101 protein-coding genes and 3 pseudogenes (2 of these 104 only partly in view) are annotated in these 113,633 nt (G+C 73.0%); 41 read left to right on the top strand and 63 right to left on the bottom strand.

The genetic code is table 11. From position 1 onward, the window contains the following. Positions 1-529: the final stretch of a cellulose binding domain-containing protein gene (locus ACZ56V_RS30245; RefSeq protein ID WP_468946681.1), read on the top strand. 2,120 nt of this gene lie to the left of the window's left edge; 529 of the gene's 2,649 nt are visible here — the last part of the coding sequence; its start codon lies off the left edge, out of view; its stop codon occupies positions 527-529. 85 nt (positions 530-614) lie between these two features. Here the strand turns inward: ACZ56V_RS30245 and ACZ56V_RS30250 are convergent, their stop codons facing one another. From ACZ56V_RS30250 to ACZ56V_RS30260, 3 genes are read right to left on the bottom strand one after another with little or no spacing between them, the layout of a single operon-like run. Then, positions 615-2,510, bottom strand: a complete 1,896-nt coding sequence (locus ACZ56V_RS30250) for a rhamnogalacturonan lyase (protein ID WP_468946683.1) — start codon at positions 2,508-2,510, stop codon at positions 615-617. A gap of 37 nt (positions 2,511-2,547) precedes the next feature. Continuing rightward, the gene (locus tag ACZ56V_RS30255) at positions 2,548-3,327 is read right to left on the bottom strand and encodes a class I SAM-dependent methyltransferase (protein ID WP_398915961.1); all 780 of its coding nucleotides are present in this window, start codon (positions 3,325-3,327) and stop codon (positions 2,548-2,550) included. Between the two features lie 4 nt (positions 3,328-3,331). Continuing rightward, on the bottom strand, positions 3,332-3,637 hold the full coding sequence (locus ACZ56V_RS30260) for a 4a-hydroxytetrahydrobiopterin dehydratase (RefSeq protein WP_356369776.1): 306 nt from the start codon (positions 3,635-3,637) through the stop codon (positions 3,332-3,334). A gap of 102 nt (positions 3,638-3,739) precedes the next feature. Here ACZ56V_RS30260 and ACZ56V_RS30265 point away from each other — a divergent pair, with 102 nt between their 5' ends. Further along, complete coding sequence (locus ACZ56V_RS30265; RefSeq protein WP_398915959.1) at positions 3,740-4,558, top strand: helix-turn-helix domain-containing protein; 819 nt, start codon at positions 3,740-3,742, stop codon at positions 4,556-4,558. Here ACZ56V_RS30265 and ACZ56V_RS30270 read toward each other — a convergent pair. Further along, a complete protein-coding gene (locus ACZ56V_RS30270; RefSeq protein ID WP_467382794.1) occupies positions 4,540-4,965 on the bottom strand; it encodes a hypothetical protein in 426 nt (141 codons plus the stop codon). The genes ACZ56V_RS30265 and ACZ56V_RS30270 overlap by 19 nt on opposite strands. Before the next feature lie 229 nt (positions 4,966-5,194). Between ACZ56V_RS30270 and ACZ56V_RS30275 the strand changes: the two genes are divergently transcribed. The 7 genes and pseudogenes from ACZ56V_RS30275 to narI all read left to right on the top strand — a co-directional run bounded on the left by ACZ56V_RS30275 (position 5,195) and on the right by narI (position 13,006). Then, positions 5,195-6,058 (top strand): helix-turn-helix domain-containing protein, encoded by an 864-nt coding sequence (locus ACZ56V_RS30275; RefSeq protein WP_398915956.1) that lies wholly within the window; start codon positions 5,195-5,197, stop codon positions 6,056-6,058. A gap of 62 nt (positions 6,059-6,120) precedes the next feature. Then, positions 6,121-6,213, top strand: a pseudogene (locus tag ACZ56V_RS30280) (SAM-dependent methyltransferase); the annotation flags it as partial. A gap of 12 nt (positions 6,214-6,225) precedes the next feature. Next, positions 6,226-6,384, top strand: a pseudogene (locus ACZ56V_RS30285) (SAM-dependent methyltransferase); the annotation flags it as partial. A 104-nt stretch (positions 6,385-6,488) separates the two neighbouring features. Next, a complete protein-coding gene (locus ACZ56V_RS30290; protein ID WP_398915954.1) occupies positions 6,489-10,184 on the top strand; it encodes a nitrate reductase subunit alpha in 3,696 nt (1,231 codons plus the stop codon). Then, positions 10,184-11,788 (top strand): nitrate reductase subunit beta, encoded by a 1,605-nt coding sequence (narH, locus tag ACZ56V_RS30295; protein WP_468946689.1) that lies wholly within the window; start codon positions 10,184-10,186, stop codon positions 11,786-11,788. Before ACZ56V_RS30290 ends, narH begins: the two co-directional genes overlap by 1 nt. 4 nt (positions 11,789-11,792) lie before the next feature. Next, positions 11,793-12,287, top strand: coding sequence for a nitrate reductase molybdenum cofactor assembly chaperone (gene narJ / locus ACZ56V_RS30300; protein ID WP_398915950.1), 495 nt, complete (start codon positions 11,793-11,795; stop codon positions 12,285-12,287). After that, positions 12,284-13,006 carry a respiratory nitrate reductase subunit gamma gene (gene narI, locus ACZ56V_RS30305; RefSeq protein ID WP_398915947.1) on the top strand — a complete coding sequence of 241 codons (723 nt, stop codon included), beginning with the start codon at positions 12,284-12,286 and terminating at the stop codon, positions 13,004-13,006. The genes narJ and narI overlap by 4 nt, the downstream gene beginning before the upstream one ends. A gap of 10 nt (positions 13,007-13,016) precedes the next feature. On the opposite strand, the gene ACZ56V_RS30310 is transcribed toward narI, so the two are convergent. After that, positions 13,017-13,829 carry a hypothetical protein gene (locus tag ACZ56V_RS30310; protein WP_468946693.1) on the bottom strand — a complete coding sequence of 271 codons (813 nt, stop codon included), beginning with the start codon at positions 13,827-13,829 and terminating at the stop codon, positions 13,017-13,019. Continuing rightward, the gene (locus tag ACZ56V_RS30315) at positions 13,826-14,311 is read right to left on the bottom strand and encodes a SigE family RNA polymerase sigma factor (protein WP_356369751.1); all 486 of its coding nucleotides are present in this window, start codon (positions 14,309-14,311) and stop codon (positions 13,826-13,828) included. The genes ACZ56V_RS30310 and ACZ56V_RS30315 overlap by 4 nt, the downstream gene beginning before the upstream one ends. Positions 14,312-14,508: 197 nt before the next feature. Between ACZ56V_RS30315 and ACZ56V_RS30320 the strand changes: the two genes are divergently transcribed. Further along, positions 14,509-15,687, top strand: a complete 1,179-nt coding sequence (locus ACZ56V_RS30320; protein ID WP_467382787.1) for a hypothetical protein — start codon at positions 14,509-14,511, stop codon at positions 15,685-15,687. Between the two features lie 75 nt (positions 15,688-15,762). On the opposite strand, the gene ACZ56V_RS30325 is transcribed toward ACZ56V_RS30320, so the two are convergent. The 4 genes from ACZ56V_RS30325 to ACZ56V_RS30340 all read right to left on the bottom strand — a co-directional run bounded on the left by ACZ56V_RS30325 (position 15,763) and on the right by ACZ56V_RS30340 (position 20,558). Then, on the bottom strand, positions 15,763-16,188 hold the full coding sequence (locus ACZ56V_RS30325) for an OsmC family protein (protein ID WP_468946696.1): 426 nt from the start codon (positions 16,186-16,188) through the stop codon (positions 15,763-15,765). A 199-nt stretch (positions 16,189-16,387) separates the two neighbouring features. Then, positions 16,388-17,812 (bottom strand): amino acid permease, encoded by a 1,425-nt coding sequence (locus tag ACZ56V_RS30330; RefSeq protein ID WP_398915942.1) that lies wholly within the window; start codon positions 17,810-17,812, stop codon positions 16,388-16,390. Positions 17,813-17,894: 82 nt separating this feature from the next. After that, a complete protein-coding gene (locus ACZ56V_RS30335; protein WP_468946698.1) occupies positions 17,895-20,048 on the bottom strand; it encodes a phage holin family protein in 2,154 nt (717 codons plus the stop codon). A gap of 108 nt (positions 20,049-20,156) precedes the next feature. After that, positions 20,157-20,558, bottom strand: a complete 402-nt coding sequence (locus ACZ56V_RS30340; protein WP_104634093.1) for a hypothetical protein — start codon at positions 20,556-20,558, stop codon at positions 20,157-20,159. A 93-nt stretch (positions 20,559-20,651) separates the two neighbouring features. Between ACZ56V_RS30340 and ACZ56V_RS30345 the strand changes: the two genes are divergently transcribed. Together ACZ56V_RS30345 and ACZ56V_RS30350 are read left to right on the top strand one after the other, a co-directional pair. Then, positions 20,652-21,425, top strand: a complete 774-nt coding sequence (locus ACZ56V_RS30345; RefSeq protein ID WP_398915938.1) for an MBL fold metallo-hydrolase — start codon at positions 20,652-20,654, stop codon at positions 21,423-21,425. Next, a complete protein-coding gene (locus tag ACZ56V_RS30350; protein ID WP_467382783.1) occupies positions 21,422-22,048 on the top strand; it encodes a DedA family protein in 627 nt (208 codons plus the stop codon). Before ACZ56V_RS30345 ends, ACZ56V_RS30350 begins: the two co-directional genes overlap by 4 nt. A gap of 156 nt (positions 22,049-22,204) precedes the next feature. On the opposite strand, the gene ACZ56V_RS30355 is transcribed toward ACZ56V_RS30350, so the two are convergent. From ACZ56V_RS30355 to ACZ56V_RS30385, 7 genes are all read right to left on the bottom strand, one after another. Next, a complete protein-coding gene (locus ACZ56V_RS30355; RefSeq protein ID WP_398915935.1) occupies positions 22,205-23,245 on the bottom strand; it encodes an MBL fold metallo-hydrolase in 1,041 nt (346 codons plus the stop codon). Beyond that, on the bottom strand, positions 23,242-24,555 hold the full coding sequence (locus ACZ56V_RS30360; protein WP_398915934.1) for an aminotransferase class I/II-fold pyridoxal phosphate-dependent enzyme: 1,314 nt from the start codon (positions 24,553-24,555) through the stop codon (positions 23,242-23,244). The genes ACZ56V_RS30355 and ACZ56V_RS30360 overlap by 4 nt, the downstream gene beginning before the upstream one ends. A 204-nt stretch (positions 24,556-24,759) precedes the next feature. Further along, positions 24,760-25,668 (bottom strand): hypothetical protein, encoded by a 909-nt coding sequence (locus ACZ56V_RS30365; protein ID WP_468946704.1) that lies wholly within the window; start codon positions 25,666-25,668, stop codon positions 24,760-24,762. A 139-nt stretch (positions 25,669-25,807) separates the two neighbouring features. Next, positions 25,808-26,608 carry an RNA polymerase sigma factor SigF gene (locus ACZ56V_RS30370; protein WP_468946707.1) on the bottom strand — a complete coding sequence of 267 codons (801 nt, stop codon included), beginning with the start codon at positions 26,606-26,608 and terminating at the stop codon, positions 25,808-25,810. A gap of 291 nt (positions 26,609-26,899) precedes the next feature. Next, on the bottom strand, positions 26,900-27,316 hold the full coding sequence (locus tag ACZ56V_RS30375; protein WP_468946710.1) for a VOC family protein: 417 nt from the start codon (positions 27,314-27,316) through the stop codon (positions 26,900-26,902). Positions 27,317-27,321: 5 nt separating this feature from the next. Continuing rightward, complete coding sequence (locus ACZ56V_RS30380; RefSeq protein ID WP_468946845.1) at positions 27,322-27,738, bottom strand: helix-turn-helix transcriptional regulator; 417 nt, start codon at positions 27,736-27,738, stop codon at positions 27,322-27,324. A gap of 115 nt (positions 27,739-27,853) precedes the next feature. Next, positions 27,854-30,244 carry an ATP-binding cassette domain-containing protein gene (locus tag ACZ56V_RS30385; RefSeq protein ID WP_398915926.1) on the bottom strand — a complete coding sequence of 797 codons (2,391 nt, stop codon included), beginning with the start codon at positions 30,242-30,244 and terminating at the stop codon, positions 27,854-27,856. A gap of 209 nt (positions 30,245-30,453) precedes the next feature. Between ACZ56V_RS30385 and ACZ56V_RS30390 the strand changes: the two genes are divergently transcribed. Both ACZ56V_RS30390 and ACZ56V_RS30395 read left to right on the top strand, forming a co-directional pair. Next, positions 30,454-30,852, top strand: a complete 399-nt coding sequence (locus tag ACZ56V_RS30390) for a DUF2795 domain-containing protein (RefSeq protein ID WP_052840523.1) — start codon at positions 30,454-30,456, stop codon at positions 30,850-30,852. Between the two features lie 24 nt (positions 30,853-30,876). After that, the gene (locus ACZ56V_RS30395; protein ID WP_468946713.1) at positions 30,877-31,419 is read left to right on the top strand and encodes a type 1 glutamine amidotransferase domain-containing protein; all 543 of its coding nucleotides are present in this window, start codon (positions 30,877-30,879) and stop codon (positions 31,417-31,419) included. Positions 31,420-31,486: 67 nt separating this feature from the next. Here the strand turns inward: ACZ56V_RS30395 and ACZ56V_RS30400 are convergent, their stop codons facing one another. Beyond that, positions 31,487-31,765, bottom strand: coding sequence for a DUF6158 family protein (locus tag ACZ56V_RS30400; RefSeq protein ID WP_468946715.1), 279 nt, complete (start codon positions 31,763-31,765; stop codon positions 31,487-31,489). Between the two features lie 62 nt (positions 31,766-31,827). Between ACZ56V_RS30400 and ACZ56V_RS30405 the strand changes: the two genes are divergently transcribed. Next, on the top strand, positions 31,828-32,949 hold the full coding sequence (locus ACZ56V_RS30405) for a baeRF2 domain-containing protein (protein WP_468946717.1): 1,122 nt from the start codon (positions 31,828-31,830) through the stop codon (positions 32,947-32,949). Between the two features lie 55 nt (positions 32,950-33,004). Here ACZ56V_RS30405 and ACZ56V_RS30410 read toward each other — a convergent pair whose 3' ends face one another. Beyond that, positions 33,005-34,624 (bottom strand): ABC-F family ATP-binding cassette domain-containing protein, encoded by a 1,620-nt coding sequence (locus ACZ56V_RS30410; protein WP_468946719.1) that lies wholly within the window; start codon positions 34,622-34,624, stop codon positions 33,005-33,007. Between the two features lie 134 nt (positions 34,625-34,758). Here ACZ56V_RS30410 and ACZ56V_RS30415 point away from each other — a divergent pair, with 134 nt between their 5' ends. From ACZ56V_RS30415 to ACZ56V_RS30425, 3 genes are all read left to right on the top strand, one after another. After that, a complete protein-coding gene (locus ACZ56V_RS30415; RefSeq protein WP_467382773.1) occupies positions 34,759-36,276 on the top strand; it encodes a phosphatase PAP2 family protein in 1,518 nt (505 codons plus the stop codon). Between the two features lie 89 nt (positions 36,277-36,365). Next, positions 36,366-37,187 (top strand): methyltransferase domain-containing protein, encoded by an 822-nt coding sequence (locus ACZ56V_RS30420; RefSeq protein ID WP_468946721.1) that lies wholly within the window; start codon positions 36,366-36,368, stop codon positions 37,185-37,187. A 54-nt stretch (positions 37,188-37,241) separates the two neighbouring features. Continuing rightward, a complete protein-coding gene (locus ACZ56V_RS30425) occupies positions 37,242-37,412 on the top strand; it encodes a hydrophobic protein (protein ID WP_030178442.1) in 171 nt (56 codons plus the stop codon). Between the two features lie 34 nt (positions 37,413-37,446). On the opposite strand, the gene ACZ56V_RS30430 is transcribed toward ACZ56V_RS30425, so the two are convergent. The 13 genes from ACZ56V_RS30430 to ACZ56V_RS30490 all read right to left on the bottom strand — a co-directional run bounded on the left by ACZ56V_RS30430 (position 37,447) and on the right by ACZ56V_RS30490 (position 47,425). Then, complete coding sequence (locus tag ACZ56V_RS30430; protein WP_468946723.1) at positions 37,447-37,743, bottom strand: gas vesicle protein K; 297 nt, start codon at positions 37,741-37,743, stop codon at positions 37,447-37,449. 1 nt (position 37,744) lies between these two features. Continuing rightward, on the bottom strand, positions 37,745-37,927 hold the full coding sequence (locus tag ACZ56V_RS30435) for a gas vesicle protein (protein ID WP_003972471.1): 183 nt from the start codon (positions 37,925-37,927) through the stop codon (positions 37,745-37,747). After that, positions 37,924-38,709 (bottom strand): GvpL/GvpF family gas vesicle protein, encoded by a 786-nt coding sequence (locus tag ACZ56V_RS30440; protein ID WP_398915913.1) that lies wholly within the window; start codon positions 38,707-38,709, stop codon positions 37,924-37,926. The genes ACZ56V_RS30435 and ACZ56V_RS30440 overlap by 4 nt, the downstream gene beginning before the upstream one ends. After that, entirely contained in the window at positions 38,706-39,032 is a 327-nt protein-coding gene (locus ACZ56V_RS30445; protein ID WP_104636166.1) for a gas vesicle protein, read from the bottom strand. The genes ACZ56V_RS30440 and ACZ56V_RS30445 overlap by 4 nt, the downstream gene beginning before the upstream one ends. Further along, positions 39,029-40,171, bottom strand: coding sequence for an SRPBCC family protein (locus ACZ56V_RS30450; protein WP_468946729.1), 1,143 nt, complete (start codon positions 40,169-40,171; stop codon positions 39,029-39,031). Before ACZ56V_RS30450 ends, ACZ56V_RS30445 begins: the two co-directional genes overlap by 4 nt. After that, positions 40,168-40,878, bottom strand: a complete 711-nt coding sequence (locus ACZ56V_RS30455; protein WP_467382767.1) for a DNA primase — start codon at positions 40,876-40,878, stop codon at positions 40,168-40,170. Before ACZ56V_RS30455 ends, ACZ56V_RS30450 begins: the two co-directional genes overlap by 4 nt. After that, the gene (locus ACZ56V_RS30460; RefSeq protein WP_104636169.1) at positions 40,875-41,138 is read right to left on the bottom strand and encodes a gas vesicle protein GvpG; all 264 of its coding nucleotides are present in this window, start codon (positions 41,136-41,138) and stop codon (positions 40,875-40,877) included. The genes ACZ56V_RS30455 and ACZ56V_RS30460 overlap by 4 nt, the downstream gene beginning before the upstream one ends. 4 nt (positions 41,139-41,142) lie before the next feature. After that, positions 41,143-41,916: a GvpL/GvpF family gas vesicle protein gene (locus ACZ56V_RS30465; RefSeq protein WP_398915909.1), complete on the bottom strand. Its 774-nt coding sequence runs from the start codon at positions 41,914-41,916 to the stop codon at positions 41,143-41,145. Then, positions 41,913-42,350 (bottom strand): gas vesicle structural protein GvpA, encoded by a 438-nt coding sequence (locus tag ACZ56V_RS30470; RefSeq protein WP_104636171.1) that lies wholly within the window; start codon positions 42,348-42,350, stop codon positions 41,913-41,915. The genes ACZ56V_RS30465 and ACZ56V_RS30470 overlap by 4 nt, the downstream gene beginning before the upstream one ends. Before the next feature lie 71 nt (positions 42,351-42,421). Further along, the gene (locus ACZ56V_RS30475) at positions 42,422-42,787 is read right to left on the bottom strand and encodes a gas vesicle protein (protein WP_398915906.1); all 366 of its coding nucleotides are present in this window, start codon (positions 42,785-42,787) and stop codon (positions 42,422-42,424) included. 65 nt (positions 42,788-42,852) lie between these two features. Next, positions 42,853-43,758 carry a non-homologous end-joining DNA ligase gene (ligD, locus tag ACZ56V_RS30480; RefSeq protein ID WP_398916096.1) on the bottom strand — a complete coding sequence of 302 codons (906 nt, stop codon included), beginning with the start codon at positions 43,756-43,758 and terminating at the stop codon, positions 42,853-42,855. Positions 43,759-43,784: 26 nt separating this feature from the next. Beyond that, complete coding sequence (locus ACZ56V_RS30485; RefSeq protein WP_398915905.1) at positions 43,785-45,632, bottom strand: transketolase; 1,848 nt, start codon at positions 45,630-45,632, stop codon at positions 43,785-43,787. Beyond that, a complete protein-coding gene (locus ACZ56V_RS30490) occupies positions 45,629-47,425 on the bottom strand; it encodes an NAD(P)/FAD-dependent oxidoreductase (protein ID WP_468946735.1) in 1,797 nt (598 codons plus the stop codon). Before ACZ56V_RS30490 ends, ACZ56V_RS30485 begins: the two co-directional genes overlap by 4 nt. A 181-nt stretch (positions 47,426-47,606) precedes the next feature. Between ACZ56V_RS30490 and ACZ56V_RS30495 the strand changes: the two genes are divergently transcribed. Beyond that, positions 47,607-48,569 carry an LLM class F420-dependent oxidoreductase gene (locus tag ACZ56V_RS30495; RefSeq protein ID WP_398915902.1) on the top strand — a complete coding sequence of 321 codons (963 nt, stop codon included), beginning with the start codon at positions 47,607-47,609 and terminating at the stop codon, positions 48,567-48,569. Positions 48,570-48,636: 67 nt separating this feature from the next. Here ACZ56V_RS30495 and ACZ56V_RS30500 read toward each other — a convergent pair whose 3' ends face one another. Beyond that, positions 48,637-49,167 (bottom strand): phage holin family protein, encoded by a 531-nt coding sequence (locus ACZ56V_RS30500; RefSeq protein ID WP_467382761.1) that lies wholly within the window; start codon positions 49,165-49,167, stop codon positions 48,637-48,639. 88 nt (positions 49,168-49,255) lie between these two features. Here ACZ56V_RS30500 and ACZ56V_RS30505 point away from each other — a divergent pair, with 88 nt between their 5' ends. Continuing rightward, a complete protein-coding gene (locus ACZ56V_RS30505) occupies positions 49,256-49,603 on the top strand; it encodes a VOC family protein (protein ID WP_104631973.1) in 348 nt (115 codons plus the stop codon). Between the two features lie 33 nt (positions 49,604-49,636). Here the strand turns inward: ACZ56V_RS30505 and ACZ56V_RS30510 are convergent, their stop codons facing one another. From ACZ56V_RS30510 to ACZ56V_RS30560, 11 genes are all read right to left on the bottom strand, one after another. Beyond that, positions 49,637-51,601 carry a DUF5107 domain-containing protein gene (locus ACZ56V_RS30510; protein WP_468946740.1) on the bottom strand — a complete coding sequence of 655 codons (1,965 nt, stop codon included), beginning with the start codon at positions 51,599-51,601 and terminating at the stop codon, positions 49,637-49,639. A 97-nt stretch (positions 51,602-51,698) separates the two neighbouring features. Continuing rightward, positions 51,699-52,271 (bottom strand): GNAT family N-acetyltransferase, encoded by a 573-nt coding sequence (locus tag ACZ56V_RS30515; RefSeq protein ID WP_468946743.1) that lies wholly within the window; start codon positions 52,269-52,271, stop codon positions 51,699-51,701. Positions 52,272-52,289: 18 nt separating this feature from the next. Beyond that, a complete protein-coding gene (locus tag ACZ56V_RS30520; RefSeq protein WP_468946746.1) occupies positions 52,290-53,222 on the bottom strand; it encodes a S66 peptidase family protein in 933 nt (310 codons plus the stop codon). Next, the gene (locus ACZ56V_RS30525) at positions 53,219-55,174 is read right to left on the bottom strand and encodes a S9 family peptidase (RefSeq protein ID WP_467382753.1); all 1,956 of its coding nucleotides are present in this window, start codon (positions 55,172-55,174) and stop codon (positions 53,219-53,221) included. Before ACZ56V_RS30525 ends, ACZ56V_RS30520 begins: the two co-directional genes overlap by 4 nt. A 54-nt stretch (positions 55,175-55,228) precedes the next feature. Further along, a complete protein-coding gene (locus ACZ56V_RS30530) occupies positions 55,229-56,560 on the bottom strand; it encodes a M20/M25/M40 family metallo-hydrolase (RefSeq protein ID WP_467382751.1) in 1,332 nt (443 codons plus the stop codon). After that, on the bottom strand, positions 56,553-57,386 hold the full coding sequence (locus tag ACZ56V_RS30535; protein ID WP_104631968.1) for a M55 family metallopeptidase: 834 nt from the start codon (positions 57,384-57,386) through the stop codon (positions 56,553-56,555). The genes ACZ56V_RS30530 and ACZ56V_RS30535 overlap by 8 nt, the downstream gene beginning before the upstream one ends. Positions 57,387-57,529: 143 nt before the next feature. Beyond that, positions 57,530-57,991 (bottom strand): NUDIX domain-containing protein, encoded by a 462-nt coding sequence (locus ACZ56V_RS30540; RefSeq protein WP_468946751.1) that lies wholly within the window; start codon positions 57,989-57,991, stop codon positions 57,530-57,532. A 10-nt stretch (positions 57,992-58,001) separates the two neighbouring features. Then, positions 58,002-58,724: a methyltransferase domain-containing protein gene (locus tag ACZ56V_RS30545; RefSeq protein ID WP_398915886.1), complete on the bottom strand. Its 723-nt coding sequence runs from the start codon at positions 58,722-58,724 to the stop codon at positions 58,002-58,004. Between the two features lie 171 nt (positions 58,725-58,895). Beyond that, on the bottom strand, positions 58,896-61,382 hold the full coding sequence (locus tag ACZ56V_RS30550; RefSeq protein ID WP_468946755.1) for a SpoIIE family protein phosphatase: 2,487 nt from the start codon (positions 61,380-61,382) through the stop codon (positions 58,896-58,898). Positions 61,383-61,528: 146 nt separating this feature from the next. Beyond that, the gene (locus ACZ56V_RS30555; RefSeq protein WP_398915882.1) at positions 61,529-63,985 is read right to left on the bottom strand and encodes an MFS transporter; all 2,457 of its coding nucleotides are present in this window, start codon (positions 63,983-63,985) and stop codon (positions 61,529-61,531) included. Positions 63,986-64,135: 150 nt separating this feature from the next. Further along, positions 64,136-64,579, bottom strand: coding sequence for an SRPBCC family protein (locus ACZ56V_RS30560; protein WP_467382743.1), 444 nt, complete (start codon positions 64,577-64,579; stop codon positions 64,136-64,138). Positions 64,580-64,739: 160 nt separating this feature from the next. Here ACZ56V_RS30560 and ACZ56V_RS30565 point away from each other — a divergent pair, with 160 nt between their 5' ends. The 5 genes from ACZ56V_RS30565 to ACZ56V_RS30585 all read left to right on the top strand — a co-directional run bounded on the left by ACZ56V_RS30565 (position 64,740) and on the right by ACZ56V_RS30585 (position 68,848). Beyond that, a complete protein-coding gene (locus tag ACZ56V_RS30565; protein ID WP_467382741.1) occupies positions 64,740-65,786 on the top strand; it encodes an Rv2578c family radical SAM protein in 1,047 nt (348 codons plus the stop codon). 11 nt (positions 65,787-65,797) lie between these two features. After that, positions 65,798-66,094, top strand: coding sequence for a putative quinol monooxygenase (locus tag ACZ56V_RS30570; RefSeq protein WP_468946760.1), 297 nt, complete (start codon positions 65,798-65,800; stop codon positions 66,092-66,094). 179 nt (positions 66,095-66,273) lie between these two features. After that, complete coding sequence (locus ACZ56V_RS30575) at positions 66,274-67,854, top strand: alpha/beta hydrolase (protein ID WP_468946762.1); 1,581 nt, start codon at positions 66,274-66,276, stop codon at positions 67,852-67,854. Between the two features lie 59 nt (positions 67,855-67,913). Then, positions 67,914-68,312, top strand: a complete 399-nt coding sequence (locus tag ACZ56V_RS30580) for a RidA family protein (RefSeq protein WP_356371750.1) — start codon at positions 67,914-67,916, stop codon at positions 68,310-68,312. Then, complete coding sequence (locus tag ACZ56V_RS30585; RefSeq protein ID WP_468946765.1) at positions 68,309-68,848, top strand: GNAT family N-acetyltransferase; 540 nt, start codon at positions 68,309-68,311, stop codon at positions 68,846-68,848. Before ACZ56V_RS30580 ends, ACZ56V_RS30585 begins: the two co-directional genes overlap by 4 nt. Positions 68,849-68,881: 33 nt before the next feature. On the opposite strand, the gene ACZ56V_RS30590 is transcribed toward ACZ56V_RS30585, so the two are convergent. Further along, positions 68,882-69,475, bottom strand: coding sequence for an adenylosuccinate lyase (locus ACZ56V_RS30590; RefSeq protein WP_398915873.1), 594 nt, complete (start codon positions 69,473-69,475; stop codon positions 68,882-68,884). A 382-nt stretch (positions 69,476-69,857) separates the two neighbouring features. Here ACZ56V_RS30590 and ACZ56V_RS30595 point away from each other — a divergent pair, with 382 nt between their 5' ends. The 9 genes from ACZ56V_RS30595 (at position 69,858) to pssA (ending at position 80,695) form a co-directional block, all read left to right on the top strand. After that, entirely contained in the window at positions 69,858-71,663 is a 1,806-nt protein-coding gene (locus ACZ56V_RS30595; RefSeq protein WP_468946769.1) for a 3-hydroxyacyl-CoA dehydrogenase family protein, read from the top strand. A 136-nt stretch (positions 71,664-71,799) separates the two neighbouring features. Continuing rightward, positions 71,800-72,615 (top strand): TetR family transcriptional regulator, encoded by an 816-nt coding sequence (locus ACZ56V_RS30600; RefSeq protein WP_398915869.1) that lies wholly within the window; start codon positions 71,800-71,802, stop codon positions 72,613-72,615. Positions 72,616-72,945: 330 nt separating this feature from the next. Further along, complete coding sequence (gene ccrA / locus ACZ56V_RS30605) at positions 72,946-74,283, top strand: crotonyl-CoA carboxylase/reductase (RefSeq protein WP_198601406.1); 1,338 nt, start codon at positions 72,946-72,948, stop codon at positions 74,281-74,283. A gap of 10 nt (positions 74,284-74,293) precedes the next feature. Next, entirely contained in the window at positions 74,294-76,342 is a 2,049-nt protein-coding gene (locus ACZ56V_RS30610; protein ID WP_398915868.1) for a protein meaA, read from the top strand. Beyond that, the gene (locus ACZ56V_RS30615) at positions 76,339-77,301 is read left to right on the top strand and encodes an HpcH/HpaI aldolase/citrate lyase family protein (protein WP_467382729.1); all 963 of its coding nucleotides are present in this window, start codon (positions 76,339-76,341) and stop codon (positions 77,299-77,301) included. Before ACZ56V_RS30610 ends, ACZ56V_RS30615 begins: the two co-directional genes overlap by 4 nt. Before the next feature lie 5 nt (positions 77,302-77,306). Continuing rightward, on the top strand, positions 77,307-77,819 hold the full coding sequence (locus ACZ56V_RS30620; RefSeq protein WP_104631954.1) for a MaoC family dehydratase: 513 nt from the start codon (positions 77,307-77,309) through the stop codon (positions 77,817-77,819). Positions 77,820-77,821: 2 nt separating this feature from the next. Further along, positions 77,822-79,027, top strand: coding sequence for an acyl-CoA dehydrogenase family protein (locus tag ACZ56V_RS30625; protein WP_468946773.1), 1,206 nt, complete (start codon positions 77,822-77,824; stop codon positions 79,025-79,027). Between the two features lie 170 nt (positions 79,028-79,197). Further along, positions 79,198-79,854 (top strand): phosphatidylserine decarboxylase, encoded by a 657-nt coding sequence (locus ACZ56V_RS30630; protein WP_398915863.1) that lies wholly within the window; start codon positions 79,198-79,200, stop codon positions 79,852-79,854. Between the two features lie 58 nt (positions 79,855-79,912). Further along, positions 79,913-80,695, top strand: coding sequence for a CDP-diacylglycerol--serine O-phosphatidyltransferase (gene pssA / locus ACZ56V_RS30635; RefSeq protein WP_003972511.1), 783 nt, complete (start codon positions 79,913-79,915; stop codon positions 80,693-80,695). Between the two features lie 170 nt (positions 80,696-80,865). On the opposite strand, the gene ACZ56V_RS30640 is transcribed toward pssA, so the two are convergent. Then, positions 80,866-82,008, bottom strand: coding sequence for a glycerate kinase (locus tag ACZ56V_RS30640; RefSeq protein WP_398916093.1), 1,143 nt, complete (start codon positions 82,006-82,008; stop codon positions 80,866-80,868). 184 nt (positions 82,009-82,192) lie between these two features. Between ACZ56V_RS30640 and ACZ56V_RS30645 the strand changes: the two genes are divergently transcribed. Together ACZ56V_RS30645 and ACZ56V_RS30650 are read left to right on the top strand one after the other, a co-directional pair. Further along, the gene (locus ACZ56V_RS30645; protein ID WP_398915862.1) at positions 82,193-82,687 is read left to right on the top strand and encodes an NUDIX domain-containing protein; all 495 of its coding nucleotides are present in this window, start codon (positions 82,193-82,195) and stop codon (positions 82,685-82,687) included. 40 nt (positions 82,688-82,727) lie between these two features. Next, a complete protein-coding gene (locus tag ACZ56V_RS30650) occupies positions 82,728-83,453 on the top strand; it encodes an SIR2 family NAD-dependent protein deacylase (protein ID WP_398915859.1) in 726 nt (241 codons plus the stop codon). 22 nt (positions 83,454-83,475) lie between these two features. Here the strand turns inward: ACZ56V_RS30650 and ACZ56V_RS30655 are convergent, their stop codons facing one another. The 4 genes from ACZ56V_RS30655 to ACZ56V_RS30670 form a co-directional block, all read right to left on the bottom strand. Beyond that, on the bottom strand, positions 83,476-84,345 hold the full coding sequence (locus ACZ56V_RS30655) for an LLM class flavin-dependent oxidoreductase (protein ID WP_468946778.1): 870 nt from the start codon (positions 84,343-84,345) through the stop codon (positions 83,476-83,478). Between the two features lie 182 nt (positions 84,346-84,527). Beyond that, on the bottom strand, positions 84,528-85,022 hold the full coding sequence (locus ACZ56V_RS30660) for a methylated-DNA--[protein]-cysteine S-methyltransferase (protein ID WP_398915857.1): 495 nt from the start codon (positions 85,020-85,022) through the stop codon (positions 84,528-84,530). A gap of 38 nt (positions 85,023-85,060) precedes the next feature. Next, complete coding sequence (locus ACZ56V_RS30665; RefSeq protein WP_398916091.1) at positions 85,061-86,533, bottom strand: AlkA N-terminal domain-containing protein; 1,473 nt, start codon at positions 86,531-86,533, stop codon at positions 85,061-85,063. Positions 86,534-86,624: 91 nt separating this feature from the next. After that, positions 86,625-88,523: a heavy metal translocating P-type ATPase gene (locus ACZ56V_RS30670; protein ID WP_468946780.1), complete on the bottom strand. Its 1,899-nt coding sequence runs from the start codon at positions 88,521-88,523 to the stop codon at positions 86,625-86,627. Positions 88,524-88,592: 69 nt separating this feature from the next. On the opposite strand from ACZ56V_RS30670, the gene ACZ56V_RS30675 reads away from it, so the two are divergent. Next, on the top strand, positions 88,593-88,955 hold the full coding sequence (locus ACZ56V_RS30675; protein ID WP_468946783.1) for an ArsR/SmtB family transcription factor: 363 nt from the start codon (positions 88,593-88,595) through the stop codon (positions 88,953-88,955). Here ACZ56V_RS30675 and ACZ56V_RS30680 read toward each other — a convergent pair. The 10 genes from ACZ56V_RS30680 to ACZ56V_RS30725 form a co-directional block, all read right to left on the bottom strand. Next, a complete protein-coding gene (locus ACZ56V_RS30680; RefSeq protein WP_468946785.1) occupies positions 88,936-89,814 on the bottom strand; it encodes a DUF72 domain-containing protein in 879 nt (292 codons plus the stop codon). The two genes, ACZ56V_RS30675 and ACZ56V_RS30680, sit on opposite strands and share 20 nt — an antisense overlap. A gap of 41 nt (positions 89,815-89,855) precedes the next feature. After that, positions 89,856-93,779 carry a glycoside hydrolase family 2 TIM barrel-domain containing protein gene (locus ACZ56V_RS30685; RefSeq protein ID WP_468946786.1) on the bottom strand — a complete coding sequence of 1,308 codons (3,924 nt, stop codon included), beginning with the start codon at positions 93,777-93,779 and terminating at the stop codon, positions 89,856-89,858. Positions 93,780-93,918: 139 nt separating this feature from the next. Then, on the bottom strand, positions 93,919-94,623 hold the full coding sequence (locus ACZ56V_RS30690) for an ABC transporter ATP-binding protein (RefSeq protein WP_398915850.1): 705 nt from the start codon (positions 94,621-94,623) through the stop codon (positions 93,919-93,921). Next, on the bottom strand, positions 94,616-95,620 hold the full coding sequence (locus ACZ56V_RS30695) for an ABC transporter ATP-binding protein (protein WP_468946790.1): 1,005 nt from the start codon (positions 95,618-95,620) through the stop codon (positions 94,616-94,618). Before ACZ56V_RS30695 ends, ACZ56V_RS30690 begins: the two co-directional genes overlap by 8 nt. Next, positions 95,617-96,504, bottom strand: a complete 888-nt coding sequence (locus ACZ56V_RS30700) for an ABC transporter permease (RefSeq protein WP_467382718.1) — start codon at positions 96,502-96,504, stop codon at positions 95,617-95,619. The genes ACZ56V_RS30695 and ACZ56V_RS30700 overlap by 4 nt, the downstream gene beginning before the upstream one ends. 5 nt (positions 96,505-96,509) lie before the next feature. Beyond that, on the bottom strand, positions 96,510-97,478 hold the full coding sequence (locus ACZ56V_RS30705) for an ABC transporter permease (RefSeq protein ID WP_467382913.1): 969 nt from the start codon (positions 97,476-97,478) through the stop codon (positions 96,510-96,512). Between the two features lie 32 nt (positions 97,479-97,510). Next, complete coding sequence (locus ACZ56V_RS30710; RefSeq protein ID WP_468946792.1) at positions 97,511-99,139, bottom strand: ABC transporter substrate-binding protein; 1,629 nt, start codon at positions 99,137-99,139, stop codon at positions 97,511-97,513. 409 nt (positions 99,140-99,548) lie between these two features. Further along, complete coding sequence (locus tag ACZ56V_RS30715; RefSeq protein ID WP_398915843.1) at positions 99,549-100,058, bottom strand: O-acetyl-ADP-ribose deacetylase; 510 nt, start codon at positions 100,056-100,058, stop codon at positions 99,549-99,551. Then, entirely contained in the window at positions 100,055-101,464 is a 1,410-nt protein-coding gene (locus ACZ56V_RS30720) for a phytoene desaturase family protein (RefSeq protein WP_468946796.1), read from the bottom strand. The genes ACZ56V_RS30715 and ACZ56V_RS30720 overlap by 4 nt, the downstream gene beginning before the upstream one ends. Before the next feature lie 141 nt (positions 101,465-101,605). Continuing rightward, a complete protein-coding gene (locus ACZ56V_RS30725; protein WP_468946799.1) occupies positions 101,606-102,535 on the bottom strand; it encodes an AraC family transcriptional regulator in 930 nt (309 codons plus the stop codon). A 113-nt stretch (positions 102,536-102,648) separates the two neighbouring features. Here ACZ56V_RS30725 and ACZ56V_RS30730 point away from each other — a divergent pair, with 113 nt between their 5' ends. Beyond that, entirely contained in the window at positions 102,649-103,329 is a 681-nt protein-coding gene (locus ACZ56V_RS30730) for an NAD(P)H oxidoreductase (RefSeq protein WP_468946802.1), read from the top strand. 12 nt (positions 103,330-103,341) lie between these two features. On the opposite strand, the gene ACZ56V_RS30735 is transcribed toward ACZ56V_RS30730, so the two are convergent. The 3 genes from ACZ56V_RS30735 to ACZ56V_RS30745 all read right to left on the bottom strand — a co-directional run bounded on the left by ACZ56V_RS30735 (position 103,342) and on the right by ACZ56V_RS30745 (position 107,173). Then, complete coding sequence (locus ACZ56V_RS30735; protein WP_467382712.1) at positions 103,342-104,187, bottom strand: inositol monophosphatase family protein; 846 nt, start codon at positions 104,185-104,187, stop codon at positions 103,342-103,344. A gap of 95 nt (positions 104,188-104,282) precedes the next feature. Continuing rightward, a complete protein-coding gene (locus ACZ56V_RS30740; protein WP_468946806.1) occupies positions 104,283-106,142 on the bottom strand; it encodes a gamma-glutamyltransferase family protein in 1,860 nt (619 codons plus the stop codon). A 92-nt stretch (positions 106,143-106,234) separates the two neighbouring features. Continuing rightward, on the bottom strand, positions 106,235-107,173 hold the full coding sequence (locus ACZ56V_RS30745) for an SDR family oxidoreductase (RefSeq protein WP_398915833.1): 939 nt from the start codon (positions 107,171-107,173) through the stop codon (positions 106,235-106,237). A gap of 265 nt (positions 107,174-107,438) precedes the next feature. Between ACZ56V_RS30745 and ACZ56V_RS30750 the strand changes: the two genes are divergently transcribed. From ACZ56V_RS30750 to ACZ56V_RS30760, 3 genes and pseudogenes are all read left to right on the top strand, one after another. Continuing rightward, entirely contained in the window at positions 107,439-108,281 is an 843-nt protein-coding gene (locus ACZ56V_RS30750; protein WP_468946810.1) for a helix-turn-helix transcriptional regulator, read from the top strand. 147 nt (positions 108,282-108,428) lie between these two features. Continuing rightward, positions 108,429-112,430: pseudogene (locus tag ACZ56V_RS30755) on the top strand (glycoside hydrolase domain-containing protein); the annotation flags it as partial. 730 nt (positions 112,431-113,160) lie between these two features. Next, on the top strand, positions 113,161-113,633 hold the 5' portion of the coding sequence (locus ACZ56V_RS30760) for a HAMP domain-containing sensor histidine kinase (RefSeq protein WP_468946813.1). It continues 496 nt past the right edge of the window; only the first 473 of its 969 coding nucleotides appear in the window; the start codon lies at positions 113,161-113,163; its stop codon lies off the right edge, out of view.

Raw genomic sequence — 113,633 nt, forward strand, 5'->3', positions numbered from 1 at the left:
CGGGGTGCGCGGCATCTTCCGCTCCACCGACAAGGGCGCGACCTGGACCCGGGTCAACGACGACGCCCACCAGTGGGGCTGGACGGGCGCGGCCATCACCGGCGACCCGCGGGTCTACGGCCGGGTGTACGTGTCGACCAACGGCCGGGGTGTCGTCTACGGGGACACCTCGGACACCGGTGGCGGCACCGACCCCGGACCCGGACCCGGCGCCTGCGAGGTGACGTACACGGTCACCAACCAGTGGCCGGACGGCTTCCAGGCGGACGTCCGGCTCACCAACACCGGCGCGTCGGCCTGGAAGGGCTGGTCGCTCGACTGGACGTTCCCCGGTGACCAGAAGGTGACCCAGATGTGGAACGCCGAACACACCCGGACCGGCACGACGGTGACGGCTAGGAACGTCGGCTGGAACGCCAACGTGGCACCCGGCGCGTCGGTCGGCTTCGGCTTCACCGGCAGCGGCTCGGACACGAACGCGCAACCCGCGTCGTTCAAGCTGGGCGACCAGGTCTGCGGTCGCACATGACCGACCGGGAGGGCGCGCACCGGCGACGCGCCCTCCCGGCTCCGTGACCAGTGCGCCCGCGCCGCGTGGCGCGGGCGCGTGCGGATCAGGGTGTGTAGACCGACGGCCTCGGGGCCGTGGGCATGCCCGCGCCGAGGAAGAAACTCGGGTGCGGGGGCTGGTTGTAGGCCGTGTTCTGCCAGGCCAGGGCGGTGCGGTACTGGGTGTCGTGGAGGAGGGTCGTGATGCGGGTGTCCGTGTCGTACGGGGTGGAGTAGATGCGCAGGGCGGTGTTGTTCGAGGTGCGCCAGACGACCTCCTCGCGCCAGTCGCCAAGGATGTCCCCGGCGAGGACCGGGGTGGCCTTGGTGCCGTTGTTGGAAGCGACGCCGGAGCCGGTGAGGAGGCGGGTGTCGCCGGAGATGCCGTACTTGTCGACGTGGGTGCCGTCGAGCAGTTCGCGGACGGTGTCGCCGTCCCACCAGGACAGGAAGTTGGCGCTGGAGGGCTTGCGGCTGTTCACGACGGTGCCCTTGGGGTTGCGGATGCCGCTCTCCGCGGACGACCAGGACTCGGCGCCCGCGCTGCCCGACCAGATGTCGGCGGAGACGCCGCGGCCGTTGTCGCCGCTCGCGCCGGTGGACCACAGGATCTGGCCCGTGCGTGCGTCCGCCATCCACGACGAGGGCTTCGAGCCGTCCTCGTCGACCTTGAACTCCTCCAGGCCCGCGCGGGACGGGTCGAGGTCGCCGACGTGCATGGCGTCGCCGTGGCCGTTCCTCGTGGTCCACAGGGCGTTGCCGTTGTCGTCGACGGCCATCGCGCCGTAGACGATCTCGTCCCTGCCGTCGCCGTCGACGTCCGCGACGGAGAGCTGGTGGTTGCCCTGGCCGTCGTAGCCCTTGCCGCTGTTGGTGGAGGAGTTGGTGTCGAAGGTCCAGCGGCGGGTGAACTGCCCGTTGCGCCAGTCCCAGGCCGCGATCACCGTACGCGTGTAGTAGCCGCGCGCCATGATCACGGAGGGCCGGGAGCCGTCCAGGTACGCCGTGCCCGCGAGGAAGCGGTCGACGCGGTTGCCGTAGGAGTCGCCCCAGGAGGAGACCGAGCCCCGCCCGGGGACGTAGTCGACGGTGCCCATGGCCTTGCCGGTCCGCCCGTTGAACATCGTCAGGTACTCGGGGCCGGACAGCACGTAGCCGGAGGAGTTGCGGTGGTCGGCCGAGGAGCTGCCGATGACCGCGCCGGTGCCGTCCTTGGTGCCGTCGGCGGTCTTCATGGCGACCTCGGCCTGGCCGTCGCCGTCGTAGTCGTACACCTGGAACTGGGTGTAGTGGGCGCCGGAGCGGATGTTGCGGCCCAGGTCGACGCGCCACAGGCGGGTGCCGTCGAGCCGGATGCCGTGGACGATCGTGTTGCCGGTGTAACCGGACTGGGAGTTGTCCTTGGCGTTGGTCGGCTGCCACTTGAGGACGATGTCGAGCGCGCCGTCGCCGTCGAGGTCGCCGACGGAGGCGTCGTTGGCCTCGTAGCTGTAGGAGACGCCGTCGGGGGTGGTGCCGCCGGACGGCGGGCTGATCGGTACGTCCTTGTAGCCGGCGCGGAACTGGATCGCGTGGACGGAGTCGCCCTGCTCCGTGCCGTTCACGACCGCGCGGACGGTGTAGTCGGCCTGGGAGGGGGCGCCGGAGTGGAAGTAGGTGGTGGAGCCGGTGACCGGGCTGGAGTTGACCTTGGTGCCGGCCCGGTAGACGTTGAAGGAGACGTTGTCCGGATCGGTGCCCAGCCAGCGCCAGCTGACCAGGTTGCCGTCGCCGGTGTGAACGCTGACGACGCCACGGTCCAGGGCCTCGACCTGGCGCGCGGTGGCGGCCTCGGCGGTGTCGGGGGCCAGCGTCGTCAGGCCCGCGCCCACGAGTCCGGCGGCGGCGAGGGCCGCGGCCAGGGCGAGGGGGCGTCTGCGGTGCGTGCGGGGAACGCGGGGGCCGGTGCGGGGGTGCCTCACGGGACGAACCTCCTGGAGGACGGACGGATTCCGCCTCTCAGTCGCCGCCCGGGGCAGCCGGGTTGCCGCCCTTCGCCTGGGACTTCCGGAACGCCGCGAGGGTGAAGACGGGGTCGGGCCGGGGCCGGTCCTGGTCCGGCAGGGCGGCCAGCCGCGTGGCGAACTCCTCGGCGAGCGGCTCGCCCGGCGGCAGCGTGACGAACCAGCCGCGCCGCAGGTCCGCGACCGTCCGGCGGGGGCTGCGGCCCTGCCCGTGGCCGGTGAAGCGGGCCCGGCCCGCGGGGGTCAGGCCGTGCTCGCGGGCGTACTCCTCGACGCGGCGGGCGGCGTCGTGCGCGATGCCGGGCGGACGGGCGGCGAGCACGGCGTCGATGTCGCTGCCCACGTTGTGCGAGGCGCCCTTGTCGACCGTGGTCACATACGTCCCGCCGGGCCGCAGGACGCGGGCGCACTCGGCGACGATCGCCCGCACGTTCTCCGCGCCGCCGGCCAGGTGCAGCAGCCACACGCTGGTGACGGCGTCGAACTCCCCCTCGCCGAAAGGCAGTCGGCGGCTGTCGGCGAGGACAACGGCGCCGGGCAGCCGGGCGGCGGCGCGGCGGGCCATGGCGGGGGCGAGGTCGACGCCGGTCACCCGCAGGCCGTCGCGTCCGGCCAGGATCCGACGGGTGACGATGCCGGTGCCGCAGGCCACGTCCAGCAGCCGGCGGGCCTGCCGCGGCACCAGGTTCAGCACGGCCTGCGCGGCCGCCTCGGCCCGGGGCTCGCCGCCGCGGGAGTCGTCGTACCGCTCCGCTTCCTTGTCGTAGTCGAGCACACCGTCAGTGTGCCCCGTGACCGGCGGCCAGGTCCTCCACCCTGCGGGCGAGCTCGACGTCCTTCTCCGTGACGGCGCCACCCGCGCTGTGGGTGTGCACGGCGAGGGCGACCGTGTCGTAGCCGAGGGTCAGGTCGGAGTGGTGGTCGAGCTCCTCCTGCACCTGGGCGATGTGGACGACCATCGCGGTCGCCGCGAAGTGGGAGCCGAGCCGGTAGGAGCGGGTGAGGCGGCCGGCGTCGAGGGACCAGCCGGGCAGGGCGGCCAGGTGCTCCTCGATCTCCTGTGGCGACAGCGGTTCGACGGGCATGTGCTGCGCTCCTTCGCTGGTGGTGCTCGACGGTCGGGTCCGCTTCAGCGTGCCACAGCGCGGCCGCTCCGGCGCGGCCCGCGGTCGACTACCGTGCTGCGTATGACCGCACTCATGTCCGGTGCCGCCCCCACCACCGACCGGGGCGTGGGCCCGCTGCTGCGGGCCTGGCGGGAGCGGCGGCGGGTCAGCCAGCTGGAGCTGGCGCTGCGCGCCGATTCCTCCGCCCGCCACATCAGCTTCGTCGAGACGGGCCGTTCGAGGCCGAGCGAGGAGATGGTGCTGCGCCTCGCCGAGCACCTGGACGTCCCGGTGCGGGAGCGCAACGCGCTGCTGCTGGCGGCCGGTTACGCCCCGCGCTACCCGGAGACCCCCCTGGACGACCCCGCGCTCGGTGCCCTGCGTGAGGGCATGGAGCGGCTGATCCGGGGCTACGAACCGTATCCGGCGCTGGTCGTCGACGCGACGTACCGGGTGCTGGCGGCCAACCGGGGGATCACGATGCTGATGGACGGCGTCGCCGAGCACCTGCTCGCGCCGCCGCTGAACGCGATCCGGCTGACGCTGCACCCGGAGGGCCTGGCGCCGCGCATCCGCAATCTGCGCGAGTGGCGCGGGCATCTGCTGGAGCAGATGGAGCGGCAGATCGCCCTGCACCGCTCACGGCCGCTGCGGGAGCTGTACGACGAGGTGGCGGCGTATCCGGTGCCGGAGACCGCGCCGGGCGCCGCGCCGGACGAGCCGGTGCCGTACTTCGCGCTGCCGATGCAGATCGAGCACGACGGCCGCGTCCTGTCGTTCATCTCGTCCATCTCCACCTTCAACACCCCGATGGACGTGACGGTCGCCGAGCTGGCCATCGAGACGCTGCTCCCGGCCGACCCGGCGACGGTCGAGTACCTTCACTCACTGCTGCCCTGATCCTGCCTCAGGGCGCCGTACTGGAGCAGCGCGAACCCGGTGACGACGACGGCCTGGAGCACCGTCCACACCGCTCCGGCCGTGGTGGGCGTGAGCCAGAGGGCGAGCGCGACCAGGCTGACGGCCGCCCAGGCCAGGTTGGCCTCGACGACGGCCCGGACGGCGAGCGCCGGGGGCCGGGGGCGGGTGGCCAGCAGGCCCACGCAGCCGGCGTACACCGCGAGGAAGGCGCCGAGGGCGAGGAGCAGCCCGGAGCCGGCGCCGAGGCAGCGGCCGAGCGGGCCGGAGAGCGCGAGGTAGGCGAGCGCGTTGGCGCCGGTCACCGCCGCGTCGAGGGCGAGGAAGCGGCGGAGCATCAGCCGCGGCTCGGCCGTACGGGCGAGTGCGGCGAGCTGGTGCGTGGACATGACGAGTCAGCCTCCGTCGGGTCGGACATGCTGGGGTGGCGGCCGGGCCCCGGGCCGGAGTGCGCCGGTCCGGAACCCGGTGGCTCCACGATCGCGCCCGGCGCGGGCGCGGTCGATTACCCGGCGGGTAATACGTCCGGGCCGAGAATGATCCACGAACACCCCTGTGAGACTGACAGAGGAACATGACAGACTGCGGTGTGACTTGGGCGCGTTGGGGAGGCGTGGCGTGAGCGAGCGGCGGGCCGCACCCACCGTGGGCCAGGTGGTCCTCGGCAGACGGCTGCAGGAACTGCGGGAGACGGCGGGCCTCAAGCGCGAGGAGGCCGCCAAGGTGCTCCGGGTGGCCCCGGCGACGGTGCGGCGCATGGAGATGGCCGAGGTCTCGCTGAAAATACCGTATGTCCAGATACTGCTGACGGCGTACGGAGTCGCCGGTGACGAGGTCGCGGCGTTCGTCGCGCTCGCCGAGGAGGCGAACCAGCCGGGCTGGTGGCAGCGGTACCACGACGTGCTGCCGGACTGGTTCAGCCTGTACGTGAGCCTGGAGGGCGCCGCGCGGATCGTCCGCTCCTACGAGCCGCACTTCGTCCCCGGGCTGCTGCAGACCGAGGACTACGCACGCTCCGTCCTGGAGGCCGGGACCATCGGCAACGAGGGCGGGGACGCGGTGGAGCGCCACGTGTCCCTGCGCATGGAGCGGCAGCGGCTGCTGGAGCGCCCGGACCCGCCCCACCTGTGGGTGGTGATGGACGAGACGGTGCTGAAGCGGCCGGTGAGCATCCACGGCCGGGTGATGCGCGAGCAGCTCGACAAGCTGCTGGAGTTCGCCGGCCGGGACCGGGTGACGCTCCAGGTCGCCGAGTTCGAGGACGGGCCGCACCCGGGGACGTACGCGCCGTTCACCCTGTTCCGGTTCGCGGAGCCGGAGCTGCCGGACATGGTCTTCACCGAGTACCTGACGGGCGCCCTGTACCTGGACTCCCGCACCGAGGTCTCGGCGCACCTGGAGGTCCTGGACCACATGACGGCGCGTGCCGCCTCGACCCAGCGCACCGAGAAGATCCTGCGCGCGTACCGCGAGACCTTCTGACCGGCGACGACCTGCACGCAGCCCACGAGTCCGCGCGGCGGCCCTTGAGGAGACGACACCGCATGACCGGTTCCGAGCCCGCGCCCCTCGACACCGGCCGGCCGCACCCGGCCCGCGTCTACGACTGGTGGCTGGGCGGCAAGGACAACTACCCGGTGGACGAGGAGCCCTGGACCCTCCCCGAGTTCGCGCGCTTCTTCGACGGCCTGGAGCTGCTGGGCCCCGGCATCATCCCGGTCACCGGCTGGCGTCCGGACCCGGAGGACGTGGCGGTCCGGGCGGAGGGCATCGTGCCGGTGTACGCGGGGGTGGCGCGCAAGCCCTGACCCGGACGTCCGGCGCCCCGTCCTGACCCGTACGGGCGCCGCGAACGGGTGCGCTCCCGCCCCCGGCCCTAGGTTCGGGAACCAGGGCGAGCAAGGGAGCGCACGTGACCGACACGCGGACACCGCCCACCGAGCCGGGCGCGGCGCTGCTGCGCGCGGGACGGTTCTTCCGGCCGGGCACCGCGGCACCCGACCTGCACAGCATCGGGCTGGTCGGCGGGCGGGAGTCGGACGCCTTCTACCGGGACCGCTGGAGCCACGACAAGGTCGTGACGTCGACGCACGGGGTGAACTGCACGGGGTCGTGCCGGTGGAACGTGTACGTCAAGGACGGCATCATCACCTGGGAGACCCAGGCCACGGACTATCCGTCGGTCGGCCCCGACCGCCCCGAGTACGAGCCGCGCGGCTGCCCCCGGGGCGCGGCGTTCTCCTGGTACACCTACTCGCCGACCCGGGTGCGCTACCCGTACGTGCGCGGGGTGCTCCTGGAGATGTACCGGGAGGCGAAGGCGCGGCTGGCGGACCCGGTGCTGGCCTGGGCCGACATCCAGGGCGACCCCGAGCGCCGCGGGCGCTACCAGCGGGCGCGCGGCAAGGGCGGTCTGGTCCGGGCGAGCTGGGACGAGGCGGTCGAGATGATCGCCGCCGCCCATGTGCACACCCTCCGCGCCCACGGCCCCGACCGCATCGCGGGCTTCTCCCCCATCCCCGCGATGTCGATGGTGTCGCACGCGGCGGGCGCCCGCTTCCACTCGCTGATCGGCGCCCCGATGCTGTCGTTCTACGACTGGTACGCCGACCTGCCCGTGGCCTCCCCGCAGGTCTTCGGCGACCAGACGGACGTGCCGGAGTCGGGCGACTGGTGGGACGCGGCGTACCTGATCATGTGGGGCACGAACGTGCCGGTGACCCGCACACCGGACGCGCACTGGATGGCGGAGGCCCGCTACCGGGGCCAGAAGGTGGTCGTGGTCTCGCCCGACTACGCGGACAACACCAAGTTCGCCGACCAGTGGCTGCACCCGCACCCCGGGACGGACGCCGCGCTGGCGATGGCGATGGGGCACGTGGTGCTCAAGGAGTTCTTCGTCGACCGGGTCACCCCGTTCTTCGACGCCTACGTGCGGCGCTTCACCGACCTGCCGTTCCTGGTGACGCTGACCGGGCGGGACGGGGCGTACGTCCCGGGCAAGTTCCTGCGCGCCGCCGACCTCGGGCAGGGCGGTGACGACGCCCAGTGGAAGACGGTCGTCCTGGACGAGGCGACGGGCCGCGCGGTCGTCCCGAACGGCTCGCTGGGCTTCCGCTGGAACGAGGCCGACCAGGGGAGGTGGAACCTGGACCTGGGCGACGTACGGCCCCGGCTGAGCCTGTACGGCCACGAGATGGCGTCGGGCGTGGAGGTGCTGCTCCCCCGCTTCGACACCGAGGGCGGCCCGCACGGGCAGGGGCGCGGCGAGGTGCTGCGCCGGGGCGTCCCGGCGACGCGACTGGGTGGCGCGACCGGACCGCTGGTGACGACGGTCTTCGACCTGCTCCTCGCCCAGTACGGCGTGGGGCGGCCGGACCTGCCGGGCGACTGGCCGGCGTCGTACGAGGACGCCGACGCGCCCGCGACCCCCGCCTGGCAGGAGACGCACACCTCGGTCCCGGCGGCGGCCTGTGTCCGCATCGCCCGGGAGTTCGCGCGGACGGCGGAGCGGTCCAAGGGCCGCTGCATGATCCTGATGGGCGCGGGCACCAACCACTGGTTCCACTCCGAGACGATCTACCGGAGCTTCCTCGCCCTGCTCCAGCTCACCGGCTGCCAGGGCCGCAACGGCGGCGGCTGGGCGCACTACGTCGGCCAGGAGAAGTGCCGTCCGGTGACCGGCTGGGCGTCGCTGGCCGCCGCGTCGGACTGGTCGCGCCCGCCGCGCCAGGCGATCGGCACCGGGTACTGGTACCTGCACACCGACCAGTGGCGCTACGACCGCTTCCGCGCCGACGTGCTCTCCTCACCGCTGGGCGAGGGGCGGCTGGACGGGATGGCGGGCGCGGACTGCCTCGCCCTGTCGGCGCGCACGGGTTGGATGCCCTCGTACCCGACCTTCGACCGCAACCCCCTGGAGCTGGGCGAATCGTTCGGCGACCCGGTGGCGGGCGCGGTGGCCGAACTGCGGGCGGGCACACTCAAGTTCGCGGGCGAGGACCCGGACGCGCCGGAGAACTGGCCGCGGATCGTCACCCTGTGGCGGGCCAACCTGCTCGGTTCCTCCGGCAAGGGCGCCGAGTACTTCACCAAGCACCTGCTGGGCACCCAGTCCTCGCTGCGCGCCGAGGAGGCGGCGCCCGGTGAACGGCCCCGGGACGTGGTCTGGCGCGAGGAGGCGCCCGAGGGGAAGCTCGACCTGCTGCTCTCACTGGACTTCCGGCACACCTCGTCCACGCTGCTCTCCGACGTGGTGCTGCCCGCCGCGACCTGGTACGAGAAGCACGACCTGTCCAGCACGGACATGCACCCCTACGTGCACGCCTTCTCCCCGGCGGTGAATCCGCCGTGGCAGGCGCGCACCGACTTCGACACCTTCAAGCTCCTCGCCGAGAAGCTGAGCGAGCTGGCCGAGGACCACCTCGGGGTGCGCAAGGACCTGGTGGCCGCGCCGCTCCAGCACGACACCCCCGGCGAGATCGCCCAGCCCGGCGGTGTCGTACGGGACTGGCGGCGCGGGGAGTGCGATCCGGAGCCCGGGAGGACCATGCCGAACCTCGTCGTCGTGGAACGCGACTACACGGCGATCGGGGCCAAGTTCGCCGCGCTGGGCCCGCTGGTCGAGGCCAAGGGCCTGCCCGCCAAGGGCATCACGCTGCGGCCGGACGAGGAGGTGGAGCGGCTGCGAGACCTGAACGGCACGGTGCGCGGCGGCCCGGCCGACGGGCGTCCGGCGCTGGACACGGCGGTGAAGGCGGCCAACACCATCCTGGCCCTGTCCGGCACCACCAACGGGCGCCTGGCCACCCAGGGCTTCCGCACCCTGGAGGCGAAGACCGGGCAGGAGATGGCCCATCTGGCCGCCGAACAGGAAGGCAGGCGGATCACCTACGCCGACACGCAGGCGGCGCCGGTGCCGGTGATCACCTCGCCGGAGTGGTCGGGCAGCGAGGCGGGCGGGCGGCGCTACACGGCGTTCACGCTCAACACCGAGCACCTCAAGCCCTGGCACACCCTCACCGGCCGGCAGCACTTCTTCGTCGACCACGACTGGATGCACGAGCTGGGCGAGGCGCTGCCCGTGTACCGGCCGCCGCTGGACATGCACCGGCTGTTCGGCGAACCGCGGCTCGGTCCCGACGGGCACCGCGAGGTGACGGTCCGCTACCTCACCCCGCACAACAAGTGGTCGATCCACTCCGAGTACCAGGACAACCTGTTCATGCTGGCGCTGTCCCGGGGCGGGCAGACCATCTGGATGTCCGCCGAGGACGCGGCGGCGATCGGGGTCGCCGACGACGACTGGATCGAGGCGGTCAACCGCAACGGCGTGGTGGTGGCCCGCGCGATCGTCTCGCACCGCATGCCGCCCGGCACGGTCTTCATGCACCACGCCCAGGAACGCACGGTCAACGTGCCGCTCGCCGAGACGACCGGCAAGCGCGGCGGCGTCCACAACTCGCTCACCCGCCTGCTCCTCAAACCGACCCATCTCATCGGCGGCTACGCCCAGTTGTCCTGGGCGTTCAACTACCTGGGCCCGACGGGCAACCAGCGCGACGAGGTGACGGTCGTCCGGCGCCGCTCCCAGGAGGTCGAGTACTGATGCGCCCGATGGCCCAGGTCGCGATGGTCATGAACCTCGACAAGTGCATCGGCTGCCACACCTGTTCCGTCACCTGCAAGCAGGCGTGGACCAACCGGCGGGGCATGGAGTACGTCTGGTTCAACAACGTGGAGACCCGCCCGGGACAGGGCTACCCGCGCCGCTACGAGGACCAGGAGAAGTGGCGGGGCGGCTGGAAGCTGAACCGGCGCGGCGCGCTGAAGCTGAGGGCGGGCGGCCGGTTCAAGAAGCTCGCCGGGATCTTCTCCAACCCGCGGCTCCCGGAGATCAAGGACTACTACGAGCCCTGGACGTACGACTACAAGAACCTCACCGACGCCCCGCTCGGCACCGACTACCCCGTCGCGCGGCCGGTCTCGCAGCTCGACGGCAAGCCGATGAAGATCGGCTGGTCCTCCAACTGGGACGACAGCCTGGGCGGCGCCCCCGCCTACGGCGACCTGGACCCGATGGTGGAGCGCACGCGTCAACAGGCCTCGGAGAAGGTGCGGTTCGCCTACGAAGAGACCTTCATGTTCTACCTGCCGCGCATCTGCGAGCACTGCCTCAACCCGTCGTGCGTGGCGTCGTGCCCGTCCGGGGCGATGTACAAGCGCGTCGAGGACGGCATCGTCCTGGTCGACCAGGACCGCTGCCGGGGCTGGCGGATGTGCGTGACCGGCTGCCCGTACAAGAAGGTGTACTTCAACCACCGCACCGGCAAGGCCGAGAAGTGCACCTTCTGCTACCCGCGCATCGAGGTGGGCCAGCCCACCGTCTGCTCGGAGACCTGTGTGGGACGGCTGAGGTACCTCGGGGTCGTCCTCTACGACGCCGACAAGGTGACCGAGGCCGCCGAGACGCCGAACGAACGCGACCTGTACGAGGCGCAGTTGGGTGTCTTCCTCGACCCGGAGGACGCCGGGGTGCGGCGGGCCGCCGAGGAGGCGGGGATCCCGTTCGACTGGATCGAGGCGGCCCGCCGCTCCCCCGTGCACGCGCTGGTCAGCAAGTACCGCGTCGCGCTGCCCCTGCATCCGGAGTACCGGACGATGCCGATGGTCTGGTACATCCCGCCGCTGTCGCCGGTGGTGGACGCGCTGACGGAGACCGGGCACGACGGCGAGGACGCGGACAACCTGTTCGGCGCGATCGACACGCTGCGCATTCCGCTGGAGTACCTGGCCGAGCTGTTCACGGCCGGTGACACCGGTCCGGTGCGGGCGTCGCTGGAGAAGCTGGCGGCGATGCGCGCCCACATGCGGTCGGTGAACCTCGGCGAGGACCCCGACCCGGCCGTCTGCGCGGGCGTCGGCATGCGCCCCGAGGAGGTCGAGGAGATGTACCGCCTGCTGGCGATCGCCAAGTACGAGGAGCGGTACGTGATCCCGACGGCGGCCGTCGGGGACGCGCACCGGCTGGAGGCGTCGGCGCTTGAGGGGCTCCCGGACACGTGCAGTCTCGACACCGACGGCGGCCCCGGCATGGGCGGCGACGGGCCGTTCGGCCAGGACTCGGGACGCAGGCGGCTGCCGCTGGTGCCGGTGGAGAACTTCCACATCCTGCGCAGACGGCAGACCGCGGACGACGAGAGGGAGGTCTGATCCGATGCCCGGCTTCGAGGTCCTGTACCAGGCGGCGGCGCTCTGTCTGACGTATCCCGACGACGACTTCCGCGCCCGGCTGCCCCTGCTGCGCGAGGCGGCGCCCCAGCTGCGCGGCTTCACCGACCACGCTGCGGCGACCGGGCAGGGCGAACTCCAGGCGCACTACGTGGAGGTCTTCGACTTCAAGAACCGGCACAGCCTCTACCTGAGCTGGTGGACCGACGGCGACACCCGCAACCGCGGGATGTCCCTGGTCCGCTTCAAGGAGCTGTACCGCGCGCACGGCCTGGAGTTCACCGGCGAGGAGCTGCCGGACTTCCTGCCGGCGGTCCTCGAGTTCGTCTCCCGCACCGGGGACATGGAGATGCTCACCGAGCACCGCGACGCCCTGGACCAGCTGCGCTCCCGGCTCACCGCCTTCGGCACGCCGTACGCGTGCGTCCTGGACGCCGTGTGCGCCACTCTGCCGCCCGCACCCGCCGGAGCCCGCCGATGAACGTCTTCCTGTGGGGCGTCCTGCCCTACGCCGCCTTCGCGCTGCTGATCGCGGGACTGGTCTGGCGGCACCGCTACGACCGCTTCGGCTGGACGACCCGCTCCTCACAAATCTACGAGTCCAAGCTCCTCAACATCGCCTCGCCGGTCTTCCACTACGGCATCCTGTTCGTCCTCGCCGGCCACCTGATCGGCCTGTTCGTCCCGGCCTCCTGGACGCAGTCGATCGGCATCAGCGAACACGCCTACCACCTGTTCTCGCTCTACGGCGGCACCTTCGCCGGGGTCCTCGCGGTCGCCGGGATCGGCCTCCTGATCTACCGCCGCCGCACCAACGCGCCCGTCTTCCGGGCCACCACGGCCAACGACAAGCTCATGTACGTCTTCCTGCTCGGCGCCCTGCTCCTGGGCATGATCGCCAAGCTGTCCGACACCTCGGGCAACGGCTACGACTACCGGAGCACCATCGCCCCCTGGTCGCGCAGCCTGTTCACGCTGAACCCGAGGACGGAGCTGATGGCGGGCGTGCCGGTGCTGTACCACGTGCACGCGGTGGTCGGGATGGTGCTGATCGCCCTGGTGCCCTACACCCGCCTGGTGCACATGTTCAGCGCGCCCCTGCAGTACCTGACCCGCCCGTACGTGGTCTACCGGTCGCGCGACCCCGGACAACTGGGGCCGCGCCCGGACCGGCGGGGCTGGGAGCGCGCGGGCTCCTGAACCGTGCCGCCTACCTCCCCGCCACCGGTTCCGGTCGCAGCATCAGGGCGCGGAGCTGCTCACGGGTCAGGGGCGGGATCCGCAGCAGGGGGCCGAGCTGTCCATGGCCGCGGTAACCGGCGCTGTCGCGGACGAACAGGGTCCGGCCGTCGGGGAGCACGAGCCGGCCGGTGAGTTCCTCGCCCCACTCCAGGCCGTCCTCGTTCCGCTCCGGCGGCTGCCGCCAGATGGTCAGCACCCGGCCGCCGGCCAGTTCCTCGCGCACGCAGTCGGTGCGGGACGGCTCGGTCCCGGTCCGCGCGCAGAGGTCCGCGGCAGGGCCATGCCCGTCGGGGAGCTTCGCGTCCAGGTACGTCTGGTCGTGCAGGGCGACTCCGAGGTAGCCGACGCCGTCCGGCCGGCGGAGGGCGTACCAGCCGTCCAGGGCGCCCTGGGACTCCCCGCCGGTGGCGGTCTCCCGGTCCGCGTCCTTCAGCAGCACGGCCAAGGAGATCTCCTCGACCTCCCCGGCATCGGCGGGCAGCAGTCCTGCGAGCCTCCGGTCCCGCCCGGAGCCACCGGCCGGCTCGGTGTGCGTCGGAGGGGCGCCGGAAGGGACGGCGGTGGCCGATGCCCGGTCCGCCCCGCCCGAGGGCACGGCGGACACGGTGAACAGCGCGCCGGCCACGACGGCCAGCGCCCCGCCGGCCACCACCGCGCGGCGCCTTCGGCGCACTCGGGACGCCTGGGCGAACACCACTGCCGTGTCGAACGAGGGACTGCCGGCTCTCTCGGCGGCCCGGGCGAGCAGGTCCCGCACCTCGTCGTCCATGACGTCGCTCATACGAACTCCTTCCCCACCGCGGCGCGGAGCGCCGCCAGCCCGCGGGCGGTGTGGCTCTTCACCGTGTTCTCCCGCATTCCGAGCACCGCGGCGGTCGCCTCGACGCTCTGGTCCTCCCAGTAGCGCAGCACCAGCACGGCCCGCTGCCGCGGGGTGAGGCGGGCCAGCGCCGACCGCACCACCATCCCGGTCTCCGAGTCGGACTCGGGAGCGGCCTGTTCCGGCAGCTCCCCGTAGGCGTGCTCACGCCGCCAGAACCGGCGCCTGCCCTCGATGAAGGTGTTGAACAGCGTCTTGCGGGCGTACGCCTCGACGTTGTCCAGCCTCTGCAGGCGCCGCCAGCCGAGCACCACCTTGACCAGGGTCGTCTGCACCAGGTCCTCCGCCTCGTCGCGGTTGCCGCACATCAGGAAGGCGCTCCTGAAGAGCGCCAGGCGTCTGTCACGCACGAAGTCGTGCAGCGCGTCCTCACCGCGATCCACCCCGCCCCCCTTTCCCCGTCCGCCCGCGCGGACGGTCTCACCGTTCAAGTGCGGTGGCCCGCCCTCCCGGTTGCGGTCCGGACCGTCGGACCGGGCGGCGGAAAAGGGCCCCTGGACGCCGCAACGTCCTTGTCCCGCCACCGCATTGAGAAGGAGTGCAGACGTCGGACACCGAGAACGCAGCGGGAGAACCCAGAATGAGTGGAGTACGCGTACGAACGAGAGCCGCAGTCGCGGCCCTGGCCCTGGCCGCGGTCACCGTGCCGGCCGCCACGGCGCACGCCGAGGCCCGGTGGTCCGCCACGGACCTGACACGCGTGGGCGACGCGGCCCTGACCGGCGTCACCAGGGTGGACGGCGACACCACCTGGGTCTACGGGGTCCGGGTCGGCCAGGAGGGCAAGGTCCAGCCCAGGACACCGCTGCTGCTCGCCCGCGACGACGGCGAGAGGTCCTGGCGGGAGATCCCGATGCCGGCGTTCGCCGACCGCTCCAACCGGATCAGCGCGATCAGCGCCGTGTCCCGGGACAACGCCTGGGCGGTCGGTCTGTACGAGGAGTCACGGGGCGTCTTCCTCACCCAGCACTGGGACGGCACCGAGTGGCGGGTGGTCGACGCGCCGGCGCCCGAGGGGACGAAACTCGCCGGCGCCGGACTGCTGGACGTGTCGGCACGGGCCCGCGACGACGTGTGGGCGGTCGGCTGGCTCATCGTCGTCGACAGCGAGGTGCCCAATCCCGACAAGCCCGGGGGGACGATCCAGGAGACGCACGCCGAGGCGATGCTCCAGCACTGGGACGGCGAGGCGTGGCACCTCGTGCCCGTGCCGGACGCCGCCTCTCTGTGGACGAACTCCGTCACCGCCCTCGCCGACGACGACGTGTGGGTCTCCGGTTACACCTCCGAGGACCAGCCGTCGATGCTGCACTACGACGGCACGTCCTGGTCCCGTGTACCGGTCCCCTACAACGGGGTCAACGGCGAACTCGTCGACCTGGAGGCCCGCGGGGCGAACGACGTCTGGGCGGCGGGCCGGACGCTGGACGACGACGAGGACACCGGGCACGCGCTGCTCGCGCACTGGAACGGCCGCTCCTGGAAGCAGGTGCCGACGCCCGCCGACGCCGGTCGCGTGAACGACCTGACCCTCGCGCCGGGAGGAGTGGCGGTCGCCGGGGAACAGCGGGACGGCACACCGTACGTCATGCGGCTGCGCCGTGGCCGGTGGTCGGAGCCGTCCGTCCCGCCGGGCGGTGCGGACGGCACCCGGTACCTGACCGGACTGGCCTGGACCCCGCAGGGCGTCACCGCCGTCGGGTACGACGAGGGGGCGACGGGCCTTCCCGGCCCGTTGCTGCTGACCGGCGGGCGCTGACTGCCGGGCCGCGCCGGGCCGCCCGCGCCCTCCGGCACCGAAGGTGAACGTGCTGGAGGGCGCGGGGCGTCGGGCTCAGGCGAGCTTGGCCGACAGGGTGATGGTCGTGCCGGTCAGGGCCTGGCTGACCGGGCAGTTCTTCTTGGCGTCCTCGGCGGCGACGACGAACGCGTCGTTGTCGAGGCCGGGGACGGTGCCCTCCACGGTGAGGTGGATGCCCTTGATGCCCTCACCCGGCTGGAAGGTCACGTCGGCCGAGGTGACGAGCTTGGTGGGCGGGGTGCCGGCGCCGGCCAGGCCGTGCGACAGCGCCATGGAGAAGCAGCTGGAGTGGGCGGCGGCGATCAGCTCCTCGGGGCTGGTCTTGCCGTTCGCCTGCTCGGCGCGCGACGGCCACGACACCGGCTGCTCGCCGATGCCGGACGAGTCGAAGGTGACGACACCGTTGCCCTCGAGCAGGTTGCCTTCCCAGACGGTGTGTGCGGAGCGCGTGGTTGCCACGGCGGGTCCTCTCGAATTCGCTTGCTGTACCGGGGTGGTGGTAGCCCGTGCCCGGGTTCCCGCCCCCATCCGATCACACTACTGCTCAGCTCACCCGGAAGACCGGCCCCGTGGGCGGGCCCGACCGGGAAGGTCCGCGGGAAGCGTCCGACGACGGTGCAGCGGGTCGCGAGGTCGTAGTGCTCCGCCCGCAGGCCCATCACGAGGCGGCGGCCCCCTCCGCGCGGCGCCTGCGGGCCGCCATCACCGCGTACACGAGCACGCCCGCGAACAGGAACAGCACGCCCTGGTAGACCGCCGCGTAGCCGGCGCCCGCGACGAGCCAGAGGGAGAAGGCCGCCGCCACCGCCGCGATCACGCCGTCCCGCACCAGGCGTGCCCGGTCGACCTTCTCGCCCTGTCCGGAGACCAGGTGGAAGATCTGGGCGGCCGTGGCCAGCAGGTACGGCACGGTGGCGGTGAAGGTGGTGACGAGGACCAGGACCTCGAAGACCTTCGCCGAGCCGGAGGTGTAGTTGTAGACGGTGAGCAGCGAGGCGAGGACGACGGTGACGCCGACGCCCACCGTGGGCACCCCGCGCCGCCTGCGCGCGAACGCGGCCGGGAAGAGGCCGTCCCTGGCCGCCGCGTAGGGGGTCTGGGCGCTGAGCAGGGTCCAGCCGTTGAGGCAGCCGGTCATCGAGACCAGGGCGGCCAGCGCGACGGCCCAGCCGCCCCAGGCGCCGCCGAACATGGCGTTCACGGCGTCCGAGAAGGGGGCGTCCGAGGTGACCAGGCGGTCGTGGGCGACGGTGCCGAAGACCGAGAGGGTGCCGAGGAGGTAGACCAGGGCCGCGCCCGCGGTGCCGATGACCGTGGCCCGGCCGACCGTGCGGCGGGGGTCCTTGACCTCGCCCGCGCTGACGGCGGCGGACTCCACGCCGAGGTAGGAGAAGAGCAGGATCGCGGCGGCCGCGGAGACCGCGCCGATGCCGCTGGAGCCGCTCGCGTTGAACGGGCCGAGGTTGTCCGGGTCGAAGAAGAACAGCCCGCCGACCGCGACGAGCAGCAGCGGCGCGAACTTCAGCACGGTGGAGACCAGCTGGACGGCGCCCACATAGCGGGTGCCGGCGAAGTTGGCGAGCGCGGGCAGCCACTGGACGACGAGTGCGGCCAGGCACGCCGTCCAGCGGTGGTCGTTCACCGGGATCAGGACGTCGAGGTAGCCGACGGCGGCGACGGCGAGGGCCGCGTTGGACACCCAGGTGGTGATCCAGTACGCCCAGGCGGCGAGGAACCCGGCGAAGTCGCCGAAGGCCTCGCGGGCGTAGACGTAGGGGCCGCCGGTGCGCGGGTCGCGGGCGGCGAGGCGGCCGAAGACCAGCGCGAGCGCGACGGCGCCGACGGTCAGGACGCCGAAGGCGAGCAGGCTGATGGTGCCGAAGGGGGCGACGGAGGCGGGGAGCAGGAAGATGCCGCCGCCGATGATGTTGCCCATGACCAGGGCGGTGGCGACGGGGAGCCCGAAGCGGCGGGCGTGCCGTCCGCTGCCGGGAGCGGGGTCGGCGGGAGCGGGGTGGTCGGGGGCCGCGGGGGTCGCCTGCGGTTCCGGAGCCGGTGGGGGGACGGTCCCGGTGACGTGCATGGGGTGGTGCGCCTCTCATGGAACGGGTGCCCGGGATCGCCGGACGCGCCCATGGTCGGGCACGGTCCCGCATCGTTCCAAATCAGGCGCTTTTGTCCTGTACGAACCCCTCCGTGACGGGAAAAGGTGCGTCGTCCACGGCGTTCGGCCGCGAATCGTCCACAGGGCCCACGGGCACCTGCGGGCCGTTCGACTCGCGCAGCCAGCGGCGCAGCACCCGGTGCACGTGTTCGGCACCGACGATCTCCGCGTCCTCGGCGACCGGCGCGGACAGGACGACCGGCGACAGCAGGAAGGCGCGCGACTGGGCGCCGCCGAGTCCGCCGTGCGAGCCGATCTGCTCCTCGAAGGCGAGCACCTCGCCGTCGGCCGGGTCGTGGAAGGAGTTGACCATGATGTCGGCGGTGTGCGGGAAGGAGTGCGTGCGGCGTACGGCGTCGGCGGCGCCGGGACCGAAGGGGGCGAGCGGCCCCGGGTCCTCGTCGAGCCGGTCCAGCGGCACCTCGACGCCGCGCGCGCCGAGCACGACACCGCCGTGTTCCTCACTGCGCACCAGCAGGAAGCCGACGCCGGGGTGGTTGGCGAGGGTCGGCAGCAGGGCGGGGTGGCGTGCGTCGATCTCCTCCCTGGTCATCCGGTGCGGCACGTCCGGGAAGGAGACCAGGCCCAGGTTGCCGGAGGCCAGCACGATCGGCTCGGAGCGGCGCCCGGTGGGGGTGTCGGCGGGCCGCTGCTGCTCGGCGCACTCCTCGACGGGCCGGTGCAGGGCGGCCCGTACGGTGTTGCGCGCCTCGGCACCGCTGCGGGTGCGCCGGGCACTGCGCGGCACGGGCAGTCCGCAGCCGGCCCGCACCAGGTCGGCGAGGGTCAGGCCGTAGCGGGCGCGGAAGGTCTCGCCGGGGCTCTGGCCGTGGTCGGAGAGGATCACGATCCGGTACGGGCGGGGGGCGTGCTCGGCGACCTTCTCGATCAGGGCGAGGGACCGGTCCAGCCGCTGGAGGACCTTGACGGCGTCCCGGCCGCCCGGCCCGGAGTGGTGGGCGACCTCGTCGTAGGCCACCAGGTCGGCGTAGACGGCGGTGCGGCCGGCGAGCATGTCGCCCATGACCGCGGCGACGACGACGTCGCGTTCGACGACCGTCGCGAAGGCGCGCACCAACGGGTAGAGACCGCCGCGCGAGACCCGCGGGCGGACCTTGTGGACGCGGGCGCGGGTGGACTGGCCGATCTCCCGGCACACCTCGGCGACGAAGGACATCGCGGTGCGCACGGCGTTGGCGGGGTCGGAGAAGTAGGCGAAGTAGCCGGATCTGGAGCGGGTCTCGGGGCTGCGGCGGCGGGTGGCTATGGACAGCACGAGGGCCTGTTCGTCGGCGCCGCCGCCGAACAGGTTGCCGCGGCTGGCGCCGTCGAGGCTGAGCAGTCCGCCGTCGCCGGTGCGGCGCACGGCGCGGTACTGGAGTTCGGCGGCGCTGGACGGGCGGTTGCAGACCATGACCTCGCCACTGTCCTTCTCGTACCAGCGGAAGGCGGGGACGTCGTGGTTGCTGCCGTGCAGGATGCCGAGCTGGCTGGCGCCGGTCTGGCTGGACCAGTCGGTGCGCCACGGGGCGAGCCGGTGGGTGGCGGAGGCGCCGTCGCGGCCGAGCCATCGGGCGATGGTGGGCATGGCGCCGCGGTCGACGGCGTCGAGCAGGACGTCGTGGCCGACGCCGTCCAACTGGAGGAAGACGGTGCCGGGGTCTGCCGGGCAGGGCGGCCCGGATCTGCGGCGGCGGTCGGCGAGGCGGTACAGGCGGCGCCGGTAGGCGTCGTCGTCGCGCACGGCCAGGGCGCCGCCGGTGGCGGAGGCGACGGCGGACATGACGGCGGCCACGACGACCGCCGTCTCGGGGGCGACGCCGCCGCGTCCGGCCGGGTTGACGTCGATCGCGAGGAGCAGCAGGCCGCCGTTGAGAAAGAAGACCAGCAGTCCGAGGACGAGGGTCGGCACCAGGAGCAGCAGGCGGACCAGGAGCGGCCAGACCAGGGCCGAGAGCAGGCCGAAGGCTCCGGCGCCGACCGCGGCGGTCATGGCGATGTCGGTCGCGCTGTCGCCGTCGGGCGACTGGAGCCGGAAGTCGGGCAGGATCCCGGCGAGCACGAGCATGGTGACGGTGGAGACGGCCCACACCGTGACACTCCGCCCCGTCTGACTGGCGACCCGGCGCCAACGCCCTCCACCCACGCTCTGCACACCTCACGTCCCGGCCCGTCGTCCGCGCGGGCCTTCCCCACCCTGCCACAACGCTCCGGACTGCCCGTTTGTCCCCCCTGGGTCCGGTTCGCACCCGCGCGACGGCGGTCAGCGGCCGTCGTACCCGGCCGTCGGCATCGAGAGCCTGCGGTGCACGCACGCCTTCATCCGGGCGTCGTAGGACGGTTCCGCGTGGCCGACGGTCTCGACGCGGACGCCGCGCCGCGCGCACTCCGCCGTGAAGTCGTCGACGGAGGACAGCGCGCTCTCCAGCACCCGGCGGCTGGGCGCCACGAACAGGTCCTGTCCGGGGCGCACTCCGTCCCACAGGGCGTCGTGGTCGTGCCGCAGACCGCGCACCAGCAACTGCCTGGCGACGACGTAGCCGTGCTCCACGGCCCAGCGGGCGCACATGGCGTGCTGGCTGCGGGAGTCGACCAGGAAGGGATCGTCGTCCAGTTGTTCCAGTGGCGTCAGACTCGCGATCGCCGTCACCCGCACCGGCCCCATGGTGTCCCCCTCACCTCCCGTCACCTCCCGTTTTCGCCGCCGACCCTACTCCTGGACGTAGGCTTCGGGGAGTCGCGCGAAGGAGGCAAAGAGGTGCCGGTGGAGCTCACCTGGTGGGGTCACGCCACCTGCACGGTCGAGGATTCGGGCATCCGCGTGCTCACCGATCCCCTGTTCGTCCGCCGGCTGGCCCATCTGCGCCGCAGGCGGGGCGCGGTGCCGCCGCCGGCGGCGTGGCGCGCGGACGTGGCACTGGTCTCCCATCTGCACGCCGACCACCTGCATGTGCCGTCGCTCGCGCGGCTCGCGCCGGGCACGCGCCTGCTCGTGCCCCGGGGCGCACGACGGGCGGTGCCGGGGCTGCGCCGGCTCGGGCACCTGGAGCTGACCGAGGTGGCGCCGGGCGACGAGACGACCGTCGGTGACCTGCGGATACGGGCGGTCCCCGCGCGGCACGACGGGCGGCGGCTGCCGGTCGGACGGCACCGCGCACCGGCGCTCGGCTATGTCGTCGAGGGCGAGGTCCGGACGTACTTCGCCGGGGACACCGGTCTGTTCGACGGCATGGAGGAGGAGGTCGGGCCGGTCGACGTGGCGCTGCTGCCGGTGGGCGGCTGGGGCCCCTACCTGGGTGCGGAGCACCTGGACGCGGGGCGGGCGGCCGAGGCACTGGCCCGGCTGGCGCCGCGCACGGCGGTGCCGGTGCACTACGGCACGTACTGGCCGATCGGGATGGACGCCGTGCGCCCCCACGAGTTCCACACGCCGGGCGAGGAGTTCGTGCGCCTGTCGGCGCTGCGCGCGCCGGGCGTGGCGGTGCACCGGCTGGGGCACGGCGAGAGTGTGCGGGTGGAGGTCGCGCGGTGAGCTGGCTGGGGGCCGCGACACTGAACATACCGACGGAGCCGACGCAGCAGGCGCTCGGCTATCCGTCGCTGTTCCTGCTGGTGCTGATCGGGGCGCTGGTGCCGGTGGTACCGACGGGAGCGCTGGTGAGTTCGGCGGCGGTGGTGGCGATGCACCAGACGCTGCCGTTCGCCATGCTGATGGTGTTCGCGACGGCGTCGCTGGCCGCGTTCTGCGGCGACATGGCGCTGTACTGGCTGGGCCGGCGCGGGGTGGGCTCGAAGAACGGCTCGCGCTGGCTGGAGGCGATCCGGTCCCGGGCGCCGGAGGAACGGCTGGCGCAGGCGCAGGAGAAACTCGCCGAGCACGACGTCGCGGTGCTGGTGCTCTCCCGGCTGGTGCCGGCCGGCCGGATACCGGTGATGCTGGCCTGCCTGCTGGCGAAGTGGCCGCTGCGCCGCTTCGCGCGCGGCAACCTGCCGGCCTGCCTGGCCTGGGCGCTGACCTACCAGCTGATCGGGGTCCTCAGCGGCGCCCTGTTCAGCAAGCCGTGGGAGGGCGTCGCCGCGGCGATCGCCCTCACCGTACTGGTCAGCACCGCCCCGGGCGTGTGGCGCCACTTCCGGGGACCGGCGAAGGCGTAGGCCTTCGGCGGTTGGCCCGGGACACGCGGACGGCCCCACGAAGGACCGTCCGGGGCGTGCGGCGACACGTCCGGCGACCGGAAACACGGCAGGCGCGCCGGTGCGTCACTCACGGGGTCGCGGGGCGAGGACGGGTCCTGTGCCGGGCGGTGGTCGCTACTCCAGCACCCGGGAGCCGCCGACCGGCAGGTCCCACAGGCGTTCGCGGGGCAGGCCCGCCTGTTCCCAGGCGGCGCGTACGCGGGTGAGGGGTTCCAGGACCGGCTCCGCGGACAGCACGAACGTGCCCCAGTGCATCGGCGCCATGTGGCGCGCGCCGACGTCCTGGGCGGCCCGTACCGCCTCCTCCGGGTCGCAGTGCACGTCGCTGAGCCACCAGCGGGGGTCGTAGGCGCCGATGGGGAGCAGGGCGAGGTCGATGCCGGGGTAGCGGCGGCCGATACGGGCGAACCAGTGGCCGTACCCCGTGTCACCGGCGAAGTAGACGCGCCGCCCGTCGGGGCCGGTGAGGACCCAGCCGCCCCACAGGGTGCGGCACGTGTCGGTGAGGGTGCGCTTGGACCAGTGGTGGGCCGGGACGAAGTCGAACCTGACCCCGTTCAGCTCGGTCGCCTCCCACCAGTCCAGCTCGGTGACCCGGGTGAAGCGGCGGCGGTGGAACCAGCGGCCGAGACCGGCGGGCACGAGGACGGGGGTGTCGCGCGGGAGCCTGCGCAGGGTGGGCGCGTCCAGGTGGTCGTAGTGGTTGTGGCTGATGACGACGGCGTCGACGCGGGTCAGGGCGCTCCAGGCGACGCCGACGGGGGTGACCCGGGGCGGGGTGCCGAGGATCCGGCGGGACCAGACCGGGTCGGTGAGCACGGTGAGGCCGCCGATCCGCACCACCCAGCTGGCGTGTCCGGCCCAGGTGACGGCGACGGTGCGGGCGTCCACGCGGGGCAGTGGGCCGGGGGCGTAGGGCAGCCGGGGGATGTCGGCGAGTCCGGCGGGTCCGGGTCTGACAGCGCCCTCGCGGGCGAATCTGGCGAGGGCCTTCAGACCGGGCAGCGGGGCGGTCAGCCGGTCGTGGAAGGTCCGCGGCCACACCCGGTGCTCGGCCGGTGGCCGGGGCTCGGCGAGCGGCGGGTGGGCGGCGGCCGCGTCGGTGTCCTCGGCGGACTCGGGGCTGCTGGTGGTCGACCGGGGCTGCTGCGTCATCGAGGGGGCTCCCATCGCTGAGCGTCGCGGAGACCGTCGAAGACCGACTTCAGACCGGTCAACGCGCGTTGCACGTGTGGCAGTTCCAACGGGTCCGGCGAGGTGAGGCATTCCGCCCGCCGCTCGTCGGTGCCCGCGTCGAGCAGGGGCCCGGTGGCGAGCCGGACGCGCAGGGCGGCCAGGTCGTCCCCGAAGCGGTGGCCGCCGGGGGCCGGCATGCCGAGCCGGGCGCTGAGGAAGTCCTCCAGTTCCTGGGCGTCGCCGACGCCCTCGGCGCCGAGCGCGTCGCGCAGCGGGCCGAGGTCGACGTACAGGTGGCGGCCCGCCTGCGGGGGCCGGGCGGTGGCGCCCGCGGCGACGACGGCGGTGTGCACGGCGGCGGCCACGCGCGCGTGCAGGCGTACGGCGGCGGCCCGGCGGTCGGTGACCGGCTCGGGTTCGTCGAGCGCGTACCCGGCCGCGGCGGCGACGGGGGCCGCGACGCGGGCGCCGAGCGCGGTGAGCACGTCGAGCACGCGCGCGTGCAGGCCGTTCCCGGCGGCGGAGGCGGGGAAGCGGGCGACGGCGGCCGGCCAGGCCGGCGGGAGCAGCGCGCCCGCCAGGTCGGTGACGACGGTGACCCGCTCGGGCAGCATCTCGGCGGGGCTGAGGAGCACGGTGGCGTGCGGGTCGTGCAGGGTGTCGCGCCAGGTCTCGTCGCTGACCAGGTGCAGTCCCTCGCCCGCGGCGGCCTCGACGGTCTCGTGCAGCAGCTCGGGCGGCGCGACGGTGCCGGTCGGGTCGTCGGCGACGGACAGCACGAGCAGTCGGGGGTCGCCGCCCTCGGCGCGGACCCGGCGGACGGTTTCCAGCAGGGCGTACGGGTCGGGCACGCCGCCGGACTCGGCCGCTGTCGGGACGTGGAAGACGGGTCTGCCCAGCAGCCGTGCGTACGGTGCCCACCATGCGGCGCAGGGACGGGGCACCAGCACGTCGCCGTCCAGTGCGGCGGTCAGCGCGAGCAGGAGGGCGCCCGCGCCGGGGGCGGCGGCCAGGTGGGCGGGTTCGGTGGTCAGGCCTCGACGGTCCCAGTAACCGCTCGCGGCGTCCAGGAGGGCGGGGGCGCCACCGGCCGGTTCCCCGCGTGAGCGGCCCGCGGCGGCGGCGAGTACGGCGGACAGCTCGGGCAGCACCGGCAGCCCGTCGTCGGGGAAGTGCGGGCCGTACCGGACGGGACCGTGGCCCACGGCGCCGTGGCCCGCACCGGTGCGGCCGACGGTGCCGTGGCCTGCGGGTCCGGTGGCCGGGCCCTCGGGGACCGTGCGCCGCATACGTACCTCCGCGCGTCCGTGCCGCCTGTCCGTGCCGTGTCCCGTCTCCGTCGGGCCCGGTCCTGGTTTCCGGCCGGGCCCGGGCCGGTCCGGGCCCGTCCCGTGCTCGCTCGCCGTTCGTTGATCCCAGTACCCATCGCGCCGCCCCGCCATGGCTCCGGCTCCGGTTGCGCGCGTCACAGTCGGACCGGCGTCCGCGCGGGGTCAGCGCTGGCCGTCCTCCCCGCGCAGGCGCAGCCGCAGCCGGTGCGCGGCCGCGCCGCACGCGCCCGCGATCAGGACGCCACCGGCGACCAGCGCGGGCACCGAGTCGCCGAAGGTCCCGCCGGTACCGGCCCGCACCCCGTGCTCCGCCGTCCCACCGCCGCAGGACGTGCCCTGCGCGGTGGGTTCGGGGCAGGCGGGCTTGGTGGGGGCGCAGGGCGTGCCGTGGGCGGAGGTCCCCGCGCGCGGGGCGGCGGTCTCCCGGCACGCCGGCTGACCGGCGCCGGCGCCGTTCTCCTCCGGCACGCTCATGGTCGCGCTCCAGGGGTCGCCGCCCTCGCCGCCCGAGGCGTCCGGGCAGGCGCCGTCGACGGTCCAGTCCTCCGCGGCCCCGGCGCCGTCCGTCTCCGCCGAGCCCTCGGTGTCCGCGGCGCCCCCGGCGCCCGTCGAGTCCTCCGTGCCCTGCGCGCTCCGCTCGGCCGCGAAGTCCTCGGCGGCCGCTATGCGCGCGGTGCCCCGGTAGGCCGGTCCGGACGCCGCCCCCGCGTCGTCCGCCACCTTGCGCAACGCGACGGTGCCCTCCTCGAAGGCCGCGGAGGTGGCGTCGAGGCTCGCGGGCGCGGCCCCGCCGGTCGGGCCGCACGAGACCGAGACGGTGACGGTGTCACCGGGGGCGGCGTCCGCCGGGCTGACCTGTGCGGCGGCCTGCCCGGCGGTCGGCGGGTCGGCCTCCTCCGCGGACGGCGGGGGTACGGCTGCCGGGTCCTCGGCGGACGGCGGGGCAACGGGCTCCCCCATGTCGGCGGGGGGCGGCGGGACTCCCGGGTCGGCCGCGCCGAGCCCCGCGGAGAGACCGAGGGCGGCACTGGCCAGCACGGCGACGGACAGGGCGCGGGCGGTGCGACGCATGGGACGGGCTCCTTCGAGCGACGGCTTGCGGGGCACTGCACTCGCGCCCCTCGGCCATCACAGCCCGCCCGGCACGGGGACGCCCGTCACCGTGCTCCGTTCGCGCGAACGGGGCGCCCGGGCGGGTGAGCCCAAGGTTTCACGCTTCCGGGCCCGGGTCCCGCAGCACCTGCTCCCGCACCCGGTCGCAGCAGCGGGTGATCAGGCGGGAGACGTGCATCTGGGAGATGCCGAGCTGTTCGGCGATGCGGCTCTGGGTCATGTCGTCGAAGAAGCGCATGTAGAGGATGGCGCGCTCGCGCGGGGGCAGGGCGGCCAGCCGGTCCTTGACGGCCTCGCGGTCGACGACCGTGTCGAGGGCCGGGTCGGGGGCGCCGAGCGCGTCGGCCAACGAGTAGCCGTCCTCACTGCCGGGGAGTTCGGCGTCCAGGGACAGGGCCGTGAAGCTCTCCAGGGCCTCCAGCCCGATCCGGACGTCCTCCTCGCTCAGGTCGGCGCGCTCGGCGATCTCGGAGACGGTGGGCCTGCGGCCCGAGATGGTCTGGGACAGGTCCTGGCCGGCGAAGCGGACGCGGTTGCGCAGCTCCTGGACCCGGCGCGGCACGTGCAGGGTCCACATGTGGTCGCGGAAGTGGCGCTTGATCTCGCCGGTGATGGTCGGCACGGCGTAGCTCTCGAAGGCGTTGCCGAGCTCGGGGTCGTAGCGGTCGACGGCCTTGACGAGACCGAGGGCCGCGACCTGGCGCAGGTCCTCGTGGCTCTCGCCGCGGCTGCGGAACCGTCCCGCCAGCCGCTCGGCCATGGGCAGCCACGCCTCGACGATCCGGTCGCGGAGCGCGTCGCGCTCCGGGCCGTCGGGAAGGGCGGCGAGCCGGCGGAAGGCGTCGGCGGTGTCGGGTGCGTCGTCGTGCGGGTGCTTCACACTGGCGTGGATCGGCATGGTGCGTCGCAACTCCCTCGGAGTGCGGGGTCCCGTCGTCGCGCCGGACGGCAGTCCGGTCGGCACGGCCCGCTCCCGGGCGGCCGGGGTCGGGGGAACCTCCGGCTCGCGGGGGCGGGCGGAGCCGTACGACGACACGGCCCTTGAGGTCGGGCGGTCACCGTGGGAGGGCGTCCGGGCCCCGCGCGGACGCGTCCGTGGCGGTGTCGCGCCGCTCCCACGGACGTGCCTCCTGTCCGAAGCACTGACCTTGCGCCTGCCCCCGGTCCCCCAATCCAAACACCCTGATTCTCAGCCGTTGCGAGGCTGCCTGAAGCGCACCATGTTGCCGGCCGGGTCGCGGAAGGCGCAGTCGCGGACGCCGTAGGGCTGGTCGACCGGTTCCTGGAGGACCTCGGCGCCCGCCGCGCGGACGTGCTCGAAGGTGGCGTCGACGTCGTCGGTGGCGAGGACGACGCCGCGCAGGTGCCCCTTGGCCAGGAGGTCGGCCATCGCCTCCCGGTCGGCGGCCGACGCGTTGGGGTCGGCGAGCGGGGGTTCGAGGACGATGTCCACACCGGGCTGCGCCGGGGAGCCGACGGTGACCCAGCGCATTCCCTCGAACCCGACGTCGTCGCGGACCTCCATACCGAGCACGTCCCGGTAGAAGCCGAGCGCCTCGTCGTGGTCGTCGACGGCTATGAAGCACTGCGAGAGGTTGATGTCCATGCGCGTCACGCTACGGGCGGCGGCGCGGGCGTCGCTTCTCCGTTCCTGACCGGCTGGACGTTCCCGACCGGCTCGCCGTTCCTGACCGGCCGGGTGTAGACCTTGGCGACGCAGGCGGGGACGGCGGCGCCGGCCGAGTGGTCGCGCTCGCGGTAGGCGCTCGGGCTCTCGCCGACCAGTTCGGTGAAGCGCGAGCTGAACGACCCCAGCGAGGTACAGCCGACCGCGAAGCAGACCTCGGTGACGCTCAGGTCGCCGCGCCGCAACAGCGCCATCGCGCGCTCGATGCGGCGCGTCATCAGATAGCTGTAGGGCGTCTCCCCGTAGGCGGCGCGGAAGCTGCGGGAGAAATGGCCCGCAGACATGAGGGCGACGCGGGCCAGCGCCGGCACGTCGAGCGGCTCGGCGTACTCGCGGTCCATCAGGTCGCGCGCCCGGCGCAGCCGGGCCAGGTCCTCCAGCGTCGTCACCCGACCACGATCCCACAGCGCCGGACACCGCCGGTAGCCGTACCGGCGCCGTGGGAGGCCGGCACGGTCAGGCGCCGACGTAGGCGGCGAGGTGCTCGCCGGTGAGGGTGGAGCGGTCGGCGACGAGATCGGCGGGGGTGCCCTCGAAGACGATCCGGCCGCCGTCGTGCCCGGCCCCGGGGCCGAGGTCGATGATCCAGTCGGCGTGCGCCATGACGGCCTGGTGGTGCTCGATGACGATGACCGACTTGCCGGCGTCGACGAGGCGGTCGAGCAGGCCGAGCAGCTGCTCGACGTCGGCGAGGTGCAGTCCCGTGGTGGGCTCGTCGAGGACGTACACGCCGCCCTTGTCGCCCATGTGGGTGGCCAGCTTGAGCCGCTGCCGCTCGCCGCCGGAGAGGGTGGTCAGCGGCTGGCCGAGGGTGAGGTAGCCGAGGCCGACGTCGGAGAGCCGCTGGAGGATCTTGTGCGCGGCCGGGGTGCGGGCCTGACCGGCGCCGAAGAACTCCTCCGCCTGGTCCACGGACATCGCGAGCACCTCGCTGATGTCCCGGCCGCCGAAGCGGTACTCCAGCACGGCGGGCTGGAACCGCTTGCCCTCGCAGTCCTCGCAGGGGGTGGCGACGCCGGCCATCATCGCCAGGTCGGTGTAGATGACACCGGCGCCGTTGCAGGCGGGGCAGGCGCCCTCGGAGTTGGCGCTGAACAGGGCCGGCTTCACGCCGTTGGCCTTGGCGAAGGCCTTGCGGATCGGGTCGAGCAGTCCGGTGTACGTCGCCGGGTTGCTGCGCCGCGAGCCCTTGATGGGGCTCTGGTCGACCGACACGACGTCGGCGCCGGCCGGGACCGAGCCGTGGATCAGGGAGCTCTTGCCGGAGCCGGCCACGCCGGTGACCACGCAGAGCACGCCGAGCGGGACGTCGACGTCGACGCCCTGGAGGTTGTGCGTCCGCGCGTCGCGGATCTCCAGGGCTCCGGTGGGCTTGCGGACGGACTCCTTGAGTGCGGCCCGGTCGTCGAGGTGGCGGCCGGTGACGGTGTCGGCGCCCCGCAGTTCCGCCACGGTGCCCTCGAAGCAGACGGTGCCGCCCGCGGTGCCGGCGCCGGGGCCGAGGTCGACCACGTGGTCGGCGATCGCGATGGCCTCCGGCTTGTGCTCGACGACGAGGACCGTGTTGCCCTTGTCCCGCAGCCGCAGCAGCAGGTCGTTCATCCGCTGGATGTCGTGCGGGTGCAGTCCGACGGTGGGCTCGTCGAAGACGTACGTGGTGTCGGTGAGCGAGGAGCCGAGGTGGCGGATCATCTTGACGCGCTGTGCCTCGCCGCCGGACAGGGTGCCCGCCGGCCGGTCGAGGGAGAGGTAGCCGAGGCCGATCTCCACGAAGGAGTCGAGGGTGTCCCGCAGCGCGGTGAGCAGCGGTGCCACCGACGGCTCGTCCAGTTCGCGGACCCACTCGGCCAGGTCCCGGATCTCCATCGCGCAGGCGTCGGCGATGCTGATCTTGCCGATCCGCGACGAGCGGGCGCCCTCGCTGAGCCGGGTGCCCTCGCACTCGGGACAGGTGGTGAAGGTGACCGCCCGCTCCACGAAGGCCCTGATGTGCGGCTGCATCGCCTCCTTGTCCTTGGACAGGAAGGACTTCTGGATCTTGGGGATCAGGCCCTCGTAGGTGAGGTTGACGCCGTTGACCTTCACCTTGACGGGCTCGCCGTACAGGAAGTCCCGCAGTTCCTTGTCGGTGTACTCGCGGATCGGCTTGTCCGGGTCCACGAAGCCGGACTGGGCGTAGACCTGCACGGTCCACTGGCTGTCCGACTTCCAGCCAGGGATGGTGAAGGCACCCTCCGCGAGTGACTTGGTGTCGTCGTAGAGCTGGGTGAGGTCGATGTCGGAGACGGTGCCGCGGCCCTCGCAGTTCGTGCACATGCCGCCGGTGCGCTGGAAGGTCGCCTTCACCGCCTTCTTGTTGCCCCGCTCGACGGTGATCGCGCCGCTGGCCCGCACGGAGGCGGTGTTGAAGGAGTAGGCGCTGGGCGGGCCGATGTGCGGCTCGCCGAGGCGGCTGAAGAGGATGCGCAGCATGGCGTTGACGTCGGTGGCGGTGCCGACGGTGGAGCGGGGGTCGGCGCCCATCCGCTGCTGGTCCACGATGATGGCGGTGGTGAGGCCGTCCAGGACGTCCACCTCGGGGCGGGCGAGGGTGGGCATGAAGCCCTGGACGAAGGCGCTGTAGGTCTCGTTGATCAGCCGCTGCGACTCGGCGGCGATCGTGTTGAACACCAGCGAGCTCTTGCCCGAGCCGGAGACGCCGGTGAACACGGTCAGCCGGCGCTTGGGAATGTCGATGCTGACGTCCTTGAGGTTGTTCTCGCGGGCGCCGAGCACACGGATCAGGTCGTGGCTGTCGGCGACGTGCGACCCGGGTCCCTGGGTGCCCGGCCTCTTGGCGCTGCTCATCGTGTCTCCATCTGTCGGGGGGCTCGGTGAAGGTGACGCCTTCTGTGCCTCGGTGGTCACACGCTAGAGCGGGCACGGCGGCCCGCGCTTCTCGATTACTGATCCGCTGCCGGGCGGCGGAAATCGGAGCGGACCCGTCCGGTCGAATCCGTGTCGGCCCCCGGTGTCCGGGTACGCGGTCGGCACCCCCTGAGGATCTGGAGGGAGACATGCAGCGAGGCAGCGACCGGATGAGCGTCCACCGCGACGACGAGATGAAGCACGAACTGCAGGGTCTGCTCAGGTCCGGGCACCCCACCCGCAGCGAGGAGTGGAACGACCCGGAACCCGCCGCCGAGGACGATCCGGACGTCATGTACGGACCGGTGACACCGGGCCGCGGACCGACGTACCTGGAGGCCCTGCGGCTGGAGCTGGCCCGGAACCTGACCCGGGGCAGCTTCCCGGCGGGCCCGCGGGAGCTGACCCGCGCACTGCGCCGCGGCAACGCGCCGGACGCCCTCGTCGAGGGGCTGGACCGACTGCCGCACAAGGCGCGCTATGACAACGTCCAGGAACTGGCGGTGGCTCTCACCGAGAGCGGCCGGTCCGGTTCGCAGGGCGCGTAGGCGCCGGAAGGGAGACCGAACTTTATGCGCATCGCATTTCTGACCGCGCCCGAGGGCGTGGAGCAGGTGGAACTGACCGAGCCGTGGCAGGCGGCGAAGGACGCGGGACACGAGCCCGTGCTCGTCTCCACGCAGTCCGGGGAGATCCAGGGCTTCAACCACCTCGACAAGGCGGACACGTTCCCGGTCGACGAGGTGCTGGGCGACACGTCCGCCGACTCCTTCGGCGGCCTGGTCCTGCCCGGCGGGGTGGCCAACCCGGACTTCCTGCGGACCGACGAGAAGGCCGTGGCCTTCGTCAAGGACTTCTTCACGCAGGGCCGGCCGGTGGCCGCCATCTGCCACGCGCCGTGGACACTCGTCGAGGCGGACGTCGTGCGCGGCCGCACCCTGACCTCGTGGCCCAGCCTCCGGACCGATCTGCGCAACGCGGGCGCCACCTGGGTCGACGAACAGGTCAAGGTCTGCGACGCGGGCGACAACACCCTGATCACCAGCCGCAAGCCGGACGACCTGAAGGCGTTCTGCGAGACCTACCTGGCGGAGTTCGCCAAGGCGGCCGGCTGAGGCACCGGGCGGACGGGCCACCGGCGAGGGATCGCGGGTGGCCCGCCGCCGTGTTCAGCCACCGCGCTCAGCCATTGGGGGCGGCGGCCTGGCCGCAGCCGCGTTCCCGGGCACCCTCGCGGGTGCGGCCCGCGGCCACCGAACGCCGGGGGTTGCGGCGCAGCCACTCGCCCTCCAGCCGGGCCATGCGGTCGTTGTGGGCCCGCAGCGCGTCGTTCGACCCGTAGAGCAGGGTGTCGTGGCGCGTGCGGTGGATGGTCTCCAGTTCTCTCATCAGCTGCTGGTCGTCCAGGCGGCCCGGGTCCACCCCGGTCGCGGTCTCGTCCCGCGTGTCGTGTTCGTTCATGCGACCCGGGTACCCGCCCCGGAGCACTACCACCCCCGAGCGGCACCCGGGAGGGCAGCCACATGGATCTCGCGTTTCTGCACCCCCTCTACGAACACCAGGGACCCTGGGCCTCCGTCTACCTCGACCTCTCGCGGAACGCGGAGGACACCGCCCACGAGCGTGAGCTGACGGCCGCCGCGGTGGCCAGGGAGCTGGCGGAGCAGGGCGCGGACGACGCCACCTGCCGGGCGGTGCGGGAGGCGGTGGACGAGCTGCGGCACGCCACCGATCCGCACGGGCGGGCCCTGTTCGCGTGCGCCGGACAGGTGGTCCTCGATCCGCCGCTGGCCCGGGCCCCGTACGGCGGGACCACCGCCGACTGGGCCCCGCTGCCGCACGTCACGCCGCTGCTCGACCTGGCCGGCGAGGACCCGGTGTGCGTGGTGGCGTACATCGACCGCAAGGGCGCCGACTTCGAGCTGCGCAGCGCGCTGGGCAGCTCCGACGTCGGCGGCGTGACCGGGCGGCAGTGGCCGGTGCACCGCACGAGCAGCGCGGACTGGTCGGAGCGCCACTTCCAGCTCCGGGTGGAGAACACCTGGGAGCACAACGCGGCGGAGATCGCGGACGCGCTCGCCGTGTGCCAGGAGGAGACGGGCGCCGACCTGCTGATCCTGGTGGGCGACGACCGGGAGCGGCGCTCGGTGCACGACCGGCTGCCCTCGCGTCTCCGGGAGCGCGTCGCCGAGGCCTCGCACGGCGCCGGCAGCAGGCTGCTGGACGGCGAGGTGGAACGGCTGCGCGAGGACCACGTCCGTGCGCGCGCCCGGGAGGACCTCGACCGGTTCCTGGCCGCCCGGTCACCGGACGGCGAGGGCCGGTCCGGCGCGGCGGAGGGTGTGCCCGCGCTGGTGGAGGCCGCCCGGGAGCACCGCATCGACGAGCTGCTGGTCATCCCGGACGCCCCCGACACGCACCGCGAGGTGTGGATCGGCGAGGACGCCGACCAGGTGGCGGTGCGCCGCACCGAGCTGAAGACGCTCGGCGAGCAGAACTCCTGGTCGGCCCGGGCGGACGACGCCCTGCTGCGTTCGGCGGTGATGACCGGCGCCCCGGCGATCTCGGTGACGCCGGTGCTGCCGCCGGAGACCGCTCAGAAGGCGCCGGTGGGCGGCCTGGGGGCGCTGCTGCGCTGGAGGTGACCTCCCAGGACGCCAGGGCGCCGGGACGCCGGGACGTCAGCGGGACATCAGGACGTCAGCGCGCCCGTTCCACCCGCCGTTCGTCCCAGACCGGCTCCGGTGTCTCGCGCACCCGCCCGTCGCTGCCGAAGACCAGGTACCGGTCGAAGGAGCGGGCGAACCAGCGGTCGTGGGTGACCGCGAGGACCGTGCCCTCGAAGCCCTCCAGGCCCTCCTGGAGGGCTTCGGCCGATTCCAGGTCGAGGTTGTCGGTGGGCTCGTCGAGGAGCAGGGCGGTGACGCCCTGGAGTTCGAGCAGCAGGATCTGGAAGCGGGCCTGCTGGCCGCCGGAGAGCCGGTCGAAGGCCTGCTCGGCCTGCTGGGTCAGCTCGTAGCGGCGCAGCCGGGACATGGCGGCGCCCCGGTCCTGGGCGTGCTCGGTCCACAGGATGTCCAGGAGGGTGCGGCCCAGCAGCTCGGGGTGGGCGTGGGTCTGCGCGAAGTGCCCCGGCACCACACGCGCCCCGAGCTTCCAGTGCCCGGTGTGCGTCACGTCGTCGCCGGCCAGCAGCCGCAGGAAGTGCGACTTGCCGGAGCCGTTGGAGCCGAGGACGGCGACCCGTTCGCCGTAGAAGACCTCCAGGTCGAAGGGTTTCATCAGGCCGGTGAGTTCCAGCTGCTCGCAGGTGACGGCGCGGACGCCGGTGCGGCCGCCCTTCAGGCGCATCCTGATGTCCTGCTCGCGCGGCGGCTCCGGCGGCGGCCCGGCCTCCTCGAACTTGCGCAGGCGGGTCTGGGCGGCGGCGTAGCGGGACGCCAGCTCGTGGCTGACCGCGGCCGCCTGACGCAGCGTCAGAACGAGTTTCTTCAGCTGTGCGTGCTTCTCGTCCCAGCGGCGGCGCAGTTCCTCGAAGCGGGCGAAGCGTTCCCGGCGGGCCTCGTGGAAGGTGTCGAAGCCGCCGCCGTGCACCCAGGCGTCGGCGCCCGCGGGGCCGGGCTCGACGGAGACGATCTTCTGTGCGGTGCGGGCGAGCAGCTCCCGGTCGTGGGAGACGAACAGCACGGTCTTGCGGGTCTCGGCGAGCCGCTCCTCCAGCCAGCGCTTGCCGGGCACGTCGAGGTAGTTGTCCGGCTCGTCGAGCAGCAGCACCTCGTCGGTGCCGCGCAGCAGCGCCTCCAGGACGAGGCGCTTCTGTTCACCCCCGGACAGGGTGCGCACCTGCCGCCACTGGGCCTTGTCGTACGGCATGCCGAGCGCGGCGGTGGTGCAGATGTCCCACAGGGTCTCGGCCTCGTATCCGCGCACCTCGGCCCAGTCGGAGAGCGCCTGCGCGTAGGTCAGCTGGGCGGCCTCGTCGTCCACCGTCATGATCGCGTGCTCGGCGGCGTCGACGGCGCGGGCGGCCTCGCGGATCCTGGTCTGCGCCACGGACACCAGCAGGTCGCGCACGGTCGTCTCGTCGCGTACGGAGCCGACGAACTGGCGCATGACGCCGAGGCCGCCGGTGACGGTGACGGAGCCGCCGTGCGGCTTCAGCTCGCCGGCGAGGAGGCGCAGCAGGGTGGTCTTGCCCGCGCCGTTGGGTCCGACGAGGGCCACGACGGCCCCCTCCCCCACCCGGAAGGAGACGTCGCCGAGGAGCGTCCTCCCGTCGGGGAGGTGGTACTCCAGGTGCGCGGCTTCGAGGTGACCCATGGGACCGGATTCTCCGGCTCGGGCCGTGCCCCGGGCAAACCCTTTTCGTCCTCCGTGCCGGCGTCCGCGGCGGGTGACCGGTACCACCGGCGGGGCACCGGCAGGAAACGCCGTCCGCAGGGTAGGCGGGACCCATGAGCCCCGACGTAGACCTCACCGTCCCGATGCCCGGCCCGCACCACCTCCGCGACGGTTTCCTGCGGCTGGACCAGCGGGTGTTCGAGGCCGTCGCCGCCCGCACCTGGCCCGGCGCCGACCCCCTGCTGCCCCGGTTGAGCCGCAGTGCCAACCACGGGGTGCTGTGGTTCGCCGCGGCCGCCGCCCTGGCCGCGTCGCGCACGCCGAGGGCGCGTCGCGCGGCCGCCCGGGGGATCGCCTCGCTGGGCCTGGCCTCGCTGACGATCAACACCCTCGGCAAGCGCACGGTGCGCCGCCCCCGCCCGGTGCTGGACCCGGTGCCGCTGGTCCGGCAGCTGAAGCGGCAGCCGATCACGACGTCCTTCCCGTCGGGACACGCGGCCTCGGCCGCCGCCTTCGCGACCGGTGTGGCGCTGGAGTCCCCGGCGTGGGGCGCGGCGGTGGCCCCGGTGGCCGCCGCGGTCGCCCTGTCCCGGGTCTACACCGGCGTCCACTTCCCGAGCGATGTGCTGGCCGGTGCCGCCCTCGGGGTGGGGGCCGCGTTCGCCGTGCGGGGCATGGTGCCGACCCGCGCCCAGCACACCCCGCCGGCCCGGCCGCGTGCCGAGGTGCCCGCGCTGCCGGGCGGCGAGGGACTGGTGATGATCGCCAACATCGGCTCGGGCACCTCGGACCGGGTGCGGGCGCTGTGCGACGCGCTGCCCGACGCGGAGGTGGTGGAGTGCGAGCCGGGGGACGTCCGGGCGGAGCTGGAGAAGGCGGCCGGTCACGCCCGGGTGCTCGGCGTGTGCGGCGGCGACGGCACCGTGAACGCGGCGGCCGAGACCGCGCTCCGCCACGGGCTGCCCCTCGCGGTGCTGCCCGGCGGCACGCTCAACCACTTCGCCTACGACCTGGGCGTGGAGGACGTACGGGACCTGTGCGGGGCGCTGGAGCGGGGCGAGGGGGTGCGGGTGGACGTGGGCCGGTTCGCCTCGGGCGGGCGGCGCGGTGTCTTCCTGAACACCTTCAGCCTCGGCGTGTACCCGGAGCTGGTGAACGAGCGGGAGCGCTGGTCGCCCCGGATCGGGGGCTGGCCGGCCGGGGTGCTCGCGGCGGTGCGGGTGCTGCGCGCCGACCGGCATCCGCTGGAGGCCGAGGTGCGCGGCCGCAGGCGCCCGCTGTGGATGCTGTTCGCGGGCAACGGCACGTACCACCGCCGGGGGCTCGCCTCGGGGCGCCGGCTCGACCTGGCGGACGGGCAGTTGGACGTGCGGGTGGTGCACGGGGGGCGCCGGCCTGCCCTGCGGCTGCTGTCCGCGGCCCTCGCGGGACCGCTGACCCGCTCGCCCGCGCACGCGGCGGTGCAGGTGCCCCGGCTGCGTCTGTCGGGCGTCGCGCCCGGCACGCTGATGGCGTTCGACGGTGAACTGACCGAGACGGAGGGCGACCTGACGCTGGAGAAGCTGCCCGAGGCGCTCACGGTCTACCGGCCGCTGCCCGGTGGCGGGCTGCTCACCCGGGCGACTTCCTGATGGCCCATCAGACCACATACTGAAACAGGGATCTCAGCATTCGGCTGGCGAGCGTACCGTGACCGCACAGCCGGGAGAGGGGATCCACCATGCCGAAGCCGCATGAGACCGCCGTCTACACGCACGGGCACCACGAGTCCGTGCTGCGCTCGCACACCTGGCGCACCGCCGAGAACTCCGCCGCCTATCTGCTCGACTCCCTGCGGCCCCACATGCGGGTCCTGGACATCGGCTGCGGGCCGGGCACCATCACCGCCGACCTGGCGGAACTGGTTCCGGACGGCCACGTCACCGGCGTGGACCGGGCGTCGGAGATCGTGGAGCGGGCCCGGGCCACGGCCGCCGCACGCGGGCTCGGCAACACCGACTTCGCGGTCGCCGACGTGCACGCGCTGGACTACCCGGACGACACCTTCTGCGTGGTCCACGCCCATCAGGTGCTCCAGCACGTGGGTGACCCCGTGCAGGCACTGCGCGAGATGAAACGGGTCGCCAGGCCGAACGGGATCATCGCCGTCCGCGATTCCGACTACGGCGCCATGACCTGGTACCCCGCCTCCCCGGGCATGGACGACTGGCTGGACCTGTACCGCCGGGTGGCCCGCGCCAACGGGGGCGAGCCGGACGCCGGACGCCGGCTGAAGGACTGGGCGCTCGAGGCGGGGTTCACCGACATCACGACGACCTCGGCCACGTGGACCTTCAGCACGCCCGAGGAGCGGGAGTGGTGGAGCGGCCTGTGGGCGGACCGCACCGTGGAGTCGGCGTACGGGGACCGCGCCACCGGCGGCGGCCATGCGACGCCCGAGCGGCTGCGCGCCGTCTCGGCGGCCTGGCGGGACTGGGGAAAGCACCCGGAAAGCTGGTTCAGCGTCCTGCACGGGGAAATTCTGTGCCGAAAGGATGTGTGACCGACGCCTGTCCGGTGAAATCGAGGAAACCAGTACGACAGGAGGTTCAACATTATGGTTCCGCTTCTGCTCGTACTGCTTCTCGCGATCGTCCTTTTCGGCGTCGGATTCGCGGTGAAGGTGCTCTGGTGGATCGCTCTGGCGGTTCTGGTCCTGTGGCTGATCGGTTTCCTGGCCCGCGGGACGACGGCCGGCGGCGGCAGGGGCCGCTGGTACCGGTGGTGAACAAGAGGTGGTGAGGCTGCTGCCCCGGGAGTGCTCACTCCCGGGGCAGCAGCGGTCCCAGCGGCCCGAGGTCCAGGTTCAGGTCCTCGGGCCGCAGTCCGTAGCGGTCCCGCAGTTCGGTCATGCGGTCGTCGAGGAGCATCAGGGTGAGTCCGATCCGCTCCTCCTGGTCCTCGCTGAGGTCGCCCTCGTCGACGCGGCGCAGCGCCTGGCGCTCCATGAGCTGGCGCAGCAGTTCGACGACGGTCAGGACCAGCTTGATCAGGTCGCGCTCGACGGTGTCGGGTTCGAGGTCGAGGCGGCGCTTGCCGGGTTCGGGAAGTGCGCTCACGTCAGTCCCCGAACGGTGAGGGAACGTTGCGGTTGACCGAGCTGATCAGCGCGTTCAGGTCGATGCGGACCAGGTCGACGTCCGCGATGCGCAGCGTGACGTCGCCGGTGATGACGACGCCGCCGGCCAGCAGCCGGTCGAGCAGGTCCACCAGGGCGATCTCACGTCGCTCCACGACGGTCACGATCCCTCCCCCTCTGTCTCTCCGGCGAAGGAATAGGCCGCCCAGGGTCCGGTGAGTTCCACGCGAATTCCGGGGGCGTCGTCCTTTGTACGGTCCACCGTTTCGACGAATTCCTCCGATGCGTCGCGGGCCACCAGATAGGCGGCGTTGAGAACGTTCCGTCCGGCGGCGCCGGAGAGGCGGGGGTTCTGGGGCGCGTGCAGCCGTGCGTCGTCGGCCCGGTCGCACAGCCTCGCGTGCAGCCCCGTGGCGAACTCCTCGGCCCTGCTCCACAGGTCGTCGTTCGCCCGGGTCTGCCGGCGCCGCTGCCGCAGGTAGTCGCGGCCCGAGGCGGGCTTGGGCGCGGGCGCCGCCGACGCCTTGGGCCGCTCGGGGTCCGCCCGCTCCCCCTCGACGTACACCTTCACGCCCCACTCCACCCGGCCGTCCAGCCGGTCGAGCGTGCGCCGGAAGGCCTCCTCGCGCTCCTGAAGCATCACACGTACACCGCTGTCGTCGCGGAAGACGGTGGCCAGCCGGAGCGGCAGCGGGGTGGTGACGGCGGTGAGGGCGTCGACCACCTGCTGGTGGGCGCGGGCGGTGGCGGTCAGCCAGTCCAGGTCCTCCAGGCGGGCGCGCAGCGCCTCCTCGCTGAAGTCGGCCTCGGGCACATGGCTGACGACGGCGACCAGGTCGCCGTGCGGCAGCAGCCTGGGCGGGTCGCCCGCCACCCCCGTGAGCTGGGCCTGGAGGGCCGCGTCGAAGGGGCGGCAGACGGCGTAGACGTAGCGCAGTCCGGTCACGGCGCCTCCTTCGGTACGCGGCCCGGGTCCAGCTCACGCAGGCGTTCGCGGAGCGCGGCGTTCTCCCGGGTGAGTTCGTCGTGCCGGGCGCGCGAGGACAGTGCGGGGTCGCTCTCCCACCAGTCGATGCCCATTTCCTTGGCCTTGTCGACGGAGGCGACGACGAGCCGCAGCTTGATGGTCAGCAGCTCGATGTCGAGCAGGTTGATCTTGATGTCGCCCGCGATCACGACTCCCTTGTCGAGCACCCGTTCCAGGATGTCGGCGAGGTTGGCGCTCTGTCCCTGGCCGTAGGGATCGGGCAGCCGGCTGGGGGTGGTCATCGACGGCTCCCGCCCTCGGCGTCCTCGTACTCCTCACGGGACGCGTACTCGTCCTCCCCCGCTTCCTTCTCCTCCTCGGGCTCCTCGTACTCGCCCTCCGCTTCCTCCTCGTACTCCTCCTCGGGTTCGCCTTCGGGCTCCTCCTCGTACTCCTCCTCGGCCTCGCCCTCCGGCTCCTCCTCGTACTCGCCCTCGTAGGCGCCCTCGGGCTCCTGGTCCCGGTCCTGGTCGTCCTGCCGGTCCTGCTGCTGCTCCTCTTCCTCCTCCGCCACCGCGTCCTCGTGGCTGCGAACGACCTCGCCGTCGCGGATCTCGCCGCGCCAGCCGTCGTCGGCCTCGCCCTTGAAGGTGATGTGGCGGACGTAGTTCTTGAGGTCGAGCCGGGCCCGGCGGCCCTGGGCGCGCCAGATGTTGCCGGTCTTCTCGAACAGGCCCTTCGGGTAGTACTCGATGACCAGGACCACGCGGGTCAGGTTGTCGGCGAGCCGGTGGAAGCTGACGACGCCCTTGGTCGAGCCCTTGGCGCCCTCCGACGTCCACGAGATCCGGTCGTCGGGCACCTGCTCGGTGGTCTTCGCCTTCCAGCTGCGGTTGGACCAGAGGACCTTCAGCTGCCAGTCCGAGGACGTGTCGTCGGCGCGGTTGGCGCTCTTGACGCCCTTGGCGAAGGTGCTGAAGTCCTGGTACTGGGTCCACTGGTCGTAGGCGGTGCGCAGCGGTACGCCGACGTCGACGTACTCGATGATGACCGTCGGCTTCTGGCCCCCGCCGCCCTTCTTGCGGCCCTTGCCGCCCGTGAGGTTCTTGACGGCGCCGACCACGTTGTCCTTCACCTTGCCCGCGCCGACCTCGAAGGCGGCCCGCATCGGGCCCTTGCCCTCGGCGAGCTTGCGTCCGCCGTCGAGGGCGAGCTTGGCGAATCCCGGGCTGTTGCCCTCGGCGATGTCGTTGAGCTTGCCGGTGGTCTGGCCGAGTTTGGTGCCGACGCCGGTCAGCAGCCGGGTGGCCTGGGCGGCGAGGTAGTCCTGCACCTCGGCCTTGAGCCGGTCGGCCGCCTCGCTCTGCGCCACGTCGGCCAGCGGGTTCTTCTTGGCGGCCTTGCCCGCCGAGGAGGCCGCGGACCCCAGGGTGTCGCTCATCGCTCACCACCGCCCTTCGACTGCCGGGCACCCGCGCCGCGGGCGGCGCTTCTGGCCCCGGCCGTCTTCTTTCCGGCCGCCTTCTTGGCGGGCTGGGCGCGCTTCGCCGCCGCCTTCTTCGCGGGAGCCTTGGCGGCGGCCTTCTTCACGGGCGCCTTTCCGGCCGTCTTGCGCGCCTCGGATGACGCCTTCTTCGCGGGCCGCTCGCGCCGGGGCGCGCGCCGCTCGGCCGGCTCCTCGGCGTCCTCGTGCTCTTCGGCGTCCTCGCGCGCGTCGGGCTCCTCGCGCTCCTCGGCCTCCTCCGGTTCCTCGGCCTCCTCGTACTCCGAGTCCTCCGAGTCCTCGGAGTCGCGGGAGTCGTCGGATCCGACGCCGGGGGCCCGGGACGCCACGCCGGAGAGCTGGTCGCGCACCTCGGCGGTGCGGCCGTGCAGCCGGTCGGCGAGCGCGTCGATCTGCCGCTCGACCATGGCGCCCGAGGCCGCCTTGCCGACGCCGCGCAGGTCGGTGCGCAGCTGGTCACCGATCTCCTTGAACTGCGGGTTGTTCTGCAGCTGTCCGGAGACCAGTTCGGCGATCCCCTTAGGGGTCAGGTTCATCTTCTTGCCGGCCACCATGGTGCCCACGGCGACCGCCAGTTTCAGTTTCTTCGTGCGTCCCAGCAGGTATCCGGCCCCTATCGCGAGGCCCAGTCCCACTCGATTCATGGTGCCGTCCCGTTGCCCAATCCCGCGCTCGTGCGCGTAGCGGTCTCCAGCCGGTCCAGAAGCTCGTCCTCCTGTCGGTCGAACTCCTCCTCGGTGATCTCGCCGGCCTCCAACTGCTCTTCCAGTCGGGCAAGTTCGGCCCGTACCGTGGCGGGGTCGTAGTAGATCCGCTCGGCCTCGTCGAGCACCTGTCTGATGGCCCAGGCGCTGCCGCGCACCGGGGCGAACGGCAGCAGCAGGACCTCCGAGATCAGTCCCATGCCGTCACCCCGCTCCGGTGTCCGCACCGCCCGCCGCCGTGCCCGCGGGCTCGGCCGGGCCGGGCTCGACGAAGCTGTACGGCGGCAGCGGGCCGTTCACGCGGACCTCCAGGTGCGGCATCCGGCCGCGGGCCCGCTCGACGGCGGCCAGGAACTCGTCGGCCGCCTCCCGCTTCACCAGGAACGAGACGTTCGCCAGCCAGCCGGTGGACTCGGGGCCCACGCTCACGGCGTCGGCGGCGGGCTCCAGGGCGCGCTCCAGCGCGGTGGCGTCCTCGGCCTCCTTGTCCTTGACCGCGGCCGCGACCATCTCGCCGAGCTGGATCTTCGCCTCGTAGGTCCCGCCGCCCGCCTGCCTGTTGGACTCGGCGAGGGCGCGGATCTCGGGGTTGTCGGCCATCACGTGGTGCAGTACGGCCTCTTCGACGTGGTTGGCCTTGATGTTGTACTCGACCCGGCCGTCCAGCGCTCCCAGGCGTTCCGCGTAGTGTTCGGCGCGCTCGGCGAGGACCCCGGTGACCGCGGCGTCGTCGGGGGCGACGCTGCCGAACCGCATGGGCAGCACGCACCCCTCCGCGCCGATCTCGCTCAGCACGTTCTGGTGGGCGAGCAGTTCCCTGCGCTTGGGGCGCAGCCCCTCGGGCGCGTCACTGACGACGGCCGCCAGCTCGCCCTCCTTGAGGATCCGCACCTCGCGCGGCGGGTCGCCGACTCCGCCCGTGCCCTCCGGGAGCGAGGGATGCGTGGCGGCGGTGATGCCGTAGACGTACGTACTCACTCCTGCTCCTCCTTCCGGCGCGAGGGCGCGGCCTTGCGGGCGCGCGGACGCGACGACGTCTCACGCTCGGATCCGCTCTCGTCGCGGGCCTGCTTGAACGCGTCGGAGATGGTCTCGGCGGCGCCGGACAGCGCCCCCTTGGACTTGCCGCGGGCGCCGGACTCGGTCATCTCGCCGACCAGGTCGGGCAGCCCCGGGTCCTTGCGCGGCCCGGCCTCCAGGTCGAGGCGGTTGCATGCCTCGGCGAAGCGCAGATAGGTGTCCACGCTGGCGACGACGACACGGACGTCGATCTTCAGAATCTCGATGCCGACCAGGGAGACGCGCACGAATGCGTCGATGACGAGCCCCCTGTCCAGAACAAGCTCGAGCACGTCGTAGAGGCCGCTGCTGCCGCCTCCGCCGCCGGTCTGTTGTGCCGGTACGACAGTCATACCTGCTGTTCCTCCATCGTGTCGGTGATGTGGGTGGTGTTCGCGGGTGCGGGAGTGCGCCCGGCGCCGCTCTAGCGGCTGCCGCGGGAGTCGGCCCGACCGCGCTCGTAGCGCCGTACGCGCCGGTAGCCCGTGAGCTGTCCCTCGGCGTCCAGTTCCACCTGGTAGCTCGCCATCAGGCTCATGGTGTCGGGCACCCGCTCCAGTTCCATGACCTCGACCTCCAGTGCCCATCCCTCGTCCGTCTGCTCGAAGGACGAGACGGACTCGGCGGTCATACCGGTCAGCTCCGCGAGCTGGGCGCGCGCCTCGCGCAGCACCTCCATCGGCTTGGGACGGTGCGACTCCTGTGACGAATGCGACTTCTGTGATGTATGTGTCTTTTGTGAACTCTGTTGTGAGTCTTGCGAGTCGGATGTGTTTTTCGTGTTCGACATGGCCACCTCCCCCTCCGTGTGGCCGCATGTGTGTTCGCCAAACCTCGTCGAGTTGCGGAGTCCGCTCAGCCGTGCAAGGCGTTCAGGCGCCGCCGGGCGGGGCCCAGGGCCCTGGGGCGGTCCGTGAGCCCGGCCCAGGGCCGGGTGCGGGCCTGCTCGACGGCGTCCGCGATGGTCCAGCGGCGGGCGTGCAGGGCGGGGTCGTCCACTTGGTCCCAGGAGATGGGCGTGGCCACGGGGGCGCCGGGGCGGGCGCGCACGGTGAAGGGGGCGACCGCGGTCTGGGCGTAGGCGTTGCGCTGGATGTCCAGGTAGAGCCGGTCGCCGCGGTCCTTCTTGCGGGCTGCGGTGGTGAGCCGGTCGGGGTGGGCCGCGGCCAGGACGTCGGCGACGGCCCGCGCGAACTCCCGTACGTCGTCGAAGTCCTGGCGGCCGTCCAGGGGGACGACGACGTGCAGCCCGCGGGATCCGGTGGTCATCGGTGCCGAGGGCAGCTTCAGCTCGTCGAGCAGCCCGCCCAGCAGCCGGGCCGCCGTCCGCACCGCCTCGAAGTCGTCGCCGGCCGGGTCGAGGTCGAAGACCATGCGGTCCGGCCGGTCGACCCGTCCGGCCCGGGACAGCCAGCGGTGCAGGGTGAGCGCGGCCTGGTCGGCGAGGTAGACGAGGGTGGCGGAGTCGTCGCAGACGGTGTGGCGGACGGTACCGCCCTCCTTGCCGACCTCGACGCGGTCGATCCACTCCGGGTAGTGCTCCGGGGTGTTCTTCTGCATGAAGCGCGGTCCGTCGACCCCGTCCGGGTGCCGTTCCAGCATCAGCGGGCGGCCCCGCAGGTGCGGCAGCATGAACGGGGCGACGGCACGGTGGTAGTCGACGAGATCGCCCTTGGTGTACTCCTCGGCGCCCCCGTCACCGGCCGGGAACAGCACCTTGCCCGGCCGGTGCACCTCCACCGTGTGCCGTCCGGCCCGCACGGTCCGGGTGCCGTCACCGCTCCCGCTCACGGAACGATCGCCTGCTCCACCAGCATCCGTGCGGTCGCCTCGATGGACGCGGCGTCGATCCCCGCCGCGTGCAGTTCCTCCGCCGGGCTCGCGGAGCCCGGCATCGTCGTGACCGCGAGGCGCACCAGCCGGGGCACGGGCCGTCCGTCCGTGAACGCGTCCAGCACGGCGTCGCCGATGCCGCCCTCCGGGCGGTGGTCCTCCACGGTCACCAGGCAGCCGGTCTCCTCGGCGGCCGCGCGCAGGGTGGCCCGGTCGACGGGCTTGACCGAGTACAGGTCGATCACCCGGACCGGGATGCCGTCCGCGGCGAGGGCGTCTGCCGCGGCGAGCGCCTCGTGCAGGGTGACGCCGGCCGCGACGACGGTGAGCCGGTCGGCGTCGGAGGAGCGCAGCACCTTGCTGCCGCCGACGGGGAACTCCTCGTCGGGTCCGTAGATCACCTTGCTCTCGCCGCGCGAGGTGCGCAGGTAGCGGATGCCCTCCAGGCCGGCCATCTCGGCGACCAGGCGCGCGGCCTGGTTGGCGTCGCACGGGTACAGCACGGTCGAGCCGTGGACGGCCCGCATCATCGCGAGGTCCTCCAGGCCCATCTGGCTGGGCCCGTCCTGGCCGATGGCGACGCCCGCGTGGGAGCCGACGAGGTTGATGCCGGAGCCGCTGACCGCGGCCATCCGCACGAAGTCGTAGGCGCGGGTCAGGAAGGCCGCGAAGGTGGTGGCGAACGGCACCCAGCCGCGCGCCGCCATCCCCACCGCGGCGGCGACCATCTGCTGCTCGGCGATGTAGCACTCGAAGTAGCGCTCGGGGTGCTCCTTGGCGAAGAACTCGGCCCGGGTGGAGTCGCCGACCTCGCCGTCGAGGGCGACGACGTCTCCGCGCGCGGTGCCGACCGCGGCGAGCGCCTCGCCGAAGGCGTTGCGGGTGGCGATCTCGTCGCCCTGGTCGTAGCGGGGCAGCTCGGTCTGTCCGGTGCCGGTCGAGTGCAGGGCCCGGGCGTCCTCGGGCGCGTGCACCCGCACGTGGATGTCGCGGGGGCCGCCGAGTTCGGCGACGGCCTCCTCGGCCTCGGGCAGCGGCTTGCCGTGCTGTCCCTCGCGGTCCTCCACCGCCCGCACGCCCTTGCCCTTGAGGGTGCGGGCGATGATCGCGGTGGGCTGGCCCTTGGTGGACAGCGCCTCGCCGTAGGCGCGGTCGATGGCGTCGACGTCGTGGCCGTCGATCTCGACGGTGTGCCACTCGAAGGCCCGGAAACGGCGCGCGTACGCGTCGAGGTCGTGGCCGTGCCGGGTGGGACCGCGCTGGCCGAGCCGGTTGACGTCGACGATCACGGTGAGGTTGTCGAGGTGTTCGTGTCCGGCGTGCTCGGCGGCCTCCCAGATCGACCCCTCGGCCAGCTCGCTGTCGCCGCACAGCACCCACACGCGGTAGTCGGTGTGGTCGAGCCGCTTGCCGGACAGCGCGATGCCGACGCCCACGGGCAGCCCCTGGCCGAGCGAGCCGGTGGCCGTCTCGACCCACGGCAGCCGCTGCGGAGTGGGGTGCCCCTCCAGACGGCTGCCCAGCTTGCGGAAGGTGAGCAGTTCCTCGTCGTCGATGGCGCCGGCCGCCTTGAAGGCGGAGTAGAGCAGGGGCGAGGCGTGCCCCTTGGAGAGCACGAAGCGGTCGTTGCCGGGGTGGGCGGGGCGTTCGAAGTCGTAGCGGAGGTGGTTGGCCAGGAGTACGGCCATCAGGTCCGCGGCGGACATCGACGACGTCGGGTGCCCGGAGCCCGCGGCGGCGGACGCCCGTACGCTGTCGACGCGCAACTGCTGTCCGAGGTCGACGAGTTCACCGGTGTTCATGAGTCTCCTTCCGCGGCACGGCCGTCGGTGCGCTTGACGGGGCCGGGGGCGATGTCGGGTCCGGGGGGCGGCTGGTTCGCCGGGGGTTCGGGACCGGGGTCGGTGGGCGGGCCCGCGGACCGGCTCGGTCCGGACGGGGCGGTGGGGCGTTTCGCGGCGGAGCCTGCCCCGGTGCCGCGGGGTGCCTTGCCCGAGCCCTTGCCCGAGCCTCCCCGGGCGCGCCGCGGTCCGGCGGCCTCGCCCGCACGGCGCGGCTTGCCGGACGCACGGGGTGACCCGGACTGACTCCGCTTCGCCGGTTCGCCGTGCGGCTGGCCCTTCGCGGGCTCGCCGCCCGGCTGATTCTTCGCGGGCTCGCCGCCGGGCTGATCCTTCGCTGGTTCACCGCCCGGCTGCTCCTTGGCGGGCTCGCCGCCGGGCTGGCTCCTCGCCTCGTCGCCGTGGGGGCGGTTCCCCGTGGGACCGGTGTCCTTCCCGGTCCGCTCCGGACGCCCCGGTACCCGCGCTACCTCGGGCGACGACGACTCCAGCGGCACGGACCAGGACCGTACGAGACCCAGCTGTACGGCCTGGCGGGGCAGCACCGCGTCGAGCAGCCAGTCGGCGGCGACCCGCACGCGGTTGCCCGGCATCGCCGCGAGGTGGTAGCCGCGGGTGACCGCACCCGCCGCCGGGCCGGACATTGGCAGGCCGAGCGGATTGGCGGCGGCCTTGACGCCGCCGAGGTCCACGACGAACCCCAGGTCACGGTGGCGGTAGGCCCGCCGCTTGCCGATGCCGAGCGAGGCGGCGACGTTCTGGGCGCAGACCTTGCCGTGCCGCCAGGCGTGCTGTGCGGTCATCGGCGTGTACTGGCCCGGCTGGTTCAGGTCGGGCACCGCGGCCACGTCACCGCAGGCGAACAGCTCGGGCCGCCCCGGCACCTGGAGGTGGGGGTCGACGAGCAGCCGGCCGCGTTCCATGGGCAGCCCCAGGGACTCCACCAGCGGGTCGGGCCGCACGCCCACGCACCACACCAGCGTGCGGGTGTCGACGCTCGTGCCGTCGGTCAGCAGGACCCCGTCGTGCGTGGCCTCCTTGACGGAGGTACCCATCCGCACGTCGACGCCCCGCTGCCGCAGTACCCGCTCGGCGGTGCGGGAGAGCCGTTCGTCCATCTCGGGCATGACCCGGGGCGCCACGTCGAGCAGCATCCAGCGGGGCCGCATGCCGGTGCGCATCGGGTGCCTGCGGACCTGCGCGTCGGTGTACATCGCGCCGTGCGCGGCGACCTCGGTGCCGGTGTATCCCGCGCCGACCACGACGAACGTGCACCGCGCGGCGCACTCCGCCCGGTCGTCGGCCGCCGCGGCGAGCTCCACCTGCCGGGTCACGTGGTCACGCAGGTAGAGCGCCTCCGGCAGCCCGCGGAAGCCGTGGGCGTGTTCGGCGACGCCGGGGACGGGCAGCAGCTTGTTGACGCTGCCCTCGGCGAGCACCAGCCGGTCGAAGGGAAGGGTGCCCTCCTCGCCCTCCGGGCCGGTGTAGTGCACGGTGTGCCCGTCGAGGTCGATGCCGTCGGCCTCGCCGAGCACCAGCCGTACGTGCGGCAGCGTGCCCGACAGGGACACGCTGACCCGGCGCGGTTCCAGGATTCCGGCGGCGACCTGGGGCAGCAGGGGCAGGTAGAGGAAGTAGTCGGTCGGGTTGAGCACGGTGATGTCGGCCTGGTGCCGGGTGAGCCGGGACAGGGTGCGGGCCGTCCGGTACCCGGCGAAGCCGGCACCGACGATCACGATGCGGGGTCGGCTCACGGTTCGCCTCCGGGCTGTCGCGTACCTCGTGAGCCTTCCGCGTCCCCTGGGCCGGGGCACCCAAACGTCCGCGCGCGGGCCGCGGCACGACGGCGCGGAAGCCGCCGCCCGCCGGTTTCCGGCCCCGCGCCCGGGTACCCGGCCCCGGAACCACCCGCTCCCTGTCCGGAGGCAACCCCCCATGCCCGAATACGGTTATTTCCTCTCGTGCGAGCAGTACGGTCCCGCGGAGCTGATCGAGCAGGCACGCATGGCCGAACAGGCCGGCTTCCAGGCGCTGTGGATCTCGGACCACTACCACCCCTGGAACGGCGAACAGGGCCAGAGCCCGTTCGTGTGGTCGGTGATCGGCGCGCTGTCCGACGCGGTGTCCCTGCCCGTGGAGACGGCGGTGACCTGTCCGACGGTGCGCATCCACCCGGCGGTGGTGGCGCAGGCCGCGGCGACCAGCGCGGTGATGACAGACGGCCGCTTCCGGCTCGGCGTCGGCACCGGCGAGGCGCTGAACGAGCACATCTTCGGCGACGCCTGGCCGGCCGCGCACGTACGCCTGGAGATGCTGGAGGAGGCCATCCTGATCATCCGGCGGCTGCTCACCGGTGAGGAGGTCAATCACCACGGCACCCACTACACGGTGGAGAACGCCCGCCTGTACACGGTGCCCGACGAGCCGGTCCCGATCGACATCTCGGGCTTCGGCCCGGCGGCGACGAAGCTGGCGGCCCGGGTCGGCGACGGCTACATCACGATGATGCCGGACGCCTCGATGGTGGAGCAGTACCGCAAGGGCGGGGGCGGCGGGAAGCTGGTCAGCGGGGGCACCAAGGTCTGCTACGACACCGACAAGGACGCGGCGGTGCGCACCGTGCACCGGCTGTGGGCCAACGAACAACTGCCCGGCGAGTTGAGCCAGGTGCTGCCCTCGCCGAAGCACTTCGAACAGGCGCAGACCCTGGTCACCGAGGACATGGTCCGCGACAACCGGGTGTGCGGCGACGACGTGGACGAGCACGTGGCGGAGCTGAAGCAGTTCGCCGACGCCGGTTTCGACCGGGTCTACGTCAACCAGATCGGCCCGGACCTGCGCGGCTTCTTCGACCTCTACCGCACCAAGGTGCTGCCGCAGCTCCAGCAGAGCGCCTGACCCGCGGCGCACAGGGGTACGCCCGCACGGATGCCGTCCGTGCGGGCGTACCCCTGTGCGCGGCCGGTCAGCCGCGCCCGCGCTTGTTCTCGGGGTCGACGTCGTCCCGGCGCCGTGCGGCGGGTCCGGTGCCGCCCGGTGCGGGAGTGCCCGCGCCCGGGGCGCCGGTCGCGCCGCCCGCACCGCCGGGCGCCACGGGTGGCATCGGCGGGTAGGGCACGCCGAGTCCGCCCGGCGGCGCGGCGGGCGCGCCGCCTCCGGGAACGTGGTCGTGCCCGGTGCCGGCTGCCCCGCCCGGCCGCGACGGGTGCGGCCGGGCCGCGCCCCGCAGCAGATACGCCGCGACGCCCAGGAGGGCGGCCGTGATCAGCGCGGCGGCCCAGCCCGGGAGGACGAGGGCCAGCGCCAGCCCCACGGCGAGTGCGACGGCGGCGCCCGCGTACAGGGCGGCGGTGCCGGACGCGGCGTACAGCGTGGCCTTGCGGCGCTGCCTGCGGGTCTGTTCACGCAGTTCGTCGCGCACGGTCTCGCGTGCCACCTGCGCCAGTTCGTCGACCAGTTGCCTGTCCAGGTGTTCCAAGTGATCCATGCGGTCCATGTGTTGCGGGTACCCCCGGGCCCGGCTTCCATGGCCGGACAGCCGGACGGGGAGTGGGCGTCCGGCGGTTCCAACTAGGCTCGTCCTCATGGACATTCTGGGAGCCACACTGCGCGTCTACGTCGACGACCTGGACAAGGCGATCCCCTTCTACGAGGGCCTGGCCGGCGGCGAGGCCCTTCGCTTCGAACGCGGCGGCGTCCAGGTCGCCGCCGTCGGCTGCTTCCTGCTGATGAGCGGGCCCGAGTCCCAGCTCGAGGTGTTGCGCAAGGTGGCCGCGACCATCGCCGTGTCGGACGTCGAGGAGACCGGTCGCGTACTCGGTTCCCTGGGCGCCGACATCATCGCCGGACCGGTCGCGACGCCCGCGGGCCGCAACCTGATCGCCCGGCATCCGGACGGGGCGATCTACGAGTACGTGGACCGGCAGCAGTAGGGCCCCGGCCCGTCACCCGGGGCCGGGCGGGGCTCACTCCCCGTCCGGCCACATCCGGAAGTCGTAGCGGGCCGGGAGCGGTGCGTCGTCCAGCCTCGCCCACAGCAGGCCGATGCTGTCGGCGCCCTCCCTCAGGTCGGCGACCTCGAAGCCCTCGTCGAACACGGCCCGCGCCTCCTCGTGCCGGCCCTCCGCGGCCAGCAACTCGCCCTCGGTCAACCGGAACCGGCCGCGGGCCCGCGTCCCGGGGTCCAGCCGCTCCCACACGGTCCGGGCGTCCTCGGTGCGCCCGACCGCGAGCAGCGCCCCGATCGCCTCCCGCCCCAGCGCCGCGGTGACGGCCGCCCACCCCGCGTCCCCTTCCGCCGCCGCGTCGGCCCGGCGTGCGCACAGGTCGTCGAAGGCCACGGCGTACCGGTCGGCGGCGCGCTCGCGGTGGCCGTCCTGCTGGTCGGCGACGGCGAGGCAGCGCAGCAACGGCCATCGGTCCGCGGCGGATTGGAGGCCGCGCTCCCAGCTGCGCACCGCCTGCGCCCGGTCGTCGCCGTGCCACTGGGCGACCCCGAGGTGGTACTCGGCGAGGGGGGTGGCGGCCGTGGTCTCCAGCATGTCCCGCCAGGGCCGGGCGACCAGCGTCCCGCCGGGCGGCTCGTGGTGTTCCGGTTCGGGCAGGGACCCGGTGCGCAGCAGGTGCAGCCAGGGCCGCTGTTGCTCGCCGAGGGTGTCCTCGTCGAAGGGCGTGCCGGGCAGCTTCCAGCCGGCCCGCAGCACTTCCAGCGCGCCCCAGCCGGACCCGGTGGCCAGGCGCTCGCCGGGCTCGGTGTCGGCGTAGGGCCGCCAGGCGTCGTACGCGGCGTCGACGTCGGCCCTCGGCAGCGCGGCCTCCAGCCGGTCCTCGGCCCGGCTCAGCACGGTGTGCCAGTCGCCCTCCGGCGTGGCGTCGAGCGGCCCGTACGCCTCCAGCCAGGACAGCTCGCTCTCCGCCTCCAGCTTGACGTGTTCCAGCTGGGTGCGGACGAGTCCGGCCTGGATCTCGCAGTAGCCGCCGGTGCCGGGCTCGGTGAGCCACTCCTGCCAGCGGCGTCCGCCGGGTCCGGTGCCCCACACGAACAGCTTGCGGCCGCGCAGCAGGTCGGTCGAGGTCTGCACCAGACCGTGGCCGTCCTCGTCGAGCGCGGCGATCCAGCGGCGCCGGTCGTCCGGCACCTCGTAGAAGTAGTCGGCGGCGTAAATGCTGTTCAGCGGATACGTGCGGTCGACGCCGTCGTACTCCGGGACGGGCACCCTGCGCAGGCGTCGTTCATAGCCGAAGTGCCAGGCCTCGTCGGCGGGGGCGAGGACGCGGCGGTCCTCGGGGACGGCGATGTTGGACCACCAGTAGGTGGGCACCGGGCGCTCGTGCGGGTTGCGGACGCGGGCGCCGACGTAGAGGAAGTCCGAGCCTTCCGGCAGCCACAGGTCGACCTGGAAGGGCAGGTCGCGCAGTCGCTCCCACTCCCACAGGCGCAGCATCTCGCCGCCGTCGGGGGCGGGGACCCGGGCGGCGTGCACGGGCGAGCAGGACAGGGTGGTGTGGCCGGTGGCGCCGATGTTCCATTCGATTCCGCCGGAGAACCAGGCGCCGTTGAGGGCGAAGTTGGCCGGCTGGAGCACGGGGTTGACGTAGAGGAGTTCGCGGTCGGTGGGCTTGTGGCGGAGGGAGGCGACGCGTCCGCCCAGGCCGGGCAGGACGGTGGCCCGCAGCCGGTCGTTCTCGATGACGAGCGCGTCAAGCCCGCGCGGTGCGCGCTCCCGGTCGTAGCCGTCCCGGACCTGGACGGGCAGCAGGCTGCGCAGTGGCTCGTAGTCGACCTGGCGGGCCATGTCGCGCGGCAGGCCCGCCCGGTCCCGGTCGTCGATACGGTGGGCCTCGTCCAGGGGGCGCAGCGGCGGCAGGGGGTTGTCCGGCCCCAGCGGCGCGGCGGGCAGGGTCAGTACCTCGCGTCGGATCGTCGTCACGGTTCCCCATGGAAGCCGCTCCCCGGCGCGGTGAACAGGGGCTCGGTCGGCCGGACCGGGGCGACGTGACTCACGTTTGAACCGTTGGGGCGCGGGGCTACCGGACGGTCTCGGCGGTGATCGCCCAGCGCTGGTGGTCGCGCCAGGCGCCGTCGATGTAGAGCATCCTCGGCGAGAAGCCCTCCAGGTGGAATCCGCAGGCGCGGGCCAGGGCGATCGAGGCGGCGTTGCCCGGCTGGACGTTGATCTCCAGCCGGTGCAGGCGCATCGGCCCGAAGGCGTGGCGCACCACGAGGCCGAGCCCTTCGCGCATCAGCCCGCGGCCCGCCGCGTGCGAGAAGACGCCGTAGCCGAGCGCGCCGCTGCGAAAGCCGCCCTCGACGATGTTGTTGATGTTCACGAACCCGGCGATGGAGCCGCCGGGCTCGCTTCCGGAGGCCGCGTCCGTGTCCTTCTCGCACACCAGGAACCCGGCCTTGGTGCGGTCCTCGATCAGCCGGCCCGCGTAGGCCTCGTACGCCTGGACGCTGTCCGGCGGAAAGAGCCACGGGTGGTGCAGGTCCTTGCTCTGACGGGCCCGTTCGGTGAACTCGGCGCCGTCCGCGTAGGTGAAGTGCCGGATGCCCACGCGCGGGCCCTCGGCGAGGTGGCGGGACGGGGTGTGCGGCATGGGATCAGCCTACGACGGTCAGCGCAGCGCGGGCGCCTCCAGCGTCAAGGTGCCCGCGTCCGCGTCGAGTTCCGCCGGCACGCCGAACGGGACGGTCAGCGCGCCCTCGCAGTGCCCGAACCCGAAGTCCTCGGCGACCGGCACGCCGAGCCCGCCGAGCCGGTCGGCCAGCAGGGGGCGCAGCCGCTCGTAGGGCTCGCACTGGGCCCAGGAGCCGAGCAGCACGCCGCCGACCCCGCCGAGCCAGCCGGCGCGGAGCAACTGCGTGAGGTAGCGGTCGATGCGGTACGTCTCCTCCCCCACGTCCTCCAGGCACAGCAGCCCGCCGCGCGCGGAGGGCCGGGCGTGCGGGGTGCCCAGGTCGGCGGCGAGCAGGGCGAGGCAGCCGCCGAGGGTGACGCCCCGGGCCCGGCCGGGCACCAGCGGGGTGCCGCCCGAGCTGATCACCCGGACCATCTCGGGGTAGAACAGCGTGGCCCGCAGGTGCTCCTGTGCCCGGGTGTTCTTGAGGAAGTCGATCCCGGCCGCCATCGGCCCGTGCAGGGTGACCAGGCCGAGGCGGGTGGCGAACGCCTCGTGCAGTGCGGTGATGTCGCTGAAGCCGGCGAACACCTTGGGACCGGCCGCGCGCATCGCCTCCCAGTCGAGCAGGTCGGCCATGCGCTGGACGCCGTACCCGCCGCGGGCGCACAGCACCGCGTCCACGGCCGGGTCGCACCAGGCGGCCTGGAGGTCGGCGGCCCGGTCGGCGTCGGTGCCGGCGAGGTAGTCGAAGGTGCCGTGCCGGTCCAGGACGTGCGGCGCCACGACCGGGTCGAGGTCCCAGCCGCGCAGCACGTCAAGGCCCGCCTGGAGCCGCTCCTCGGGGACGGGCCCGCTGGGCGCGACGACGGCCACCCGGGCGCCGGGGGCGAGCCGGGCCGGCCGGACCAGCTCTCCGACCCGGCTCACCGGGTCAGCTCCAGGGCCGGGACGCCGGGCGGGGTCAGCCCGAAGACCTGGGCGTAGAGGGAGAGCTCGGCCTCCAGGGCGCGCACCATGGTCTCCGCGCGGCGGAAGCCGTGTCCCTCGCCCTCGAAGGTGAGATAGGCGTGCGGCACGCCGCGGCCCGCCATGCGGTCGAGGAACCGCTCGCACTGCACGGGCGGGCAGATCACGTCGTCCAGTCCCTGGAGGAGCAGGAACGGGGCGGTGACGCTCTCGGCGTGCTCGGCGGGCGACCGCTCGGCGTAGCGGTCCGGGACCTCGGCGTACGGGCCGATCAGGCTCTCCAGGTACTGCGACTCGAAGTCGTGGGTCTCCCCGGTCCCCCAGCCGGTCAGGTCGAGGATCGGGTAGATGATCGTGCCGCAGGCGTAGACGTCGGTGGTGGCCAGCGACGCGGCGGACGTCCAGCCGCCCGCGCTGCCGCCGCGCACGGCGAGCCGCTCCCGGTCGGCGGTGCCTTCCTCGGCGAGCGCGAGGGCGACGGCCGCGCAGTCCTCGACGTCGACGACGCCCCACTGTTCGCGCAACCGGTTGCGGTACTCCCGCCCGTGCCCGCTGGACCCCCCGTAGTTGACCTCGGCGACGCCGATGCCTCGGGAGGTGAAGTAGGCGATCTCCAGGTCGAGGACGAGCGGGGACCGGCTGGTGGGGCCGCCGTGCGCCCAGATGACGTACGGCGGCAGCTCGCCGTCCGGGGCGCGGCAGCCGGGGTGGTGCGGCGGGTGGACGTGGGCGTGGATCTCGCGTCCGCCCGGGCCCGTGAAGGTACGGATCCGCGGCCGCGGGTAGTACGCCGGGTCGATGGCGTCCTGGTGCGGGGCGCCGATCACCCGGGCGCGGCCGGTGCGGGCGTCCAGCTCGACGACCTCGTAGCCGCTGCGGGGGCCGGCGCCGACGCCGACGACCCTCTCCCCGTGCGCGGCGAGGGCGGGCGCGAACTCGGTCCAGGGTCCCGCCGCGTCGACGACCTCGCCGGTCTCGGGGTCGAGTATGCCGAGGACGGCGGCGCCCCGGCCGTGCAGGACCGCGATCAGGCCGCTGTCCAGGGGCGCGAACCAGCGCTGTCCGAGCTTCCACAGCGGCCCGCCGAACTCCTCCTCGCGGGCGCACAGCGGCCGCCCGTCGCGGTAGAGGTTCCACCAGCCGGTGCGGTCGGAGGCGTACAGCAGGGTGCCGTCCGGGGCCCAGTCCGCCTGGGCGATCGACTCCTCGGGCCCACCGGCGACGGTCCGGGCGTCGTGGAAGACGCCCTCGGCGCCGACATCGGCGACGATCAGCTCGGTGCCGTCCCAGGGCATGCGCGGGTGGTCCCAGGCGAGCCAGGCCGCGCGGCGCCCGTCGGGCGAGAGGCGGGGCCCGGTGACGAAGCGGTGCCGCTCGGGGGTGAGTTCGCGGACCGCGGCCCGGTCGTCGGTGGCGGAGCCGTCCAGCGGCACCGCCACCGGGACGCGGCGCACGTCGGTGGGCCCCTCGCCGGTGAACTCCTCCAGGACGCACCACACCTCGCCGCGCTCGGGACGCGGGTCGGGCTCGATCCAGCGCAGTCCGCCGCCCACCGGGGAGAGCGGTGTCAGCGGGCGCGGCTCGCCTCCGCCGGGGGTGAAGACGTACAGCCGCTGGTCGGCGAAGTTCACGAAGGCCACCAGCGGGCCGGCGTCGGTCGTGGCCGCGCCCCACGGACGGCCGCCGTACTCGATGACGCGGCTGCGTACGTTCCACGGTGCGGGCAGCACCGGCTCCTCGGTGCCGTCGGCGTGCCGCCGCACCAGGGTGCGCCGCCCGCCCTCGGTGGGCCGCGGCGCGGTCCACCACACCTCGTCACCGACGAAACCGACGTCGTCGGGCCGTCCGTCGTGCGCGGCGGCGAGGGCCGCCTCGACGGGCGAGGGCCACGATCCGTACGGCAGAGTCCGCACTGACTCCCCCACTTCTCCTCCAGCTGCTTGCTCGTCCGGGCGGTGCCCGGGTCTTTACGCGGTGCGCAGGAAACGGTCCAGGACCCGGACTCCGAAGTGCAGGGCCTCGACCGGGACCCGTTCGTCCACACCGTGGAAGAGGGCCTGGTAGTCGAAGCCCTCGGGCAGCTTCAGCGGCGCGAAGCCGTACCCGGTGATGCCGAGCCGCGAGAACTGCTTGGCGTCGGTGCCCCCGGACATGCAGTACGGCACCACGTGCCCCTCGGGCGCGAACTCCTCCACCGCCGCCCGCATCCGGTCGTACGTCGGCGAGTCCACCGGCGCCTGGAGGGCGGTCTCGCGGTGCACGAACTCCCAGTCCACGTCCGGCCCGGTGAGCCGGTCGAGGGTGCTGCGGAACTCGTCCTCGGCGCCGTACAGGAACCGTCCGTCGACGTGGGCGACGGCCTCTCCCGGGATGACGTTGACCTTGTACCCGGCGTCCAGCATGGTCGGGTTGCTGCTGTTGCGGACGGTGGCCTCGACCAGTTTCCCGGCCTCGCCGAGCTTGTCCAGCAGGGCGTCGACGTCGCTCAGGTCGGCCTCGATGCCGTACACGGCGGCGATCTCGGTCAGGGCCGCGCGCACGGTCGGGGTCAGGCGCAGCGGCCACTGATGGTCGCCGATGCGGGTGACCGCGGCGGCGAGCCGGGTGACCGCGTTCTCCCGGTTCACCTTGGAGCCGTGCCCGGCCCGCCCGCGCGCGGTGAGCCTGAGCCAGCCCGTACCGCGCTCACCGGCGGCGATGGGGTAGAACTGCCGCCCCGCGCCGTCGTGGAAGGTGAACGCCCCGGACTCGCTGACGCCCTCGGTGCAGCCCTCGAACAGGGCGGCGTGCCGGTCGGCGAGGAAGCCGGAGCCGTCCTCGGCGCTGGCCTCCTCGTCCGCGGTGAACGCGATCACCACGTCCCGCCGGGGCCGTACGCCCCGCCGGGCCCAGTCGCGGACGACCGCGAGGATCATCGCGTCCATGTTCTTCATGTCGACGGCGCCGCGGCCCCAGACGACGCCGTCGAGGATCTCCCCGGAGAACGGGTGCACGCTCCAGTCGGCGGCCTCGGCGGGCACGACGTCCAGGTGACCGTGGACCAGCAGCGCGTCGGCCGACGGGTCGGTGCCCTCGATGCGCGCCACGACGTTGGTGCGGCCCGGGGTCCGCTCCAGCAGCGTGGGCTCGATCCCGGCCTCGGCGAGCTGCGCGGCGGCGTACTCGGCGGCGGGCCGCTCCCGGCAGTCGCCGCCGCCCCGGTTGGTGGTGTCGATCCGGATCAGCTCGGAGGTGAACCGGACGACCTCGTCCAGCGCCTGCTCGCCCGTGTCCGGTCCGGTCCCCGTGTGCTCAGCCATACTGCTCCTCCACCGCCGCCGAGACGATCGTCGTGACCGCCTTGAACGTCCGGATCGCCTCGAACATCGTGTCGTGGGTGTACGCCACCTTCCGCTCCCCGACCTGCGCCACACCGGGCACCACGGTCGCGGCCGCCGCCAGGTGCTCGGCGTCGAACTCCAGGGCGAGGGTGAACGGCCCGCCGCTCACCGGCTCGTGCCGCACCGCGAGCGCGGTGGCCTCCTTGGCGGCGGCCCGGATGTCGGCGGCGGTCCTGGCCGGGGTGCGGCACACGGCCGCGTACCGCGACACATGGTCCTTGACCGCGACCTTGCGCGCCTCGGGCGCGTACCCGAGCGCGTCCTCGCAGGCCACGTCGTCCCCGGTGACCAGCACCACCGGCACTCCGTACTCGGCGACCACGTGTGCGTTGAGCAGACCCTCACTGGCCCGTACGTCGTTCAGCCAGACGCCGGTGAGCTGGTTGGCGAGGTAGGTGTGCGCGAGGACGCCCTCCATGCCGGCGCCCGCGTGGTACCCGATGAACGCGATGCCGTCCACGTCCCCGTGCTGGACGCCCTCCACCATGGACAGCGCCTTGTGCCGCCCGGTGAGCATCTCCGTGCGCTCGTCGAGCCGCTCCAGGAGGAGGTTGCGCATGGACCAGTGCGCCTCGTTGACCAGCACCTCGTCGGCTCCGCCGTCGAAGAAGCCCAGCACGGCCGCGTTCACGTCCGAGGTGAACATCGACCGGCACCGCTCCCACTGCGGCGTCCCCGGCAGCACGTCGGCCGGCCAGGTGACACCGGTGGCGCCTTCCATGTCGGCGCTGATGAGGATCTTCATGGCTCGAACCGTACGCGCTGCCCGGCCACCTCTGCCAGGGCTGTGGATAACCATCGGTGGTCTGGACCACTGAAGGGGCCCGTACGGCCCCCCGTACAGCCCCCGTACGGCCCACGATCAGCGCTTTCCCGCGGACGGGACCGTCAACTCCACGGTCCGTCCGGCACCAGGGCGTCGAGGACCGCCGACAGCCGCGGCGGCTCGACCGGGTCCGCCCGGGAGCCCAGGTCCGGCCACGCCGTCCAGGCGTACGTGTCCAGAGCGGCCTGTTCGTCGGGGAGCAGGCCGGTCCGCACCAGCGGCGGTCGCTCGTCGGCGAACTCGGCGACGAAGAACTGCTCCGTCCCGATGTACCGCTTGCCGTTCCACCGCACGTCGCGCTCGACCGGCACCGACCGGTCGAGCACCGCGGCCGGGTCGAGCCGGGTCTCCTCGGCCGGCTCGCGCCGCGCGGCCGCCAAGGGCGTCTCGCCCGGCTCGATGCCGCCACCGGGTGGCTCCCGGAGGTACGTCCCGTCGAACGGGTCCCGCCAGCGCAGGAGCAGCAGGCGGCGGACGGCGTCCAGACAGAGGACCCGGGAGGCGGGCCGGTGCGTCGAATCCACCGCCCCGATGCTAGGCGACGCCGGCCACCACCCACGTCGACGGCAGCTCGATGCGCGTGCCGTCCGACGTGTACTCCGTGGTGAACAGCGGGAGTTCGCCGCTCGCCAGGACGGTCAGTCCGGCCGCACGGAGGTACTCGGGCACCGCTTCGTCGGGGACGGCGCCGGGGGTCAGGCCGTGGCGGAGGACGGGGGCGAGTTTGGCGGGCGGTCCGGCGGGCCCCTGGGCCAGGCCCGCCAGGACGGACTTGGCCGCCTGGGAGGGCTCGACCAGGAAGGCGCGGCCGCGTTCGCCGACGAGCGCGGCGAGGGCGTCGGCCAGGGGCTGCCGGTCGTCGGGCTCGCACTGGTGCAGGACGCCCCGGACGTAGACGTTGGCGTCGCCCAGTTCCGCGTGCAGCGTCTCGGCCTCGGCCTTGTCGGCGGCGTCCAGTTGCCGGTACGCGGCCAGTCCGGCCGGGTCGGCGTGGCGGGCGTGGGCGAGGGCGGCGGCGGAGAGGTCGGCGCCGACCACGTGCGGGAAGCGTTCGGCGAAGTAGCGGGTCTGGGTGCCGTTGCCGCAGCCCAGGTCGATCAGCGGCAGGGTGGCGTCGGTCAGGTGCGGTTCGAAGTGGGCCAGGTGGCGACCGGCGGTCAGCGTCGGCTCCGCGTCCCAGAACACCGCCCCCCGGTCCCCGGAGGCCTCGCTCCAGAAGCCCTCCCAGGCGTCCCGGTACCGACTCGTCACGCTCATGCCCGTCTCCCCAGGTGCGACGACGTACGGCCCGCCGACGACGACGGGTCCGTACGGTGTACCGCGCCCGGCGCACACCCACAAGCGCCCGGCGCATTCCTTCACCAGCCGTTCGCGCCGGGCGGATTCGGCCCCCCGCGGTACCGGGCGTACCGACCTGACCGGCCTGGCTCAGCGGTACCGGGCGGGCAGCGTCAGTTCGAACCACACCGTCTTGCCCGCACCGGTGCGGCTGGCGCCCCAGGCGCGGGCGAGGGTGCTGACCACGCGCAGGCCGCGCCCGGTCTCGTCCTCGGGACCCGCGCTGCCCAGCGCCGGCAGGTCGTGGTCGTCGTCGTCCACCTCGCACAGCAGCGTGTCGGCGCGCACCAGGCGCAGTTCGACGGGGCGGGCGTGGGAGTGCCGTACGGCGTTGGTGACGAGCTCGCTGACCATCAGCTCCGCGGAGCCCGCCAGCTTCGGCAGCCCCCAGTCGTGGAGTTGCTCGCGGACCGCCGCGCGGGCGCGGCCCACCTCGGCCGGGTCGCGGGCGATGCGCCATTCGGCGACGGCGTCGGGCTCGATGCCGGTCAGCCGGGCCATCAACAGGGCGACGTCGTCCTTGCGGCCGCCGCGGGTGCCCAGGGCGCGGATGATGGTGTCGCAGGCGTCGTCCATGGACGCGGCCGGGTGGGCGGCGGACTCGCAGAGGGTGGCGAGGCCGACACCGATGTCCTCGCCGCGCACCTCCACCAGGCCGTCGGTGCACATCACCAGCCGGTCGCCGGGCGCCACCGGCACGCGCACCGACTCGAAGGGCACCCCGCCGACGCCGATCGGCGCCCCCGTCGGCAGGTCGATCAGCTCGCTGGCGCCGTCCTCGGCACGGACCAGGACGGGCGGGATGTGACCGGCGTTGGCGAGGTGCAGTTCACCGGCGACGGGGTCGTACACGGCGTACAGGCAGGTCGCGAGGTGGGTGTCGCCGAGCCGCTGGGCGAGGTCGTCGAGGTTGCGCAGGAGCCGCGCGGGCGGCAGGTCGAGGCCGGCCATGGTCTGGACGGCGGTGCGCAACTGGCCCATCATCGCGGCCGAGCCCAGGCCGTGGCCCATCACGTCGCCGACCACGAGCGCGGTGCGGGCGCCCGGCAGCTTGACCGCGTCGAACCAGTCGCCGCCGACCCGGCCGAGCAGCGTGCCCGGCAGATAGCGGGTGGCGATGTCGCAGCCGGCCATGCGCGCGGGGATGTGCGGGAGCATGCTGTCCTGGAGCGTCTCGGCGACGTTCTCCTGGTGGGTGTACATGCGCGCGTTGTCGAGTACGAGGCCCGCGCGGGCGGCGAGTTCGGCGCCGGTGACGCGGTCCATGTCGTTGAAGACGGGCCGCTCCGGGTGCCGGAGCAGGATCATGAAGCCCAGGACGACGTTGCGTGCCTTCAGCGGTACCAGCAGCATCGAGCGGCCCGTGATGAGCGGCCGGATGTCCCGCTTCTCGAACTGGGAGGCGACGGCGTGGCCCATCTCCTCGGTGACGCGGGGCACCAGCACCGGCTCGCCGCTGGTCATGCACTGGAAGAAGGGGGTGTGCGCCGGGAAGGGCATGGCCTCGCCGACGGGTACGACGTCGTCCCAGCGGCCGGGTTCGTCGGTGTGCTCCAGGGCGACCCGGTGCCACATGGTGGTGGTGCCCGGCACGCCGTCGGGGAAGCCCTCGCCGGCGACGACCTGTTCGCGCAGGTAGGTGCCGGCGACGTCGGTGAAGCGGGGGACGACCGCGCGGCTGACCTCGACGATGGTCTGCGCGAGGTCGAGGGAGGTGCCGATCGCGCCGCTGACCTCGTTGAGGAACTCCAGGCGTTCGCGGACCGCCGCGTACTCCAGGTCCTCGGCCTCGTCGCGCAGTTCCTCGGGCACCGGCTCACCGGCCGCCAGTGCCCGCGCGGCCCGCTCGCGGCGCGCCCGGCGCTCGGCCCGCCGGGGCACGCCCCAGTCCGGGGTGACGGGCACCCGGTCGTTCCGGCTGAACTCCAGGACGGGGTAACCCAGTTCGAGGACCTGGGCGGCAATACGGGCGCTCTCTCCGACGCTCATGCTGGGCAGGATCTCGGGGAGCCGGCGGGCGAGTTCGTCGGCGCCGGGGAAGTCGGTGTGCAGGGCGAATCCGGGCGCGATCCGCTCGACGACACTCGCCCCGGCGCTGTCGTCGGCGTAGTCCCTTCGCAGCCCGTCCGCGTCGGCGGCCAGCACCAGCAGCCGCTCCGGCCCGGGTCCCACCAGGGGATACGCCCACCAGAGCACGTCGACGCGGGCGTCGGCCGGCACGGTCAGCCGGGCGCGGCCGGCAGAGGGGTAGGAGAGCCGCCCGTCGAGGGAGGACTCCAGTCCGGGCCCGAGGCCGTCGTGGTCCGGGTACGAGCCGTGGGCCGGGTCGTCGTCCCCCGCCCCGTCCCCGGGGAGCACGCCCGAGACGGGGAGCAGGTCGAGGGCGGGCCGCCCGATCGCCTCTTCCTTGGGCAGGGCGAACAACCGCCGTGCGCCACGGCTCCAGTGGGAGACCAGCCCGTCGCGGTCCACCACGGCGACGGCCAGCGGGACGCGGCCCGTGACGGGGTCGGCCGGCACGGTGTCGGGTCCGGCACGGTGGCCGGGAGGTGCGTCCCGCTCGGTGCCATGGTCCATGGCGTCAGGCCCTCTCTGCCCACGGCTCCGCAAGATCTGTGTCGCCGTCACCACCGTACGGTGGCGGCCGGTGACCATGTGCGGCAACGGGGGAATTGGTGGCGCGCGAACGCACCGGCGCACGCCCGCGCGCCGGTGAGCCGGTCTCAGTCCTCGTGCCCGAGCTGCAGGTCGCGCTCCGTCCGGCCGCCGCCGGCCACCTGGAGCACGGTCGCGACCGGCGGGTATCCGGCCGCGATGACGGTGTACTCGCCGGACGACAGGTCCACGAACCGGAACGTGCCGTCGGGACCGGTGGTCAGGGTGTCCACCACGTTGCCCGCGGCGTCGAGGAGGGTCACGCGCGCGTCCTCCACGGCCCGTCCGCCACTGGCCCGCACGGTGCCGCGCAGCACGGCGCCGCCGGCCAGCTCGACGTCCTGCCGGGTCTCCCGGGCGGCCTGGACGCTGACCGGCAGCGCGGCCGGGCGGAAGGCGGGAGCACTGGCGGCGAGGGTGTACTCGCCGGCCACCAGCTCCGTGATGACGTAGCCGCCCTCGCGGCCGCTGCGGGTGGTGGCGACGACCTCCCCGTGGACGTTGGTGAGGGTGACGATCGCGTCGCGTACGGGGCTGCCGTCGGCGGTCACGACGCTGCCGGCCAGCCGCCCGGCGCCGCCGAGGACCACGTCGAGTTCCACCGGGCGTTCGCCGACCGTCACCGAGACCGCCTGCGGCTGGTGGCCGCCGGCCGCGGCGATCAGGACGTAGGCCCCGGACCCGGGCGTGGCCAGCGCGTAGCGTCCGTCGTCGCCGCTGGCGCCCCGGCCGATCTGCTGCCCGCCGACGTCGATGAGGGTGAGGGCCGCGCGGGGCACGACGGTGCCGTCGGGGTGCTGCACCGTGCCGCAGACGGGGATGCCGCCGGCGTAGGGCGACCGGGCGGGCGGCACCTGGGCGGCGGGCTGCGCCTGCTGTGCGTACTGCGGCTGCTGTGCGGTCTCCGGGTCGGTGACGGGGGCGTTGTGGGACACCAGTGGTTTCTCCTTGAGGAAGAGGGCGATGAGGAGCCCGAGGACGAGCACCGGCACCAGGTAGAGGAAGATCCGCGGCATGGCGTCGGCGTACGCCCCGATGTAGGCGTCGCGCAGCGCCGGGGGCAGGGAGTGGACGAGCTGTGGGGTGATGGCCTCGGCGTCCGGGAGCCGGACTCCCGCTTCGGCGGGGATCCGGTCGGCGAGGGCGTCGGTGAGCCGGCCCGCGAAGAGGGTGCCGAAGACGGCCGCGCCGACGCTGCCGCCGATCTGCCGGAAGTAGTTGTTGGCGCTGGTGGCGGTGCCCAGGTCGGTGGGGCGCACCGAGTTCTGGACGGCGAGGACCAGGACCGGCATCACCATGCCGATGCCGGCGCCGAGGACGGCCATGTAGATGCTGTAGTGCAGCCGGGACGTGTCGGCGTCGAGGCGGGAGAGCAGCCACATGCCGACGACGGACAGCGCGCTGCCGAGGATCGGGTGGGTCCGGTAGTGACCGGTGCGGCTGATGAGCTGTCCGGAGATGATCGAGGCGCCCACGACGCCGCCCATCATCGGCAGCATCAGCAGGCCGGACTCGGTGGCGCTGGCGCCGTCGACCATCTGGAGGAAGGTCGGCAGGTAGCTGGCGGCGCCGAACAGGGCGACGCCGACGACGAGGCCGACCAGTGCGGTGACGTTGAAGATGGAGTCCCGGAACAGACGGAGCGGGATCAGTGGTTCGGGCGCGAAGTGCTCCGCGACCAGGAAGAGCAGGGTGGCCCCGACCGCTCCGGCGCCGAGGCCGAGGATGACGTTCGAGCCCCACTCGTACTCGGTCCCGCCCCAGCTGGTGAGCAGGACCAGGCAGGTGGAGGCGGCGGCGAGCAGCAGGGCGCCGAGGATGTCCAGGCGGGGCTTGACCCGCGGCCGGGGCAGCTTCAGGACGACGGCGACGACGGCCATGGTGACCAGGCCGAAGGGCACGTTGATGTAGAAGCACCAGCGCCAGGAGAGGTGGTCGGTGAAGTAGCCGCCGAGCAGCGGGCCGGCGACCGAGGCGAGACCGAAGGCGGCTCCGATCAGGCCCATGTACCGGCCGCGTTCGCGGGGCGGCACGATGTCCGCGATGATCGCCTGCACGCCGATCATCAGGCCGCCCGCGCCGACGCCCTGCACCGCGCGGAAGGCGATCAGCTGGTCCATGGTCTGCGCGCGTCCGGCGAGCGCGGAGCCGACGACGAAGACCAGGATGGCGAACTGGAAGACGCCCTTGCGGCCGAAGAGGTCGCCGAGCTTGCCGTAGATCGGCAGGCCGACGGTGGAGGTGAGCAGGTAGGCGGTGATCGCCCAGGACATCTTGTCCAGACCGTGCAGCTCGCCGACGATCTTCGGCAGCGCCGTGGCGACGATCATCTGCTCCAGGGCGGCGAGCAGCAGCGCCAGCATCAGTCCGACGAAGACCAGCCGCACCCGGCGCGGACTCAGCCCGGCGTCCCGCTCCCCGTCCGGCTCGGGAACGGGAGATCCCGGGGGCGCCTGGGCCGCGGCGACCGGTTCGTCCTGCGCGGGACTGCCTACCGGGTCCTGCACCAGAGTGATCCCGCCCACGTACCGCTCCCCTCGTCACACCTGCTCACATTTGCCGCCTGAGGCGACAACTGCGAACAAGTGCGACGAGTTACGGACGCACGACGGGTTCGCGCGGAGATCACTCGAATCGGTGAGGCGGCCAACGGCCGCCCCGCGCCTGCCCTTTGGCTACTTCTCGACCTCGGCGGCGAGCTTGGCGAGCAGGGCGTCGTAGATCCGGCCCAGCCCCTTGGGCGCGAAGGTCTTCTCGAAGAAGCCGCCGACACCGCCGGCCCCCTGCCAGGTGGTGACCACGACGACCCGGGACCTGCCCTCGCCCGCCGGGGTGACGCGCCAGGTGGTGACCATGGAGGAGTTGCGGTCCTTCTCGACCAGCTCGCCGTCGGTCGGCTCGGTGACCTCCAGCAGGCAGTCACGGACGCGCTTGCTGGTGGCCTGGAGCTTCCAGTGCACGAGGGTGCCCTCGCCGTCGCCGCCCTCCCGGACCTCGTACTCGCTGAAGTGCTCGGGCAGCAGCTTCTCGCGGGTACCGCTGTAGTCGGCGAGGGTGTCGAACACCGTCTCCGCGTCCGCTGCGACGATCCGCTCCGTCGTCGCCTCGACCTGCGCCATCGGGTTCCTCCAGGGCCTGGTTCTCGGGTTCGGGGCAAGCCAACCACCCCGCCGCCCGGCCACCAAATCGGGGGGCGCGAAGCGGCCCCGCACGACTCGTCCGCACGATCAAGGGAACAAGTGTTCTATTGTGTCGAACAGTGCTACCGAGGAGGCCGCAATGCGCTGGGAGAACCTCACGGACTCCGACCACGCCCGGGCGGCGGACACCGCGCTGTTCGGCGCGGACGCCGTCGTCACCCGCACGTTCGACACGCCCGAGTTCAGAGGCATCACCTTCCACGAGGTGCGGGCCCGCTCGATCCTGAACCGGGTGCCGGGGGCCTCGCGCATGCCGTTCGAGTGGACGGTGAACCCCTATCGGGGCTGCACGCACGCGTGCGTGTACTGCTTCGCGCGCAAGACGCACAGCTATCTGGACCTCGACACGGGGCTCGGCTTCGACTCCCAGATCGTCGTCAAGGTGAACGCGCCCGAGCTGCTGCGCCGCCAGCTGGCCTCCCGCCGCTGGCAGGGCGACCACGTCGCGATGGGTACCAACGTCGACTGCTACCAGCGCGCGGAGGGCCGCTACCGGCTGATGCCGGGCATCATCGAGGCCCTCACCGAGCGGGCGAACCCCTTCTCCATCCTCACCAAGGGCACGCTGATCCTGCGCGACCTGGACCTGCTGACCCGGGCGGCCAGGGTGACGGACGTGGGCATCTCGGTCTCGGTCGGCTTCACCGACGCGGACCTGTGGCGCACCGTGGAGCCGGGCACCCCGGCACCGGAACGCAGGCTGGAGATTGTCCGGGCCCTCGGCGAGCGCGGCATCGGCTGCGGGGTGCTGATGGCTCCGGTCATCCCGTTCCTCGGTGACGAACCGGCCCAGCTGAGGGCCACCGTGCGGGCCATCGCCGCCGCGGGCGCCACCTCGGTGACGCCCCTGGTGCTGCACCTGCGGCCGGGCGCCCGCGAGTGGTTCATGGCCTGGCTCGGACAGCACCACCCGCACCTGGTCCGCCGCTACGAACGGCTCTACGCGGACGGCGCCTACGCCCCGAAGTGGTACCAGCGCCGCATCACCCGCCAGGTGCACGACCTGGCCCGCGAGTACGGCATCGGTCCCACGCGCGCGGGCATGCCCCGCCGGACCGCGGAGCCGGAGCACTCCCGCCCCGCGGGCGACGCGCCCAGCGAGCCGGTGCAGCTCTCCCTCCTCTGAAAGGACGCTCCATGACCTACGGATGCATCACCTCCATGAAGACCCGGCCCGGCTTCCGCGACGAGGTGGCCGCCCTCCTCCTGAGCGCCGCCGACGGCCTGCGGGACGCCGGATGCGACCTCTACCTCGTGGGTCTGTCCGACGACGAGACGACGATCTGGGTGACCGAGGTGTGGCGGACCAAGGAACACCACGACGCTTCGCTGGAACTGCCCGAGGCGAAGGACGCCATCGGCCGGGCCATGCCGATGCTGACGGGAGAGTTCACCAAGCAGGAGATGGCGGTCGCGGGCGGGCTCGGGCTCTGACGGCACCGTGAGCCCGCCGGGAACGTCCGGGCAAGGGCATTGGAGGGCATCTTCCGGCCCAAACGGGTCAAGAATGGACAGCGCTCGTTCTTCCGGGAGCGCTCCCCGGGACCATCCGGCGAGGACCGCGATCCGCGCGGACCGCAGCCTCTCCGTCCTGGGAGTCCTGGGAGAACGTCATGAGACAACGCGCAGCCGTGCTGTGCGGCGCCGCCGTCATCGCCGCCGGGACCGTCACCGCCCTCCCCGCCGAGGCGAGCGCGCCACGGTCCGCAGCCGCGGCGCCCGCGGCGGGCCCGCACTGGGAGAAGTGCGCCACGGAGGACTACCCGACGCTCCAGTGCGCGTCCCTGAAGGTGCCGCTCGACCACGATCGTCCGCGCGGGAGGCAGATCACGCTGGCACTGTCCCGCGTCCCGCACACCGCCAGGACGTACCAGGGCCCCCTGCTGGTGAACCCCGGCGGCCCCGGCGGCAGCGGGCTGACGCTGGCCGGATTCGTGGCGTCGTCGCTGCCCGCGAAGGTGGCCGCCCAGTACGACGTCATCGGCTTCGACCCCCGCGGCGTGGGCAAGAGCACTCCCGCGCTGGACTGTCTGCCGGGCCACTTCGACCCGGTGCGGCCCGACTCGGTGCCGGACACTCCCGACAAGGAGCAGGCCAACCTCGCGCGCGCGAGGTCCTTCGCCGACGCCTGCGGCGAGAAGTACGCGGACGTGCTGCCGTACATCGACACGGTCAGCGCCGCGCGGGACGTGGACGCCGTCCGCGCGGCGCTCGGCTCGGAGAAGCTCAACTACTTCGGCTACTCGTACGGCACCTACCTGGGCGCCGTCTACGCCAAGCTCTACCCGCACCGGGTGCGGCGGCTGGTCCTGGACTCCGTCGTCGGGCCGGACGACGTCTGGTACGACGCCAACCTCAACCAGGACCTCGCCTTCAACGACCGCCACCGGGCGTTCCTGGCCTGGATCGCCGGGCACGACGCGGCCTACCGGCTGGGCACCGACCCCGAGCGGATCGAGGCCGCCTGGTACGCCATGCGGGCGGCGCTGGCGAAACGGCCCGCCGGAGGCAAGGTCGGCGCCTCCGAGCTGGAGGACACCTACATGCCCGGCGGGTACTACAACGGCTACTGGCCCTACCTGGCCGAGGCATTCGCGGCGTACGTGAACGACCAGGACACCGGCCCGCTGGTCGAGGCCTATGAGAACTTCGGGGCGCCGGACGCCTCCGGCGACAACGGCTACAGCGTCTACACCGCGGTGCAGTGCCGCGACGCCGACTGGCCGCGGGACTGGGACGAGTGGCGCGACGACAGCTGGGACCTGTACGAGAAGGCGCCGTTCATGGTGTGGAACAACGCCTGGTACAACGCGCCGTGCGCGTTCTGGCCCACGCCGTCCCGCCGGCCGGTGGACGTCGCCAACGGCGAACTGCCCCCGTTCCTGCTGTTCCAGGCGACCGGCGACGCGGCCACGCCGTACGAGGGCGGCGTCACCGCGCACCGCCTGCTGCGCGGCTCCGCCCTCGTCGTGGAGGACGGCGGCGGAAACCACGGCATCACGCTGAGCGGGAACGACTGCCTGGACGAGCACCTGGCCGCCTACCTGACCGACGGCACCGTGCCGCACGGCGACGGGGGCGAGGCGGACGCGGTGTGCCCGGCGCTGCCGGACCCGAAGCCGCTGGAGTCCAAGGCGGCTTCGACGTCCTCGCGGAGTTCGACCCTGCACGGGCTGCTCGGCTTCCGCGGCTAGCCGCCCCGTTCGCACACCCCGTCGGGGGCGTTGTCAGTGCCGTGGTCCACGATGGACCCATGAGTGAGCTGACCAGGATCCCCGCCCCCGAGGGCGTCGCGCCCGCCGCGCAGTACACCCATGTGGTCCTCGGCAGCGGGCGGTTCGTGGCCGTCTCGGGGCAGCTCGCGCTGGACGAGGACGGCGGGGTGGTCGGGGAGGGCGACCCCGCGGCCCAGGCCCGCCAGGTCTTCGAGAACCTCCGCCGGTGCCTGGCCTCGGCCGGTGCGACCTTCGACGACGTGGTGAAGCTGACCTTCTTCGTCACGGACATGGCCCACATGGGCGCGATCCGCGCGGCCCGCGCCGAGCACATACCCGACGACCGGCTGCCGGCCGCCTCGGCGGTGCAGGTGGGCGCGCTGGTCCGGCCGGAGTTCCTCATGGAGATCGAGGCGTTCGCGGTCGTGGCGCCGTGAGCGGCCCACGGGCGCGCGTGCGGGTGCGGGAGATGGTCCTCGAGGACTGCGACCGCGTGTCCCTGATCCGTGTCCGGGGCTGGCAGAGCGCCTACCGGGGCCTGATGCCGCAGCCGCACCTCGACGCGATGGACCCCGCCGCCGACGCGGAGCGGCGTCGCGACCTGTTCGCCCGGTCCCCGGAGGGCGTACTGAACCTGGTCGCCGAGGACGAGGGCGGCGAGGTCGTCGGCTGGGCCTGCCACGGCCCCTACCGGGACGGCGAGGTGCGCACCGCGGACGCCGAGTTGTACGCCCTCTACGTCGACGCCGCACGGTTCGGTGCGGGCATCGGGCAGGCCCTGGTCGGGGAGTCGGTACGCCGATGCCGGGCCGCCGGGCACGCCCGCATGCTCCTGTGGGTGCTCGAGGGCAACACCCGCGCCCGGCGCTTCTACGAGCGGGCGGGCTTCCGCGCCGACGGTGCCGAGGAGCCCTTCGAGGTGGACGGCGTCCCGGTGTCCGAGGTGCGCTACGCCCGGCCGCTGACCGGCTGACGCACCGTCACCGCTCCGGCACCGGCCCACCGCTCACCGCTGCCCCGGGATGCGCGCCAGCGCCCGCACCGCCGCCTCGGCCAGCGCCGGGTGGGCCAGGGCGTCGTTCAGGACGGGTCCGGCGCGGTCGTCACCGAGGGCGCCGAGGCCCTCGACGCAGGCGAGCGCGACGCGCCGGTACGGGTCGTGCGGGCGCAGCCGCCGCTCCAGCGTGGTGATCAGCGCGGGCACCGACTCGGGGGCCCGCAGCTCGGCCAGCAGCCTCACCGGATGCAGGGCGTAGGCGACCCGCAGTTCGTTGGTGGCGAGCGCGGCGGCCGCGCGGGCGGTGCGCGGGTCGCCGAGCCGGGCCAGGGCGTGGGCGGCCGAGGCGCAGCGCGGCGGGTCGCGGTGGTTCAGCAGGAGCACGAGCGATTCGAAGGCCCGCCGGTCCCCCGCCACGCCCAGCCGGAAGGCGGCCAGTTCCCGGGCCCACAGCGGGTGTCCGGGCTCGGTGAGCACGGCGGCCAGCTCGTCGTGGTCCCCGGTCGCCACGAGCCGGTCGTACACCGCCCGCGCCCCCGGCGCACCCGACGCCGCCGCCTCGGCCCGTAAGCGCTCCGTGAGCGTTCGCAACTCTTCGTCCATGACACCGAGGTTAGGGGCGTCACACCGGGCGTGGGACCTACATCACGAACACCGGGGGCTGGCGCGCTCGTTACCCGCGGGTTAACCTCAGACGAGCGGGTCATCCACCCGCAGCAACTCCTCACGGTGGTTTGGTGACGCGACCACCGGGAGGGCAGTCGGTCCGGTACCTCGGGTACCGCATCAGGACTCGGCCCCGGGACAGGGCCGGTCACAGGCCGCCGGACGGGCGCGTGTGCCCTCCGCGACGGCACCGGGCGTGTGCGCCGTTCGAGCCCGGCAACACCCGCACTCCCTTCCTTCCCTTCCCACGCACCCGGTGCGCCGCGACGGCGCCCGCATGCGTGCTCCCGTCGTCACCCCTCATTCCTGGAGTCCCGCGATGGCCACTCCCCTGTCCGACACCCCTCTGTCCCCGCTCCAGACGATCGCCGTCGTCGGCCTCGGCACGATGGGCACCGGCATCGCCGAGGTCCTGGCCGGGGCCGGCCGCGAGGTCATCGGCATCGACGTCAGCGAGGCGCAGGCCGTCAAGGCGGTCGCCGCGCTGGAGTCCTCCACCGCCCGCGCCGTCGAGCGCGGGCGCCTGACCGAGCAGGACCGCGCCGGCGCCCTGGGCCGCGTCCGCACCTCCACCGACCTGCGGGCGGCCGCCGACGCCGACCTGGTGATCGAGGTGGTGCCGGAGTCGTACGAGATCAAGCAGCGGGTCTTCCGGGAGCTGGACGGGATCGTGCGTCCACAGACGATCCTGGCGACCGGCACCAACGCGCTGTCCGTCACGCGGCTGGCCGCGGACTCGGCCCGCCCGGAGCGGGTGCTCGGCCTGCACTTCTTCAACCCGGCGCCGGCCATGAAGCTGGTCGAGGTCGTCTCCTCGGTGCTGACCGCGCCCGCCGCCGTCACGGCCGTCACCGACCTGGCCCTGGACCTCGGCAAGGAGCCGGTCGCGGTCGGGGACCGGCCCGGTTTCGTCGCGGACGGCCTGCTGTTCGGCTACCTCAACCAGGCCGCGGCGATGTACGAGGCGAACTACGCCTCCCGCGAGGACATCGACGCCGCGATGCGCCTCGGCTGCGGCCTGCCGATGGGGCCGCTGGCGCTGCTCGACCTGGTGGGCGTGGACACCGCCCGCACGGTCCTGGAGGCCATGTACGCCGCCTCCCGGGACCGCCTGCACGCCCCGGCGCCGATCCTCAGGCAGCTCAGCGAGGCGGGCCTGACGGGACGCAAGGCCGGGCGCGGCTTCTACACCTACGAGGCTCCCGGCAGCGCGGTCGTGGTGCCGGACGCGCTGACCCCGCGGAAGGGGGGCACCGCGGTCTCCGGCCGGCCGGTGCGCGCCGTCGGTGTGGCCGGTTCGGGCACCATGGCGTCGGGCATCGCGGAGGTGTTCGCCAAGGCCGGGTACGAGGTGGTGCTGGCCGCCCGCAGCGCGGAGAAGGCGCAGACGGCCAAGGCCCGGATCGGCAAGTCCCTGGCGCGGTCGGTCGACAAGGGACGGATGACCGCCGAGGCGGCCGCGCGGGCGCTGGAGCTGATCACGCCGACGGGCACGTACGACGACTTCGCCGACGTCGATCTGGCCGTGGAGGCCGTCGCCGAGGACCTGGAGGTGAAGCGGCAGCTGTTCGGCACCCTGGACAAGGTCTGCAAGCCCGGCGCGGTGCTGGCCACCACCACCTCCTCGCTGCCGGTCGTGGCCTGCGCCCGCGCCACCTCGCGTCCGCAGGACGTGATCGGCATGCACTTCTTCAACCCGGCCCCGGCGATGAAGCTGGTCGAGGTGGTCCGCACCGTGCTGACCGCCGACGACGTGCACGCCACCGTCCACGAGGTGTGCGCCAAGGTCCGCAAGCACGCGGTGGACTGCGGCGACCGGGCCGGGTTCATCGTGAACGCGCTGCTGTTCCCGTACCTCAACAACGCGGTCAAGATGGTGCAGGAGCACTACGCGACCCTCGACGACATCGACGCGGCGATGAAGCTGGGCGGCGGCTACCCGATGGGCCCGTTCGAACTGCTCGACGTGGTCGGACTCGATGTGTCGCTGGCCATCGAGAAGGTCCTGCACCGGGAGTTCCGCGACCCGGGACTGGCGCCCGCACCGCTGCTCGAGCATCTGGTGGCCGCGGGCTGCCTCGGCCGCAAGACGGGCCGCGGTTTCCGCGAGCATGCCCGCCGCTGAGCGACCGGGCGACTGGTTCGGGCCCGAGGAGGACTGGGGCGGGCTGCTCGGTCCGGCCGGGTCTCCCCCGCCCCGCGCGGGCGGGGGAATCCCCGGTCACGCGCATGATTGCGCCCGCATGCAGTACGTTCGGGTCATGTCCCAGCCCGCCAAGTCCTCACGTACCTCAGCCACGTCCGACGCGCCGGAGAGCGCGGCCGGCAGCCGAGCCGCCGCCCAGCGGCTCAAAATGCGCCGGGAGCTGGCGGCGGCGGCGATGGAGCTGTTCGCGACCAAGGGGTACGAGGCGACGACCGTCGACGAGATCGCGGCCCGGGCCGGGGTCGCCCGCCGCACCTTCTTCCGCCACTTCCGCTCCAAGGAAGAGGCGATCTTCCCGGACCACGACGACACCCTGGTGCGCGCCGAGGCGGTGCTCAACGCGGCGCCCGCGCACGAGCACCCGCTCGACACGGTGTGCCGCGGCATCAAGGAAGTCATGAAGATGTACGCGGCCCGGCCGGAGATCTCGGTCGCCCGCTACAAGCTGACGCGCGAGGTGCCCACCCTGCGCGAGGCGGAGATCGCGTCGGTGGCCCGTTACGAGCGCCTGTTCACCCGCTACCTGCTGGGCCACTTCGACGAGCACGCGCACGACGACGACGCCAACGACGACCCGCTGCTCGCGGAGGTCGCGGCGTCCGCCGTGGTCACCGCGCACAACCACGTGCTGCGGCGCTGGCTGCGGGCCGACGGGCAGGGCGACGTGGAGGCCGAGCTGGACCACGCCTTCGCGATCGTGCGGAAGACCTTCGGCACGGGCATCGGAGCGGGCCGCGGCACGGCCTCCACCGGGCGCCCCGCCGCCTCCTCGGCCTCCGTGCAGGGCGAGGTGCTCGTGACGGTGGCGCGCACCGACGCGCCGCTGCACGAGGTCATGCGCACCATCGAGCAGGCCCTCAAGGAGCGCTGACCGCCCTTCCCGCACTGTGACGACGGCCACCCACCGGGTGGCCGTTTTTGCATGTCGGCGTCCCTTTTTCACCTTCGGCGGGAGATGATTCGATCGATCATCGCTCATCTGTCGCGTAAAGATTTCATCTGAGAAGAATTTCTGGCACTCAGTGCCTTGCGAGGTGACACGCGGTGTCATACGTTGAAGGTGTCCGGGCTGTCCCCGCACCTCATCCCCTGCGCGCCCGAACGCCTGCGTCACAGGCACACACCCTCACCTCAGAAGCACCGACGTAACCCTCAGCGCCCCTCCCTCAGGGCGCTCACCGCCGGAGGCAACACCGTGACCGTGAAGGACATCCTGGACGCGATCCAGTCGCCCGACTCCACGCCGGCCGACATCGCCGCACTGCCGCTCCCCGAGTCGTACCGCGCGATCACCGTGCACAAGGACGAGACGGAGATGTTCGCGGGACTCGAGACCCGCGACAAGGACCCCCGCAAGTCGATCCACCTGGACGACGTGCCGGTGCCCGAGCTGGGTCCCGGCGAGGCCCTGGTGGCCGTCATGGCCTCCTCGGTCAACTACAACTCGGTGTGGACCTCGATCTTCGAGCCGCTGTCCACGTTCGGCTTCCTGGAGCGCTACGGCCGCACCAACGAGCTGGCCAAGCGGCACGACCTGCCGTACCACATCATCGGCTCCGACCTGGCCGGCGTCGTCCTGCGCACCGGCCCCGGCGTCAACGCCTGGCAGCCGGGCGACGAGGTCGTCGCGCACTGCCTGTCCGTCGAGCTGGAGTCGTCCGACGGCCACAACGACACGATGCTCGACCCCGAGCAGCGCATCTGGGGCTTCGAGACCAACTTCGGCGGTCTCGCCGAGATCGCGCTGGTCAAGTCCAACCAGCTGATGCCGAAGCCGGACCACCTGAGCTGGGAGGAGGCCGCGGCCCCCGGCCTGGTGAACTCCACCGCCTACCGGCAGCTGGTCTCGCGCAACGGCGCCGGCATGAAGCAGGGCGACAACGTCCTCATCTGGGGCGCCAGCGGCGGACTCGGCTCGTACGCCACCCAGTTCGCCCTCGCCGGCGGCGCCAACCCGATCTGTGTCGTCTCCTCGCCGCAGAAGGCGGAGATCTGCCGTGCGATGGGCGCCGAGGCGATCATCGACCGCAACGCCGAGGGCTACCGGTTCTGGAAGGACGAGCAGACCCAGGACCCCAAGGAGTGGAAGCGCTTCGGCAAGCGCATCCGCGAACTCACCGGCGGCGAGGACATCGACATCGTCTTCGAGCACCCCGGCCGGGAGACCTTCGGGGCCTCCGTCTTCGTCACCCGCAAGGGCGGCACCATCACCACCTGCGCCTCGACCTCGGGCTACATGCACGAGTACGACAACCGCTACCTGTGGATGTCCCTGAAGCGCATCATCGGCTCCCACTTCGCCAACTACCGCGAGGCCTGGGAGGCCAACCGCCTCATCGCCAAGGGCAAGATCCACCCGACGCTCTCCAAGGTGTACTCCCTGGAGGACACCGGCCAGGCCGCCCACGACGTCCACCGCAACGCCCACCAGGGCAAGGTCGGCGTGCTGTGCCTGGCGCCCGAGGAGGGCCTGGGCGTGCGCGACCAGGAGAAGCGCGCGCAGCACCTCGACGCCATCAACCGCTTCCGGAACGTCTGAGGAGCGGCACATGAGTGAGCGTCAGCCCGCCGGCGGGAGGCGGAAGAAGGACCGGCCGTGGCTCATGCGCACCTACGCCGGTCACTCCACGGCCGAGGCGTCCAACGAGCTGTACCGGCGCAACCTCGCCAAGGGCCAGACGGGTCTGTCGGTCGCCTTCGACCTGCCGACCCAGACCGGGTACGACTCCGACCACGTCCTCGCCCGCGGCGAGGTCGGCCGGGTCGGCGTGCCGGTCGCGCACCTCGGTGACATGCGCCGGCTGTTCCAGGACATCCCCCTGGAGCAGATGAACACCTCGATGACCATCAACGCCACGGCCATGTGGCTGCTGGCGCTCTACCAGGTCGTCGCGGAGGAGCAGGGTGCGGACATCACCAAGCTCCAGGGCACGACCCAGAACGACATCGTCAAGGAGTACCTGTCCCGGGGGACGCACGTCTTCCCGCCCGGACCGTCGCTCCGCCTGACGACCGACATGATCGCGTACACGGTCTCCCACCTGCCGAAGTGGAACCCGATCAACATCTGCAGCTACCACCTGCAGGAGGCGGGCGCCACGCCGGTGCAGGAGATCGCGTACGCGATGTCCACCGCGATCGCCGTGCTCGACGCGGTGCGGGACAGCGGCCAGGTGCCGCAGGAGCGCATGGGCGACGTGGTCGGCCGGATCTCGTTCTTCGTCAACGCGGGCGTCCGCTTCGTCGAGGAGATGTGCAAGATGCGCGCCTTCGGCCGCATCTGGGACCGCGTCACCCGCGAGCGGTACGGCATCGAGAACCCCAAGCACCGCCGCTTCCGCTACGGCGTCCAGGTCAACTCCCTGGGCCTGACCGAGGCGCAGCCGGAGAACAACGTCCAGCGCATCGTGCTGGAGATGCTGGCCGTGACCCTCTCCAAGGACGCACGCGCGCGTGCCGTGCAGTTGCCGGCCTGGAACGAGGCGCTGGGCCTGCCCCGGCCCTGGGACCAGCAGTGGTCGCTGCGCATCCAGCAGGTGCTGGCGCACGAGAGCGACCTGCTGGAGTACGAGGACATCTTCGAGGGTTCGAAGGTGATCGAGGCGAAGGTCGAGGAGCTGGTCGAGGCGGCCTTCGCGGAGATCGAGCGCATCCAGGAGATGGGCGGCGCGATGGCCGCCGTCGAGTCCGGCTACCTCAAGTCCCAGCTGGTCGCCTCGCACGCCGAGCGCCGGGCCCGGATCGAGTCCGGCGAGGAGAAGATCATCGGTGTCAACGCCTTCGAGGGCACCGAGCCCAACCCGCTGACCGCCGACCTGGACACCGCGATCCAGACGGTCGACCCGGCGGTGGAGGCCCGCGTCATCGCCTCGCTGCAGAACTGGCGGGACACGCGGTACCAGCCGCCCTTCAACCACCCGCGCCCCTGCAAGGCGCTGGAGAAGCTGAAGGAGGCCGCGCGCGGCACCGGCAACCTCATGGAGGCCACCCTGGAGTGCGCCCGGGCCGGCGCCACGACCGGCGAGTGGGCCGGGGCGCTGCGCGAGGTCTTCGGCGAGTTCCGGGCGCCGACCGGCGTGTCCTCGGCGCCGGTCGCGGTCACCGCGGAGGAGGGTTCGGCCCTGTCGCAGGTGCGCCGCAAGGTGGAGATGACGGCGAAGGAGATGGGCGTCGGCAAGCTCCGCTTCCTGGTCGGCAAGCCCGGCCTGGACGGTCACTCCAACGGTGCCGAGCAGATCGCCGTGCGCGCCCGTGACGCCGGGTTCGAGGTGGTCTACCAGGGCATCCGGCTCACCCCGGAGCAGATCGTGGACGCCGCCCTGGCGGAGGACGTGCACGCGGTGGGCCTGTCCATCCTGTCCGGCTCGCACGCGCAACTGGTGCCGGACGTACTCGAACGGCTCCGTGTGGCCGGTGCCACAGACATCCCGGTGATCGCCGGTGGCATCATCCCGAACGGTGACGCCGAGGAACTGCGGGCCGCGGGAGTGGCCGCGGTCTTCACCCCGAAGGACTTCGACATCACCGGCATCATCGGCCGGATCGTCGACGAGATCCGGAACGCGAACAAGCTCGACCCCCTGGAGGTCCCCGCATGACCACGGTCAACCGTCTTCGCCCCCGGCGCTCCTGCCTGGCGGTACCGGGAAGCAACCCCCGCTTCCTGGAGAAGGCCCAGGGCCTCCCCGCCGACCAGGTCTTCCTCGACCTGGAGGACGCCTGCGCGCCGCTCGCCAAGCCCGAGGCGCGGCACACCATCGTCAAGTTCCTCAACGAGGGCGACTGGACCGGCAAGACCCGCGTCGTGCGCGTCAACGACTGGACGACCGAGTGGACGTACCGGGACGTCGTGACGGTGGTGGAGGGCGCGGGCCCGAACCTGGACTGCATCATGCTCCCGAAGGTCCAGGACGCCCAGCAGGTCGTCGCCCTGGACCTCCTGCTCACCCAGATCGAGAAGACGATGGGCTTCGAGGTCGGCCGGATCGGCATCGAGGCGCAGATCGAGAACGCCCGGGGCCTGAACAACGTCAACGAGATCGCCCAGGCGAGCCCGCGCGTGGAGACCATCATCTTCGGCCCGGCCGACTTCATGGCCTCCATCAACATGAAGTCCCTCGTCGTGGGCGAGCAGCCGCCCGGCTACCCCGCCGACGCCTACCACTACATCCTGATGAAGATCCTGATGGCCGCCCGCGCCAACGACCTCCAGGCGATCGACGGCCCCTACCTGCAGATCCGCAACGTGGACGGCTACCGCGAGGTCGCGCAGCGCGCCGCCGCCCTCGGCTTCGACGGCAAGTGGGTCCTGCACCCGGGCCAGGTCGAGGCGTCCAACGAGATCTTCTCGCCCTCCCAGGAGGACTACGACCACGCCGAGCTGATCCTGGACGCGTACGACTACTACACCTCCGAGGCGGGCGGCAAGAAGGGCTCCGCGATGCTCGGCGACGAGATGATCGACGAGGCCAGCCGCAAGATGGCCCTGGTCGTCTCCGGCAAGGGCCGCGCCGCCGGCATGCGGCGCACCAGCAAGTTCGAGATCCCGGAGGGCTGAGGGCGATGCAGTTCGGACGCACCTACGAGGAGTTCGAGGTCGGAGCGACGTACAAGCACTGGCCGGGGAAGACGGTCACGGAGTACGACGACCACCTGTTCTGTCTCCTCACCATGAACCACCACCCGCTCCACATGGACACCAACTACGCCGAGAAGACGACGGACTTCGGCAAGAACGTGGTGGTGGGCAACTACGTCTACTCGCTCCTGCTCGGCATGTCCGTCCCGGACGTCTCCGGCAAGGCGATCGCCAACCTGGAGATCGAGTCGCTCAAGCACGTGGCGCCGACCTTCCACGGCGACACGGTCTACGGCCAGACGACGGTGCTCGACAAGTGGCCGTCGAAGTCGAAGAGCGACCGCGGCATCGTGCACGTCGAGACCAAGGGCTACAAGCAGGACGGCACGCTCGTGTGCGTCTTCCGCCGCAAGGTGATGGTGCCGACCGAGACGTACGTCAAGGAGCGCGGCGGCGAGCAGCCGGGCCGCCCCGAGCTGAAGGAACAGGGGAAGTAGAGATGAGCCGTCTCGCCCAGACCCACGGGCTCACGGACGTCCAGCGGGAGATCCTCTCCACCGTCCGGGACTTCGTGGACAAGGAGATCATCCCGGTCGCCACCGAGCTGGAGCACCGCGACGAGTACCCGCAGGACATCGTCGACGGACTGAAGGAACTCGGTCTGTTCGGCCTGATGATCCCCGAGGAGTACGGGGGCCTCGGCGAGTCGCTCCTGACCTACGCCCTGTGCGTGGAGGAGATCGCCCGCGGCTGGATGTCGGTGTCCGGCATCATCAACACGCACTTCATCGTGGCGTACATGCTCAAGCAGCACGGCACGCAGGAGCAGAAGGACCACTTCCTGCCCCGCATGGCCGCGGGCAACATCCGGGGCGCCTTCTCGATGTCCGAGCCGGCGCTGGGCTCGGACGTCTCGGCGATCTCCTCGAAGGCGGTGAAGGACGGCGAGGAGTACGTCCTGAACGGCCAGAAGATGTGGCTGACCAACGGCGGTACGTCGTCGCTCGTGGCCGTCCTGGTGAAGAGTGACGAGGGTCACCCCGAGGGGACCGCTCCCCACAAGTCGATGACGACCTTCCTGGTGGAGAAGGAGCCCGGTTTCGGTGAGGTCCGCCCGGGGCTGACCATCCCCGGGAAGATCGACAAGATGGGCTACAAGGGCGTCGACACCACCGAGCTGATCATGGACGGCCTGCGCATTCCGGCCAATCGGGTGCTCGGCGGCGTCACCGGCCGAGGTTTTTACCAAATGATGGACGGCGTCGAGGTCGGCCGCGTCAACGTGGCGGCCCGTGGCTGCGGCGTCGCTCAGCGTGCCTTCGAACTCGGTGTCCGTTACGCCCAGCAGCGTCACACTTTCGGCAAGCAGATCGCCCAGCACCAGGCCATCCAGTTCAAGCTCGCGGAGATGGCTACCAAGGTGGAGGCGGCGCATGCGATGATGGTGAACGCCGCGCGCAAAAAGGATTCGGGCGAACGAAACGACCTGGAAGCGGGGATGGCCAAGTACCTCGCCTCCGAGTACTGCAAAGAGGTCGTGGAGGACGCCTTCCGGATCCACGGCGGGTACGGCTTCTCCAAGGAGTACGAGATCGAGCGCCTCTACCGCGAGGCGCCGATGCTGCTCATCGGTGAAGGCACCGCCGAGATCCAGAAAATGATCATCGGCCGCCGACTGCTCGAAGAGTATCGGTTCCAGGGTTAGATGTCCGGATACGGGGTGTTTTCTTGGAGAAGAAGGTCACACCCCGTAGGCAGTGTTCGGCCGCCGACTCGGCTTCCTGGCTTACCCAGTTGCGGCGGGAAGCCGCTACGATCGCCGGAAAGCCGCCGTCCCCCGTCAGAGCGCGGCATCATCCGCTACGAAGGTCATCCATGCCCCACAGCCAAACCTCTGCACCTCGCGACAGCCTCGCCGGCGTACGCCTCGCGCGCGGAGCATCGCCGTGGCTTCTGCCGACCGTCGCCACCGCAGCCGTCAGCCTCCTGCGGGCCCGCCGTTCCGGCGCCGCCAAGGCCGTCGCCGTCCCCGCCACCGCGCTCGCGGCGGGGATGCTGTGGTTCTTCCGCGACCCCGAGCGCGAGATCACCCAGGGCCGGGTCGTCTCGCCCGCCGACGGTGTGGTGCAGAGCATCATGCCGTGGAAGGACGGCCGCACCCGCGTGGCCATCTTCATGAGCCCGCTCAACGTCCACGTCAACCGCGCCCCGCTGGCCGGCACGGTCACGTCGGTCGAGCACGTGCCGGGCGGCTTCGTTCCCGCTTTCAACAAGGAGAGCGAGAACAACGAGCGCGTCGTGTGGCACTTCGACACCGAGCTGGGCGACATCGAGATGATCCAGATCGCCGGCGCGGTGGCCCGCCGCATCGTCCCGTACGTGCCGCAGGGCACCAAGGTCGAGCAGGGCGAGCGGGTCGGTCTGATCCGCTTCGGCTCCCGCGTCGACCTGTACCTGCCGGAGGGTGTCGAGGTGGATGTCGAGGTGGGTCAGAAGACGGTGGCTGGGGTGACTCGAATTGACCGTGATTGATCCACAGACCCAGGCCGGGTGGGTGCCGGAGGCCGACGAGATGGACGACGAGGAGGAGATGCCGCTCTCGCTCCGCCTGTCGATAGCCGACACCCTCACGCTCGGCAACGCCACGTGCGGCTTCATGGCGGTGTACTTCACCACCACCGGCATCCTCATCCCCCACCTCATGGGCAGCGACGAGTCGGGCATGGCCCGGCACAGCGCGGCCACCGCGGTCATCCTGATGCTGTGCGCGGCGATCTTCGACCTGTTCGACGGTCTGGTCGCCCGCAAGCTGCGGTCCTCGCCCATGGGCGCGGAGCTGGACAACCTCTCCGACCTGATCAGCTTCGGCCTCGCGCCGGCGTACTTCGTCCTCGTCTACGGCATGGTCGCCGACGACGCCTACCAGCGGGTGGCGGCGGTGGGGGCGATCGTGGTGCTGCTGGCGGTGGTGCTGCGGCTCGCGCGGTTCTCCTGCGTCACCGTCAAGGACGGCACGTTCCAGGGCATGCCGTCGCCGTTCGGCGCGCTGACCGTGGTGTCGATCGTGCTGCTCGAGCTGCCGTTCGTGGCGACGCTGCTGGCGATCCTCGGCACGGCCTGGCTGATGGTGAGCCGGGTCGAGTACCCGAAGCCGCGGGGGCGCCTCGCGGTGGCGATGCTGTCGTGGATCGTCCTGTCGATGGGGCTGCTGGCCGGGTGGGCGTTCGACGCGCCGAGCGGGCAGCTGCTGCTCCAGACGGGGTGTGCGTTGCAGTTGGTGATGGGGGCGGTGATCCCGCTGTTCGCCACCGCTCGCAGGGTGAACAATTTCCGTGACAACCGACGGGAGGCGCGGGCGGCGCAATTGCCGTGACGGCGTCTTGAGGGCCCCGAACCTGGTTGGGTTCGGGGCCCTCTGCTTTTGGGGTGCCCGGCGTCGGTGTCGGTGTCCCTGGGGGCTTCGCCCCCAGACCCCCGGGCCTGTGCCCACCCATCGCCCGACTCGGTGGGGACAGAGGCGAGGTACGCGGGCCGGAAACTTCCCTACGCGACGAAGTCCCGGGCGATGGACTCCGCCACCCGCTCCAGAATCGGTCCCGCGTCCGCGATGCACTTCGCGACGTCCGGCTCCACGTCCGTCAGGGGGTACGCCCGCCGGATGCCCGCCCGCCCCAGCGTCTGTGCCGGCAGCGCGAGTCGGCCGCACACCGCGACGACCTCCTTGCCCGCGGCCCGGGCCGCCGCCGCGACGCCCGCCGGTGCCTTCCCGTGCAGGGTCTGCTCGTCCAGCGAGCCCTCCCCGGTGATGACCAGGTCGGCCCGGTCCAGCGCCGGTGCGAAGCCCAGCACGTCCAGCATCACCTCGATGCCGGGCCGGAACCGCGCCCCCAGCAGCATCGCCCCGAACCCGATGCCGCCCGCCGCCCCCGCGCCCGGGGAGGCGGCGTACTCGGCGGCACGCGCGCCCACGCCCTCCGTCTGCTCCAGGACCTTCACGAAGTGCGCGAGGGCCGCGTCCAGGGCCGTCACGTCGTCCGGCGAGGCGCCCTTCTGCGGCCCGTAGACCGCCGGGGCGCCCTTGGGCCCGGTCAGCGGATTGTCGACGTCGCTGGCGAGCACCAGCTCCACGTCGGACAGGCGGGCGTCGAGGCCCGACAGGTCGGCCGAGGCCAGCCCGGCGAGACCGCCCCCGCCCGGCGCGACGGGCTCCCCGTCGCCGTCCAGGAACCGCGCGCCCAGCGCGGCCAGCATCCCGGCGCCGCCGTCCGTGGTGGCGCTGCCGCCGACGCCGAACACGATCGTCCGCGCGCCAGCGTCCAGCGCGGCCCGCAGCAGCTCGCCGGAGCCGTACGTGGACGCGGTCAGCGGTGCGAGGGCACCTTCCGGGAGCCGCTGGAGGCCGCTGGCCTCCGCCATCTCCACCACCGCGGTGTCCTCGCGCAGCGCGTACGCCGCCGTCACCTCGTCGCCGAGGGGGCCTGCGACCCGTACCTCCCGGCGCTCGAACCCGGCCGCGACCGCGGCGGCCACCGTGCCGTCGCCGCCGTCGGCGACGGGCAGCGCCTCGACCTGGACGTCCGGCACGACGCGGCGCAGTCCGGCCGTGACGCGCTCGGCGACCTCGACGGCCGTCAGCGAGCCCTTGAACTTGTCCGCGGCGACGAGTACCCGGCGGGTCCCGTCCACAGCAGCGTCAGCCACCTTGCTCTCCCCTTGCTCTTCGAGCCTTGCGCACGTCAAGGCAGTCGCGCCGCTGCGACCCTAACCGGAGGACGCCCGTGCCGTCATGCCCTGCCCACACCCTGGAACCGGCCGTGGGCCCGCCCCGGGAGTGCCCCCGGCCCGGGGGCGGGCTCGTTACGCTTCCGGGATGACCACTGCTGACTACGCCACCTACATCGCCGGTCTGCCCCGTGTCCTCGCCGGTGCCGCCGCGGTCTTCCGGGACGCCGACGGGCGGGTGCTGCTCGTCGAGCCCAACTACCGCGAGGGGTGGACCCTGCCGGGCGGGACCATCGAGTCCGACGCCGGGGAGACCCCGCGGCAGGGCGCGTGGCGGGAGACCCTGGAGGAGATCGGCCTCGACGCGCGGATCGGCCGGCTGCTCGCGGTGGACTGGTCGAGCGGGGCGGGCAGGCCGCCGGTCGTGGCGTACCTCTACGACGGCGGGGTCCTGTCGGAGGACGATCTCAAGGCGGTCCGGTTGCAGGAGGAGGAGCTGCTGTCCTGGCGGCTGGTGCCGCGCGAGGAACTCGGCGACCACCTGCTCGGTTCCCTGCACGGCCGGGTGCTGGCCGCGCTGGACGTGCTGGCGGACGGCTCCGGCACTGCCGAGCTGGTCGACGGCGTACGGGTCGACCGATAACCGTTCACCGGCCGCACCCGGGCGCCCTACCCTCGACCGCATGACCGGCAAGCCCCTCGTCGCCATCCTCAGCGGTGCCGGCGTCTCCACCGACTCCGGCATTCCCGACTACCGCGGTCCCGACGGGCTGTGGCGGCGCGACCCGGAGGCCGAGAAGCTCGTCACGTACGCGTACTACATGGGTGATCCGGAGATCAGGCGGCGCTCCTGGCTGATGCGGCGCGACAGCGCGGCGCCGCACGCGGAACCGAACGCGGCGCACCGTGCGGTGGCCGAGCTGGAGCGGCGCGGGGTGCCGGTCCGCGTGCTCACGCAGAACGTGGACGGTCTGCACCAGCGCGCCGGGCTCTCCGCCCGCAAGGTCCTCGAACTGCACGGCACCGCGCGCTCCTGCGTGTGCACCGGCTGCGGGGCCCGGGGGCCGATGGCGGACGCCCTCGCCCGGATCGAGGCCGGTGAGGAGGACCCGCCGTGCCTGGAGTGCGGCGGCATCCTGAAGCCGGCCACCGTGATGTTCGGCGAGCGCCTCGACCCGGTGGTGCTGGGCGAGGCGCTCGCCATCAGCAAGGCGTGCCAGGTGTTCGTCGCGGTCGGCACCAGTCTCCAGGTGGAGCCCGCCGCCGGGCTGGCCGGCGTCGCCGTCGAGCACGGGGCCCGGCTGGTCGTCGTCAACGCGGAGCCCACGCCCTACGACGACCTCGCCGACGAGGTGGTCCGGGAGCCGATCGGCACCGCCCTGCCCGAGCTGCTGCGCGGGCTGGGCTGAGCCGCGACGGTCGCGAGGACGCTCAGAACAGGGTCTCGGCGAGGCGGTCGACCTGGTCGGGGTCCGAGGACCAGCAGTAGAGCACGACCTCGTCGGCACCGATGTCCCGGAAGGCGTCGACGGCGGCGCGAATCTCCCGTGCGCCGGTGAGCAGGCCCTTGGTCATGTACTCGGCGCGTCCGGTGAAGGCGTAGTAGTCGCGGAGGTTCCGCCGAGCCCGCTCCACCGTGGCGTCGGGGCCGAGGGCGACGCTCGCCTGGGCGGCCAGGTGCGGTCGGCCCGGGCGGCCGTACTTCTGCCAGACCGCCTCGACCTGACGGAACAGGCCGGACATGTGCGCGGCGGGCAGCGCGGCGCCGAGGAAGCCGTCGCCGAAGCGGCCGACCCGTTCCAGGGCGGCCGGGGCGAAGCCGCCGAACAGCACCCGCGGTCCGCCGGGCGTGGCGGGGCGGGGCCCGATGGGGCCGACGTCCCGGCCGTAGGGCTCGCCGTTCCAGGTGCGGCGCAGGAGGGTCATCTGATCGTCGAGGCGGCGGCCCCGGCGGCGCGGGTCGATGCCCGCGGCGAGGCAGTCGTCGGCCCGGCCGCCGACTCCGATGCCGAGCGTGAAGCGGCTGCCGGTCAGCCGGTCGAGGGTCGCGGTCTGCTTGGCGAGCAGCGCGGTGTTGTGGACGGGGGCGATCAGCACCTCGGTCTGCAGGCGGATGCGGGAGGTGGCGCCGGCGAGGGTCGCGAGGGTGATCAGAGGTTCGGGGTTGTCGAAGACGAGCCGGTCGAGCAGGCCGAGCGTGCTGAAGGGGAGCGCGTCGGCGCGCCGTGCCCAGCTCGGCAGCAGGGCGGGGTCGTCGACGGGAAGGCCGAGGCCGATGTGCGGGCGGTGCGTGGAATGCATGGGAGCGGTCCTCCGGAGGGCATGCCGAAACAGTGGCGCCGCCCCTCCGTGGCTCCGGGCTGCTGTGCGCGGGCCTGCTCCCCATCTGCGGCATCGTTCGGGAGAGCGTGGTCTTCGAAGTCGGGTGAGCGTAACGGGCCCGGCGGCGCGCGGGCAACGCGTTTTCGTGCGCGGCCGGGTGTCTAGAACAACGGCTCCGGGGCCGCCGCGCCCCGTTCGAAGTCCAGCAGCCGCCGCTTGCGCTCCAGGCCGCCGCCGTAGCCGGTGAGGTCGCCGCTCGCGCCGACGACGCGGTGGCAGGGGATGATGATGCCGATCGGGTTGCGGCCGTTGGCGAGGCCGACCGCGCGGGAGGCGGCCGGGTTGCCGAGGGCGGCGGCGAGTTCGCCGTAGGTGCGGGTCTCGCCGTAGGGGATCTTCTTCAGCTGCGCCCAGACCGTGCGCTGGAACGGGGTGCCGTTCAGCCGCAGGCCGAGGGTGAAGTCCTTCAGTGCGCCGGTGAAGTAGGCCTCCAGCTGCTCCTCGGCCTCGGCGAAGGGGCGTTCGTCGCGTGCGCCGAAGGTCTCCTCCGGCGGTCGGTGGCGCTGGTCGGTCATGTAGAGGCCGCACAGGGCGCCGTCCTCGGCGACGAGGGTGAGTGCGCCGTAGGGGCTGTCGATCACGGTGTGCTGTTTCACGGGTTTCGCTCCGGCTCGTCGGACGGGCTCGAACGGGCTTACACGGGCAGGAAGTTGATGGGGTGGTCGTCGGTCGCCCACAGGTACTGGACGGCGTACGCCCGCCAGGGCCGCCAGGCCGCCGCGCGGGCGGTGAGCGCGGCCGGGGTGGAGGGCAGGCCCAGTTCGGCGGCGGCGCGGCGGATGCCGAGGTCGGTGGGGAGGAAGGCGTCGGGGTCGCCGAGGGCGCGCATGGCGATGACGTCGGCGGTCCAGGGGCCGAAGCCGGGGAGGGCCAGGAGCCGGGCGCGGGTCTCGGCCCAGTCGCTCTCGACGCCCGGGTTGACCGAGCCGTCGGCCAGGTGGGCGACCAGGGTGGTGAAGGTGGTGCGGCGGGTCCTGGGCATCGCGAGGGTCTCCGGGTCCACCGCCGCCAGCGCTTCGGTGGAGGGGAAGAGGTGGGTCAGGCCGCCCTCGGGATCGTCCACCGGATCGCCGTGCGCGGTGACCAGGCGGGCGGCGTGGGTGCGGGCGGCGGCGGTGGAGACCTGCTGGCCGAGCACGGCCCGTACGGCGAACTCCGCCTCGTCCACGGTGCGCGGCACGCGTCGGCCGGGGGCCTTGTCGACGAGCGGCGCGAGCAGCGGGTCGGCGCGCAGCTGGTCGTCGATCGCCACCGGGTCGGCGTCCAGGTCGAGCAGGCGCCGGCAGCGGCTGATGGCGACGGTCAGGTCGCGCAGGTCGCTGAGGGTGAGGCGGCAGGCGATGTGGTCGGGGCCCGGGGTGAGGGTCACGATGCCGTGACCGTACGGGAGGCGCAGGGTGCGTCGGTACGCGCCGTCCCGCCACTCCTCCACGCCGGGTACGGCGGTGGCGGCGAGGTGGCCGAAGAGGTTGTCGGGGTTGAGCGGGGCGCGGAAGGGGAGGCGGAGGGTCAGGGCGCCGGGGGCGGTGGGCGCCGGGCGGTTCCTGGGGGCGCGGGTGCGCAGTTCGCTCGGGGAGAGGGCGTAGACCTCGCGGACCGTGTCGTTGAAGGTGCGGATGGAGGAGAAACCGGCCGCGAAGGCGATGTCCGCCATCGGCAGCGGGGTGGTCTCGATCAGCAGCCGGGCGGTCTGGGCCCGCTGTGCGCGGGCGAGCGCGAGGGGGCCCGCGCCCAGTTCGGCCAGGAGCTGGCGTTCGACCTGGCGGGTGCTGTAGCCGAGGCGGGCGGCGAGGCCGGGCACGCCCTCGCGGTCCACGACGCCGTCGGCGATCAGGCGCATGGCGCGGGCCGTGAGGTCGGCGCGCTGGTTCCACTCGGGCGAGCCCGGGCTGGTGTCCGGGCGGCAGCGCTTGCACGCCCGGAACCCGGCCTGCTGGCAGGCCGCCGCGCTCGGGTAGAAGGTCATGTTCCCCGGCTTGGGCGGCACCACCGGGCAGCTGGGCCGGCAGTAGATGCGGGTCGTCAGGACGGCCGTGAAGAACCAGCCGTCGAACCGCGCGTCCTTCGACTGCACGGCGCGCACGCAGCGCTCGATGTCGGTGTGCATTCCCGTCTGCATGCGTCCAGGATGGTGCACCGGCCGGGCCGGGGCTGGCGGGAATCCGACATGGACGTGCCCCGTGCTGGGGACCCGCGGATCACTCCGGGCGCCATGCCGACTCGCGCAGCAGCCGCAGGCCGTTCAGGCCGACCAGCACGGTCGAGCCCTCGTGGCCCGCGACACCGAGTGGCAGCGGGAGGTGGCCGATGAGGTCCCACAGGACGAGGACGGTGATGAAGACCCCGGCGACGGCCAGGTTCTGGACGACCAGCCGGCGGGCGCGTCGGGAGAGGTCCACGACGGCGGGCACGGCCGTCAGCTCGTCGCGCACGACGACCGCGTCGGCGGTCTCCAGGGCCAGGTCGGAGCCGGCCCGGCCCATGGCGACGCCGGCGTGCGCGGCGGCCAGCGCGGGGGCGTCGTTGACGCCGTCGCCGACGAAGAGCACCTTGCGCCCGGCCCGCTCCCGTTCGCGTACGGCCTCGACCTTGTCCTCGGGCAGCAGTGCGGCGCGGACGTCGGTGATGCCGGTCGCGTCGGCCACGCGGGCGGCGGCGGCCGCGTGGTCGCCGGTGAGCAGGGTGGGGGCGGTGCCGGTGAGGGCGGTGAGCCGGGTGGTGGCCCGGGCCGCGTCGGCGCGGAGGCGGTCGGTGAGGGCGAGGGTGCCCAGGAGGGTGCCGTCGCGGGTGACGCGGACGGTGGTCTCGGCGCCCTCGGGTGCGTCGGCGCGGCCGACGTGCACCGTGCGGCCGTCGACCACGGCCGTCACGCCGCGGCCGGGAGCCGCCGTGAAGTCCTCCGCGGGCGCGATGGTCAGGTGCCGGGCGCGGGCGGCGGCCACGATCGCACGGGCCAGCGGGTGCTCGCTGGGGTGCTCGGCCGCGGCGGCGAGGGCGAGCAGGGCGTCCTCGTCCACACCGCGACCGGGCGACGGGCGTACGGCGGTCACCTCGGGGGTGCCCTCGGTGAGGGTGCCGGTCTTGTCGAGGGCGGCGGTGTCGATCTCGCCGAGGCGTTCCATGGCGACCGCCGACTTGACCAGGACGCCGTGCCGGCCCGCGTTGGCGATGGCCGAGAGCAGCGGCGGCATCGTGGCGAGGACGACCGCGCACGGCGAGGCGACGATCATGAAGGTCATGGCGCGCAGCAGGGCGTCCGTGAGGCCGGCGCCGAGGGCGAGGGGGATGCCGAAGACCGCGAGGGTGGCGACGACCACGCCGACCGAGTAGCGCTGCTCGATCTTCTCGATGAACAGCTGGGTCGGGGCCTTGGTGCGGGACGCCTCCTCGACCAGGGTGACGATCCGGGCGATGACCGAGTCGGCCGGGTCGCGCCCGACGCGGACGCGCAGCGCGCCGGTGCCGTTGAGGGTGCCGGCGAAGACGTCGTCGCCGGGGCGCTTGAGGACGGGCAGGGACTCGCCGGTGATGGTGGCCTGGTCGACCTCGCCGGCGCCGTCGGTCACCGTGCCGTCGGCGCCGATCCGCTCGCCGGGCCGGACCAGCAGCAGGTCGCCGACGGCGAGGTCGGCGGTCGGGACGGTCTCCTCGCGGTCCCCGGCGAGGCGGGTCGCGGTGGTGGGCGCCAGGTCGAGCAGGCCGCGCACGGAGTCGGCGGTGCGGGCGGTGGCCAGGGCCTCCAGGGCGCCGGAGGTGGCGAAGATGACGATCAGCAGGCCGCCGTCGAGCACCTGCCCGATGGCGGCCGCGCCGAGCGCCGCCACGATCATCAGCAGGTCGACGTCCAGGGTCTTCTCGCGCAGCGCCCGCAGTCCTTCGAGCGCGGGCTCCCAGCCGCCGGCGGCGTAGGCGAGCGCGTACAGCGGGCCGTACGTCCAGGCGGGGGCGCCGCCGAGGTCGAGGGGCAGGGCCACGAGGAACGCGACGAGGGAGACCAGCGCCCAGCGGGCCTCGGGCAGGGCGAGGACGCGGGTGCGGCGGCGGGGCGCCCGGCGGACGGGCACGGGGACCGGGGTGGGGGCAAGCGTGGTGGACACGCGGCACACCTTACAGGAACAAATGAAGACTCATTCATGCATTCATGTGTGGTGAGTAGGATGAACCGCATGGGTCACGGAGCCGCCACCACCGCGCAGGACGCCGCCGCACGCGTGCGGCTGGACGCGGACAACGTCGCGAAGGTCGCCACGACCCTCCAGGCCCTGTCCACCCCCTCCCGGCTGCTGATCCTCGCCCGGCTGCGCGAAGGCCCGCTGCCCGCGACCGAGTTGGCGACGGAGGTCGGCATGGAGCAGTCCGCCTGCTCCCACCAGCTGCGGCTGCTGCGCAACCTGGGCCTCGTGGTGGGTGAGCGACGTGGCCGGTCGGTGGTGTACGCGCTGCACGACGACCACGTCGCCGGTCTGCTCGACCAGGCCGTGTACCACGTGGAGCACCTGCGGCTGGGGATCAGCGACACCGCGGAGTGAGCAACCGCCGCATGGCCTCGGCCGCGCGTACGGCGGCGTCCGCGCAGCAGTTGTTGAACAGCACGTGCAGCTCGTCCGCCTGCCGGGCGGCGCGCCGCAACCGGGGCACCCAGGCGGCGAGTTCGGTCACGTCGTAGTCGTACCGGAAGCGGTCCTCCTTGCTGCCCCTCCCCCAGGCCGCGCTGCGGCCGTGGAACCGTACGACGGCGAGGGAAGGCCGGGTGACCGGCGCGATGGGCGGCAGGGACCCGGGCAGACGCTGGGCCATGTCGGTGCCGACGGCCGACGCGCCGAGAGCGGACAGCGACGCGCGGGTGGCCTCCGCACGCTCCGGCTCCCACCACCCCGGATGGCGGAACTCCACGGCGAGGGGCCACCCCTCCGTACGCAGGGCGCACGCTTCGAGCGTCTCCTCGGCCGGGTCGCCCGGTGCGAACCACGGCGGGAACTGGAACAGCACGGTGCCGAGCCGCCCTGCCTTGCGCAGCGGCTCGACCGCCTCGGCGAAGCGCCCCCACACCTCGTCCAGCAGGCCCTCACTCGCCCGCCCGCGCCGCAGCGGGCCGGGGTCGGCTCCGCGCAGGTCGGCGGGGAGGGCCTCCGCGCGCGTGGGGTGGCCGGTCAGCAGCGAGAACGCCTTGACGTCGAAGCGGAAGCCGTCCGGCGTGCGCTCCACCCACAGCTCGCTGTTGCGCCGGCTCGGCAACGCGTAGTACCCGGCGTCCACTTCGACGACGGGCAGCCGCGAGGCGTAGTGCCGCAGCCGTCCCTCCGCGTCCCGGCGCCCGCGCGGATACCAGCCGCTCGCCAGGAGCTGCCGGTCCGTCCACGAACAGGCGCCGACCAGAATCTCACCCATGGGAGCCCGGAGTACCCCGGGCTCCCGTGTTCATCCCCCGGCTACTCGGTCGCGGTGGGCCGCCGCGAGGCCCGCGTCGCGTCACGGACGTCGGTGAGCGGGCGCAGCCGGTAGGTGTACGCGTAGTCCCGGTCGGCGAAGAGCTTGAACTCGTCGTGGGTGTGCGCGCCCCAGCTGTTGTCGCCGCCGACCCCCATCTGACGGTGGTTCAGGCGCAGGACGACCTCGTCCCTCGGGGTGAGCTGGTAGTCGTGCCGCACGCCGGCCGACAGGTCCTCCGGCGTGAAGTACGAGGCGTTGGCCTCCAGGAGGGGTTCGCCGGAGGCGAGCAGGCCCGTGCCGTGGCGGTCGGTGAGGGCGATCCAGCGGACGTCGGTCTTGTTGCCGTTCTCCTGCGGTCGGATGTACGGGGTCCACTGCTCGGCGACGGTCCCGGAGTACCGGCCGACGTCCGTGCCGTCGTTGCGGTCCCAGTGGTTCTCCTCGGGTCCGCGGCCGTACCAGTGCACGCGGTCCAGGCGGCGCGGCAGGAACAGCATGGTGCCGACCTCGGGGATGTAGGGCAGGTTGGCGGCGCCCGGGTGCAGGGTGTTGTCGACCTTGATCTCGCCGTTGCCGAACACCGTGTAGGTGGCGCTGTACGTGGACTCCACCGAGGTGGGCAATGTGCCGGTGACCTTGATCTCGACGGCCCGGTCGCCGAGCGCGCGCACGGCGACGCCGGTGACCTTCCGGCGGGCGCCCGCGTCGCGCCAGGTCTGGTTGCGGGTGTGCTGGCCGTTGCCCTTGTCGTTGTCGGTGGGCGCGCGCCAGAAGTTGGGCACGGGCCCGGAGGTGATCAGCCGGGTGCCCTTCGCCTCGTAGGAGGTGATGGTGCCGGTGCGCTTGTCGACGGTGACCGAGAAGCCCTTGCCGTTGATCCTGACGTCCTGCTCGCGGTCCTCGTGGCGCAGGGCCGGGACGCTCTCCAGGCGGGCCGGGGTCACGGCGGGGGTACCGGTCTCGACGGGGAGCTGCTGCCGGGCCACCTCGAAGCCGGCCTTCGCCCACGGGGTGGACTCCTTGGTGGTGAAGGAGAGGTGGAGGAAGTACTCGGTGCCCGGGGCGGGGCGGTCCGGCAGGCGTACGGGGACGGTGATGTCCTTGCTCGACCGCGGGGCCACGTCCAGCTGCTCCCGGGTCAGCTTCCCGCGCCGTACGACCTCGCCGTCGGCGACCAGTTCCCAGCGGCCGTCGAACTCGCGGAGGTGGGTGAAGAGGTACTCGTTGGTGAGGGTGACGGCGCCGGGGCCGCCGCTGGAGGCGCGGGTGGCGTTGATGGCCTGGTAGACGCGCTTGACCTCGGCGGCCTTGCCGGTGTGGCCGCGGTCGGCGGTGACGATGCCGTCCGCGACGAAGGCGCCGTCGTTGGGGTTGTCGCCCCAGTCGCCGCCGTAGGCGAGGAACGTCTTGTCCCGGGGCCGCTTCTGCTCGGTCTTCACGGTGGCGGCGTCGAACCAGAACCGCACGCCGTCGTCGCCGGGACCGCGGCTCTCGGAGGCCAGTTCGGCGGCGCCGAGGGCGCGGGCGTAGACGCGGGCGCGGCGGACGGTGCCGCTGAACTCCCGTACCTGGTTGTCGGCGTCGGTGGCGAGCGCGAGGGGCGCGGTGTTGCTGCTGGGGCGCCGGTCGGTGGTGCGGGTGGCCCGTTCGACGCCGTCGACGTAGAGGGTCAGGGTCCCGGCGTCCGCGTCGAAGACGCCCGCGAGGTGGTGTTCGCGGCCGGTCCAGTCGTCCGGCACGGTCCAGTTCGCGGTGATCCACTGGCCCGCGGAGTGGATGAAGAACTCCAGGGTCCGGCCGTTCTGCTTGAGCGCGTACTGGGTGTCGCCCTTGGCGAGGATCGGCTGGTGGTAGCCCGTCACGTGCGGGGTGACCCAGGCCTCCAGGGTCAGTGATCCCGTGAGGTCGAGGCTGTCGTCGCGCTCGAAGACGGTGATGCCGGACAGGCCCTTGTCGCGGTCGAGGGTGCCGCGGGTGGCGAGGATCTCGCCGCGCAGCCCGGCGGGTCCGGTCTCGGTGAGCAGGGTGCGGGCGGGGACGGGCGTGTAGAGGGACTGGTCCACGAAGTCCCAGATCCAGCCGCCCTGGAGCACGTCGTACCGGCGGACGATGTCCCAGTACTTCTTGAAGTTGCCGGTGGAGTTCCCCATCGAGTGGGCGTACTCGATCATGACGTACGGCCGGGTGTCGGAGGTGTCCTTGGCGCGCTGCTCGACGCGCTGCGGGCTGTCGTACATCTCCGAGCGGATGTCGCTGACGCCGGGGCGGTCGTCGCCCTCGTACTGGATGACGCGGGTGTCGTCGTAGGAGCGGATCCAGTCGTGCATGGCGGTGAAGGTGGAGCCGCCGCCCGCCTCGTTGCCCAGCGACCAGATGACGACCGAGGCGTGGTTCTTGTCGCGGTGCACCATGTTCTGGGCGCGGGCCACGCAGGCGGCGGTCCAGTCGGGGTGGTCGCCGGGGTACTCGTCGCGGATGCCGTGGGTCTCCAGGTTGGTCTCGTCGACGAGGTAGAGGCCGTACTCGTCGGCCAGTTCCAGCCAGTACGGGTTGTTCGGGTAGTGGGAGGTGCGGACGCTGTTGATGTTCATCCGCTTGATGATCCTGATGTCCTCGACCATGTCCTCGCGGGTGAGCGCGGTGCCGCGGGAGGGGTGCATCTCGTGGCGGTTGGTGCCGCGGAAGGACACCGGCTGGCCGTTGATCCGCATCAGCCCGTCCTTGAGCGCGAACTCGCGGAAGCCGACCCGGTGGGACACGGTCTCGGTCACCTTGCCCGCGGGGTCCCGCAGGCGCAGTACGGCCGTGTAGAGATTCGGGTGCTCGGCCGACCAGAGCCGGGGCCCGGGCACCGCCTTCGCGGCCCGTACGGTGACGTCCTCACCGGCGCGGGCCGTGCCGACGTCGACGGGCTGCTCCAGCGGCCGGGACCAGACGGCGTGGCCGCGCGCGTCGTACAGCTGGGTCTCGACGGTGTAGCGGCCGGTGCCGCCCTCGCCGTACGCCCGGACGCTCGCGGTGACGGCCAGTTCGGCGTCGGTATAGGTGTCGTCGAGCGGGGTGTCCAGCTTGAAGTCGCGCAGGTGCACGGCGGGGGTGGAGTAGAGGTGGACCGAGCGGAAGATGCCGCTCACCCGGATCATGTCCTGGTCCTCCATCCAGTCGCCGTCGGAGTAGCGGTAGACCTCGACGGCGATCTGGTTGGTGCCCGGCTTGAGGTGGTCGGTGACGTCGTACTCGGACGGCGTGTAGGAGTCCTCGTCGTAACCGACCAGTTCGCCGTTGATCCACACGTAGTGCGCGGACTTGACGCCCTCGAAGTGGAGGAAGGTGCGCCGCCCCTTCCAGTCGCGGGGGACGGTGAAGGTGCGCCGGTACTGGCCGACCGGGTTGTAGCGGGTCGGCGCGGCGGGCGGCTGCGGTTCCTCGCCGAGGCCGTTGGGGCCCCAGTACGGGTAGGTGATGTTCAGGTAGATGGGGAAGTCGTGGCCGTGCAGCTGCCACACGGAGGGGACCGGGACGGTCTCCCAGTCCGCGTCGTCCACGTCGGTGCGGTGGAAGTCGGCGTCCCGGTCCTCGGGGCGGTCTGCGTAGGCGAACTTCCAGTTGCCGTCCAGGCTCAGCCGGTAGGGCGAGCGGGCACGGTCGCCGGCGAGCGCCTGCCCGACGTCCGCGTAGGGCGTGAGCGTGGTGTGCGGTGGCTGGGTGCCGAGCCGGAAGACACCGAAGTCGTTCCACTCCGGGGGCCCGTCGGCGGCCGCCCGGCTTCCGGCCGCCCGCGCCGCGACGGGCGACGCGGAGAGGGCGAGGGCGCCGAGGACGGCGGCACCGCCCTCCAGGAGACGGCGGCGGCTGACGACCGGGCGGGGACGGCCGGCCGGACCGGCCGGGGGCTGGGCGGGTGACACGGGCGAGTGCGGCATGACCGTGGCCTTCCATGGGCTTCGGGGGCGGCTCAACGCACGGTGCTGTGAGAGCAGTTGCCGTGGGGGTGGGTCACAACTGCCGGTGACACGGCGACTACTGAGTCACGGGTCACCCTAGAACCCGAACACAACCGAATCAATTACCCCGTCGGACTTTGTTCGTTCCTGGTGGAGGTGTCCGGGTCGGGGTCGTCAGGGTCGCCCATTCGACGGTGCGCTCGCACCAGCGGTCCAGCAGGACGCGGTCGTGGCCGACGGCCAGCAGTCCCGCTCCGGTCGCGGCCCGGTAGTCCTCCACGACCCGGACCAGGGCGGCCGTGGTCGAGGCGTCGAGCATCGCCGTCATCTCGTCGCACACCAGCCAGCGCGGGCGCAGCACCAGGGCCCGGGCGAGGCAGGCGCGCTGCAACTGGCCGTCGCTGACCTCGTGCGGGCGCCTGGTCAGCAGGTCGGCGGTCAGCCCCACGGTGGCGGCCAGTTCGGCGACCCGGTCGGCGGCCCCGTCCCGTCGGCCGGTGGCGCGCAGCGGTTCGGCGATCAGGTCGGCCAGTGCGAGCCGGGGGTCCGCGGAGAGGCGGGCCTGCTGGAAGACGACGCCGAAGGCGGTGCGCTGTCCCCGCGGGGCGCGGTGCCGCCAGTGCCGTACGGGGGTCCCGTCCAGGAGGAGGGTCCCGGCGTCGGGCCGGTGCAGCAGGGCCGCGACGCGGGCGAGGGTGGACTTGCCGCAGCCGCTGGGGCCGAGCAGCCCGACCGCCTCACCCGGCGCGACGGACAGGGAGACGTCCCGGAACACGGGCGTGTTCCCGCCGTACCCGGCGGTGACGGTGCGCAGTTCAAGCACGGTCGGCGGCCTCCGTGAGTACGGCGTACGGGTGGTGGCAGGCCACGTGGCCGCGCAGCGGGGGCAGGGCGGCGCAGGCGTCGGTCGTCCGGTCGCAGCGGGCGGCGAAGGCGCAGCCGTCGGGCAGGGCGCCGAGTTCGGGCGGCAGGCCGGGGATGGGGGCGAAGGCACGGTCGGGCAGCGCGTCGAGCAGGCCGCGGCTGTAGGGGTGACGTGGGCCGGGGGTGCCGAAGAACGCGGCGGCGTCGGCGAGTTCGACGATGCGGCCGGCGTACATCACGGCGACGCGGTCGGCGATGCGCTCGGCGGCGGCCAGGTCGTGGGTGATCATCAGCAGGGCACGGTCGTCGTCGGGCCGGGCGCCCCCGCCCTCGGCATGGTCGACATGTCGCCGCAGTTCGTCGACCGTGCGGTCCACCAGGTCCCGGTCGAGCCCGGTGGTCGGCTCGTCGGCGAGCAGCAGGGGCGCGTCGCCGACCAGGGCGAGGGCGGTGGCGGCGCGCTGGGCGAGGCCGCCGGAGAGTTCGTGCGGGTGGTGGTCGAGGTGGTCCGGCGGGAACGCGGCGCGCTCGGCGGCGGCCTCCGCGGCCGCGCGCAGGGCCCTGCGGCCGCCGCGGGTCCCGGTGAGTTGTGCGACCGTCTCCTCCAGGTGCGCCCGGACGGTGCGGACCGGGGTGAGGTGGGCGGCCGGGCTCTGCGGGACGAGGCCGATCAGCCGGCCCCGGACCGTGCGGGCGAGGGTCCGCTCGTCGGCGGCGAGCAGGTCCAGGTCGCCGAGGAGCGCGCGGCCCGCGGTCTGCGCGTTGCCGGGCAGCAGTCCGAGCAGCGCGGAGGCGAGGACGGACTTGCCGCAGCCGCTCTCGCCGATCAGGGCCAGGCACTCCCCGGCCGCCACGTCGAAGTGGGCGTCGGTGACGGCGGCGACCCGGCGCCCGCCCGGCATCAGGAAGCGCACCGACAGACCGCGTACCGACAGTACGGGGGCTCGCTCGGTCACAGCATCAGCTCCGATCGGCGACGGGGGTTGATCCGCTCCCGCCAGGCGCCCGCGAGTCCGGCGACGGCGAGGGTGGGCACGATGATGAACAGGCCGGGGAAGAGCGTCGGCCACCACTGCCCGGCGAGCAGCGAACCCCGGGCTTCCTGGACCAGGTTGCCGAGGCTCGCGGTGTGGGTGGGCAGCCCGAGGCCGAGGAACGACAGCGCCGACTCGTGCCACATGGCGTGCGGCACCATCAGTACGGCGGCCAGCGCGGCCTGCGGCAGCACGCCCGGCAGCAGGTGCCGCACCGTCACCCGCCACCGGGACGCGCCGCCGGAGACGGCCGCGTCGATGTGCGGACGGGCGCGCAGGGACAGCACCTCGGCGCGGACGATACGCGCGGTGGACAGCCAGTGGGTGAGCGCGACGGAGGCGACCACCGGCCAGACGCCGGGCCGGAACATCGCGACGACGAAGATGCCCAGCAGCAGGTGGGGCACGGAGGAGAAGGCGTCGACGACCCGCATGACGCCCCGGTCGACCCAGCCGCCGAGCGCCCCGGCGGCGGCGCCCACGGCGGTGCCGACGACCGTCGCGGTGAGCGCGGCCGCCACCCCGACGAGCAGCGAGACACGCAGGCCGTACACGCAGCGCAGCAGCAGGTCGCGGCCGACGTCGTCGGTGCCGAACGGGTGGGCCCGGCCGGGAGCCTCCAGCTTGGCGGCCAGGTCGACGGCCTGCTGGTCGAGCTGCACCAGCGGCGGCACGAGCAGCACGGCGAGCACGGTCGCGGTCAGCAGCACGGCACAGGTGCGCAGGCGCAAGGTACGGGTGGAGCGGCCCTCGCCACCCCGGGAGCGCCATACGGTGCCGGTCTTCTCGGCGGCGACGTCAGTCATGGCCCTCACATCTCACTGAGTTTCACCCTCGGGTCGAAGAGTCCGTAGAGCAGGTCGGCCAGCAGGTTCCCGGCGAGTACGGCGGCGGTGGCGAGGGTGGTCAGGGCGGCGAGCAGCGGGAAGTCGACGGCGGTGGCGGCCTCGACGGTGGCGGCGGCGATGCCGGGCCAGCTGAAGACGCTCTCCACCAGCAGGGCACCGGTGATGAGTTCGGGAACGCGGGAGCCGATCAGGGTGAGCACGGGCAGCAGCCCCGAGCGCAGGGCGTGTCCGAGCAGGACGGTGCCCTCCCCCAGCCCGCGGGCCCGCGCCCCGCGCACCGGGTCCTCCGCGAGGGCGTCGGCGACGCCCTGGCGCACGTAGAGGGTGAACCAGGGCAGTTGGGAGGCGGCGAGCACACCGGCGGGCAGCACGAGGTGGCCTGCGACCTGCCCCGGGGTGACCTGTTCGCTGGCGGTGTCGGTCAGACCGCCGGCGGGCAGCACGTCCCACTGGAGGGCGAACAGCCACACGGCGAGCAGCGCGATCCAGAAGACCGGCGCGGCCTCCAGGGTGTACGCGAGGGAGGTGACCGCCCGGTCCAGCATCGAGCCGGGCCGGCGGGCGGCCAGCACGCCGAGGAGCGTGCCGAGGGTCACGGCGACGGTGAAGGCGACGGCGCACAACAGCGCGGACCAGGCGAGCCGTTCCCCGATCACCTGTGTCACCGGCTGCCGCAGCACGCTGGAGTGGCCGAGGTCGCCGGTGAGCGCGGAGGTCAGCCAGTGCCACCAGCGGACGACGAAGGACTCGTCCACACCGAGGTTCTCGCGCAGCCGGTCCAGGGTCTCCTGGTCGGCGCCGAGCGCGGCGGTGCCGGCGTACGCCTTGACCGGGTCGAAGGGCGAGGCGGCGGCGATCGCGAACACGCCGAAGGTGACGACGAGGACGACGGGGACGGCGAACAGCGCGCGCCGCCCCGCCAGCCGTGCCATCGCGCCCCACGGCAGCCGTCGGGCCGGTCGGATCACTTCTTCGGCCGCCAGTCCTGGATGTTCCACCAGGGCCCGCTGGCGAAGCCGTGCTCGTGCGGCTCCAGTTGGGTGGTCAGCCCGTCCCAGCGGTCGGCGAGGACGTAGAGGTGGTCGATGTGGGTGAGGAAGGTGTAGCCGGGGTCCGTCACGAGGGCCTGCTGGACCTTCTCGTAGGCGGCGGCGCGCACCTCCGGGTCCTGGCTGCGGCGCCCGGTGTCGAGCGCCTCGTCCACGGCCGGGTTGTCGTAGTGGGCCATGTTGTTGAAGCCGTCGCCGGCGAGTGAGGAGTGCAGCAGGGTGTAGAGGCCGAAGTCGGGGTCGCCGACGCTGCCGAAGCCCGCGAGGACCGCGTCGGACTTCATCCGCGGCTCGATGACCTCCCAGGTGGCGCCCTCGACCCTCACCTCGACGCCGGCCTTCTTGGCGTCGGAGGCGTAGGCGAGCGCGTGGTCCTGGCGGACCTTGTCGCCGGAGGGGTAGTACAGGGTGAAGGAGGCGCGCTGTCCGTCCTTGGCGCGGATGCCGCCGGAGCCGGGCTTCCAGCCGGCCTCGTCCAGGATGCGCTTGGCCGCGGCGAGGTCGTGGGGGCGCTCGATGCCGCGCTCGTACCAGGGGTCGTCGGCGGGCAGCGGTCCGTACGCCGGCCGGCCCGCGCCGTCGAGGATCTGGTCGACCATGGCCTGCCGGTCCACGGCGGCGTCCAGGGCCCTGCGGATCGCGCGGTCACCGGTGACCTTGCCGGAGGTGGGCAGGGTGACGGCCCGGAAGTCGTAGGACCTGGCCCGGTAGGTCCGCCTGCCGTCGTCCTTCGCGAAGGTGGCGGCGAGGTTGGGCGGCAGGACGGCGCCGTCGAGGTCGCCGGAGCGCAGCCGGGTGGCGCGTACGTTGTCGTCGGCGATGACGGCCATGGTGAACGACTTCACCGCGGGCTTCTCGCCCCAGTAGTGCGGGTTGGCCTTGAAGCCGAGTTTCTCGCCCTTGCTCCAGCCGGTGAGCACGTACGGTCCGGTGCCGACCGGCTCGCGGTTGAAGTCACCGGTGTTGGGGTCCTGTTCCCCCGCGATGTGCTCGGGGACGATGGGCAGGACGGTGCGGGCGGCGAAGGCCGCGTAGGGGTACTTGAGCGTGAAGACGACGGTGTCGTCCCCGCCGGCGCGGACGGCCTCGACGGCGTCGAGTTCGCTGCGGGCGGTGTTGTTGGTCTTCTCGTCGAGGACCGTGCGGTACGTGTAGACCACGTCCTCGGCCGTCAGCGGTTCGCCGTCGCTGAACTTCACGCCGTCGCGCAGGGTGTACGTGTAGGTCCGGCCGCCGTCGGTGACCTCCGGCAGTGCGGTGGCGAGCGCGGGCTTCAGCTTCAGGTCGGTGTCCCGGGCGAGCAGCCCGTCGAAGATCTTGGAGTTTCCGTCCTTGCCGTAGCCGAGCAGCGGGCTGAGGGTGTCCGGCTCCGAGGCGACCCCGATCACGACGGACTCGGCCGCTCCGGCGTCGCCGTCCTTCCCTCCGTCCGAGGGCGCGGAGCAGGCGGTTGCACCGGCGGCGAACGCCACCGCGGCGGCGGCACTCCGTATCGGAAGCTTCCGATCGGTCCGACGGGTCCAACGGGTCCGACGGGCTGTCATGTCTCCCCCACGCTTGTTGTCGATACGTGGCTATTGCACATCACTTGCAATAAAGCGTCAAGCCAGGTGGAGCGAGTGCCGGGTAGGGGGGCGAAGGTTCAGCGCGCCAAGCCGTTGCCGGAGAACCCGGCGACGGGAACAACGGACCGGTGGACGAGGTACAGGACAGCCTTCGGTCGACTGCCGGACGCTGCTCAACGGGCAGGACGTGGGCGGGGCGACCGTGGCCGATCAGCGCGGAAGCATGGTCGTCGGCTCCCTGTGGCCCGTCGGCGGCGGAGCGGCGATCGCCGTCACCGCGCCGGCCATCGGGACCGCCCGGGAAGGGACCGCTTCCGGGGCACCGGGTTCTCCCGGCGTCGCCGGTGAGCCGTCGGCGCCCGGGTCGTAACGGGCACCCCGGCCGCGGTCAGCCCACCCGCGCCGCGAACGCCTCGTACGCACGGTCGTCGAAGAGGACGAAGCGGACCTCCGTGACCGACGTCCCGCTGGTCCGTACCGTCTCCACGGCGATGCGGGCCGCGTCGTCGAGCGGCCAGCGGTAGACGCCGGTGGAGATGGCCGGGAAGGCGACGGTGCGGGCGCCCAACTCGTCGGCGACGCGGAGGGATTCGCGGTAGCAGGAGGCGAGGAGGGCCGAGCGGTCCTCGGTGGCGCTGTGCACCGGGCCGACCGTGTGGATCACCCAGCGCGCGTCCAGGTCGCCCGCGGTGGTGGCGACCGCACGGCCGGTGGGCAGGCCCTTGCCGAGGTGCCCGGCGCGCAGCCTGCGGCACTCCGCCAGGATCGCGGGGCCGCCGCGCCGGTGGATGGCGCCGTCGACGCCGCCTCCGCCGAGGAGGGAGGAGTTGGCGGCATTGACGATCGCGTCGGCGCTCTCGCGGGTGATGTCGCCCTGGACGAGGGTGATGTCGGTCATGTCTGCCTCAGCCTCCGCCAGACCGCCTTCGCCGCGTTGTGGCCCGACATGCCGTGGACGCCGGGGCCCGGCGGGGTGGCCGACGAGCAGATGAAGACCGCCGGGTGCGGGGTCGAGTACGGGAACAGGGAGAGCTTGGGACGCAGGAGGAGCTGCAGTCCGGAGACCGCGCCTGACGCGATGTCGCCGCCGACGTAGTTGGCGTTGCGGACGGCGAGTTCGGGCGGGCCGGCGGTGGCGCGGGCCAGGACGCAGTCGCGGAAACCGGGGGCGAAGCGCTCCAGTTGGCGTTCTATGGCGTCGGTGAGGTCGCCGGTCCAGCCGTTGGGGACGTGACCGTACGCCCAGAAGACGTGCTTGCCCGCCGGGGCGCGGCCGGGGTCGACGACGCTGGGCTGCACGGTGATGAGGAACGGCCGCTCGGGGGCGCGGTCGGTGCCGGAGGCGGCGTCCAGGGCGGCGCCGATCTCCGCGCTGTCGGCGCCGATCTGCACGGTGCCCGCGCTGCGGGGCGCCTCGGCCGTCCAGGGGACGGGGCCGTCCAGCGCGTAGTCGATCTTGAAGACGCCCGGGCCGTACCGGTAGTTCGCGTAGTGGTTGCCGAGTCCGGCGATGCGGGCCAGGGCCGTGGGCGAGGTGTCGAAGACGTACGCCCGCGCGGGCGGCAGGTCGTCCAGGCGCTTGACCTCGTAGTCGGTGTGCACCGTGCCGCCGAGGTCCTTCAGGTAGGCGGCCAGGGCGTCGGAGATGGACTGGGAGCCGCCGCGGGCCACGGGCCAGCCGCGGGCGTGTGCGGCCAGCGCGAAGACCAGGCCTATGGCGCCGGTCGCGAAGCCGCCGAGCGGGGCCATGACGTGTGCGACGAGCCCGGCGAAGAGGGTCTTGACGCGGTCGTCGCGGAAGCGGCGCATCAGCCACGTCGACGGGGGCAGGCCGACCAGTCCGAAGCGGGCGAGGGTGACCGGGTCGCGGGGCAGCGCGGTGAGCGGCAGGGACATGAAGTCCCGGGCCAGGGTGTCCCACCTGGGCAGGAAGTGTTCGACCAGCCTGCGGTACGCACCGGCGTCACGCGGCCCGAAGGACGCGGCCGTCTCGCCGACCGAGCGGGACAGCACGGCGGCCGAGCCGTCGAGGAAGGGGTGCGCCATGGGCAGGCCGGGGTGCAGCCACTCGAGGCCGTACCGCTCCAGGGGGAGATTCCGGAAGGCCGGGGAATTGATGCCGAGCGGGTGCGCGGCCGAGCACGGGTCGTGCCGGAAGCCGGGCAGGGTCAGCTCCTCCGTGCGCGCTCCGCCGCCCACGGTGCCCTGCGCCTCGAACACGGCGACCGAGAAGCCGCGGCGGGCCAGCTCCACGGCTGCGGTCAGCCCGTTCGGCCCCGCACCCACTACGACCGCATCGAGCATCGACGGCACCTTCGGACCCCTTCGTCTGCCGATGGCCACTGGGGATCAGGATATGCCCGGGGTCCGACAGCGCGCGGTCGCGGGTGGGCGGGACCTCGCGCCCGGCGCCCTGCCGGCGCTCGGCGAACGGGCGCCGAGGGCTCAGGCGGCCGCCGCGGCGCGGAACGTGCTGGGGCTGAGGCCCTTGTGGCGTTTGAAGGCGGCACTGAAACCGAAGGCGTCGGCATAGCCGACGGATCTGGCGACCTGGGCGATGCTGAGGTCCGTGTCGGTCAGCAGCGCCTCGGCGTCGGCCATCCGGCATTCGGTGAGGTAGGCGAGCGGCGGGCAGCCCATCAGCCCGGTGAAGCGCTTGGCGAACAGCGCCCGCGAGACGCCCGCTTGAGCGGCGAGCGACGCCACCGTCCAGGACTGGTCGGGGCGGCTGTGGAAGGCCCGCAGCGCGGGGGCGAGCACCGGGTCGGCCAGGCCCCGGTACCAGCTGGGCGCGTCGGCGCCCGCCTGGTCGAACCAGGTGCGCAGTGTGCACACCAGGGCCCAGTCGAGGAGCCGGTCCATGAGCGCCTGGGAACCGGCGGAGAGCCGGGCGGTGTCGGCGGCGGCCGTCTCCAGCCAGGCGCAGACCTCGGCGTCCTCGCTGACGACCAGGAGGTGCGGCAGGGCGCGCAGGAGCCGCTCGTGGCGGTGGCCCGAGGCGCGGTAGGCGCCCACGACCAGCGCGGTCGCCCCGTGCGGTTCGGTGCCCCAGCGGATGCCGCCGAGTTTCTCGGCGGTGCACTCGGCATCCGTGAAGCACGCGATCTCGTACTCGGTGTGCGGGCCGTCGAGCGTGGTGGGCCGGTCCGCGAGGAGGAACGGCGCCGGGCCGCGCACGATGGCCGTGTCGCCCGCGCCGACCGTCCGTCGGGTGCCGTCGGGCAGCAGCAGGGTGCCGCCGCCGCGCAGCACGCTGACCATGGTGAGCGGCGCCCCGTCGGTGAAGCGGACGGACCAGGGCGCGGTCAGTACGGCGTGGCTGACGACCGAGCCCTCGGCCCGGATGCCGCTCAGCAGTGACGTCAAGGGATCCACCTCACCAGCGTAGACGATCACACATGTTTCCCAGACTTTCTCCCATGGATCATCTACTCGGCCACGGCTGTACTGGACGCGTCGCAACGGACCGAGACCAGCCGGGAGACCCCGTGACGCAGCCCAGCAGCAAGACCAGGACCGCCCTCGTGGTCGTCGCGCACCACCGCGCCGACTCCCTCACCGCCCACACCGCCCGCCGCAGCACCGACCGCCTGGAGGCCGCCGGATACCGCGTCGACCTGCTCGACCTGCACGCCGAGGGCTTCGACCCGCGGATGAACACGGCGGACCAGCCCGACTGGGGCGACCGGGAGAAGGCGTACTCGCAGGAGGCGCGGGCCCATATGCGGCGCGTCCTCGACGCCGACGTGATCGTCGCCGTCTTCCCGGTGTACTGGCAGAGCGTGCCCGCGATCCTCAAGGGGTGGATCGACCGCGTGTGGAACTACGGCTTCGCCTACGGCCGCAGCAGGCCGCGCCTCGCCGGCAAGCGCATGCTGTGGCTGGGCCTGGCCGGTGCCACCGCCGACGACCCGATCACCGAGGGGATGCACTCCCTCCTGGAGGCCAACCTCAACGAGGGCATCGCCTACTACTGCGGCCTCTCCCACTCGACCGTCGGCCTGCTCACCGACGCGGAGGACCGCCCCCAGCGCGTCGACGCCGCGGGCAATCTGCTGGTCGGCGACGCGGTCGCGGGCGCCGAGCGGGAGGCGCAGTACGCCGACTTCGACCGGCGTGCGCGGGAGTTCGTGGAGAAGTTCCTCGCCGAGGAGGGGGTGACGGCCTGACGGCGCCGGGGATCAGGCCTCCCCCGACAGCAGGGCCACCACCCGGCGGGCCGTGGCCGCGTCGCGGGCGGCGGTGAACGGCAGTTCATTGCCCCCGGTGATGCGGAAGGGCTCGCCCGTGCGGGTCAGGTGGGTGCCGCCCGCCTCCTCGACCAGGAGGAGACCGGCCGCGTGGTCCCACGCCGCCTCCCAGGAGAAGGCGGTGGCGTCGGACTCGCCGCGGGCGACGGCCAGGTACTCCAGACCGGCCGAACCGCAGGGGCGGGGGGCCACGCCCGGGGTGCGCAGGGCGAGCAGGTCGCGCTTCTGCTCGTCCGTCGTGTAGTCCGGGTGGGACGTGGCCACCCGCAGCTCGCGGCCCGGCTCGGGCGGCCCCGCGTACAGCCGCTCGCCGTCCTGGTAGGCGCCCCGGCCCCGTACGGCCGTGGCGAGCCGGTCGTCGGCGGGGGCGTAGGTCCAGGAGGCGTGCACGACCCCGCGGTGGGCGAGCGCGACCAGCGTGCAGAAGCCTTCCTCGCCGCGCACGAACTGCCGGGTCCCGTCGACCGGGTCGACGATCCACACCGGGGCCTCGCCGCGTATCGCCCCGTACGACGCCGGGTTCGCGTGCACCGCCTCCTCGCCGACCACCACCGAGCCCGGCAGCAGTGCGGCCAGGACCTCGGTGAGGTACAGCTCGGCCCTGCGGTCGGCGTCCGTCACCAGGTCGTGCGGGCCGGCCTTCTGGTCGACCTCGTGTGCCGCGAGCCGGCGCCAGCGCGGCATGATCTCCTGCGCGGCCGCCTTGCGGACGGCCTCCTCCACGTCGTCGGTGTGCCGGGCGAGAAACTCGTCGATGGTTTCGTTGTTCTCGATCATGGCTCCATGAGAGCACGCGCCACTGACAATCCCCACCCGGGTGGTGTACTCCGGGTGGCATCGCGACGAACACCCGGTGCGGGCGCCGGCGGGCGTCAGCGGCCGACCGCGTATCCCTGCATGCCGCGCGGGTTCGCCGCCGCCGACAGCACGCCCGTCTCCGGGTCCCGCGCGACGGCGCACAGCCGCCCCTCCGACCACGCCTCGCCCACCGTCACGTCGTGCCCGCGCCGCCGCAGTTCCTCGACGACCTCCGCCGGCATCCGGGACTCCACGGTGACGGAGCCCGCCCGCATGCCGCGCGGGAAGAAGGACCCGGGGAAGCTGTCGGTGTGCCAGTTCGGGGCGTCGACGGCGCCCTGCAGGTCGAGCCCGCCGCGGACCCGTGCCCGCAGCGCGACCGCCAGGAAGAAGTGCGTCTGCCACTGGTCCTGCTGGTCGCCGCCGGGGGTGCCGAAGGCCATGACCGGCACCCCGTCGCGCAGGGCGATGGACGGCGTGAGCGTGGTGCGCGGGCGGCGGCCCGGCGTGAGCGAGTTGGGCAGCCCCTCCTCCAGCCAGGTCATCTGGAGCCGGGTGCCGAGCGGGAAGCCCAGCTCGGGCACGACGGGGTTGGACTGGAGCCAGCCGCCGCTGGGCGTGGCCGAGACCATGTTGCCCCAGCGGTCCACGATGTCCAGGTGGCAGGTGTCGCCGCGGGTCCCGCCGTCGGCGGCGACGTCCGGCTCCCCCGGCACCGGGGACGCCGGGCTCTTGGCGACCGTCGGCTCGCCGACCCCGAGGGCGTCGAGGCCCTCCCCCTCCACGGCCGCGACGAGCGCCTGCGCGCCGAGCCTCGGCGTGCGCCCGCCCGGCGCGCCGGGCCGCAGTTCGAACGATGCCTTGTCGCCGACGAGTTGCCGCCGGACCGCGTTGTACTCGGGCGACAGCAGGTCGGCGAGCGGCACCTGGTCCGCGCCGTCCGCGTCGCCGTACCAGGCCTCCCGGTCGGCCATGGCCAGCTTGCAGCCCTCGACCAGCAGATGGACGTAGTCGGCGGAGGCGTAGGCGGGCAGCTCGGGCGGGAGCAGCGCCAACTGCTGGAGCAGCACGGGCCCCTGACTCCAGGGGCCGGCCTTGCACAGGGTCCAGCCGTTCCAGTCGTAGGTCGCCGGGGCCTCGTAGTGGGCGGACCAGCCGGCGAGGTCGGCGGCGGTCAGGGTGCCGGTGTGGCGCTCCCCGCTGGTGTCCAGGGTGGGCCGCCCGGCCTGGCGTACGAGGGCCGCCGCGATGAACCCGGAGCGCCAGATCTCCCGCGCCGCGTCGATCTCCGCCTCCCGGGTCCCCACCGGCCCCGCTTTCCGGCCCGCGCCGGACGCCTCGGCCAGCAGCCGCTTCCAGGTGGCGGCGAGGGCCGGGTTGCGCAGCAGCTCGCCGGGGCGGGGCGGGCGGCCGTCCGGCAGGTAGACCTCGGCGGACGACGTCCACTCGGTCTCGAACAGCTCCCGGACGGTCTCCACGGTCTCCGCGACGCGCTCCACGGGGGCGTGCCCGTGCTCGGCGTAACCAATGGCGTACTTCAGCACCTCGGCCAGTGACCTGGTGCCGTGGTCGCGCAGCAGGAGCAGCCAGGCGTCGAAGGCTCCCGGCACGGCCGCGGCCAGTGGTCCGGTGCCGGGCACCAGGTCGAGTCCGAGCCCCTTGTAGTGCGCGACCGTGGCCCCGGCCGGTGCCACGCCCTGCCCGCACAGCACCCGTACCTCGCCGCCCGCCGGCGCGAGCAGGATCGGTACCTCTCCGGCGGGCCCGTTGAGGTGCGGTTCGACGACGTGCAGCACGAAGGCTCCGGCCACGGCGGCGTCGTAGGCGTTGCCCCCGTCCTCCAGCACCGCCATGGCCGACTGCGAGGCCAGCCAGTGCGTGGAGGACACCATGCCGAAGGTGCCCTGGAGGGTGGGGCGAGTCGTGAACCGCATGTGCGACCTCGGTGTTCGGGGCTCGGTCGGTCCATCCAACATCAGAAACGGCCTCGGGGGAATGCCGTGTTCCACGGTCCCGCGCGCCGCCGTCACGCGCAGCGCAGTCCGGTCAGTTCCTCGGAGCGCGCCCAGATCCGACGGGCCTCGTCCGTGCTCCGCAGGCGGCTGTAGAGCTTCTGCCGGGCGGGCGGTCCGCCCAGCCGGCCCGGGCCGCCGGGGCCGTAGAACGCGCCACGTCCGGCCTGCGGCGAGGTGGCGGCGTACAGCGCGGGGAGCTGCGCGGTGCGGACCGTGCCGAGGAGGATGCCGCGGGCGGACAGGACGCGGATGACCCGCACGCCCGGGGTGTCCCGGGCGCGGCCCACTTCGGGGCGGGCGGCGAGCAGGTTGGTGGGGGCGACGCCCGGGTGGGAGAGGTTGCTGGTGATGCCCCAGTCACCGGCCTCGCTGCGGCGGTCGAGTTCCAGCCCGAAGAGGCCGAACGCGATCTTCGACTGGCTGTAGGCGCGCATGCCGTCGTAGGAGCGTTCCCAGTTCAGGTCGTCCCAGTTGATGGCGTTCCGGTTCGCCGCGACGCTGATCTGGGAGGTCACCCGCGCCCGGCCGGCCCGCAGCAGCGGCAGCAGGCGGGCGACGAGGGCGAAGTGGCCGAGGTGGTTGGTGCCGAACTGCAGCTCGAACCCGTCCGCGGTGGTCTGCCGCGCGGGCGGTGTCATGACACCGGCGTTGTTGACGAGCAGGTGGATCGGGCGGTCCTCCGCCAGCAGGGTGTCGCCCAGCGCCGCCACGGAGGTGAGCGAGGACAGGTCGAGGGTGCGCAGGGACACCTCCGCACCGGGCACCCGCGCCCGGATCGCGGCCAGTGCCGCCTCGCCCTTGCGCGGGTTGCGGACCGGCAGGAGCACCTCCGCACCGGCGGCCGCGAGGCGGGTGGCGATGCCGAGCCCGAGGCCGTCGCTCGCGCCGGTGACGACCGCGCGCCGGCCGGTCAGATCGGGGACGGTGATGTCGAAGTCGGTGCGTGGCATGAGCTGGCTCCTGGCGGTGTCGTTGCTTCCCTCGTCGTGTCGTCGCTTCCACCATGACCGGATCCGGTGACGGGATGCAGGGTCTGCCGATCCCCTGATCGCGCGGCCGAGGGTAGGGCTATCTCATGCTCTTTACGCAGGTCAGCGACGGTTTCCCGGCAGTCGGCGGACGCGCCGGACGCCGTAAGGGGGGATCGGCGATCCGTGGCTGCGCCGCCGCGGCGGCGATAGAAAGGGGGGAAGCGGCACCGGAGGAGAGGGCCTCATGGAGATCGACCGGAGCGGGCTCGCCGCCTTCCTGCGGCGCCGGCGGGAACTGCTGCAGCCCGAGGACGTCGGACTCCCGAGGGGACCGCGCCGCCGGACCAGTGGCCTGCGCCGCGAGGAGGTCGCGGCGCTGTGCCACATGTCGACCGACTACTACGCGCGCCTGGAACGGGAGCGCGGCCCGCAGCCCTCGGCCCAGATGGCCGCCTCGATCGCCCAGGGCCTGCACCTGTCCCTGGACGAGCGCGACCACCTGTTCCGCCTGGCCGGGCACAACCCGCCGGTGCGCGGCTCGGCCGGGGAGCACGTCGGCCCGGGTCTGCTGCGCATCCTCGACCGGCTGGCCGACACCCCCGCCGAGATCGTCACCGAACTCGGGGAGACCCTGCGCCAGACGCCGCTCGGCGTGGCCCTGACCGGCGACACCACCAAGTTCACCGGACCGGAACGGAGCATCGGCTTCCGCTGGTTCACCCTGCCGGCCACCCGCGCCCTGTACGCGCCGGAGGAGCACGCCCTGCTCTCCCGCGTGTTCGCGTCCGGGCTGCGCCAGGTCGTCACGCTGCGGGGGCCCGGCTCCCGGGCCGCGCACTACGCCGGCCTCCTCCTGGAGCGCAGCGGGGAGTTCCGCGCCCTGTGGGACACGCACGAGGTGGGCGTCCGCCCCGGCCTGGTCAAACGCTTCCGTCACCCCGAGGTCGGCCTCCTCGAACTGGACTGCCAGACCCTTCTCGACCCCGACCAGTCGCACCTGCTGCTCGTCTACACCGCCACCCCCGGCACCGAGAGCCACGAAAAGCTGCGCCTGCTGTCCGTGATCGGCGCCCAGCCGCTCGGCTGACCGCACCGCGTACGCGAGGGCTCTGTACGAACTCCGTTTCCCCGTTGTATGACTGCTCCCTATGTGATGGCGGAGGCGTTCACCCGGGACGCGTGTCGCGGGTATCGGTTGACAACGTTGTCCACAGGGAGAGGGTCCGTGCTCGTCATGCCTGACAGATCCAAGAGACCGCCGACACGGCCGTCCCGGCCCCGGGCCCTGCGGACCACGGTCGCGGCGGTGCTCGCCGGGGCGCTCGGCCTGGCCGCGCTGACGGGCGGCGGCAGCGCCGTCGCGGTACCCGTCGCCGAGGCCGCCTCCTCGGCCGACGCGGCGTCCGGCGGGACGGACTACACGAAACTCGTCGACCCGTTCGTGTCCACCGCGGGCGACGACGGCAACGACCTCCCCGGCGCCCAGGCACCGCACAGCCTGGCGAAGGTCAACCCGATGACGACCCCGGGCCGCAACCACTCGGGGTACGACTACCACGAGGACCACATCGCCGGGTTCACCGCCACGAACCTGGACGGCGTGGGCGGTTCGGGCGGCGGCGGCGACCTGCTGGTCGTCCCGGCCTCGGAGCAGTACGACGAGCGCCCGGCCACGAGCACCTACGCCCACCCCTACCGCCACGACGACGAGTCCGCGTCGCCCGGCTCCTACCGGGTGGGCCTCGGGTCCCCCGCCGGGACCATCGACGCCGAGATGACCGCCACCACGCGCACGGCACTCGAGAAGTACCGCTTCCCCGCCGGTTCGCGGCCCCAGCTCGTCCTCGACCTGGCCAACAACTTCACCAGCCGCACCCGCGCGACGCTGGACGCGACCGAGCTGAAGGACGGCACCACCGCGATCAGCGGGCTCGTCGCCGGGTCCTTCAACGGCGCCTCGTACCGCCTGTACTACTACGCCACCACGAACGTCCCCGTGACCTCGCTGCGCAGTTGGGGCGACGACGGCACGCTGAGCGACGCGACCGCGCGGGACGGCACCGACACCGGCGCCGTGCTCGGGTTCGACGAGGCCGACGGCGACGACATCGAGCTGCGCGTCACGCTGTCGCCGATCAGCGCCGAACAGGCCGCGCTCGACCAGCACAACGAGGTGGCGGGCCGCGACTTCGCGGACGTGCGCGCGCAGACGAGGGCGGACTGGAACCGCACGCTCGGCGCCGTCGCGGTGAAGGCGTCGAAGAAGGCCGACCCCGACTCGACGCTCACCCGGCAGTTCTACACGCATCTGTACCGCATGTACGCGCTGCCGGTGAACGCCACCAGCACCAGCGGCACCTACCGCGGCGTCGACGGCGCGGTGCACCGGGCGAACGGCTTCACGTACTACGACGGCTGGTCCACCTGGGACGACTTCCGCAAGTACTCGGTCGAGGCGTACATCGACCCGGCGACCTACCGGGACCTGGTGCAGTCCGCCGTCATCCTCTTCGCCGACGCGCACGCCGCGGGCAAGAGCCCTGGCAGCCTCACCCACTCGGTGCCGACCGTGCGCTGGGAGCGTTCGGCGGTGGTGGTCGCCGACGCGCTGTCGAAGGGGTTCAAGGACTTCGACCGGCTCGACGAGGCGTACCCGGCGCTGAAGTCGTACACCGGGTACTACACCGGGACCCAGCTGCGGCAGGGGTACATCGCCGGTGACCCCGGTACGACGGTGCAGCGCGGCTACGACCAGTGGGCGCTGTCCGTCGTCGCCGACGCGCTCGGCGAGGACGCGGACGCGAAGAAGCTGCGCGAGCAGGCGACGATGGCGATCGACAACCTGGTCAAGCCCGGCGCCTGGACCGCGGCCGACGGCACCGAGGTCGGTCTGCTCACCCCGCGCGACGGCGCGGGCGACTGGCAGGGCGTCGACTACGAGAAGTTCGAGGAGGCCAGGCTCTACCAGGGCACCCTCTGGCAGTACCACTGGTACGACGCGTACGACATGGGCGGGCTCATCGAGGCCATGGGCGGCGAGAAGGCGGGCCGGGCCGCGATCCGGCACATGTTCGGCGAGGACTCCGACGCCGACGACGGCTCGGCCATGCTGCACTCCAACGCCAACGAGATCGACCTCCAGGCCCCCTACCTCTTCAACTACGTGGGCGAGCCGAGCCTGACGCAGAAGTGGGTCCGCGCCATCTACACCGGTGAGACCTGGAACCGGTACATCGCGACGGGCTCCACGAACGAAGCACCCAGCTCCGGCGGCGAGTTCAGGCCACCGGTGAAGACCAAGGTCTACAAACCGGCCCCGGACGGCTTCCTGCCGACCATGGACAACGACGCCGGCACCATGTCGACCATGTTCGTCGCCGCCGCCCTCGGGCTGTTCCCGGTGACGGCGGGCTCCAGCCAGTTCCAGATCGGCACCCCGTTCTTCGACTCGACGACGATCCGTTACGCGGGCGGCGCCGCCTTCACGGTGAACGCCGACGGAGTCTCGCCGACCGACTACTACGTGCAGCGCGCGACGCTGAACGGCAAGCGGTTCTCGAACACATGGCTCGACTACTCGCGGATCGTCGGCGGCGGCACCCTGGAGTTCGACATGGGTTCCGCGCCGTCGTCCTGGGGTTCGCGCACCGAGCCCGCGTACTCGCTGAACACCGACCGGGGCGACGGTGACGACTCCGCGCCCGGCAAGGGCACAACCGTCGTCTCCGCCCGCCCGGAGACCGTGGACACCTCCGCCGACGGCACCGTGGACGCGAGCGTCGGGCTCCGCCTGTCCGGCAGGGCGTCGTTCGCCGCTCGGAAGGGGACCAGCCTCAGCCGGACCGGCGCGGCGAGCGTCACCTGCCTCCCGGACGGCGTGCGGGCCGACCTCAGGGTCACCGGAAGCCGCACCGCCTCGCTGAGGCTCACCGGCACCACCGAGACCGACGCGCGGTTCGGCATCACCTTCCGCGACCGGGCCTTCCCGCACGGCATTCCGGCCTCCACGGTGACCGGAACCGGCGTGTCCGTGACCGACCCGCTGGTCGTATCGGCCGCGCCGGTGCACCGGAAGAGACTCGCCGCCCTGGCCGACGAGGCGTCCCTGGTGCGCGAGGGCAACTACTCCGACGGCTCCTACGGCGTCTTCCGGGCGGCGCTGGAACGCGCCCGGACCGTCCTCGCGGACCCCGCCTCCCCGACCGGCACGCTGATGGCCGCGCACGACGCGCTGCGGTCCGCGATCGACGCCCTCACCCTGGACGAGGGCGGTTACGCCGTCCTCCAGGCCGAGGACCCCGACCGGATGGAGGGCCCCAGCCTCGTGAAGGAGGCGTACTACTCCGACGGCGACCTCGGCGGCGTCACCGAGGGCGCCTGGGAGCAGTACACGCACCTCGACTTCGGCGGTGTCGCCCCGCGGAGCGTCTCGGTGCGCTACGCCAACTCCCAGGCGCCGGCCGCGGAACCGAGCAGCGTCGACATCCACGCCGGGGACGCGGACGGCCCCGTCGTCGCCACCGTCTCCCTCCCCGGGACCGGCGGCTGGCAGTACTACACCACCGTCCAGGCGGCCGTCACCGACCCGGACGCCCTGCTGGACGCTTCGAGCGCGACGTTCATCTTCCACGCCCCGTCGGGGCGGCAGTGGGTGTCGAACTTCGACTGGTACCGGTTCTCGCCGCAAGCCGCCCCGTCGGCCTCGCCGGTCACCACACTCGCCACGCTCACCACCGCCAACGCCACGGCGACCGGGGGCGGTTCGCTGCCGCTGAAGCTCTCGGGCGGTGTCTTCGAGAACGTGACGAACGGCGCGTGGGCCGAGTGGCGGGACACCGGTCTCGGCGCCGGCGCCGACACCGTCACCGTCCGTTACGACAAGCCCCGGTCCCGCGCGGCGTCGGACTCGCGCGTCGAGTTGCGCCTGGGTGCGAAGGACGGCCCGGCGGCCGTCGGCGTCCCCCTCGACTACACCGGCTCGGGCTGGGGAACCGTCGCGACCACGAGCGTGCGGGTCGATCCGGACACCTTCGACGGCTCCCAGGACGTGTTCGCCGTCTTCGTCTCCGGCACCCAGACCGACGCGCAGCCCTACGTCGCCAACGTGTACGCGCTCACCCTGACGCGTGAGGCGGACGCCCCGGTGGTGTTCGACGCCACGGCGTTCGAGGCGAACAGCGGCGGCGGCCTCAAGAGCGAGCCGGCCACCTGGAGCGACGCGGGACCTACGGGTTCTCGCCAACCGGCGAGGCCGGGCAGGCCCTCGACGCGCCGGCCGACGCGGCGGCCCTGCTGATCACCGCCTTCCCGGACCTCACCGCCGAGCAGCGCACCCAGGTCCTGGAGCAGACCGCGACGGACTCCGGGTACCCGCTCGACCTCACCGCGTCCGGCGGACCGGGCTGGCAGCGGATCAACCTGGCGGCGGCTATGGCGGCGGACGTGGAGGTGAACGCCGACGGGTCGGTCACGGTGACCAACTTCTCGGACGCCACGAGGGCCGGTGTGTCCGACGCCTCCGCGCTCACCGTGGGCGGCGTCGCGCTCGACGGGTTCGACCCGGAGGTGAGCACCTACGTGGTGGACTGGCCGGAGCACGGGAGGATCCCCGCGGTGGGTGCCGTGCCGGCACAGTCCGGTGCGCGGGTGGAGGTCACCGACGGCAGTGACACGGTCTCGTCGTCCCGGTCCCGCCTGACCACCCGCACCATCAAGGTGATCTCGGCCAACGGCGCGTACACCCGGACCTACACGGTCGGCTTCCGGCGGACGTCGGACCACCTTCCCCCCCCTGGCGGGCCGCGTCCGGTGGCCGGGGCGCCGTCGGCGGCGACGGTGGCGCGGGCGGAGGCGGGCTCTGGTCGCCCGCCCGGGAGTGGGCGGCGGCACGGGGTGGGGGTGCGTGACGGACGAAATGGGTGCCGGACCCGATGGACCGGGTGCCGTGCGTCGTCGACGCTGCTGCGGTGTCCTTGTTCTGGAGAATCTCGCTGTTCAACTCGGTGGTGCTGATCGCCGCGACCGCGTTGCTGCTGGGACCGGTCACCGTGTCGACGCCCGTCCTGCTCACCGAGGCCGCGATCCTCACGGTGGGGCTGGTGGTGATCCTTGGCGCCAACGTCCTGCTGCTGAGGATCGGTCTCGGGCCGCTGCGCCGGCTCGCGCACGCCATGACCACGACCGACCTGCTGCGGCCCCGGGTCCGCCCGAAGGTCGACGGCGACGGCGAGATCGCCGCGCTGATCACCACCTTCAACACCATGCTCGACCGGCTGGAGGCCGAGCGCGCGCTGAGTGCCGCCCGCACGCTGAGCGCGCAGGAGTCGGAACGCCACCGGGTCGCCCAGGAGCTGTACGACGAGGTGGGGCAGACCCTCGCCGCCGTGCTGCTGGACCTCAAGCGAGTCGCGGACCAGGCGCCCGGCCCGGTGCGTGAGCA

This window comes from Streptomyces sp. NPDC034099, from assembly GCF_055575415.1.

Bases quoted from the DNA above. Each gene is read 5' to 3' on its own strand.
- ACZ56V_RS30260 (WP_356369776.1), bottom strand. From the start codon at position 3,637: ATGCCCGTCGAACCGCTGTCGCCACAGGAGATCGAGGAGCACCTGGCC.
- narH (WP_468946689.1), top strand. From the start codon at position 10,184: ATGCGCCCGATGGCCCAGGTCGCGATGGTCATGAACCTCGACAAGTGC.
- ACZ56V_RS30570 (WP_468946760.1), top strand. From the start codon at position 65,798: ATGACCTACGGATGCATCACCTCCATGAAGACCCGGCCCGGCTTCCGC.
- ACZ56V_RS30365 (WP_468946704.1), bottom strand. From the start codon at position 25,668: ATGCGTCGCACCGCCCGCGCCCTGTCCGTCGCCGTGCTGGCCAGTGCC.
- ACZ56V_RS30495 (WP_398915902.1), top strand. From the start codon at position 47,607: ATGCCCGAATACGGTTATTTCCTCTCGTGCGAGCAGTACGGTCCCGCG.
- ACZ56V_RS30655 (WP_468946778.1), bottom strand. From the start codon at position 84,345: ATGCATTCCACGCACCGCCCGCACATCGGCCTCGGCCTTCCCGTCGAC.
- ACZ56V_RS30600 (WP_398915869.1), top strand. From the start codon at position 71,800: ATGTCCCAGCCCGCCAAGTCCTCACGTACCTCAGCCACGTCCGACGCG.
- ACZ56V_RS30560 (WP_467382743.1), bottom strand. From the start codon at position 64,579: ATGGCGCAGGTCGAGGCGACGACGGAGCGGATCGTCGCAGCGGACGCG.
- ACZ56V_RS30450 (WP_468946729.1), bottom strand. From the start codon at position 40,171: ATGAGCGACACCCTGGGGTCCGCGGCCTCCTCGGCGGGCAAGGCCGCC.
- ACZ56V_RS30580 (WP_356371750.1), top strand. From the start codon at position 67,914: ATGAGTGAGCTGACCAGGATCCCCGCCCCCGAGGGCGTCGCGCCCGCC.
- pssA (WP_003972511.1), top strand. From the start codon at position 79,913: ATGCCGCTCTCGCTCCGCCTGTCGATAGCCGACACCCTCACGCTCGGC.
- ACZ56V_RS30515 (WP_468946743.1), bottom strand. From the start codon at position 52,271: ATGCCGCACACCCCGTCCCGCCACCTCGCCGAGGGCCCGCGCGTGGGC.
- ACZ56V_RS30630 (WP_398915863.1), top strand. From the start codon at position 79,198: ATGCCCCACAGCCAAACCTCTGCACCTCGCGACAGCCTCGCCGGCGTA.
- ACZ56V_RS30370 (WP_468946707.1), bottom strand. From the start codon at position 26,608: ATGCCGATCCACGCCAGTGTGAAGCACCCGCACGACGACGCACCCGAC.
- ACZ56V_RS30745 (WP_398915833.1), bottom strand. From the start codon at position 107,173: ATGCCACGCACCGACTTCGACATCACCGTCCCCGATCTGACCGGCCGG.
- ACZ56V_RS30390 (WP_052840523.1), top strand. From the start codon at position 30,454: ATGCAGCGAGGCAGCGACCGGATGAGCGTCCACCGCGACGACGAGATG.
- ACZ56V_RS30645 (WP_398915862.1), top strand. From the start codon at position 82,193: ATGACCACTGCTGACTACGCCACCTACATCGCCGGTCTGCCCCGTGTC.
- ACZ56V_RS30535 (WP_104631968.1), bottom strand. From the start codon at position 57,386: ATGAAGATCCTCATCAGCGCCGACATGGAAGGCGCCACCGGTGTCACC.
- ACZ56V_RS30625 (WP_468946773.1), top strand. From the start codon at position 77,822: ATGAGCCGTCTCGCCCAGACCCACGGGCTCACGGACGTCCAGCGGGAG.
- ACZ56V_RS30425 (WP_030178442.1), top strand. From the start codon at position 37,242: ATGGTTCCGCTTCTGCTCGTACTGCTTCTCGCGATCGTCCTTTTCGGC.
- ACZ56V_RS30610 (WP_398915868.1), top strand. From the start codon at position 74,294: ATGAGTGAGCGTCAGCCCGCCGGCGGGAGGCGGAAGAAGGACCGGCCG.
- ACZ56V_RS30475 (WP_398915906.1), bottom strand. From the start codon at position 42,787: ATGTCGAACACGAAAAACACATCCGACTCGCAAGACTCACAACAGAGT.
- ACZ56V_RS30615 (WP_467382729.1), top strand. From the start codon at position 76,339: ATGACCACGGTCAACCGTCTTCGCCCCCGGCGCTCCTGCCTGGCGGTA.
- ACZ56V_RS30455 (WP_467382767.1), bottom strand. From the start codon at position 40,878: ATGAATCGAGTGGGACTGGGCCTCGCGATAGGGGCCGGATACCTGCTG.
- ACZ56V_RS30330 (WP_398915942.1), bottom strand. From the start codon at position 17,812: ATGCACGTCACCGGGACCGTCCCCCCACCGGCTCCGGAACCGCAGGCG.
- ACZ56V_RS30620 (WP_104631954.1), top strand. From the start codon at position 77,307: ATGCAGTTCGGACGCACCTACGAGGAGTTCGAGGTCGGAGCGACGTAC.
- ACZ56V_RS30715 (WP_398915843.1), bottom strand. From the start codon at position 100,058: ATGACCGACATCACCCTCGTCCAGGGCGACATCACCCGCGAGAGCGCC.
- ACZ56V_RS30310 (WP_468946693.1), bottom strand. From the start codon at position 13,829: ATGAGCGACGTCATGGACGACGAGGTGCGGGACCTGCTCGCCCGGGCC.
- ACZ56V_RS30665 (WP_398916091.1), bottom strand. From the start codon at position 86,533: ATGCACACCGACATCGAGCGCTGCGTGCGCGCCGTGCAGTCGAAGGAC.
- ACZ56V_RS30685 (WP_468946786.1), bottom strand. From the start codon at position 93,779: ATGCCGCACTCGCCCGTGTCACCCGCCCAGCCCCCGGCCGGTCCGGCC.
- ACZ56V_RS30705 (WP_467382913.1), bottom strand. From the start codon at position 97,478: ATGGCACGGCTGGCGGGGCGGCGCGCGCTGTTCGCCGTCCCCGTCGTC.
- ACZ56V_RS30680 (WP_468946785.1), bottom strand. From the start codon at position 89,814: ATGGGTGAGATTCTGGTCGGCGCCTGTTCGTGGACGGACCGGCAGCTC.
- ACZ56V_RS30405 (WP_468946717.1), top strand. From the start codon at position 31,828: ATGGATCTCGCGTTTCTGCACCCCCTCTACGAACACCAGGGACCCTGG.
- ACZ56V_RS30410 (WP_468946719.1), bottom strand. From the start codon at position 34,624: ATGGGTCACCTCGAAGCCGCGCACCTGGAGTACCACCTCCCCGACGGG.
- ACZ56V_RS30750 (WP_468946810.1), top strand. From the start codon at position 107,439: ATGGAGATCGACCGGAGCGGGCTCGCCGCCTTCCTGCGGCGCCGGCGG.
- ACZ56V_RS30710 (WP_468946792.1), bottom strand. From the start codon at position 99,139: ATGACAGCCCGTCGGACCCGTTGGACCCGTCGGACCGATCGGAAGCTT.
- ACZ56V_RS30500 (WP_467382761.1), bottom strand. From the start codon at position 49,167: ATGGACCGCATGGATCACTTGGAACACCTGGACAGGCAACTGGTCGAC.
- ACZ56V_RS30740 (WP_468946806.1), bottom strand. From the start codon at position 106,142: ATGCGGTTCACGACTCGCCCCACCCTCCAGGGCACCTTCGGCATGGTG.
- ACZ56V_RS30550 (WP_468946755.1), bottom strand. From the start codon at position 61,382: ATGGACCATGGCACCGAGCGGGACGCACCTCCCGGCCACCGTGCCGGA.
- ACZ56V_RS30375 (WP_468946710.1), bottom strand. From the start codon at position 27,316: ATGGACATCAACCTCTCGCAGTGCTTCATAGCCGTCGACGACCACGAC.
- ACZ56V_RS30420 (WP_468946721.1), top strand. From the start codon at position 36,366: ATGCCGAAGCCGCATGAGACCGCCGTCTACACGCACGGGCACCACGAG.
- ACZ56V_RS30720 (WP_468946796.1), bottom strand. From the start codon at position 101,464: ATGCTCGATGCGGTCGTAGTGGGTGCGGGGCCGAACGGGCTGACCGCA.
- ACZ56V_RS30675 (WP_468946783.1), top strand. From the start codon at position 88,593: ATGGGTCACGGAGCCGCCACCACCGCGCAGGACGCCGCCGCACGCGTG.
- ACZ56V_RS30395 (WP_468946713.1), top strand. From the start codon at position 30,877: ATGCGCATCGCATTTCTGACCGCGCCCGAGGGCGTGGAGCAGGTGGAA.
- ACZ56V_RS30415 (WP_467382773.1), top strand. From the start codon at position 34,759: ATGAGCCCCGACGTAGACCTCACCGTCCCGATGCCCGGCCCGCACCAC.
- ACZ56V_RS30460 (WP_104636169.1), bottom strand. From the start codon at position 41,138: ATGGGACTGATCTCGGAGGTCCTGCTGCTGCCGTTCGCCCCGGTGCGC.
- ACZ56V_RS30595 (WP_468946769.1), top strand. From the start codon at position 69,858: ATGGCCACTCCCCTGTCCGACACCCCTCTGTCCCCGCTCCAGACGATC.
- ACZ56V_RS30575 (WP_468946762.1), top strand. From the start codon at position 66,274: ATGAGACAACGCGCAGCCGTGCTGTGCGGCGCCGCCGTCATCGCCGCC.
- ACZ56V_RS30265 (WP_398915959.1), top strand. From the start codon at position 3,740: ATGACCGCACTCATGTCCGGTGCCGCCCCCACCACCGACCGGGGCGTG.
- ACZ56V_RS30470 (WP_104636171.1), bottom strand. From the start codon at position 42,350: ATGACTGTCGTACCGGCACAACAGACCGGCGGCGGAGGCGGCAGCAGC.
- ACZ56V_RS30590 (WP_398915873.1), bottom strand. From the start codon at position 69,475: ATGGACGAAGAGTTGCGAACGCTCACGGAGCGCTTACGGGCCGAGGCG.
- ACZ56V_RS30565 (WP_467382741.1), top strand. From the start codon at position 64,740: ATGCGCTGGGAGAACCTCACGGACTCCGACCACGCCCGGGCGGCGGAC.
- ACZ56V_RS30735 (WP_467382712.1), bottom strand. From the start codon at position 104,187: ATGATCGAGAACAACGAAACCATCGACGAGTTTCTCGCCCGGCACACC.
- ACZ56V_RS30355 (WP_398915935.1), bottom strand. From the start codon at position 23,245: ATGACGCAGCAGCCCCGGTCGACCACCAGCAGCCCCGAGTCCGCCGAG.
- ACZ56V_RS30485 (WP_398915905.1), bottom strand. From the start codon at position 45,632: ATGAACACCGGTGAACTCGTCGACCTCGGACAGCAGTTGCGCGTCGAC.
- narI (WP_398915947.1), top strand. From the start codon at position 12,284: ATGAACGTCTTCCTGTGGGGCGTCCTGCCCTACGCCGCCTTCGCGCTG.
- ACZ56V_RS30340 (WP_104634093.1), bottom strand. From the start codon at position 20,558: ATGGGGCCGGTGCGGGTGACGGCGATCGCGAGTCTGACGCCACTGGAA.
- ACZ56V_RS30400 (WP_468946715.1), bottom strand. From the start codon at position 31,765: ATGAACGAACACGACACGCGGGACGAGACCGCGACCGGGGTGGACCCG.
- ACZ56V_RS30320 (WP_467382787.1), top strand. From the start codon at position 14,509: ATGAGTGGAGTACGCGTACGAACGAGAGCCGCAGTCGCGGCCCTGGCC.
- ACZ56V_RS30545 (WP_398915886.1), bottom strand. From the start codon at position 58,724: ATGAGCGTGACGAGTCGGTACCGGGACGCCTGGGAGGGCTTCTGGAGC.
- narJ (WP_398915950.1), top strand. From the start codon at position 11,793: ATGCCCGGCTTCGAGGTCCTGTACCAGGCGGCGGCGCTCTGTCTGACG.
- ACZ56V_RS30700 (WP_467382718.1), bottom strand. From the start codon at position 96,504: ATGACTGACGTCGCCGCCGAGAAGACCGGCACCGTATGGCGCTCCCGG.
- ACZ56V_RS30360 (WP_398915934.1), bottom strand. From the start codon at position 24,555: ATGCGGCGCACGGTCCCCGAGGGCCCGGCCACCGGACCCGCAGGCCAC.
- ACZ56V_RS30380 (WP_468946845.1), bottom strand. From the start codon at position 27,738: ATGGACCGCGAGTACGCCGAGCCGCTCGACGTGCCGGCGCTGGCCCGC.
- ACZ56V_RS30505 (WP_104631973.1), top strand. From the start codon at position 49,256: ATGGACATTCTGGGAGCCACACTGCGCGTCTACGTCGACGACCTGGAC.
- ACZ56V_RS30270 (WP_467382794.1), bottom strand. From the start codon at position 4,965: ATGTCCACGCACCAGCTCGCCGCACTCGCCCGTACGGCCGAGCCGCGG.
- ACZ56V_RS30385 (WP_398915926.1), bottom strand. From the start codon at position 30,244: ATGAGCAGCGCCAAGAGGCCGGGCACCCAGGGACCCGGGTCGCACGTC.
- ACZ56V_RS30530 (WP_467382751.1), bottom strand. From the start codon at position 56,560: ATGGCTGAGCACACGGGGACCGGACCGGACACGGGCGAGCAGGCGCTG.
- ACZ56V_RS30445 (WP_104636166.1), bottom strand. From the start codon at position 39,032: ATGACCACCCCCAGCCGGCTGCCCGATCCCTACGGCCAGGGACAGAGC.
- ACZ56V_RS30650 (WP_398915859.1), top strand. From the start codon at position 82,728: ATGACCGGCAAGCCCCTCGTCGCCATCCTCAGCGGTGCCGGCGTCTCC.